Origin of the sequence: Nonomuraea sp. NPDC050547 (assembly GCF_044457345.1) — a bacterium.
Lineage (GTDB): Bacteria > Actinomycetota > Actinomycetes > Streptosporangiales > Streptosporangiaceae > Nonomuraea.
In genome coordinates this window covers 337372-438272 of record NZ_JBITGW010000006.1, presented here as the reverse complement: position 1 = coordinate 438272, position 100901 = coordinate 337372, and the positions used below count along the sequence as shown (strand labels likewise).

98 protein-coding genes and 1 tRNA gene (1 of these 99 running past the window's edge) are annotated in these 100901 nt (G+C 71.6%); 49 read left to right on the top strand and 50 right to left on the bottom strand.

Annotated features, from left to right (window positions below; genetic code table 11):
* Nucleotides 1-91: 91 nt before the first annotated feature.
* A complete protein-coding gene (locus ACIBHY_RS18330) occupies nucleotides 92-985 on the bottom strand; it encodes a carbohydrate kinase family protein (protein WP_397242003.1) in 894 nt (297 codons plus the stop codon).
* A gap of 156 nt (nucleotides 986-1141) precedes the next feature.
* Here ACIBHY_RS18330 and ACIBHY_RS18325 point away from each other — a divergent pair, with 156 nt between their 5' ends.
* The 4 genes from ACIBHY_RS18325 (at nucleotide 1142) to ACIBHY_RS18310 (ending at nucleotide 7295) form a co-directional block, all read left to right on the top strand.
* Nucleotides 1142-3907: a GNAT family N-acetyltransferase gene (locus ACIBHY_RS18325; protein ID WP_397307273.1), complete on the top strand. Its 2766-nt coding sequence runs from the start codon at nucleotides 1142-1144 to the stop codon at nucleotides 3905-3907.
* 516 nt (nucleotides 3908-4423) lie between these two features.
* The gene (locus tag ACIBHY_RS18320) at nucleotides 4424-5014 is read left to right on the top strand and encodes a DUF5998 family protein (RefSeq protein ID WP_184974372.1); all 591 of its coding nucleotides are present in this window, start codon (nucleotides 4424-4426) and stop codon (nucleotides 5012-5014) included.
* Between the two features lie 341 nt (nucleotides 5015-5355).
* Nucleotides 5356-6483 carry an alkaline phosphatase family protein gene (locus ACIBHY_RS18315; protein ID WP_397242007.1) on the top strand — a complete coding sequence of 376 codons (1128 nt, stop codon included), beginning with the start codon at nucleotides 5356-5358 and terminating at the stop codon, nucleotides 6481-6483.
* A complete protein-coding gene (locus tag ACIBHY_RS18310; protein WP_397307272.1) occupies nucleotides 6480-7295 on the top strand; it encodes a sulfurtransferase in 816 nt (271 codons plus the stop codon). Before ACIBHY_RS18315 ends, ACIBHY_RS18310 begins: the two co-directional genes overlap by 4 nt.
* Before the next feature lie 40 nt (nucleotides 7296-7335).
* On the opposite strand, the gene ACIBHY_RS18305 is transcribed toward ACIBHY_RS18310, so the two are convergent.
* From ACIBHY_RS18305 to ACIBHY_RS18290, 4 genes are all read right to left on the bottom strand, one after another.
* Nucleotides 7336-9948, bottom strand: a complete 2613-nt coding sequence (locus ACIBHY_RS18305) for a CHAT domain-containing protein (RefSeq protein ID WP_397242011.1) — start codon at nucleotides 9946-9948, stop codon at nucleotides 7336-7338.
* Between the two features lie 202 nt (nucleotides 9949-10150).
* A complete protein-coding gene (locus tag ACIBHY_RS18300) occupies nucleotides 10151-10597 on the bottom strand; it encodes a hypothetical protein (RefSeq protein WP_397242013.1) in 447 nt (148 codons plus the stop codon).
* Nucleotides 10594-11127: an RNA polymerase sigma factor gene (locus ACIBHY_RS18295; RefSeq protein WP_397242015.1), complete on the bottom strand. Its 534-nt coding sequence runs from the start codon at nucleotides 11125-11127 to the stop codon at nucleotides 10594-10596. Before ACIBHY_RS18295 ends, ACIBHY_RS18300 begins: the two co-directional genes overlap by 4 nt.
* An 82-nt stretch (nucleotides 11128-11209) precedes the next feature.
* Nucleotides 11210-12214 (bottom strand): S8 family peptidase, encoded by a 1005-nt coding sequence (locus tag ACIBHY_RS18290; RefSeq protein ID WP_397307271.1) that lies wholly within the window; start codon nucleotides 12212-12214, stop codon nucleotides 11210-11212.
* Between the two features lie 175 nt (nucleotides 12215-12389).
* Here ACIBHY_RS18290 and ACIBHY_RS18285 point away from each other — a divergent pair, with 175 nt between their 5' ends.
* Nucleotides 12390-12884: a DUF3145 domain-containing protein gene (locus ACIBHY_RS18285; RefSeq protein ID WP_379609531.1), complete on the top strand. Its 495-nt coding sequence runs from the start codon at nucleotides 12390-12392 to the stop codon at nucleotides 12882-12884.
* Here the strand turns inward: ACIBHY_RS18285 and ACIBHY_RS18280 are convergent.
* From ACIBHY_RS18280 to ACIBHY_RS18230, 11 genes are all read right to left on the bottom strand, one after another.
* Entirely contained in the window at nucleotides 12881-13768 is an 888-nt protein-coding gene (locus ACIBHY_RS18280) for a DUF1731 domain-containing protein (RefSeq protein ID WP_397307270.1), read from the bottom strand. The genes ACIBHY_RS18285 and ACIBHY_RS18280 overlap by 4 nt on opposite strands.
* A gap of 32 nt (nucleotides 13769-13800) precedes the next feature.
* Nucleotides 13801-15225 (bottom strand): acyl-CoA carboxylase subunit beta, encoded by a 1425-nt coding sequence (locus ACIBHY_RS18275; protein ID WP_397242022.1) that lies wholly within the window; start codon nucleotides 15223-15225, stop codon nucleotides 13801-13803.
* Between the two features lie 10 nt (nucleotides 15226-15235).
* A complete protein-coding gene (gene fabF, locus ACIBHY_RS18270) occupies nucleotides 15236-16468 on the bottom strand; it encodes a beta-ketoacyl-ACP synthase II (protein WP_397242024.1) in 1233 nt (410 codons plus the stop codon).
* 38 nt (nucleotides 16469-16506) lie between these two features.
* Complete coding sequence (locus ACIBHY_RS18265) at nucleotides 16507-16743, bottom strand: acyl carrier protein (RefSeq protein ID WP_397242026.1); 237 nt, start codon at nucleotides 16741-16743, stop codon at nucleotides 16507-16509.
* Between the two features lie 90 nt (nucleotides 16744-16833).
* A complete protein-coding gene (locus ACIBHY_RS18260) occupies nucleotides 16834-17790 on the bottom strand; it encodes a beta-ketoacyl-ACP synthase III (RefSeq protein WP_397307269.1) in 957 nt (318 codons plus the stop codon).
* A complete protein-coding gene (locus tag ACIBHY_RS18255; RefSeq protein WP_397307268.1) occupies nucleotides 17787-18683 on the bottom strand; it encodes an ACP S-malonyltransferase in 897 nt (298 codons plus the stop codon). Before ACIBHY_RS18255 ends, ACIBHY_RS18260 begins: the two co-directional genes overlap by 4 nt.
* A 103-nt stretch (nucleotides 18684-18786) precedes the next feature.
* Nucleotides 18787-19911, bottom strand: a complete 1125-nt coding sequence (locus ACIBHY_RS18250; protein ID WP_184974587.1) for a CdaR family transcriptional regulator — start codon at nucleotides 19909-19911, stop codon at nucleotides 18787-18789.
* Between the two features lie 64 nt (nucleotides 19912-19975).
* Nucleotides 19976-20407 carry a DUF350 domain-containing protein gene (locus ACIBHY_RS18245; protein WP_379609537.1) on the bottom strand — a complete coding sequence of 144 codons (432 nt, stop codon included), beginning with the start codon at nucleotides 20405-20407 and terminating at the stop codon, nucleotides 19976-19978.
* A 1-nt stretch (nucleotide 20408) separates the two neighbouring features.
* Nucleotides 20409-21554, bottom strand: a complete 1146-nt coding sequence (locus ACIBHY_RS18240; protein ID WP_397307267.1) for a glutathionylspermidine synthase family protein — start codon at nucleotides 21552-21554, stop codon at nucleotides 20409-20411.
* Between the two features lie 3 nt (nucleotides 21555-21557).
* A complete protein-coding gene (locus ACIBHY_RS18235; RefSeq protein ID WP_397242034.1) occupies nucleotides 21558-21965 on the bottom strand; it encodes a hypothetical protein in 408 nt (135 codons plus the stop codon).
* Nucleotide 21966: 1 nt separating this feature from the next.
* On the bottom strand, nucleotides 21967-22341 hold the full coding sequence (locus tag ACIBHY_RS18230; protein WP_397242036.1) for a hypothetical protein: 375 nt from the start codon (nucleotides 22339-22341) through the stop codon (nucleotides 21967-21969).
* Nucleotides 22342-22456: 115 nt separating this feature from the next.
* On the opposite strand from ACIBHY_RS18230, the gene ACIBHY_RS18225 reads away from it, so the two are divergent.
* From ACIBHY_RS18225 to ACIBHY_RS18215, 3 genes are all read left to right on the top strand, one after another.
* Nucleotides 22457-23479 carry a PHP domain-containing protein gene (locus tag ACIBHY_RS18225; protein ID WP_397307266.1) on the top strand — a complete coding sequence of 341 codons (1023 nt, stop codon included), beginning with the start codon at nucleotides 22457-22459 and terminating at the stop codon, nucleotides 23477-23479.
* An 83-nt stretch (nucleotides 23480-23562) separates the two neighbouring features.
* A complete protein-coding gene (locus tag ACIBHY_RS18220; protein WP_397242040.1) occupies nucleotides 23563-24291 on the top strand; it encodes a helix-turn-helix transcriptional regulator in 729 nt (242 codons plus the stop codon).
* A 77-nt stretch (nucleotides 24292-24368) separates the two neighbouring features.
* Complete coding sequence (locus tag ACIBHY_RS18215) at nucleotides 24369-24731, top strand: VOC family protein (RefSeq protein WP_397242042.1); 363 nt, start codon at nucleotides 24369-24371, stop codon at nucleotides 24729-24731.
* A 120-nt stretch (nucleotides 24732-24851) separates the two neighbouring features.
* On the opposite strand, the gene ACIBHY_RS18210 is transcribed toward ACIBHY_RS18215, so the two are convergent.
* A complete protein-coding gene (locus tag ACIBHY_RS18210) occupies nucleotides 24852-26339 on the bottom strand; it encodes an alpha/beta hydrolase (RefSeq protein WP_397242046.1) in 1488 nt (495 codons plus the stop codon).
* A gap of 169 nt (nucleotides 26340-26508) precedes the next feature.
* A complete protein-coding gene (gene aceE / locus ACIBHY_RS18205) occupies nucleotides 26509-29256 on the bottom strand; it encodes a pyruvate dehydrogenase (acetyl-transferring), homodimeric type (protein ID WP_397242048.1) in 2748 nt (915 codons plus the stop codon).
* 891 nt (nucleotides 29257-30147) lie between these two features.
* Between aceE and ACIBHY_RS18200 the strand changes: the two genes are divergently transcribed.
* From ACIBHY_RS18200 to ACIBHY_RS18165, 8 genes are all read left to right on the top strand, one after another.
* Nucleotides 30148-30330, top strand: coding sequence for a DUF1918 domain-containing protein (locus ACIBHY_RS18200; RefSeq protein ID WP_184974625.1), 183 nt, complete (start codon nucleotides 30148-30150; stop codon nucleotides 30328-30330).
* Between the two features lie 9 nt (nucleotides 30331-30339).
* On the top strand, nucleotides 30340-30747 hold the full coding sequence (locus tag ACIBHY_RS18195) for a secondary thiamine-phosphate synthase enzyme YjbQ (RefSeq protein WP_397242050.1): 408 nt from the start codon (nucleotides 30340-30342) through the stop codon (nucleotides 30745-30747).
* Nucleotides 30748-30866: 119 nt separating this feature from the next.
* Nucleotides 30867-31295 (top strand): DUF3052 domain-containing protein, encoded by a 429-nt coding sequence (locus ACIBHY_RS18190; RefSeq protein WP_184974631.1) that lies wholly within the window; start codon nucleotides 30867-30869, stop codon nucleotides 31293-31295.
* 28 nt (nucleotides 31296-31323) lie between these two features.
* Nucleotides 31324-31767 (top strand): peroxiredoxin, encoded by a 444-nt coding sequence (locus ACIBHY_RS18185; protein WP_184974634.1) that lies wholly within the window; start codon nucleotides 31324-31326, stop codon nucleotides 31765-31767.
* Complete coding sequence (locus ACIBHY_RS18180) at nucleotides 31764-32090, top strand: hypothetical protein (protein ID WP_379609548.1); 327 nt, start codon at nucleotides 31764-31766, stop codon at nucleotides 32088-32090. Before ACIBHY_RS18185 ends, ACIBHY_RS18180 begins: the two co-directional genes overlap by 4 nt.
* Nucleotides 32091-32160: 70 nt before the next feature.
* Nucleotides 32161-33102 carry an ROK family protein gene (locus ACIBHY_RS18175; RefSeq protein ID WP_397242053.1) on the top strand — a complete coding sequence of 314 codons (942 nt, stop codon included), beginning with the start codon at nucleotides 32161-32163 and terminating at the stop codon, nucleotides 33100-33102.
* 16 nt (nucleotides 33103-33118) lie between these two features.
* A tRNA-Val gene (locus ACIBHY_RS18170) sits at nucleotides 33119-33190 on the top strand.
* 273 nt (nucleotides 33191-33463) lie between these two features.
* On the top strand, nucleotides 33464-33613 hold the full coding sequence (locus ACIBHY_RS18165) for a hypothetical protein (protein WP_397307265.1): 150 nt from the start codon (nucleotides 33464-33466) through the stop codon (nucleotides 33611-33613).
* A 1-nt stretch (nucleotide 33614) separates the two neighbouring features.
* Here ACIBHY_RS18165 and ACIBHY_RS18160 read toward each other — a convergent pair whose 3' ends face one another.
* A complete protein-coding gene (locus ACIBHY_RS18160) occupies nucleotides 33615-34205 on the bottom strand; it encodes a DUF4240 domain-containing protein (RefSeq protein WP_397307264.1) in 591 nt (196 codons plus the stop codon).
* A gap of 1236 nt (nucleotides 34206-35441) precedes the next feature.
* On the opposite strand from ACIBHY_RS18160, the gene ACIBHY_RS18155 reads away from it, so the two are divergent.
* Both ACIBHY_RS18155 and ACIBHY_RS18150 read left to right on the top strand, forming a co-directional pair.
* Entirely contained in the window at nucleotides 35442-36665 is a 1224-nt protein-coding gene (locus ACIBHY_RS18155; RefSeq protein WP_397307263.1) for a helix-turn-helix domain-containing protein, read from the top strand.
* A 28-nt stretch (nucleotides 36666-36693) separates the two neighbouring features.
* Nucleotides 36694-37170, top strand: coding sequence for an NUDIX domain-containing protein (locus ACIBHY_RS18150; RefSeq protein ID WP_397307262.1), 477 nt, complete (start codon nucleotides 36694-36696; stop codon nucleotides 37168-37170).
* A 198-nt stretch (nucleotides 37171-37368) separates the two neighbouring features.
* Here the strand turns inward: ACIBHY_RS18150 and ACIBHY_RS18145 are convergent, their stop codons facing one another.
* Nucleotides 37369-38076, bottom strand: a complete 708-nt coding sequence (locus ACIBHY_RS18145) for a LysR family substrate-binding domain-containing protein (RefSeq protein ID WP_397307261.1) — start codon at nucleotides 38074-38076, stop codon at nucleotides 37369-37371.
* 55 nt (nucleotides 38077-38131) lie between these two features.
* Here ACIBHY_RS18145 and ACIBHY_RS18140 point away from each other — a divergent pair, with 55 nt between their 5' ends.
* The 4 genes from ACIBHY_RS18140 to ACIBHY_RS18125 all read left to right on the top strand — a co-directional run bounded on the left by ACIBHY_RS18140 (nucleotide 38132) and on the right by ACIBHY_RS18125 (nucleotide 44320).
* Entirely contained in the window at nucleotides 38132-38503 is a 372-nt protein-coding gene (locus ACIBHY_RS18140; protein ID WP_397242067.1) for a DUF5997 family protein, read from the top strand.
* A gap of 5 nt (nucleotides 38504-38508) precedes the next feature.
* Complete coding sequence (locus tag ACIBHY_RS18135) at nucleotides 38509-39075, top strand: NADAR family protein (RefSeq protein ID WP_397242069.1); 567 nt, start codon at nucleotides 38509-38511, stop codon at nucleotides 39073-39075.
* Nucleotides 39076-39350: 275 nt separating this feature from the next.
* A complete protein-coding gene (locus tag ACIBHY_RS18130; RefSeq protein ID WP_397307260.1) occupies nucleotides 39351-43040 on the top strand; it encodes a Pls/PosA family non-ribosomal peptide synthetase in 3690 nt (1229 codons plus the stop codon).
* On the top strand, nucleotides 43037-44320 hold the full coding sequence (locus tag ACIBHY_RS18125) for a M1 family metallopeptidase (RefSeq protein ID WP_397307259.1): 1284 nt from the start codon (nucleotides 43037-43039) through the stop codon (nucleotides 44318-44320). The genes ACIBHY_RS18130 and ACIBHY_RS18125 overlap by 4 nt, the downstream gene beginning before the upstream one ends.
* Nucleotides 44321-44323: 3 nt before the next feature.
* On the opposite strand, the gene ACIBHY_RS18120 is transcribed toward ACIBHY_RS18125, so the two are convergent.
* Nucleotides 44324-44605: a metal-sensitive transcriptional regulator gene (locus ACIBHY_RS18120; protein WP_379609562.1), complete on the bottom strand. Its 282-nt coding sequence runs from the start codon at nucleotides 44603-44605 to the stop codon at nucleotides 44324-44326.
* Nucleotides 44606-44714: 109 nt separating this feature from the next.
* Between ACIBHY_RS18120 and ACIBHY_RS18115 the strand changes: the two genes are divergently transcribed.
* Nucleotides 44715-46127 (top strand): MFS transporter, encoded by a 1413-nt coding sequence (locus ACIBHY_RS18115; RefSeq protein WP_397307258.1) that lies wholly within the window; start codon nucleotides 44715-44717, stop codon nucleotides 46125-46127.
* 120 nt (nucleotides 46128-46247) lie between these two features.
* Nucleotides 46248-48140, top strand: coding sequence for a hypothetical protein (locus ACIBHY_RS18110; protein ID WP_397307257.1), 1893 nt, complete (start codon nucleotides 46248-46250; stop codon nucleotides 48138-48140).
* A gap of 1 nt (nucleotide 48141) precedes the next feature.
* On the opposite strand, the gene ACIBHY_RS18105 is transcribed toward ACIBHY_RS18110, so the two are convergent.
* From ACIBHY_RS18105 to ACIBHY_RS18095, 3 genes are read right to left on the bottom strand one after another with little or no spacing between them, the layout of a single operon-like run.
* Nucleotides 48142-49794: a VanW family protein gene (locus ACIBHY_RS18105; protein WP_397307256.1), complete on the bottom strand. Its 1653-nt coding sequence runs from the start codon at nucleotides 49792-49794 to the stop codon at nucleotides 48142-48144.
* Nucleotides 49795-49820: 26 nt separating this feature from the next.
* Nucleotides 49821-50648: a F510_1955 family glycosylhydrolase gene (locus tag ACIBHY_RS18100; protein ID WP_397242082.1), complete on the bottom strand. Its 828-nt coding sequence runs from the start codon at nucleotides 50646-50648 to the stop codon at nucleotides 49821-49823.
* Between the two features lie 12 nt (nucleotides 50649-50660).
* Nucleotides 50661-51815 carry an NAD(P)/FAD-dependent oxidoreductase gene (locus ACIBHY_RS18095; protein ID WP_397307255.1) on the bottom strand — a complete coding sequence of 385 codons (1155 nt, stop codon included), beginning with the start codon at nucleotides 51813-51815 and terminating at the stop codon, nucleotides 50661-50663.
* Nucleotides 51816-51932: 117 nt separating this feature from the next.
* On the opposite strand from ACIBHY_RS18095, the gene ACIBHY_RS18090 reads away from it, so the two are divergent.
* The 3 genes from ACIBHY_RS18090 to ACIBHY_RS18080 all read left to right on the top strand — a co-directional run bounded on the left by ACIBHY_RS18090 (nucleotide 51933) and on the right by ACIBHY_RS18080 (nucleotide 53196).
* The gene (locus ACIBHY_RS18090; protein WP_184974662.1) at nucleotides 51933-52139 is read left to right on the top strand and encodes a heavy-metal-associated domain-containing protein; all 207 of its coding nucleotides are present in this window, start codon (nucleotides 51933-51935) and stop codon (nucleotides 52137-52139) included.
* A gap of 75 nt (nucleotides 52140-52214) precedes the next feature.
* Nucleotides 52215-52550 carry a hypothetical protein gene (locus ACIBHY_RS18085; protein WP_397307254.1) on the top strand — a complete coding sequence of 112 codons (336 nt, stop codon included), beginning with the start codon at nucleotides 52215-52217 and terminating at the stop codon, nucleotides 52548-52550.
* Between the two features lie 55 nt (nucleotides 52551-52605).
* Entirely contained in the window at nucleotides 52606-53196 is a 591-nt protein-coding gene (locus ACIBHY_RS18080; RefSeq protein WP_397307253.1) for a DUF305 domain-containing protein, read from the top strand.
* Between the two features lie 34 nt (nucleotides 53197-53230).
* Here the strand turns inward: ACIBHY_RS18080 and ACIBHY_RS18075 are convergent, their stop codons facing one another.
* The 3 genes from ACIBHY_RS18075 to ACIBHY_RS18065 form a co-directional block, all read right to left on the bottom strand.
* Complete coding sequence (locus ACIBHY_RS18075; RefSeq protein WP_397307252.1) at nucleotides 53231-53866, bottom strand: class I SAM-dependent methyltransferase; 636 nt, start codon at nucleotides 53864-53866, stop codon at nucleotides 53231-53233.
* A gap of 79 nt (nucleotides 53867-53945) precedes the next feature.
* Nucleotides 53946-54173 (bottom strand): hypothetical protein, encoded by a 228-nt coding sequence (locus tag ACIBHY_RS18070; protein WP_397242093.1) that lies wholly within the window; start codon nucleotides 54171-54173, stop codon nucleotides 53946-53948.
* A 68-nt stretch (nucleotides 54174-54241) separates the two neighbouring features.
* Nucleotides 54242-54385 carry a hypothetical protein gene (locus ACIBHY_RS18065; RefSeq protein ID WP_184974673.1) on the bottom strand — a complete coding sequence of 48 codons (144 nt, stop codon included), beginning with the start codon at nucleotides 54383-54385 and terminating at the stop codon, nucleotides 54242-54244.
* A gap of 66 nt (nucleotides 54386-54451) precedes the next feature.
* On the opposite strand from ACIBHY_RS18065, the gene ACIBHY_RS18060 reads away from it, so the two are divergent.
* The 10 genes from ACIBHY_RS18060 to ACIBHY_RS18015 all read left to right on the top strand — a co-directional run bounded on the left by ACIBHY_RS18060 (nucleotide 54452) and on the right by ACIBHY_RS18015 (nucleotide 63748).
* Nucleotides 54452-55171 carry a hypothetical protein gene (locus tag ACIBHY_RS18060; RefSeq protein ID WP_397307251.1) on the top strand — a complete coding sequence of 240 codons (720 nt, stop codon included), beginning with the start codon at nucleotides 54452-54454 and terminating at the stop codon, nucleotides 55169-55171.
* Between the two features lie 126 nt (nucleotides 55172-55297).
* Nucleotides 55298-55627: an NADH-quinone oxidoreductase subunit A gene (locus ACIBHY_RS18055; RefSeq protein WP_397307250.1), complete on the top strand. Its 330-nt coding sequence runs from the start codon at nucleotides 55298-55300 to the stop codon at nucleotides 55625-55627.
* Nucleotides 55618-57012 carry a hypothetical protein gene (locus tag ACIBHY_RS18050; protein WP_397307249.1) on the top strand — a complete coding sequence of 465 codons (1395 nt, stop codon included), beginning with the start codon at nucleotides 55618-55620 and terminating at the stop codon, nucleotides 57010-57012. Before ACIBHY_RS18055 ends, ACIBHY_RS18050 begins: the two co-directional genes overlap by 10 nt.
* Complete coding sequence (locus tag ACIBHY_RS18045) at nucleotides 56987-57856, top strand: NADH-quinone oxidoreductase subunit H (RefSeq protein ID WP_397307247.1); 870 nt, start codon at nucleotides 56987-56989, stop codon at nucleotides 57854-57856. The genes ACIBHY_RS18050 and ACIBHY_RS18045 overlap by 26 nt, the downstream gene beginning before the upstream one ends.
* The gene (locus ACIBHY_RS18040) at nucleotides 57856-58347 is read left to right on the top strand and encodes an NADH-quinone oxidoreductase subunit J (protein ID WP_397307245.1); all 492 of its coding nucleotides are present in this window, start codon (nucleotides 57856-57858) and stop codon (nucleotides 58345-58347) included. The genes ACIBHY_RS18045 and ACIBHY_RS18040 overlap by 1 nt, the downstream gene beginning before the upstream one ends.
* Nucleotides 58337-58642, top strand: coding sequence for an NADH-quinone oxidoreductase subunit NuoK (gene nuoK, locus ACIBHY_RS18035; protein ID WP_379609576.1), 306 nt, complete (start codon nucleotides 58337-58339; stop codon nucleotides 58640-58642). Before ACIBHY_RS18040 ends, nuoK begins: the two co-directional genes overlap by 11 nt.
* Complete coding sequence (locus ACIBHY_RS18030) at nucleotides 58639-60405, top strand: proton-conducting transporter membrane subunit (protein WP_397307244.1); 1767 nt, start codon at nucleotides 58639-58641, stop codon at nucleotides 60403-60405. Before nuoK ends, ACIBHY_RS18030 begins: the two co-directional genes overlap by 4 nt.
* Nucleotides 60402-61850: a NuoM family protein gene (locus ACIBHY_RS18025; protein ID WP_397307243.1), complete on the top strand. Its 1449-nt coding sequence runs from the start codon at nucleotides 60402-60404 to the stop codon at nucleotides 61848-61850. The genes ACIBHY_RS18030 and ACIBHY_RS18025 overlap by 4 nt, the downstream gene beginning before the upstream one ends.
* Nucleotides 61847-63205 (top strand): NADH-quinone oxidoreductase subunit N, encoded by a 1359-nt coding sequence (locus ACIBHY_RS18020; RefSeq protein WP_397307242.1) that lies wholly within the window; start codon nucleotides 61847-61849, stop codon nucleotides 63203-63205. The genes ACIBHY_RS18025 and ACIBHY_RS18020 overlap by 4 nt, the downstream gene beginning before the upstream one ends.
* Before the next feature lie 9 nt (nucleotides 63206-63214).
* Entirely contained in the window at nucleotides 63215-63748 is a 534-nt protein-coding gene (locus ACIBHY_RS18015) for a carboxymuconolactone decarboxylase family protein (RefSeq protein WP_397307240.1), read from the top strand.
* On the opposite strand, the gene ACIBHY_RS18010 is transcribed toward ACIBHY_RS18015, so the two are convergent.
* Both ACIBHY_RS18010 and ACIBHY_RS18005 read right to left on the bottom strand, forming a co-directional pair.
* Complete coding sequence (locus ACIBHY_RS18010; protein ID WP_397242114.1) at nucleotides 63699-64274, bottom strand: TetR/AcrR family transcriptional regulator; 576 nt, start codon at nucleotides 64272-64274, stop codon at nucleotides 63699-63701. The genes ACIBHY_RS18015 and ACIBHY_RS18010 overlap by 50 nt on opposite strands.
* Before the next feature lie 16 nt (nucleotides 64275-64290).
* A complete protein-coding gene (locus ACIBHY_RS18005; RefSeq protein ID WP_397307238.1) occupies nucleotides 64291-68586 on the bottom strand; it encodes an SCO7613 C-terminal domain-containing membrane protein in 4296 nt (1431 codons plus the stop codon).
* Nucleotides 68587-69282: 696 nt separating this feature from the next.
* Between ACIBHY_RS18005 and ACIBHY_RS18000 the strand changes: the two genes are divergently transcribed.
* Together ACIBHY_RS18000 and ACIBHY_RS17995 are read left to right on the top strand one after the other, a co-directional pair.
* Nucleotides 69283-71607 (top strand): glycosyl hydrolase 2 galactose-binding domain-containing protein, encoded by a 2325-nt coding sequence (locus ACIBHY_RS18000; protein WP_397307237.1) that lies wholly within the window; start codon nucleotides 69283-69285, stop codon nucleotides 71605-71607.
* 227 nt (nucleotides 71608-71834) lie between these two features.
* Nucleotides 71835-72029 (top strand): hypothetical protein, encoded by a 195-nt coding sequence (locus ACIBHY_RS17995; protein WP_397307236.1) that lies wholly within the window; start codon nucleotides 71835-71837, stop codon nucleotides 72027-72029.
* Between the two features lie 24 nt (nucleotides 72030-72053).
* On the opposite strand, the gene ACIBHY_RS17990 is transcribed toward ACIBHY_RS17995, so the two are convergent.
* Nucleotides 72054-72416: a winged helix-turn-helix transcriptional regulator gene (locus ACIBHY_RS17990; protein ID WP_397307235.1), complete on the bottom strand. Its 363-nt coding sequence runs from the start codon at nucleotides 72414-72416 to the stop codon at nucleotides 72054-72056.
* Between the two features lie 88 nt (nucleotides 72417-72504).
* On the opposite strand from ACIBHY_RS17990, the gene ACIBHY_RS17985 reads away from it, so the two are divergent.
* A complete protein-coding gene (locus ACIBHY_RS17985; RefSeq protein WP_397242124.1) occupies nucleotides 72505-73113 on the top strand; it encodes an NAD(P)-dependent oxidoreductase in 609 nt (202 codons plus the stop codon).
* Here ACIBHY_RS17985 and ACIBHY_RS17980 read toward each other — a convergent pair.
* Both ACIBHY_RS17980 and ACIBHY_RS17975 read right to left on the bottom strand, forming a co-directional pair.
* On the bottom strand, nucleotides 73097-74734 hold the full coding sequence (locus ACIBHY_RS17980) for a nitroreductase family deazaflavin-dependent oxidoreductase (protein WP_397307234.1): 1638 nt from the start codon (nucleotides 74732-74734) through the stop codon (nucleotides 73097-73099). The two genes, ACIBHY_RS17985 and ACIBHY_RS17980, sit on opposite strands and share 17 nt — an antisense overlap.
* Entirely contained in the window at nucleotides 74731-75315 is a 585-nt protein-coding gene (locus tag ACIBHY_RS17975) for a TetR/AcrR family transcriptional regulator (RefSeq protein WP_397307232.1), read from the bottom strand. Before ACIBHY_RS17975 ends, ACIBHY_RS17980 begins: the two co-directional genes overlap by 4 nt.
* A 457-nt stretch (nucleotides 75316-75772) precedes the next feature.
* Here ACIBHY_RS17975 and ACIBHY_RS17970 point away from each other — a divergent pair, with 457 nt between their 5' ends.
* Both ACIBHY_RS17970 and ACIBHY_RS17965 read left to right on the top strand, forming a co-directional pair.
* Nucleotides 75773-77689, top strand: a complete 1917-nt coding sequence (locus ACIBHY_RS17970; RefSeq protein WP_397242132.1) for a Xaa-Pro dipeptidyl-peptidase — start codon at nucleotides 75773-75775, stop codon at nucleotides 77687-77689.
* A gap of 376 nt (nucleotides 77690-78065) precedes the next feature.
* Nucleotides 78066-78785 carry a hypothetical protein gene (locus ACIBHY_RS17965; protein ID WP_397307231.1) on the top strand — a complete coding sequence of 240 codons (720 nt, stop codon included), beginning with the start codon at nucleotides 78066-78068 and terminating at the stop codon, nucleotides 78783-78785.
* Nucleotide 78786: 1 nt separating this feature from the next.
* Here the strand turns inward: ACIBHY_RS17965 and ACIBHY_RS17960 are convergent, their stop codons facing one another.
* The 11 genes from ACIBHY_RS17960 to ACIBHY_RS17910 form a co-directional block, all read right to left on the bottom strand.
* Nucleotides 78787-80406 carry a hypothetical protein gene (locus tag ACIBHY_RS17960; protein WP_397307230.1) on the bottom strand — a complete coding sequence of 540 codons (1620 nt, stop codon included), beginning with the start codon at nucleotides 80404-80406 and terminating at the stop codon, nucleotides 78787-78789.
* Between the two features lie 14 nt (nucleotides 80407-80420).
* Nucleotides 80421-83159, bottom strand: a complete 2739-nt coding sequence (locus tag ACIBHY_RS17955) for a PT domain-containing protein (protein WP_397307229.1) — start codon at nucleotides 83157-83159, stop codon at nucleotides 80421-80423.
* Between the two features lie 19 nt (nucleotides 83160-83178).
* Nucleotides 83179-84156 carry a porphobilinogen synthase gene (hemB, locus tag ACIBHY_RS17950; RefSeq protein WP_397307228.1) on the bottom strand — a complete coding sequence of 326 codons (978 nt, stop codon included), beginning with the start codon at nucleotides 84154-84156 and terminating at the stop codon, nucleotides 83179-83181.
* Entirely contained in the window at nucleotides 84153-84944 is a 792-nt protein-coding gene (locus ACIBHY_RS17945) for an aspartate/glutamate racemase family protein (RefSeq protein ID WP_397242142.1), read from the bottom strand. The genes hemB and ACIBHY_RS17945 overlap by 4 nt, the downstream gene beginning before the upstream one ends.
* 1 nt (nucleotide 84945) lies before the next feature.
* Complete coding sequence (locus ACIBHY_RS17940) at nucleotides 84946-86091, bottom strand: FAD-dependent oxidoreductase (RefSeq protein ID WP_397242144.1); 1146 nt, start codon at nucleotides 86089-86091, stop codon at nucleotides 84946-84948.
* The gene (locus ACIBHY_RS17935; protein WP_397307227.1) at nucleotides 86088-86804 is read right to left on the bottom strand and encodes a hypothetical protein; all 717 of its coding nucleotides are present in this window, start codon (nucleotides 86802-86804) and stop codon (nucleotides 86088-86090) included. Before ACIBHY_RS17935 ends, ACIBHY_RS17940 begins: the two co-directional genes overlap by 4 nt.
* Nucleotides 86801-87031, bottom strand: a complete 231-nt coding sequence (locus ACIBHY_RS17930) for a hypothetical protein (RefSeq protein WP_397242148.1) — start codon at nucleotides 87029-87031, stop codon at nucleotides 86801-86803. Before ACIBHY_RS17930 ends, ACIBHY_RS17935 begins: the two co-directional genes overlap by 4 nt.
* A gap of 65 nt (nucleotides 87032-87096) precedes the next feature.
* On the bottom strand, nucleotides 87097-87300 hold the full coding sequence (locus ACIBHY_RS17925) for a hypothetical protein (RefSeq protein WP_379609609.1): 204 nt from the start codon (nucleotides 87298-87300) through the stop codon (nucleotides 87097-87099).
* The gene (locus tag ACIBHY_RS17920; protein WP_184974744.1) at nucleotides 87297-87485 is read right to left on the bottom strand and encodes a hypothetical protein; all 189 of its coding nucleotides are present in this window, start codon (nucleotides 87483-87485) and stop codon (nucleotides 87297-87299) included. Before ACIBHY_RS17920 ends, ACIBHY_RS17925 begins: the two co-directional genes overlap by 4 nt.
* Nucleotides 87486-87505: 20 nt before the next feature.
* The gene (locus tag ACIBHY_RS17915) at nucleotides 87506-89161 is read right to left on the bottom strand and encodes an MFS transporter (RefSeq protein ID WP_397242150.1); all 1656 of its coding nucleotides are present in this window, start codon (nucleotides 89159-89161) and stop codon (nucleotides 87506-87508) included.
* A complete protein-coding gene (locus ACIBHY_RS17910) occupies nucleotides 89158-89871 on the bottom strand; it encodes a hypothetical protein (protein WP_397242152.1) in 714 nt (237 codons plus the stop codon). The genes ACIBHY_RS17915 and ACIBHY_RS17910 overlap by 4 nt, the downstream gene beginning before the upstream one ends.
* A gap of 163 nt (nucleotides 89872-90034) precedes the next feature.
* Here ACIBHY_RS17910 and ACIBHY_RS17905 point away from each other — a divergent pair, with 163 nt between their 5' ends.
* Together ACIBHY_RS17905 and ACIBHY_RS17900 are read left to right on the top strand one after the other, a co-directional pair.
* Nucleotides 90035-91273 carry a Scr1 family TA system antitoxin-like transcriptional regulator gene (locus ACIBHY_RS17905; protein WP_397242154.1) on the top strand — a complete coding sequence of 413 codons (1239 nt, stop codon included), beginning with the start codon at nucleotides 90035-90037 and terminating at the stop codon, nucleotides 91271-91273.
* Between the two features lie 314 nt (nucleotides 91274-91587).
* Entirely contained in the window at nucleotides 91588-92415 is an 828-nt protein-coding gene (locus ACIBHY_RS17900; protein WP_397242156.1) for an SAM-dependent methyltransferase, read from the top strand.
* A gap of 66 nt (nucleotides 92416-92481) precedes the next feature.
* On the opposite strand, the gene ACIBHY_RS17895 is transcribed toward ACIBHY_RS17900, so the two are convergent.
* Nucleotides 92482-93300, bottom strand: coding sequence for a DUF4253 domain-containing protein (locus ACIBHY_RS17895; RefSeq protein ID WP_397307226.1), 819 nt, complete (start codon nucleotides 93298-93300; stop codon nucleotides 92482-92484).
* Between the two features lie 118 nt (nucleotides 93301-93418).
* On the opposite strand from ACIBHY_RS17895, the gene ACIBHY_RS17890 reads away from it, so the two are divergent.
* The 3 genes from ACIBHY_RS17890 to ACIBHY_RS17880 are packed head-to-tail and all read left to right on the top strand — an operon-like array spanning nucleotide 93419 to nucleotide 96111.
* Complete coding sequence (locus ACIBHY_RS17890; RefSeq protein ID WP_397307225.1) at nucleotides 93419-94918, top strand: carboxylesterase/lipase family protein; 1500 nt, start codon at nucleotides 93419-93421, stop codon at nucleotides 94916-94918.
* 9 nt (nucleotides 94919-94927) lie between these two features.
* Nucleotides 94928-95536 carry a response regulator gene (locus ACIBHY_RS17885; protein WP_397242162.1) on the top strand — a complete coding sequence of 203 codons (609 nt, stop codon included), beginning with the start codon at nucleotides 94928-94930 and terminating at the stop codon, nucleotides 95534-95536.
* Nucleotides 95533-96111: an HAD family hydrolase gene (locus ACIBHY_RS17880; protein WP_397307223.1), complete on the top strand. Its 579-nt coding sequence runs from the start codon at nucleotides 95533-95535 to the stop codon at nucleotides 96109-96111. The genes ACIBHY_RS17885 and ACIBHY_RS17880 overlap by 4 nt, the downstream gene beginning before the upstream one ends.
* Here ACIBHY_RS17880 and ACIBHY_RS17875 read toward each other — a convergent pair.
* Nucleotides 96101-96736, bottom strand: coding sequence for a TenA family protein (locus tag ACIBHY_RS17875; protein ID WP_397307222.1), 636 nt, complete (start codon nucleotides 96734-96736; stop codon nucleotides 96101-96103). The two genes, ACIBHY_RS17880 and ACIBHY_RS17875, sit on opposite strands and share 11 nt — an antisense overlap.
* Nucleotides 96737-96903: 167 nt before the next feature.
* On the bottom strand, nucleotides 96904-98016 hold the full coding sequence (locus tag ACIBHY_RS17870) for a TIGR03118 family protein (RefSeq protein WP_397307221.1): 1113 nt from the start codon (nucleotides 98014-98016) through the stop codon (nucleotides 96904-96906).
* Between the two features lie 90 nt (nucleotides 98017-98106).
* Between ACIBHY_RS17870 and ppgK the strand changes: the two genes are divergently transcribed.
* Nucleotides 98107-98841: a polyphosphate--glucose phosphotransferase gene (gene ppgK, locus ACIBHY_RS17865; protein WP_397242170.1), complete on the top strand. Its 735-nt coding sequence runs from the start codon at nucleotides 98107-98109 to the stop codon at nucleotides 98839-98841.
* Here ppgK and ACIBHY_RS17860 read toward each other — a convergent pair.
* The 4 genes from ACIBHY_RS17860 to ACIBHY_RS17845 are packed head-to-tail and all read right to left on the bottom strand — an operon-like array spanning nucleotide 98807 to nucleotide 100637.
* Nucleotides 98807-98965 (bottom strand): tetratricopeptide repeat protein, encoded by a 159-nt coding sequence (locus ACIBHY_RS17860; RefSeq protein ID WP_397307278.1) that lies wholly within the window; start codon nucleotides 98963-98965, stop codon nucleotides 98807-98809. The genes ppgK and ACIBHY_RS17860 overlap by 35 nt on opposite strands.
* A complete protein-coding gene (locus tag ACIBHY_RS17855; RefSeq protein ID WP_397307220.1) occupies nucleotides 98962-99672 on the bottom strand; it encodes a tetratricopeptide repeat protein in 711 nt (236 codons plus the stop codon). The genes ACIBHY_RS17860 and ACIBHY_RS17855 overlap by 4 nt, the downstream gene beginning before the upstream one ends.
* On the bottom strand, nucleotides 99669-99839 hold the full coding sequence (locus tag ACIBHY_RS17850; protein ID WP_397242174.1) for a hypothetical protein: 171 nt from the start codon (nucleotides 99837-99839) through the stop codon (nucleotides 99669-99671). The genes ACIBHY_RS17855 and ACIBHY_RS17850 overlap by 4 nt, the downstream gene beginning before the upstream one ends.
* 51 nt (nucleotides 99840-99890) lie before the next feature.
* Nucleotides 99891-100637: a hypothetical protein gene (locus tag ACIBHY_RS17845; protein WP_397307219.1), complete on the bottom strand. Its 747-nt coding sequence runs from the start codon at nucleotides 100635-100637 to the stop codon at nucleotides 99891-99893.
* Nucleotides 100638-100894: 257 nt separating this feature from the next.
* Here ACIBHY_RS17845 and hrpA point away from each other — a divergent pair, with 257 nt between their 5' ends.
* On the top strand, nucleotides 100895-100901 hold the 5' end (the start) of the coding sequence (hrpA, locus tag ACIBHY_RS17840) for an ATP-dependent RNA helicase HrpA (protein ID WP_397242178.1). The gene runs 3860 nt beyond the window's last position; the window shows 7 of its 3867 coding nt (coding positions 1-7); the start codon lies at nucleotides 100895-100897; its stop codon lies beyond the right edge, outside the window.

Genomic DNA, 100901 nt, shown 5'->3' with positions numbered 1-100901 from the left:
TGCCTGACCAGCCACGCTGATCACGAACCCCGACGCGCCACCACACGCCAGGGTCCGCTGCCGCCTGCCCGCTAACTCTCCGATTTTCGGACTAGAGGCGGGGGCGGGCGCCCAGGTGGACGATGGCCTTGGCGGCCAGGCGGTTGCCCGCGGCCAGGGCCTCGGCCGGAGGCTTGCCGGCCAGCCACGGCGGCAGGAAGCCGGCCGCGAAGGCGTCGCCCGCGCCGGTGCCGTCCACGATGCGGTCGACGGGTTCCGCGGCGGCGCGGACCGGGTCCGGACGGCCGTTGGTGTACCAGAGGGAGCCGTCCGCGTTGAGTTTGATCACCACCTGCGGGAACCACGCGGTGAGCACCTTGACGGCGGCCTCGGGGTCGTCGCGTCCGGTCAGCACCTTGGCCTGGTCGGCGTTGGCGAACAGGAGCTTGGCTCCGTTCGTCCACTCCAGGAACGGCTCGGCCCCGGTGCGCTCCAGCGGCGCCGAGGACGAGCAGTCGATGGAGATCGTCATGCCGCCGCGACGCGCCATGTCCAGCGCGGCCAGACCGGCGTCGCGGGAACCCTCGTTGATCAGCGTGTAGCCGGACAGGTGGAGATGGCTACCTCCGCTGAACAGGTCACGCGGCAGGTCCTCCGGCGACAGGGCGGCGTTGGCCCCGGGGTCGGAGAGCATGGTCCGCTCGCCCTTGTGGGTGACGAGGACCACACAGGTGCCCGTCGGCCGCTCGGGATCCATGACGAGCCGGGCGTCCACGCCGTAGCCCATCAGCTCCATGTCGCGGTTGCGGCCGGTGATGTCGGCGCCCCTGCGGCCGATGAAGGCCACCTCGGCACCTTCCACGGCCAGCCAGGAAGCGATGTTCGCCCCCGATCCGCCGCCGTGCATCGTCACGATCGCGGGTGTGTCGCTGGCTCTGGCGAGCGCATAACGGGCGCGCGCCACCGCGTCGGTCATGAGATCGCCCACCACGACGACCCGCGTCATGAGGCCACCACCTTGCGTCTTCTCGCTATGCCTGCCGCCGCAAAACTAACAGCTCTCGGCCTGCCCGTGGGCAGAGACCGGACACAGGTGCCCAGTCGATGCACAAGCGTTGCCCAACGGTCTTGGCATCTGGGATGCGGGTCTACGCTCGGGACTGTGGATGCACAGTATCCGGCCCACTGGGAGGCCGACGTCGTGCTGGCCGACGGCGGCACAGCGCACGTGCGTCCGATCCGCCCGGCCGACGCCGACCGGCTGCTCGCCTTTTATTCACGGCTGTCCGACGAATCCATCTACTTCCGCTTCTTCGGCCCGCGTCCGAAACTGTCGGACAAGGAAGTGGCCTGGTTCACCAACGTCGACTACGCCAACCGGGTCGCCCTGATCGCCACGATCGGCACGGAGATGGTGGCGGTCATCCGTTACGACCGGGTCAGCGCCACCGAGGGCGAGGTGGCCTTCCTCGTCGAGGACGCCCACCAGGGCCGGGGCGTCGCCTCCGTCCTGCTCGAACACCTGGCGGCCACCGCCCATGAGAACGGCATCGAGACGTTCATCGCCGACGTTCTGCCCGCCAACATGAAGATGATGGGCGTGCTGCGCCAGGCCGGCTACACCGCGCAGAGCCGCTTCGCCGACGGCGTGGTCCGGATGACGCTCGACCTCGCCCCCACCGAGACCTCCGCCGAGGTGACCGCCGCCCGCGAGCACCGCGCCGAGGCGCGTTCCATCGAACGCCTGCTCACGCCCGGTTCCGTCGCGGTCATCGGCGCCTCGCGCGAGCCCGGCGGCGTCGGCCAGACCGTTCTGCGCAACCTGCTGGCCGCCGACTTCACCGGCCCGGTCTACCCGGTGCACCGTGAGGTGCGGGCGGTGGCGGGCGTGCGCGCGTACCCCAGTGTGGGCGCCATCGACGGCGAGGTGGATCTGGCGGTCGTGGCCGTGCCCGCGGAAAGTGTTCTCGACGTGGTGAAGGAGTGCGCGGAGAAGGGTGTTCACGGCCTGGTCGTGGTCTCCTCCGGCTTCGGCGAGACCGGCGCGGGCGGACGGGCCAGACAGGACGAGCTCGCCAGCATCGCCCGCTCCTACGGCCTGCGCGTCGTCGGCCCCAACTGTCTCGGCATCGCCAACACCGACCCCGCCACCCGCCTGAACGCCACCCTCGCCGCCACCCTGCCCGGCCGCGGCCGGGTCGGCTTCTTCAGCCAGTCGGGCGCGCTCGGCACCGCGTTGCTCCAGCGGGTCGCCCAGCGCGGGATGGGCATCTCGTCGTTCGTGTCGGCCGGCAACCGGGCCGACGTCTCCGGCAACGACCTCCTGCAGTACTGGGAGGAGGACGAGGCCAGCGAGGTCATCCTCCTCTACCTCGAATCGCTCGGTAACCCACGCAAGTTCACGCGCCTGGCCAGGCGCATCGCCCGCCGTAAGCCCATCGTGGCGGTGAAGAGCGGCGGCACCCCCGTCGGCCACTCCGCGCGGGCCCTGCGCCTGCCGGACTCCGCGATCAGCTCCCTGTTCGCCCAGGCCGGGCTCATCCGCGTCGACGACCTCATCCAGCTCTTCGACGTGGGACAACTCCTGGCCCACCAGCCGCTGCCCGCGGGCCCCCGCGTCGGCCTGGTCACCAACTCCGACGCGATGGGCCTGCTCGCCGTCCACGCCAGCGCCGACGCCGGCCTTGAGCCCCGCCCGCCCGTCAACCTCGGCGCCTCCGCGGGCCCTTCCGAGTTCGGTACGGCTCTCGCCGACGTTCTGGCCGCCGACGAGGTGGACGCGGCCGTGGTCATCTACATGCCGCCGATCCCCGGCGACACCGCCGGCGTGGCCGCCGAACTGCTGAAGGTCTCCCAGGGCACCGGCAAGCCCGTCCTGGCCACGTTCGAAGGCCACCTGGGCATGCACCCGGATCTCCGCGTGGGCCGCACCCCGGCCAGGGGCTCGATCCCGTCATACGCGGCACCCGAGGAGGCGGTCAGGGCCCTGGCCCACGTGGTCCGGTACTCGGCCTGGCTGGCGCATCCCGCGGGCACGCCCCCCGAACTCCCCGACCTGGACCCGGAGGCCGCCCACACCCTCGTCACCCACCACCTCAACCTGCCCCCCACCGAGGCGGGCGGCCCTGAAGCGGCGGCCGCCTCCGAGACCGGCGGGGCCAGGGAAACGGGGGCCGCCGGTCCTGAGGCCGGGCAGCAGGGTGCCCGGGAGGACGAGGGGTTCGAGCCAGGCGGTCTCCCGGCGCAGGAGGCCGGGGCGGGGCCGGTGGAGATCGATGCCACCGAGTTGCTGGCCTGCTATGGGATCACGGTGTGGCCGGCGCCGATCGTGCGCTCGCCCGACGAGGTGGCGCGGGCGGCCGAACTGCTCGGGTGGCCCGTGGTGGTCAAGGTGACCGGGGCGGAGGCGGCCAGGCGGGCCGGGACCGTGAGGCTCGGGCTCGGCGGGCCCGACGCCGTCCGGGCGGCCTACACCGAGCTGGCCGGGCAGTACGGCGATGCCGTCGAGCTGGCGGTCCAGCGGATGGTCCCGCAGCCCGCCGTACCCACCGTGGTGGGAGTGGCCGAGGACCCGGCGTTCGGTCCGGTCGTCTCGTTCGGCCTGGGAGACGTGACCGCCCGGCTGCTGGAGGATGAGGGGTTCCGGCTGGCACCTTTGACGGCGGAGGACGCGGCGGGACTGATCCGGTCGGTCCGCGCGGCTCCGCTGCTGTTCGGCGAGTACGGCTACCCGCCGGTGGCGGTGGAAGCCCTGGAAGACCTGCTGGTGCGCGTGGGCCGCCTGGCCCACGACCTCCCGGAGGTCGCCCGGCTGGACCTGGACCAGGTGCTGGTCGGGGAGAGCGAGGTCATCGTCCTGGGCGCCAGGGCAGTGCTCAAGACCCCACCCGGCCCCCGCCAGGACGGCGGCCCCCGCCGCCTGACCTAACCCCCGCCCTGCCTAACCCCCGCCCTGCCTAACCCGGCCCGCACGACCTCCCCCGTACGACCTCCCCCGTACGACCTTTTCCACCGAACGGCCTTACCCCTCGAACAGCCTGACCACCGCTCTGCGCCGGCGACCGGGTTCGCCTGGTCGGCGCGCCGACTGTGACCGGGCTACCGGGTTCGGCTGCCCACGGGCCGGGCTGTCGCAAGATCGGGTGGGGTTGGGGCGCTTTCGGGTGGTTATGGGGCGCGCGTTGCGGTGGTGCGCTTGCGCGGCCTGCTTGCCGTGACCCTGGAATGTCCCCGGCCACGGTCGGCGGGTGGGGGTGGGCGGGGCCTGCCGTAACGGAAAGGCCGGCTCGAAAAAGGCCGGCTCGAAACGGAAAGGGAGCGAGCACCCCCGCAAAGGGCTGGTAGCCGTAAGAGGGGAATGGGCGAGGAAAGGAGGCATGGGGTGGGGTATAAGGTGGTCTGTCCGGTGGGTGAGAGCATTGCCGAGCCCTGGCAGGATGGACCCATGAGGGAAACCCGAGTCTCAGCCGCGGGTCTGCGTGAGGCGATCGAGCGCAGCGGCTACTACCCCGACCTCGTCACGGATGCGGTCGAATCCGCGCTGGGCAAGGAGGCCGTGACGGCCTATGTGGTCCATCACGAGGCCACGTTCGACCCCGCCATGGAGGTGCGCAGGCACGTCACCGTGCTGGTGCTGTCCGCCTCGCGCCTGCTCGTCTGCCATACCGACGAGCATCCGGCCGTCGAAGGCGTCTCGGCCTCGCACGCCTCGACCACCACCGAGGCGGTGCGCCTGAGCCGCGTGCAGTCCGTCGCCGTGACCAGGGTGGTCCCCGACCCGGCGTCCTACGTGCCCGGCGTGCCGCCGACTGAGGTGACGCTGACGATCGGCTGGGGCGCCATCTCCCACGTCGACCTCGAACCCGCCACCTGCGGCGACGAGAACTGCGACGCCGACCACGGCTACACGGGCGCGATCACCGCCGACGACCTCTCCCTGCGCGTCAGCGAGGCCGCTGACGGGCCCGAGGCGGTGTCCCACGTCCTGGCGTTCGCCAAGACACTGTCCGAAGCCACTGCGCGCGCCTCGTCGTAGTCGCGCTTTCGGGGGATCTTTCCGTTACGGCGGTGCCGGCCTGCCCCACCCGCCGCGATGGCGCGCGCCCTTCACGGCCGGTAGTGAACGCCCGGGACGTCCCGCCGTGACGACTCCGCCCTTGCCCACCGAAGCCGGGACGGCTCGCCCGGGCGGCACCTGGGTCTCGCCAGAGGCCGGGCGCAACAATCCTCCACCGGGCCAGCAAGGTCCTGGGGCCCGCCGGGTGCGTTCGGGTGCCGTGCCTGGGCCTCTGGCGTGACCGGGTTCGGGATGGTCTATGGGATTTGCCGGAGGCGTCGGGATATGCCCTGGTTTGTGGGTGTTATTAGGATCTGGTCATGAGTCTGGACGCTGTTCCGCTGGTGCCCGGTTATGGTGGGTCCTCGTTGCCGGATCTGCCGCGTTCCCTGATGGCCGCGCTCGGTGTGGGCGACGGCAACGTGCTGGGGCTGGAACCTGCCCGCAGCGTCTGCCTGTTCCTCGTCGACGGCCTGGGCGCCGAGCTTCTGGCCGCCCATCCCGAGACCGCGCCGTTCCTGTCCGGCGCCACGAAAAGGGTGCTGACCGCCGGGTTCCCCGCCACCACGGTCACGAGCCTCTGCTCCCTCGGCACCGGCCTGCCCCCCGGCGAACACGGCATGCTCGGCCTCATGCTCGCCGTGCCCGGCGCCGGACACCTGTTCAACTGCCTGCGCTGGACCCTGCCCGACAAGCAGGTCATGGACCCCCTCACCTGGCAGCCCGCCGAGACCGTCTACCAGAGCGCCGCCGCCGCAGGCGTGACCTGCAGCTATGTGGCGCCCGCCATGTACGAGGGAACCGGCCTGACCGAGGCCGTCTACCGCGGCATCCGCTACCTCGGCGCCGACACCGTCGACCAAAGGGTCGAGGCCGCCGCCGCTGCCCTGGCCGAGCCGCGTGCCCACGTCACCGTCTACTACGGCGACCTCGACGCCATGGGCCACCTCACCGGCTGGGGCACCCCCGAATGGCTCGACCAGCTCGCCATCGTCGACCGCCTGGCCGAACGCCTGGCCGCCGCCCTGCCCCCCGGCGGCGCCCTGTACGTCACCGCCGACCACGGCATGGTCAACGCCCGCGACAAGATCGAGGCCGACCAGACGCCCGGACTGCGCGCGGGCGTCGCGATGCTGGGCGGGGAGGCGAGGGCGCGACACGTGTACGCGGAACCGGGTGCGGCGCACGCCGTCCTCGAGGCCTGGCGTGAGACCCTTGCCGGGCGGGCATGGGTGGTGTCCAGGCAGGAGGCCGTCGATGCCGGTTGGTTCGGGCCGAAAGTGAAGGCGGAGTGGATCGAACGCATCGGTGACGTGGTGGCCGTGCCGTACACCGACCTGGCGATCGTCAACACCGCCCACAAGCTGGAGGCGGCCTTCACGGGCTACCACGGCTCGATGACCACCGCCGAACAACTCATACCACTTCTGGAGGTAAGCAGCAGATGAGCCCGCTCATCACCCCGGCCGAGCTGGCCGAGCCAGGCGATGCCGTGACCTTGCTGGATGTACGCGGCGGGATCAGCGGGCCGCCCGGCATCGACCGCTACCGCGAGGGTCATCTGCCCGGAGCCCTCTTCTGCGACCTCGACGCCGACCTGGCCGCCGCGCCCGGCGCCGGGGGAAGGCATCCGCTGCCCTCCGCCGAGCACTTCCAGAACGCGATGCGCCGCCTGGGCGTCACCCGGGGCAAGACCGTGGTCGTGTACGACGACGCCGGCTCCACGATCGCCGCCCGCGCCTGGTGGAACCTGCGCTACTTCGGCCACGACCAGGTCAAGGTTCTCGACGGCGGCCTGCCCGCCTGGGACGCCCTCGGCCTGCCGATCGTCAAGGACGAACCCACCGTCGCGCCCGGCGACTTCACCGCCGTGCCGGGCGGCATGCCCGTCCTCACCGCCGACGAAGCCGCGTCCCTGGCGAACACCGGTGTCCTGCTGGACGCCCGATCCGCCGAGCGCTACCGCGGCGAAGTGGAGCCCATCGACCCGGTCGCCGGCCACATCCCCGGCGCCGTCAGCGCCCCCACCACCGACAACGTCACCGCCGACGGCCGCTTCCTGGCCGCCTCGGACCTGGACGCCCGCTTCACCGCACTGGGCGTGACCGACGGCACCCCGGTCGGCGCCTACTGCGGCTCCGGCGTCACGGCTGCCCACGAGGTACTCGCCCTGAACCTGGCCGGCTACCCCGCGGCCCTCTACGTCGGCTCCTGGTCCAACTGGGTGGCCAACCCCACTCACCCCATAGCCACCGCCTAACCCACCACCCCGACTACCCGGCCGGCCTGGTGGGTCCGGGTCAGGTGGTCAGGGGGCGGTCGCCGGCGCCGAAGCAGGCGAAGGCGGTTACGCCGGTCTTCGCGGTCGCCTCGGCCAGGGCCCTGGAGGGGGAGTGGCCGGCGGCGAGGAGTTCGTGGAAGCAGGTCATCACGGCCAGCGCCTCCTCGTCCCGCACCGGCACCATGCCGGCGACGACGCACGCCGTACCCTGTGCCAGGAAGGTGCCCGCCAGCCCCAGCGGCGCGCCCTCGCAGGGGGCGCGCGCCATTCCGGCGTCGCACGACGACAGGATCACCAGGCGCGGCGGGTGTTCCAGGCCGAGCAGGTCGTAGGCCATCAGCGGGCCGTCGGTCAGGGTGATGCTCGACAGCAGCGGGCTGCGTGCCTGGAAGACGCCGTGCGCGGCCACGTGGAAGACGTCCACCTCGGCGAGCGCCCGCAGCACGGGCGCGATCCGGGCTTCGATCTCGCGTCCGCCGGGGTGACAGGTCAGCACCTGCCGTACCTCTTCCGGCGCCTCGTTCAGGTCAGGACCGGCGGTCGCGGCCACGAGGGGGGCCGCGCGGCCGGGGCGTGGCGCGGTGCGGGCGCGCAGCCACGGCAGTGCGGCGGCCGTGACGGTCACGGGCCGGCCACGCAGGTACGGCAGCGCCGACCAGGGCAGCGTGTAAAGCGGTCCGGAAGGGACGACGACCAGCGGCCGGTCCCCGATCCAGCCGGCCAGCGGGCGGAACATCATCTGGTCCACCTCCTGCCCGCACATGACCACATCGCCCCCGGCCCCAGGACAGTCGCCCAGCGCCGCCCGCCGCATGGCGTACCGGAGGCGCACCACCGCCTCACCCAGCGAGGACACCTCCGCCAGCCGCCGCATCCGCACGTGTTCAGCGGTGACCACGACGGCGAGCAAGGCCCCTTGGTCGACGATGTACTCCACCAGCGCGGCCCCGCCCAGGTTCTCCTGAACCTCCCGCAGCCATCCCTCCGTCTCGTCCCCACGTTCCGCACCGCTTTCGGCCCCGGCCATCCACGCCCGCGCCTCGGAACCGGACGGGCGGCTCGCGCCCGTGTCGGGGCCGCTCTGCGACGGTCGCCGGGCAACCCCGCCTCCGGCCTCGGTACCCGACAGCCCCAGTTCCTCCGCCCCGCCCGGCACCTGCCCGGTGACGGCCCGCCAGTGCTCGCTCCACTCGAACACCTCCTCGGCCCGCCCACCCCGGACGGCCAGCGCCAGCCCGAACGCCGCCAGCCGCTCCCCGGCCCGAGCCGCATGCGCCCGCAGAGCCGGATCGTCCAGCGACTCCACCTGCCCGCCGACCTCGGCCAGCCCGTCGCGCACCGCGCGGAACGCCCCCGCCGAGTCCTCCTGCAAAGCCGCCTCAAGAGCCAGCGCATGCTGCCGGATGAGCGGCGGAGTGGGCGAAGGCTGCGCCAGATGGGCCGCCTGCGCCTTGGACGCCAGCGGAATCCCCGCCGACGGCCGCACCCGCCGGCATTGCGCCGTGAGGTAGCCGAGCTGCTCGGACGCCGTCGGATGATCGTCGATCGACAACGCGGCCTCCGCCGCCGCCAGCCGCAGCGCCGCCGCGGCCACGGCACACGCGGGACCGAACTCCAGCGCTTCGGCGCACTCGGCCAGCTCGCGCACCAGCGCGGGCGTGACGGGCCCGAGCGCCAGCCTGGCGCGCAGCTCCACCTCCCTGGCCAGCGGCAGCCACGACTCGCGGTCCTGCCCGGCGAGCTCGGCCGCGGCCCGCGCGGCGACCTCGGCGGCGCGCTGCGGGTCGCCGGTGAGGAGTTCGACCTGTGCCAGCTTCAGCCGCGCCTCCGCCAGCGCGGCGTGCGCGCCGGAAGCCTCCAGCTCGGGTACGGCGAGGCTCAGCAACGCCCGGGCCTCCCCGGGCAGGTGCGCGGCCAGCAGTGCGCCGGCGAAGTCGGCCCGCATCGTGGCCAGGCGCTCCGGATACCCGAACAGCGTGTCCTCGCCCGCCCGGTAGTGGGCGAAGGCGGCTGCCAGGTCGCCGCGCCGTACCGCGAGGAAGGGCAGGTTGGCGGCGGCCAGGCGCGTGAGGTGGGCCAGCCCGGCGGCGCGGGAGATCTCCAGGCAGGCGGTGATGTCCTGGGTGGCGCGGTGCCAGTCGCCGCGGTAGGCGCGCACGAGGCCGCGGTTGAGCAGGCCACCGGCCAGGAACCGGCGGTCGTCGACGGTGCCGGGGGCGGTGGCGAGCGTCTCCAGGGAACGGTCGCAGGCGGCGATGGCCTCCTGGTATCGGCCCAGGTGGGCTAAGGCGACGGCCCGCTGCGTGTCGAGCTTGGCGCGGTCGAGCGGGCACAGGTACGCCCAGGCGAGCGCGGCGACGCGCAGCGCCTGCAGGGGATGGCCGCGTTCGGTGCGCACGGTGACGAGGGAGAGCCTGGCCTGGGCCACGCGTCGCGGCGGCGCCGCGGGCGTGGCGATGGCCTTGCGCAGGTGCCGTTCGGCGGCCTGCAGGTCGCCCAGTTCGCGGGCGGCCAGGCCCATGGCGCGCAGAGCGACCACGGCCGCCTCGACGGCGCCGGTGTGCTCGGCCGCGACCAGCACGAGGCGGCCCGCGGCGAGCGCTTGCTCGGGGTCGACCACGGATCTGGACACGGCGGCCTCGGCCGCCGCCAGGATGTCGGGCGCCGCGTCTGGGCGCGCCGGTCGGAGGTCTGGATTGATGGGGGAGTCTGCCTGCTCAGCGGTCATGCCTTGGCCCGGTGAAGTGCTGAGATAGGTCGAGATGGAGGTGAGGCGGCGCGCTGCGGGACGGCGGTGGCTCCGCCGCCCCGTAACTACAGCGCGACCTCTCTGGTCACGGCCGGATACGCAGCCACCTGGTCGCCACGGGCGCCTTGCCCGGACGATGGCAGACTACGTTGAACCAGCCGGGGGGCATTCCCGTGACGGCGAATTGCCCCGTTCCGGCCAGCCGCCGGCTCATGGTCATGTGCGGAGTTCGCACATCGACATGACTGCCTTCGCCTGGATACGGCAGGATCTGCCCTGCCACATCGATGAGCCCGTCGTTCACAGTGAGCTCCAGATCGAAGGTGATGTCGTCGGTGGCGAACCGCACTGTTGTCGGACCTGCCACCCCCCGCACGGTCCGCATGGCGACGCACTCGATGGAGGCGGCGGTCACCACATGTGGGATCCGAAGCGAGTAGGCCTCGCTCGCGGCTGCGGATACGTGATTGGGAACTGGGTCGTTCCCTGCGGCGAGCCTTAGCGCCGCCAGGAGGTAGTCGTCGTTACTCAATGCACCGTCTCCTCGTGTGAGATCAGGGTGCGCAGTTTTTTAAGGCAGCGTTCTCGACTCGGCCCGATGCTGCCTAACGGAAGCCCGAGCCGTACGGCTGACTGCTGATTGCCGACGCGGTGCGCCATCAGAGTCAGGAGCGTCCGGCAGGGCTCGTTGAGTGAGGAGATGGCCTGCCACAGCAGGCGGTGGGCGTCGGCTTCCAGGATGGCCGCCGCCGGATCCGAATCCTCCGCGAGGTCGAGCGGGAGCGGAAGAAGCTCCCTGCGGAGAACGCGCAGCGCTTCGCGCCTGGCCGTGGTTGTCAGCCAGGCACCCAGTCCGGCGGGATTACGGATGGTGTGGAGGTTTTCGACAAGGCGCAGCCAGGCACCCTGGACGGCATCCGCGGCATCGGCGTCGTTGAGCCCGCAGGCGCGGACGACCGACCACATGCGCGGAGTGAACCTGGCCACGAGTTCGTCCCAGGCCATCCGGTCGCCGTCGGCCGCTGCTGCCAGCAATTCCGCTACCGCGCGCGGGTCGCCCATACGGCCTCCTTCCGCCCGGATGCTGCGTCACGAAGAACCCTCACATTGCCCTTCGTGTTGACCTGGGGACTGAGCGTAAACTCTACAGACTCGCGGGAACCACGACCCCCAGATCGGGAATTTGCCGGTCCCCGGCCAAGATCTGACCCGCCGCCTCCTCGGCCGGCGCCTCCCGCGCCAGCGCGGCCACGGCCCCCGCCACCAGCGCCGTGGCGAACGAAGTGCCGCTCCATGTGGCATATCCCTCGAAACCCGGATAACTACTCGCCAGCCACTCGCCCCTGGCGCAGGCGTTCACCCAGGGTCCGTGGGCGGAGAACGGCGAGCGGTGCTCCTCCCCGGCGTCCAGCGCGCCCACGGCGATCACCGACGGCAGCGCCGCCGGCCAGAAGGGACGGTCACCGGCGGTGTTGCCGGCACAGGCGACCGCCACCGTGCCGGGCAGCGCGCCGAGCGCGTCGGCGAGCATCGGCGGCGGCTGGTCGTCGAAGGTGTGGCCGCCGAAGGACAGGTTCAGGACGCACACGGGCCGCGGCGCGGAGCGCAGCCGGTGCAGGGCCCGCACGATGCCCGCCTCGTCGCCGAGCCCCTCGCCGTCCAGCACCCGGCGGACCTTGAGCGCCACGCCGGGGGCGCGGCGCACAAGAAGCCCGGCGATGAACGTCCCGTGGCCCGCCTGGTTGCCCGTGGTCGCGTCGGCGGCCTCCTTGCCCAGCTCGCCGTACCACGCGCTGCGCGACCACCACGGGTGCGGCGACACGCCCGTGTCCAGCAGCCCGACCACGACGGGCGAGCGCTCCCCGCCCGGCCTGAACGGCACCGGCGCGACGGGGAAGGGCCGCGTGGCCGGTCCGCCGAAGAACAACGGCTGCCCGGCGAAGACGTGGTTGGGCGAGGCCCGGTGCCCGCGCCCGCGCAGGTCCAGCGCCAGCTCGCACGGATCCACTCCCGGCGTCAAGCGCAGGGTGCACACGCCGTCGGCCTCCGCCACGGCCTGCGTCCAGCGACCCGCCGCCGATGTCGCGCTGCGGTCGACAAGGAGCTGACCTGGCCGGATGAGGGCCTGCCCGGCAGATTGCATGTCCATGATCGGGTATCTTTCCGCGCCGGGCGCGGTGTCACGTGCCACCGCCGCAACAACTTGGTATGGCCCCCCTCTGGTGTCGGATTGCGACCGACGGTAGTCTCTCCCTAGTCACTTGTGATCATCCTGGGACGAGGCCGTTGGGGAAGGCGCACCTCGTACCGAAACGGGAGGTCCGGTGTCTGCTCGTGGCGTGCTGTACGTCCACTCGGCTCAGCCTGCGCTGTGCCCGCACATTGAATGGGCGGTCGCGGGTATCCTTGGCGTGCCCGTAGACCTGACGTGGACGCCGCAAACCGCCGCGCCCAACGCCGTCCGCGCGCAGGCGGAGTGGGAAGGCCATCCGGGCTTCGCCGCGGCCATCGCCTCCTCGCTCATGGGCTGGCAGCGCATCCGCTTCGAGTGCACCGAGGATGCCTCACCCGGCATCGACGGCTCCCGTCACGCCTACACGCCGACCCTCGGCGCCTTCACGGCGGTGATCGGCGCCTCCGGCGACATCATGATCCCGGAGGACCGGCTGCGGGCGGCGATGATGAAGTCCGCGCAGGGCCGTACCGTCCTGGAGGACGAACTCGACCTCCTGCTCGGGCGGCCGTGGGACGAGGAACTGGAGCCGTTCCGCTACGCGGGCGACGGCGCCCCCGTCCGCTGGCTCCACGCCGCCGTCTAGGACGGCTGGAGGAGGTCGCCGATCGCTTCTTCCAGTTCTGGATGCCGGAACCGGAACCCCATCCCGGTCAGCCGCGCCGGTACGCAGCGCCGCCCGGTCAGCGCGAGCGCCGGGTCTGTGCGGAGCACGCGGGAGCCGAGCCGCACCATCGGCTCGGGAGTGGGCGGCGCGGGAGGGCGTCGTAGGACGCGGCGGAAGGCGGCCATCATCTCGGCGTTGCGCACCGGCCGCGGGCTGGTGGCGTGGACCACTCCGGACAGCGCCGGGTCTTCCGCCGCCCGCCGTACGATCGCGAGAAAGTCCGCGGCGTGCAGCCAGCTCACCCACTGCCGTCCGCCGCCCACGCGCCCGCCGAGTCCCCATCGCACCAGGCCCGTCAGCCGGTCGAGCGCCGGGGTGCCACGGTCGAAGACCACCGCGGTCCGCAGGATCACCTGCCGCCCGCACGGCGCCCCCTCGGCCGCGGCCTCCCAGGCCTTGGCCACTCCCGCCATCTGCGGCGGTCCATCGGCGGGCGGCGACTGCTCGGTCAGCTCGCTCTCCCCGCCCTCGCCGTAGATCGCCAGCGTGCTGAGCTGCAGCCAGACGGCGGGCGGTCCGCCGGCCGCGGCCAGCGCCAAGGCGCGCGTCGGCTCCACGCGGGACCGCGTCAGCAACTCCACGTTGGCCGGGGTGGGCGGGCGGTCCACCAGCTCGCCTGCCAGGTTGATTAGCACCGACCCGCTCAGCTCGGCCGCGAGGTCGCCGTCCCACCCCACCATCCGGAACGGCCAGCCGCGCCGGGGCCGCCTGGTCACGACGACCACGTCATGACCACGCGCGACCAGGTCCACCGACAGGCTCCGCCCCAGGGCGCCGGAACCCCCGGCCAGGACATACTTCACAGACCGAGTATCCAGGACGCCGGAAGGCTCCCCTACAGCGGGATGTTCCCGTGCGCGCCGCGCGCCGGAGTGGCCTGGGCGAGGAGCTTGGCGATGGCGCCGCGCGTCTCCTCCGGCTTGATGACCTCGTCGATCACGCCCAGGTCCTGGGCACGCTCAAGGCCGCCCGCGAGCTTCTTGTGCTCCTCGGCCAGCCGCTGCTCCAGCTCCGGCCGCTCTTCCTCCGGCACGGCGGCCAGTTCGCGGCGCTTGAGCACGCGGATGGCGGCCACCGGGCCCATCACGGCGATCTCGGTGGTCGGCCAGGCGAAGACCTTGGTGGCGCCCAGGGCGCGGGAGTTCATGGCGATGTAGGCCCCGCCGTACGCCTTGCGGGTCACGAGCGTCACGCGCGGGACGGAGGCTTCGGCGAAGGCGTGCAGGAGCTTGGCGCCGCGGCGGACCACGCCGTCGTGTTCCTGGCCGACGCCGGGCAGGTAGCCGGGGACGTCCACGAGGACGACCAGCGGCACCCCAAAAGCATCACACATGCGAACAAATCGGGCGGCCTTTTCGGCGGAGGTGGCGTCGAGGCAGCCGCCCAGCCGCAGCGGGTTGTTCGCGATCACGCCGACCGTGCGGCCGCCCAGGCGGCCCAGCGAGGTGACCACGTTCGGCGCCCACTTGGGGTGCAGCTCCACGCCCTGCTCGTCCAGCAGGCCGTTGACGAGCGGCTTGACGTCGTAGGCGCGGCGGGGGGACTCCGGCAGCAGCGTGCTGAAGTCGACCTCCTCCACGCCCGGCAGGCGTACCCGGCCCTGGTGGCCGAGCAGGCAGGCCAGCTCGCGGGCCTTCACGTACGCCTCGGTCTCGGTCTTGGTGACGACGTGCACGACGCCGCTGCGCTTGCCATGGGGCTCGGGACCGCCCAGCGCGGCGGCGTCGACGTCCTCGCCGGTGACGCTGCGGACGACGTCGGGACCGGTCACGAAGATCCGGCCCTGGTCGGCCAGGATGACGATGTCGGTCAGCGCGGGCCCGTAGGCCGCGCCGCCGGCGGCGGCGCCGACCACGACGGAGATCTGCGGGACGACGCCGGAGGCCTTGGTCATCGCGAAGAAGACCCGGCCGACGGCGTGCAGCGACTCGACGCCTTCGGCGAGTCGCGCACCACCGGAGTGCCAGATCCCGAGGACCGGCACCCGTTCACGGACGGCCACGTCGTAGGCGTGCACGATGTGCTCGCAGCCTTCGCTGCCCATCGCGCCGCCCTGGAAGCGGGCGTCACTGCAGAACGCGACGACGGGGACACCCTCGACGCGGCCCATGGCGGCCAGAACGCCGCTCTTGTCCTGAGGAGTGATCAACCGCAGCGAACCCTCGTCGAGCAGCGCGGAGAGACGGACGAAGGGGTCGCGCGGATCAGCGGGCTCCGAATCGGAGCCATGCGTCACCACCCGGTTGTCCAGCACGGTCATCGAGAACTCCTCAGTGCGATGCGAACACGACGGTCACGTTGTGACCGCCGAAGCCGAACGAGTTGTTCACCGCGGCGATGTCGCCTTCGGGCAGCGCGCGGTTCTGGCCGTAGACGAGATCCACTTCGATGCCGTCGTCGACATCGGAGAGGTTGATGGTGGCCGGCACGATCCGGTCGCGGATGGCCTTGATCGTGAAGACGGACTCGATGCCGCCCGCGCCGCCGAGCAGGTGACCCGTCATCGACTTGGTCGAGGTCACCAGCGGGTGGGTGCCGATCGCCTTGGCGATGGCCACCACTTCGCCCACGTCGCCCGCGGGCGTCGAGGTGGCGTGCGCGTTGACGTGCCTGACGTCGAGGCCGCTCACGCCCGCGTCGCCGAGGGCCTGGGTCATCGCCTGGATGATGCCGCGGCCGTCGGGCTCGGGCTGGGTGATGTGGTGGGCGTCGGCGGAGTAGCCGACGCCGGCGGCGTAGGCGTAGATGCGCGCGCCGCGGGCGCGGGCGTGCTCCTCCGACTCCAGGACCACGATGCCGGCGCCCTCGCCGAGCACGAAGCCGTCACGGCCACGGTCCCAGGGACGCGAGGCGCCCTGAGGGTCGTCGTTGCGCGTGGACATCGCGCGGGCGGCGGCGAACGCGGCGATGTTGAGGCCGTGGATCGCCGCCTCGGTGCCGCCGGCGACGACGACGTCGGCGCGGCCGGAACGGATCATGTCCATCGCGTAGCCGATGGCCTCGGCGCCCGAGGCGCAGGCCGACACCGTCGCGTGCACGCCGGCCTGGGCCTTGAGATCGAGGCCGATCCACGCGGCGGGGCCGTTGGGCATGAGCATCGGCACGGTGAAGGGCGAAAGGCGGTTCCAGCCCTTCTCCTTCCACGTGTCGTAGGCGGACAGGGTGGTGCTGATGCCGCCGATGCCGCTGGAGACTACGACGCCGAGCCGCTCGGGAGCGATCTCGGGCGCGCCCGCGTCCTGCCACGCCTCACGCGCGGCGACGAGCGCGAACTGCTCGCTGCGGTCGAGCCGCCGGGCCTCGGGCCTGGGCAGGACCTCGGCCGGGTCGACCGCCGCCTTGCCCGCGAACTTCACGGGGACGTGGTCGACCCAGTCTTCGGTGAGAGTCTCCACACCAGACTGACCGGCGAGGAGCGCCGACCAGGTCGAGGTGACGTCTCCACCGACGGGCGTGGTCGCGCCGAGCCCGGTGACGACGACACGTACCCGGTTTGCACTCACGTGTTTACGCTCCTTGTCGATCAGAGGAAGAGGGCGGTTCAGCCCTGGATGTAGGTGAGGACGTCCTTGACCGTCTTCAGGTTCTTGAGCTGGTCGTCGGGGATCTCCACACCGAACTCGTCCTGAGCGGCCACGGCGATCTCGACCATGGACAGGGAGTCGATGTCGAGGTCGTCCACGAAGTTCTTCTCGGGAGTCACATCCGAGGCCGGAATGCCGGTGATCTCGTTGATGATCTTGCCGATGCCTTCGAGGATCTCCTGCTCGGTCGCCATCTCGCTAGTTCTCCTTCTGAGTTTTCTTGATGATGTACGGCATCGCCGCACAAGCCTTTGTGTGCCGGTACGGCGCAGCCGTACCGGATCCTACGGAATTTCGATGACCTGTCCCGCATAGGTGAGCCCGGCGCCGAACCCGAGCAGCAGGGCGAGCCCGCCGGAACGGACCTCCCCGCGCTCGATCATGCGCGAGAGCGCCATGGGGACCGAGGCCGCCGAGGTGTTGCCCGCGGTCACGATGTCGCGGGCGACGACCGCGTCCGGGGCGCCGATCTTGCGGGCGATCGCCTCGATGATGCGCAGGTTCGCCTGGTGGGGGACGAAGGCCGACAGGTCGGCCGGGTCGACCCCGGCGCGCTCGCAGGCCTCCTTGGCCACCGGGTGCAGGGTCGTGGTCGCCCAGCGGAAGACCGTCTGGCCCTCCTGGCGCAGGAAGGTGTCGCGCTCGTCGATGATGATCGCGTCGGACTTGTCGCCCGAGCTGCCCCACACGACGGGGCCGATGCGCGGCACGTCGGAGGGGCCCACCACGGCCGCGCCCGCGCCGTCGGCGAAGATCACGGCTGTGGAGCGGTCCGTCCAGTCGACCCACTGGGAGAGCTTCTCCGCGCCGATCACCAGCACGTTGCGCGCGGCGCCGCCGCGGACGGCGGCGCTGGCGGTGGCCAGCGCGTAGCAGAAGCCGGCGCACGCGGCGTTGACGTCGAACGCGCCGGGCGAGTGGATGCCCAGGCGGTGCGCCACGATGGCGGCCGCGTTGGGGATCTGGGTCTCCAGGGTGCAGGTGGCGACGATGACCAGGTCGATCTCGTCGGCCGACAGGCCGCTGGCCGCGAGGGCCTTGCCGCCGGCCTGAGTGGCCATGTCCTCAAGGGACTCCTCGGGACCGGCGACCCGGCGCTCCTTGATGCCGACCCTGGACTGGATCCACTCGTCGTTGGTGTCCATGGTCTTGGCCAGGTCGTCGTTGGTGACGATGCCGGCGGGCTGGTAGTGGCCCAGGGCCAGAATCCTGGCTCCCGGTGCGGCGTCGGGAATCCTCACTTGATCAGCTCCCTGGCAGCGTCGAGGTCGTCCGGAGTCTTCAGCGCCACGGTCTGAACACCGCGCATGCCACGCTTGGCCAGCCCGGTCAGCGTGCCGCCGGGCAGCAGCTCGATCATCGTGGTGACGCCGAGCTCGGTCATCGTGGCCATGCAGGAGTCCCATCTGACGGGGTTGCTCACCTGGTTGATGAGCCGCTCGACGAAGTCGGCGCCACCCGCGACGACCTGTCCGTCGGCGTTCGACAGAAGCTTCACCCGCGGGTCGGCCGGGGTGATCGCGGCGGCGCTCTCGCGCATCGCGGTCACGGCCGCGGCCATGTGGGTGGTGTGGAACGCGCCGGCGACCTTCAGCGGAATGAGCCGGGCGCGCGCCGGCGCCTGCTCCTTCAACGCGGCGAGTTGCCCGAGTGTTCCGCCGGCGACGATCTGGCCGGCGCCGTTGATGTTGGCGGGGGTCAGGCCGTGCTCCCGAAGGGCGGCCAGGACCTCTTCCTCCACGCCGCCCAGGATGGCGGTCATGCCGGTCTCGGTGACGGCGGCGGCCTTGGCCATGGCCTGGGCGCGTACGCGGACCAGGTCGAGCGCCTGCTCGGCGCTGATGACCCCGGCGAGCGCGGCGGCGGCCAGCTCGCCGACGCTGTGGCCGGCCAGCAGGTCGGGGCTCGCGCCGAGCGCCTCGGCCGAGGCCAGCGCGGTGGCCACGAGCAGCGGCTGGGCGACGGCGGTGTCCTTGATCTCGTCCTCGCCGGCGGTGGTGCCGTAGGCGATCAGGTCGATGCCCGCGACGTCGGACCACGCGGCCAGGCGATCGGCGAGTCCGGGCAGCTCAAGCCAGGGTGTGAGGAAGCCGGGTGACTGGGCGCCTTGGCCCGGAGCGACGAGTACAAGCACGAAATCCACGATGCCCTGTAGAAGTTCGACACGCGGCTGGAGATCCGTACGAACTTTGTCCAGGCGGTTTTGTAGGAACTCTACAGTGGGGGTAACAGCCGCGTTACGTTAGGGCTCGCCAGGTTACCGCGCTCTCCGACAGGCGTCCAAGGATGAGCCCGACCTGCAGCGTGAAGGCCGACCTGCCCTCGGTCGGCTGGTACCCGGTGAGCTCGGTGATCTTCTTCAGCCGGTACCTGACCGTGTTGGGGTGGACGAACAGCAGCCTGGCCGTCGCCTCCAGCGAGGTGCCCTGTTCGAGGTAGGTGGCGAGGGTGTCGAGCAGCGGCGTGCCGGCCAGCGGCAGGTAGACGTTCTCCACCAGCTGCCGCCTGGCGTCGTCGTCGCCGTCGAGCGCGCGTTCGGCCAGCAGGTCCTCGGCGTGCACGGGACGGGGCGCGTCCGGCCAGCCCGACGAGGCCTTGAGCCCGGCCAGCGCGGCACTGGCCGAACGGGCGGCGGCGTGCAGGTCGGGCACCTCGGGGCCGATCACGATCGGGCCCTCGCCGAAGCGGGCCACGACCGGCCTGGCCGCCTCCTCGACGCCCTCCGCGCCGCCCACGATCACGATCAGCCGGTCGGCCTGCACGCCGGCGAGCAGGTCCATGCCGATGCGGCGGCCCTTCTCGCGCAGGCCGTCGATCACCGCGCGCGGGTCGCCCTCGGGGGCGCGCCCGGCGATGACGACGACCGGCGAGGAGGTCCAGCCGAGCGCGGCCGCCCAGGAGTGGAGGCCGTCGTCGACCTCGCCGCGCACCAGGGCGTCGACGATCAGCGCCTCCAGGCGGGAGTCCCAGGAGCCGCGGGCCTCGGCCTCGCGGGCATAGACGTGGGCGGCGGCGAAGGCCACGTCGCGCGTGTAGCGGAGCATGGCCTGCTGGAGCTGGTCCTCGCCGCCGGGGGCGGCCAGCTGGTCGGTCTGCGTCTCGACGACCTCGACCACCGCCCTGATGATGTCGACCGTCTGCTGGAGCGAGATGACCCGCTTGAGCTCGCGCGGGGCCGTACCGAAGAACTCGATGCTGGGGGTGGGGCGTTTCTCGTCGGCGTGCTGGAACCACTCGACGAACGCGGCTATGCCCGCCTGCGCCACCAGCCCGACCCAGGATCGGTCCTCCGCGCTGAGCGCGCGGAACCAGGGCAGCCGATCGTCCATGCGCGCCATGGCCGCGGTGCCGAGGGCGCCCATCGCGCGCTCAAGCCGCCGTGTGGTGTCTTCCCGGGTCGTCACCCTTCTAGGGTGCCAGGTCGGTTCAGATGACCGCGACGGCGGTGATCAGGCCGATCGCCAGATGGGTCACCGCCAGCAGGCGCGCGCCGGGCTGCAGTTCGGGCTCCTTGACCAGCTCACGCACCTCGATGCCGACAATCTTGTCGAACACGAGCATCGCCACCGTCTGTACGGCGATGCCGACCAGGCCGAAGACCGCGGTGGTCGCCAGGCCCTCGACGAGGCGGCCGCCGGAGGCCCAGATGGAGGCGGCCACGATGAGGCCCACCGCCGCCAGGCCCGAGGTGGTCAGGAGGGTGGCGTTGGGGTTGCGGTCGGTCTTGATGATCTGGCTCAGCTTGCCGGGGATGGCCAGGTCGATGACGTAGAAGCCGACGATCATCAGGATGACGCCGAGCGCGGCGTAGGAGGCGATGAATCCGGCGCCGCGGGCAAGGGTTTCGAGAAGGGTCACGTCAGCTCGCTATCCGGTGAGGTACGAAGGAGGAGGTGTCGTCGGTGATGTAGCCGGTGGTCTCCCGGATGCCCAGGCCGGCCGACTCGTCGGCGACGACCCAGGCGCCCAGCACGGGACGCTGGCCGTCGAAGACGGGCAGGGCCTCGAAGCCCTGGTAGACGTAGCCTTCCGCGCCGTAGGTCCCGGTGGTCTCCTGGCCGCCCGTGGGGGTCACGATGCGCATCGAGGCGCCTTCCCTGCCGAGCAGCGGCTTGGCGATGTAGGACGACATCTCGCGCGGCCCGTCGAGGTAGGCGGGCAGCAGGTTCGGGTGGCCGGGGTACAGCTCCCACAGGAGCGCCAGCAGCGCCTTGTTCGACAGCAGGGTCTTCCACAGCGGCTCGATCCAGGTGGCGTGCCGTACCGCGTGCCTGCCGAAGTCGTCGGCCAGCATCCACTCCCACGGATAGAGCTTGAACGCCGACCGGATCCAGCGCTGCTCCAGGTCCACGAAGCGGCGGCCGGCGCCGTCCCAGCCGATGTCCTCCATGGCGATGGCGACGGTGGGGCGTCCGGCCTGCTCGGCGGTCTCCTGCAGGTAGGCCAGCGTCATGGCCTCCTCGCCCGTCTCGTCCATGTTGGTCCAGGCGAAGTGAGTGGGGCCGGGTGGCAGCCGCAGGTCCTTCCAGCGGTCGATGAGCCGCTCGTGGACGGAGTTCCACTGGTCGTCATCGGGGTGGGTGTCCTTCAGCCAGAACCACTGCACCACCGACGACTCCACCAGCGAGGTGGGCGTGTCGGCGTTGTACTCCAGCAGCTTGGCCGGGCCCGTCCCGTCGTAGCGCAGGTCGAAGCGGGCGTACAGGTGGTCGTCGCGCCGTTCCCACGAGCGGGCGACGTCCTCGCGCGCCCACTCGGGGATGGCGAAGTCGGCGTAGCGGCCGGTCGAGACCACGTGCTCCACCGCGCGCAGGCACATCTGGTGGAGCTCCTCGACCTGCGACTCCAGTGCCAGGACCTCGTCCATGGTGAAGACGTAGTGGGCGGACTCGTCCCAGTAGGGCCGGGTCAGTCCCGCCGGGTGCGCGGCCCGGTGGTAGGCCAGGCCCTGGCTCTCGATCGTCTTCTCCCACCCGTCGCGGGGCGTGCCCGTCTCGCGTCGCACCGCTCAGCCTCCCACCGTCGTACGCCCGCCGAAGCCGTCGCGCGAGATGCGGCCCGACTTGCCGATCTCGTCGCCGTCGCGGGTGGTGATGTGGACGCCGCGCGGGCGCCGGGGCGAGCCGTCGGTGACGTGGCGATTGGTTCTGGTTCCGCCGTAGTACCACATGTACGTGCCGTGCCTGCCCGCTCCGTCGCACTTCTCGTCGCCGGCCACCGTGTAGCGGCCGTCGTCCTCGCTGTCGCGCACCACGCAGTGCGCGGTGACCTCGTCCTCTTCGTCGTCCTCGTGCACGGTCACCGGTGACCGCTCGTACACCGGAGGCGGTTGCTGCGCGCAGGCGCCGAGCATCAGTGCCGACAGCGTGGCCACCGCGCCGATCGAGACGTTCTGGGAGGCCAGGCGCCGGCTCACATCAACTGCCCCCGCTCCAGCGGCTGCCGAAGCCGCCCCGCTGGATGGACTTGCCGTCGCGGCTGCTGATCGTGACGTTGGAGGGCCGGATCGTGCTGCCGCCGTGGACGAGGGCGCCGCTGCGGGTGCCGCCGTAGTACCAGTGGTAGGCGCGGTAGGCGCCGCCGGAGGAGTAGTGGTCGTCGTCGCAGTAGTCGTCGTCGACGACCTCGTAGGATCCGCTGTTCAGGCTGGTGGCCTCGACGCAGTCGGCGGTCACGTCGTCGTCGCCCTGAGCCGCGCAGTAGCCGACCACCACGACCGACACGATGCCGATCACGGTCAGTGTGATCACCTTGGAGGACTTGCCTGGGCGGGCGGCTGGCGGGGCGGTCATCGAGCTCCAGATCTATGGTGGCCAGTTAGCCTATCGATGCTGTTTGTCCGCTTCAATCTCTATAAGTCATCGCTTTCAAAACGCTTGAGTCCCTGGTTGGGGTATTTGTCTACCTATGGATCCGGTGCAGGCTCTACGGGACATCGCCTTTCTGCTGGAGCGGGCGGGCGAGCCGACCTATCGCGTGCGCGCCTTCCGCCGCGCCGCCGCCGTCGTCGCGGACCTGCCCCCCGACGAGCTGGTACGGCTCGCCGAGTCGGGCGCCCTCGCCGGCCTGCCCGGCATCGGCAAGGTCACCGCGCTGGCCGTCACCGAGGCGCTCGCCGGGCAGACGCCCACCTATCTGCGGCGCCTGCGGGCCACCGAGGGCAGCGACCTGGACGCCGACACCGCCGCCCTGCGCGCCGCGCTCCGAGGCGACCTGCACAGCCACTCCGACTGGTCCGACGGCGGCTCGCCGGTCGAGGAGATGGCGGCCGCCGCCAAGTCGCTCGGCCACGAGTACCTGGCGCTGACCGACCACTCGCCCCGCCTCACCGTCGCCAACGGCCTGTCGCCCGCCCGGCTGAAGCGCCAGCTCGACCTGGTGGAGCGCCTCAACGAGGAGCTCGCGCCGTTTCGCGTCCTGACCGGCATCGAGGTGGACATCAACCCCGACGGCACCCTCGACCAGGAGCCCGAGCTGCTGGACCGGCTGGACGTCGTGGTCGCCAGCGCGCACTCCAAACTGCGCATGAACCGCTACGAGATGACCCGCAGGATGGTCACCGCCATCGCCAACCCGCGCGTGGACGTGCTCGGCCACTGCACCGGCCGGATCGTCAAGGCCGGGACCAAGCGGGGCGGGCTGCGGCCGGAGTCGGAGTTCGACGCCGAGCTGGTGTTCGAGGCGTGCAGGCGGTTCGGGGTGGCGGTGGAGATCAACTCGCGGCCCGACCGGCTGGACCCGCCCAAGCGGCTGATGCGGCAGGCGTACGAGTGGGGCTGCCTGTTCTCGATCGACTCCGACGCGCACGCGCCGGGGCAGCTGGACTGGCAGCGGTTCGGGTGCGAGCGGGCCGCCCTGTGCGGGATCGAGCCCGAGCGCATCGTCAACACGTGGCCACTGGATCGGCTGCTGGAGTGGACCCGCGGGTGACCACCTGGCGGTGAGGACAGAAGAACCTGCCCCGAAGTGCGGGAACCCCGAGTTTGTCGGTGCTGCGGCGTACCGTCGGGATCGTGAACCGGACTGATCGGCTCTACGCCCTGGTGGAGGACCTGCGCGCGATCGCCCCCAGATCCCGTTCGGCGAGGGAGCTGGCCAAGCGGTTCGAGGTGAGCGCGCGCACCATCGAGCGCGACATCCTGGCGCTCCAGGAGTCCGGCGTGCCCATCTTCGCCTCGACCGGCCGCAAGGGCGGCTACGCGATCGACAAGAAGATGTCGCTGCCGCCGCTCAACTTCACCCCGCCCGAGGCCGTCGCGATAGCGGTGGCGTTAAGCCGCGCCGGCGACGACCAGCCCTTCGCCCAGCAGGCCCGCAGCGCCCTGCGCAAGGTCGTGGCGGCCATGCCGGGGCCCGAGGGCGAGCTGGCCAGGGAGCTGGCGCGGCGGGTGCGGCTGATGGCGCCGGCCGACCCGCCCGAGGAGATCCTGCCGCTCGGCGGCGAGGGCGTCTCGCGCGCCATCGAGGACGCGCTGCTGCGCCGGCGCGTCCTCAGCCTCGACTACGTCGACAGGAAGGGCGCCCTGACCACCCGGGAGGTGGAGCCGGGGGTGTTCCTGGGCGGCCGGGGCGGCTTCTGGTATCTGGTGGCCTGGTGCAGGCTCCGCGACGACGTGCGGGTCTTCCGCCTCGACCGCATCGCGGCCGCCTCCGTCACCGCGGAGAAGGCGCCGGAGCGGCCGCTCGAAGGCTTCGCCACGGACGTGCCGGAGATGATCGTGCGCGGCACGGTGATCGACTAATCATTCGAAAACACCGACATAGGGTTGTCGCATCCATGTTTTATCGTTGTCTTGTTCGAAAAGCGAAGGAGGACAACGTGGATAACACCGTCACCTGGTTCGAGGTGGCCACTGACGACCCCGACGGAGCCGAGCGCTTCTACGGCGGGCTGTTCGGATGGACGTTCACGCCCGGCGGGGGCGACGGGCCGGACTACCGCATGATCAGCTCCGCCGGCGCGGAGCGGCCCTCAGGCGGCCTGTTCAACACCAAGGGGGAGTTCCCCGCTCACGCGGTCTTCCACGTGCAGGTCGCCGACGTCGAGGCCGCCTGCGCGCAGGCCGAGTCGCTGGGGGGCAAGGTCGTCACCAAGGTCATCGACGACGGGGCGGGCACCGACTTCGCCTACCTACGGGACACCTCGGGCAACCAGTTCGGCGTGTTCCGCCAGAGGGGCTGACGCGACGGCCGGGCACATCGCGGCGCTTCCCCCGCCGCCCCGCCCGGCCGGTGGCGCCGGTCACCACCCGCCCTGGGCACGCCGCCTCCCGCCGAACGGCGGCGCGCCCAGGGCCATGCTCTAGCGCTCGCAGGTCGCGTTCTTCTGCGGGACCGTGCCCTGCAGCAGATAGCCGTCCACGATGCCCTTGACGCACTGGCTGCCCGACAGGTACGCCCCGTGCCCCTCACCGGTGTAGGTGACGAGCGTGGCGGTCTTGAGCTGTTCGGTGAGCTTGGGCGCCCATTCGTACGGCGTCGCCGGGTCGCCCTTCCCGCCCACCACCAGGATGGGCCCCGACCCGGTGGCGTCCACGTGCCTGGCCTCGTCGCTGCCGGGCACCGGCCAGATCGAGCACAGCTGCCCGGCCCCCGCGCTCCCGAACAGCGGCGAGATCTTCAGGGCGGCCGCCTCGGTCCGGTCCAGCGTCGCCTTGTCCGGGCGCTCCGCGCTGTCGACGCAGGTGATGGCGGGGAAGCTGGTCATCTGGGTGGTGTACTTGCCGTCCGGCGTGCGGCCCGTGTAGGAGTCGGCGAGGTACATGAGCGCCTCGCCCTCGCCCTTCATGGCCTGGCTGACAGCGGTCTCCAGGAAGGGCCAGGTCAACTCCGAGTACAGGGCCGCGGCCACGCCGGTCGAGGCCAGGCCCTGGGTGAGGTCGCGGTCGCCGACCTTGATCGGCTTCTCGGACAGCTCGGTCATGAGCCGGTCCACGTTCTTGTTGCCCGCCTCGACGCTGCCGCCGAGCTCGCAGCCCTCCTTCACGCACGCCTTCAGGAAGCTCTCGTACGCCTTCTGGAATCCGGCGGTCTGGACGAGGGTGCGCTGCTCGAAGGTGACGGTCGGGTCGAGGGGAGCGTCCAGGACCATCCGGCCGACGTTCTTCGGGAACAGGGTGGCGTAGACGCCGCCGAGGAGCGTGCCGTACGACATGCCGAGGTAGTGGAGTTGCGCGTCGCCGAGTGAGGCGCGCATGCGGTCCATGTCGCGGGCGGCGCTGACGGTGCCGACGAACGGCAGGATCTTGCCGGAGTCCTGCTCGCACAGGCTCGCGAACTTCTTGTTCGCCTTCGTGCTGGCCGCGTTCGTCTCCGCGTTGGCGGGCAGCGTGTTCATGGCGGTGAACGTGTCCATCTCCGCGCTGCCGCCGCATCGCACGCCGGAACTGCGCTCGACGCCGCGGGGATCGAAGCTGACCAGGTCGTAGCGGGCGTTCAGCGTGCCGAACGACTTGGCCGCCTGGGCCAGCGTGTCGACGCCGGAACCGCCGGGGCCGCCGAAGTTGAACAGGAGCGAGCCGATCCGGTTGGCCTTGTCGGTGGCCGGGACGCGGATCAGCGCGATGTCCAGCTTGTCGCCGTCCGGCTTGGTGTAGTCGAGCGGGACGGACAGTTTGCCGCACTGCTGGGTGGCGTCTTCCTTGGCGGGCGGCTGGCCATCGGGACGGACGATGTCCGTGCAGGCACCCCAGTTGATCTTCTCCGGGGGAGCGACGGCCTGCGGCTCCGCGGTGCTGGTACAGGACGTGGCCAGCACGGAGAACGTGACGACGGCAAGAACACGGCGCATATAAGGCATTCCCCTCGTGTCGCAAGGGGGAAGTAGAGCCCACAATACGCGAAAAGGGGGAGGCGGCACGCACCCCTCCTGAACGTGCCGCCTCATCTTCTCTCACGAAGGTGACGCCCGAATATGACGGCGCTCCCGGAAAAAACTTCCCGGGAGCGCCAGATCGTCGTCAGACGCCCATGGACTCGGCGTCGTTGCTCTCCGCGCCGCCGGCCTCGGTGACGCCGTTCTTCAGGTGGTAGCGGGCGATCGCCTCGCGCAGCACCTCACCGTCGAGCTCGCCACGCTTGACGAGCCGCGTGAGCACGGCCAGGGTGATCGAGGCCGCGTCCACGTGGAAATGGCGGCGCAGGGCCGAGCGCGTGTCGGACAGCCCGAACCCGTCGGTGCCCAGCGAGCTCCAGTCACCCGGCACCCACTGCGCGATCTGGTCCTGCACGGCCTTCATGTAGTCGCTGACGCCCACGAACGGCCCCTGCGCGCCGGACAGCTTCTGCGTGACGTACGGCACGCGCTGCTCGGCGTCCGGGTTGAGCAGGTTGTGCTCCTCGCAGGCCAGCGCGTCGCGGCGCAGCTCCGTCCACGAGGTCGCCGACCAGACGTCGGCCGACACGCCCCACTCCTCGGCCAGCAGGCGCTGAGCCTCCATGGCCCACGGCCCCGCCACGCCCGAGGACAGGATGTTGGCCTTCGGCCCCTGCGTCTGAGGCCCTTCGGCGAACTTGTACAGGCCCTTGAGCAGCCCCTCGATGTCGAGGTTCGCCGGCTCGGCGGGCTGGATGTAGGGCTCGTTGTAGACGGTGAGGTAGTAGAAGACGTTCTCCTGCTCCTCGCCGTACATCCGGCGCAGACCCTCCTTGACGATGTACGCGGTCTCGTAGGCCCAGCTCGGGTCGTAGGAGACGGCGGCCGGGTTCGTCGAGGCGATGAGCGGCGTGTGGCCGTCCTCGTGCTGCAGGCCCTCGCCGTTCAGGGTGGTGCGGCCGGCGGTGGCGCCCAGCAGGAAGCCGCGCGTCATCTGGTCGGCCATCTGCCACATCTGGTCGCCGGTGCGCTGCCAGCCGAACATGGAGTAGAAGATGTAGATCGGGATCATGTGCTCGCCGTGCGTGGCGTACGACGTGCCGACCGCCGTGGCCGAGGCCATCGAACCGGCCTCGTTGATCCCCTCGTGCAGGATCTGGCCCTGCTCCGACTCCTTGTAGGACAGCAGCAGTTCCCGGTCCACGGCCTCGTAGGTCTGGCCGTGCGGGTTGTAGATCTTGGCGCTCGGGAACATGGCGTCCATGCCGAACGTCCGCGCCTCGTCCGGGATGATCGGCACGAACCGCTTGCCGATCTCCTTGTCGCGCATGAGGTCCTTGAGCAGGCGGACGAAGGCCATCGTCGTGGCCACCTGCTGCTTGCCAGAACCCTTGGAGAACTGCTGGTAGACCTCGTCGCCGGGCAGCTTGACCGGCTTGGCGCGCAGGACCCGCTTGGGCAGCACGCCGCCGAGCGCCGCGCGGCGCTCCTTCATGTACTCGATCTCCGGGTCGTTCTCGCCCGGGTGGAAGTACGGCGGCAGGTCGCCTTCCAGAGCCGAGTCCGGGATCGGCAGGTACAGCCGGTCGCGGAACTCCTTGAGCTCGGCCTTGGTCATCTTCTTCATCTGGTGCGTGGCGTTGCGCGCCTCGAAGTCCTTGCCCAGCGTCCAGCCCTTGATGGTCTGGGCGAGGATGACCGTCGGCTGGCCGACGTGCTCGCGGGCCGCCTTGAACGCCGCGTAGACCTTGCGGTAGTCGTGGCCGCCGCGCGACAGCTTGCGGATGTCGTCGTCGGTCAGGTGCTCGACCATCTTGCGCAGGCGCGGGTCGCCGCCGAAGAAGTGCTCGCGGATGTACTCGCCGGACTCGACCGAGTACGTCTGGAACTGGCCGTCAGGCGTCGTGTTCATCTGGTTGACCAGCACGCCGTCGACGTCGGCGGCCAGCAGCGGGTCCCAGTCGCGGCCCCAGACGACCTTGATGACGTTCCAGCCGGCGCCGCGGAAGTATGACTCCAGCTCCTGGATGATCTTGCCGTTGCCGCGTACCGGGCCGTCGAGGCGCTGCAGGTTGCAGTTGATGACGAACGTGAGGTTGTCGAGCTCCTCACGCGCGGCCAGGCCGATCGCGCCGAGCGACTCGGGCTCGTCCATCTCGCCGTCGCCCAGGAAGGCCCAGACGTGACTGCGGCTGGTGTCCTTGATCTGGCGGTTGAGCAGGTAGCGGTTGAACCGCGCCTGGTAGATCGCGCTGATCGGGCCCAGACCCATGGAGACAGTGGGGAACTCCCAGAAGTCCGGCATGAGCCGCGGGTGCGGGTAGGAGGGCAGGCCGTGGAAGCCGTGGCTCAGCTCCTGGCGGAACGCGTCGAGCTGAGCCTCGTTGAGGCGGCCCTCCAGGAAGGCGCGGGCGTAGATGCCCGGCGCCGCGTGTCCCTGGAAGAAGACCTGGTCACCCGACTCGCCGTGGTCCTTGCCGCGGAAGAAGTGGTTGAAGCCGACCTCGTACAGGGAGGCGGCCGAGGCGTAGGTGGCGATGTGGCCGCCCACGTTGGTGCGCGCGTTGGCCCGGGAGACCATGACCGCCGCGTTCCACCGGATGTAGGCCCGGATGCGGCGCTCGACGTGCTCGTCGCCGGGGAACCAGGGTTCGCGCTCCGGCGGGATCGTGTTGAGGTAGTCGGTGCTGCGCAGGCCCGGCACGCCGACCTGGTGCTCGCGGGCGCGCTCCAGCATGCGGAGCATCAGGTAGCGGGCGCGGGTGCGGCCCTCCGCCTTGACGACGTTGTCGAGCGACTCGAGCCACTCGTTGGTCTCGCTGGGGTCGACATCAGGCAGCTGGCTGGGTAGGCCGTCGCTGATGATCGAGAAACGCTGGCGTCCGGAAGCCACTGGGTCTCGCCTTCCGAGGTCTGATGTCTGGGTCGTGGGTCGCCTTCCATCCTGGTCGCTTGCCGTAGAAAGTGCATCTCTACTCACGAGTAACCAGGACGTCCCTGCTGGCAGGAGCCCAAGGGGTGGCCTAGACCACCGATGGTAGGACGAATCGCCACCACAGGTTACATCGGCATGCCAATTTAACAAGACTAGAAAAGCTACGAGATTTCCCGATTTGCCAGCCCGAATCGTGATGGCCTGCCGCGGGGGTCGGCGCAGAGCTTAGAACACCCCCTTTCCGGGTCGGCGACCGGGCAAAACCGACGGGCTTGTGGTGGATGGGCGCGCCCTTCAGGTCTACCCCGGAGAGATGGCGCGCGAGTGGAGAACCGCTGGTGCACCCCTCAAGCCCCCTCGCCCCCCTTCGGCCCCCTCGGCCTGCTTGTGTCGCATACTGTCCGTCCCACCCCACTCGTCGGCTCTGCCCGGGGGGCGCGCCACCCCCACGCTCTTTCCGCGCCGCGTCGGCGGGATGGGGGTACGGCGGAGCTCGGCGCCCCTCAACGGCGCCCAGCCGAAGCCCTGCGGAGACCGGTGGGTTGCTGTGGGCCGGACATCGAAGGCGGGGGGCGGGGGGCGGGGGGCCGTGGGAAGGGGGATACGAAGGGCCGTGGCGGCGGGGACCACGTCCGACGTGAGAAGCGACCCCCACGATCGGCGCCCGCCCACGGCGGTGGGTGGCGTGGGAGCGGCACCGCCGTAACGGAAACGCGTGGGTTGATCTTGAGGAAACAAGCAAGTTGATCTTGGGGGAAGTAACGTTTGGGTCAGGATTGCGGCGCGCTCCGATGGGAGTGCCGGTTGCACCTCTTTCCCAAGCGCGTCTGTCGTACCAATGTGTGAAGTATGAACGCGACGGTAGGCGACCGGCTCCTCATGCACGGGAACACCGTTGGCGAAGGGGACCGGCGCGGAGAGATCATCGAGGTTCGCGGGACGGAAGGCGGACCGCCGTACATCGTACGGTTCGACGACGGGCACACGGGGCTGGTCTTTCCCGGCCCTGATGCGGTCGTTGTGCCTCAGTAGGATTTCCGTGTGGAATCCCAGATCATCTCGCTGACCACCGGGTCACGCGAGACGGTGCACGACATCACCCCGCAGTGCGCGGAGTTCGCGCGTGAGCAGGGCGGCGACGGGCTTTTGCATGTCTTCGTCCCGCACGCGACCGCCGGGGTGGCGCTGATCGAGCTCGGCGCGGGCAGTGACGACGACCTGTTGTCCGCGCTGGCCGGCCTGCTGCCCGCCGACGATCGCTGGAGGCACGCGCACGGTTCGCGCGGTCACGGACGGTCGCACGTCATGCCCGCGCTGATTCCGCCCTATGCGACGGTGCCGGTCCTCGGGGGACGGCTGGCGCTGGGAACCTGGCAGTCGATCGCGGTCGTTGACCTGAACGTCGACAACCGTGAACGCCACGTTCGTCTGTCGTTTTTGTCGGGTTGATTCGGACGGTCCTGTCGCCGTACCCGTGGCGACCGTTGACGACTGAGGGTCACAGCGTGTGGACTGTCCCGAAGCGATAAACCGCAAAATGCGGGGCCACTCAAGCAGGAGGGATAAACGTGAGCGCGACCGCGGGTCAGGCGCAGGGCGAGCGCGGCCTGGCCGAACGACTCGGCCTCAAGCCGGGTCAGGTGGTGCAGGAGATCGGTTGGGACGAGGACAGCGACGAAGAGCTTCGCTCGTCAATCGAGAACCTGACCGGCAATGAACTGCTCGATGAGGACAGTTACGACGTCGTAGACGTGGTGCTGATGTGGTGGCGCGACGGTGACGGCGATCTCTTCGACGTTCTGAGCGATGCCATGCGATCACTCGCAGAGGGCGGCCAGATCTGGCTGCTGACTCCCAAGGCCGGTCGCGACGGCCATGTGGAGCCGAGCGACATCGGGGAGGATGCCGCTACCGCGGGCCTTTCGCAGACGAGCAGCATCTCCGCCGCACCCGATTGGTCGGGGACCAGGCTCGTCGGCCCCAAGGGCCGACGCTAGGGAGCAGAGCGCCTGCCATGATGGCCGTGTGAACCCACTGGTAGGCGCCCTAGCTCCCGACTTCGAACTCCAGGACCAGCACGGCGCCCCGGTCAAGCTCTCCGCCTTCCGGGGCCGCGAGGTCGTGCTGGTCTTCTACCCGCTGGCCTTCAGCAACGTCTGCAACAGCGAGTTGTCAGCCTTGCGGGACTTTGTCACGGACGCGCAAATTCTGACTGTCTCCGTAGACTCTCTTTTCTCCCATCGTGCATGGGCGGACCAAGAGGGCTACACATTCCCACTGCTGTCGGATTTCTGGCCACACGGACAGGTCGCGCGGGCGTACGGTGTGTTCGATGAGCAGAAGGGGCTCGCGCAGCGGGGGACCTTCATCATCGACGGCGCGGGCGTGGTCCGTTGGTCGGTCGTGAACCCGATCGGCACGGCGCGCGACGTGGCCGACTATGCCAAGGCACTCGCCGAGATTTCGTGACAACGGAGGATGCGATGCCCTGCTACAACTGCGGGGCCCGGCAGACCGACCCGGTACGCGGCGCGAGCCCCTGGAAGCGCGGGGTGCGCGACGAGTCCCAGGTGCTCATCTGCCCGGACTGCCAACGGCTGCACGACCTCGACCTCGACACGTGCGGCACCTGCGGGTCCAGCGCGTTGATCTGCCGGTTGGGTGAGGTCGAATGCCGCTCGTGTGGTTCTGTCCGGCAGGCGCGATCGGGGGATCCGCTGGTGCCAGAATCGCCGCCCGGCCTGTCGGCCGAGGTCGAGGCCGCTCTGAACCGGGTGCTGGGCCGGGCGTGACGGTCTCCGGGCGGCCACACTTTTTCCGGACATATGCTGAGCTGCGCTATCGTCTCCTTTCGTGTCCGCAATGAGTTCGTTCGTCGTCGCGCTCGACGTCGGTGGCACGTCCATGAAGGGCGGCCTGGTCAGCGAGTCCGGCGTGGTGCTCCTCACCGAGCGCCGCCCGACCCCCCGCGAGGAGGGGCCGGCCGCCGCGGTGACGGCGATCCGCGACTTCATCAGCCATCTCGCCGCATCCGGTGACGGCATCCCGTCCGGGGTGGGCCTCGCCGTACCCGGGCTGGTGTCGGAGAACTCCGCGGTCTACTCCGCGAACATCGGCTGGCGCGACGTGCCCGCCGCCGACTTCACCGCCCTCGATGTTCCGGTACGGCTCGGCCACGACGTCCAGACCGGCGGCCTGGCGGAGAACGTTCTGGGCGCCGGGCAGGGGGTGGACGACTTCCTCTTCCTGCCGATCGGTACCGGAATCGCCGGGGCCCTGATCCTGCGCGGCGAGCCGTACGGCGGTTCGTCCGGATGGGGCGGCGAGATCGGCCACATCCCGGTCTTCCCGGACGGCGAGCAGTGCGCCTGCGGGCAGTTCGGCTGCCTGGAGACCTATGCGTCGGCCGCCTCCGTGGGCCGCCGCTACAGCCAGCGTGCGGGCCTGTCCGGTGTGAAGGCGGAAGAGGTCGTGGCCTCCGACGACCCCCTCGCCGTGGAGGTCTGGGACGAGGCGGTGGAGGCCCTCTCCCTGGCCCTGGCCACCTACACCCTCCTCCTGGACCCCAGCATGATCGTCCTGGGCGGCGGACTGGCAGAGGCGGGCCCCGCCTTGTTCGACCCGGTACGCACCCGGCTCGTGAAGCGCCTGGCGTTCCGCGACGCGCCCCCGCTGGTGCCGGCGGCGCTCGGGGTGGACGCCGGCATGCTGGGCGCGTCCCTGCTGGGCTGGCGCGCCGCCGGCCGCCCCGACCTCGGCCCCGGCTGGACGGTCAATGTGCGCTCGGCGCCGTTGGTGTCGTAAGGTGTAGTGCCGTTCGGGACGATTAGCTCAGCGGTAGAGCACTCGCCTTACAAGCGAGGGGTCACTGGTTCGAACCCAGTATCGTCCACCTGCACTTTCAAGCCCCGCAGCGATCATGTTGCGGGGCTTTCATGCCATTCGCGTGCCACTAGATCGGGTTGATCATGGTGTCCGCGATCCTTCTGTCGGCCTCCGCCGTACCGTGCTGGTAGATCAACGCGGCGCGTACCGAGTCGTGTCCCATGTGGTCCATGAGGTCCCTCAGACTTGCGCCCGTACTGGCCGCGATCGACGGTTCTAGAGGCTTCCGCGCCCTTGGCAGCATATTTGACGATGTACCGAGGCCACACCGCCGTCATCCATGGCCCACGCCAACGGCCGCCCGATCGAGGTCACCGAAGCCAAGGCACCGGCCGACCGCTACGAGATCGCCTACCACCGCGAAGTGGCCAACACCCCGGACATCGACCTCACCCCCAGGAACTCAGCGACAACGGCATCGACCTGGTGATCTAGGCGCGGCCGTACAACTCGCGAAAGTAACTGGTGCACCGAGGCAACCGGCGGGCCGCCTCCTCGTCGTCGTCAAAGTCCCATTCCTCGTCGGTGGGATTGGGCAGAGCCTCCAACACATAACCCCGAGCCTGGAGGGCATCCGCAAGGGCGTCCCCGTCCAGGCCTGTCACCTGTGGCCACACTTTGACGGCTACATAGTCGAGTTCCTCGAACCCCGGCAAGTCCTCGTCAGTGCGTGGAAGGCGATGACGTTGAAGGTGGAGAAAGCTCTGGACCTCTGGCACCTCGGCGAGGGTGTCCGGATCGCTGGTCACCCGCTCGAAAGTCTCGCGGCCAAGACCGACGAGCCACATGTGGAAATACCAAACGCTGTCGAGGCCACCCACCAGATCCAAGGCGCGTGCGGCTCCCCAGACCATGTACGTGTCGGCTTTGAGCCGGGCCTCCTGCATCCACGAGGCGAAATCAAGGATCTCTTCGACAGGTTGCCTCGCCAGCTTCCCGTGGAGCCACCTCAAACGCCCGTCCTTCGTGCTGGTCTCACGCGCGGACTGCTCAATCAGCTCCCAGAAGGCGTCGACATTCATGGCGGGTGATCCTGGCACACGAATGGACGACGTGGCCATCGTCAGTCAGGCGGCGAGGTGGTTCAGCGTTTCTTTACGGGTTCAAGGGCTCGCTTCGCTCGCCGCGCCGCCGCCCGCTCCGGGCGGCCAGCGCGCCGGGCATGCGGCCTGGGGGCCGGTCCCGGCGCGCGCCGCCCACCGCTCCAAGGCGGCGCCAAAGCGATCAAGCCCTTCCCTGCAGAAGTCTGGATCAGCAAGGCCGTTTCCGTCACCGGCCTCCACCGCTGCGCGGCCCGTGCGGGGTGCTTCGCATGGACGCCGGCCACGCCACTCTCTGGCAGATCACCCACGGGCCGAGGTCCGTACCCCCGCCCCCGATATCGCAGTGTTCGTGTCCCTCGGTCGGCGTCAACTCCGTCTGTACAGCACCCGCCGGACGCTCGCGTCCGGGAAGACGGAGTTGACACCTCGGTCGGGCCACACAGTCCGGCAGCCATCGGGGGCGGGGGAAAAGAGGCCTCGCAGCGCACCGCCTATTGGACATACCCGGCAAGCAGTGCGACCCAGGTCTGCCGCGTCCGCCTCAGCGACTCCCAGTCGGTCTCATGGATCTTCGCCACCGGCTCGCCTTGCACTATGCGCCGGATGAAGGCCCGGCCACCCGCCAGGCACAACTCGTACACTGTCGCCCGACACGCGCACGTCCAATCCTCCACCCGAACCCGCCTCCCACTTGGACCCGCCACGTACCACCGCAGCCGCCCACATCCCTGGCGCATCGGCCTCACATGCGGACTCAGACACTCGTCGAGATGGGTCATGAGGCTTCACGCCTGGTTGGTGCACATGGCGGGTGAGCTTGCCGCAACACTCTGTGGCGCAGGGCGATACGTGTGGCAGCGGTCTCGGGGACATCCGCCGGACAAGCGGCATAGACACGCCGCCCGGACCTGCCGGACACGCTTCCGCCCCACCAGCGGTAGACCAGGCCGTCAGTCCAGATGACCAGGTCGATCCAGACCGAGACCAGGGCGAGGCCGTAACCAGCGTGGATATCGGCCGCGATGCCGTGCGGTTCCAGCGCCCGGACCAGGCGTTGGGCGGCCCGTATCTCTCCCGGGACGACGTGGGCCATGGACATCTCCTCCCTCTGCGTGGACTGAGCGTCATCCAGGAGGGACAGTAGGTGCGCGTGCTGCGCAGGACCCGGAAGAGTTTTCCGGGGTCGGGGGCCAGGCCGACGTGAGGATGGTGAGCATGCGAGGAACGGCCAGGAACCTCACTATCGGCCAGCGCATCGCCTGGTACCGGCGGCGACGAGGACTCTCTCAGGAGGTCCTGGCCGGACTGGTCGGCCGCACCACGGACTGGTTGAGCAAGGTGGAGAACGACCGTATTTCCCTGGACCGGCTCTCGGTCATCAAGACGATGGCCAACGCCCTGGACGTCTCTCTAGGTGATCTCCTTGCCGAACCCAGCTTGTTCGAGTGGAGCGATGATCGGGGCAGCCATTCGATCCCGGCGCTACGGGCCGCACTCACGGACTACCGGCAGCTCTCGCCGATGGCCATCCGGATCGGGCAGGAGGAGCCGCCCGCATTGGCTGGGCTCGCAAGCGAGATCGCGGAGGTGTGGAAGGCGTACCAGTCGTCTCATTACACCAAGGTCGTGGAACGTCTTCCGGTGCTCCTGGCGCAGGCCCATCATGCCGAGCGCTCCTCTCACGGAGACGCTCGGCATGCTGCCTTGGGAGTGCTCGGCCACGTGTACCACGCCGCCGCCAGCATCCTGACGAAGGTGGGCGAGGCGGACCTGGCCTGGATCGCCGCAGAGCGCGGGCTCGCATACGCCCAGGAATCACGCAGCCAAGTCGTGACCGTCTCGCTTCTGCGCTCGGTCACGCATGCCTTGCTGGCCAATGGCCGCTACGGCGCCGCCATCCAGCTCACCAGCGACGCGGCCGCACTTCTTGATGACGACCTCCCCAAGGCGACACCGGACCTCCTGTCGGTATACGGCACGCTCTTTCTCGCCGGGTCCGTGGCCGCCGCGAGAGCGGAGGACCGCGCGACGACAAGGGCCTTCCTCGCCGAGGCGCAGGAGTCGGCCACACGACTGGGCACCGACGCCAACCACGCATGGACCGCATTCGGCCCCACCAATGTCGCCATCCACCGAGTGGCCACGGCGATCGAGTTGGGGGACATCCAAGTCGCCATCGACATCGGTCCTAAGCTCGACACCCGTGCCCTCCCCATTGAGCGACGCGTTCGGCACGCTCTCGCCGTCGCCCACGCCCTCAGTCTGTGGAACCGCACTGACGAAGCGCTCGCGACCCTGCTGGACGCCGAGAAGATGGCGCCCGAACAGGTCCGCTACCACTACCTTGGCCGTCAACTGGTGCTCTCCTGGATCAGAAGGCAGAAGGGCAAGCCGAGCTTCCAGCTCACCGACCTGGCGCGTCGCCTGCGGATCGTATGACGGGGCGACGTCGCGTAGGGTCGGGTGGGTGAGCGATCACGACGCGCCGCCGTTCGCCCGAGCCTTGGCCGCAGCCGGGGTCCTGTTCTTCGACCGCGACCGCCGGGTCCTCCTGGTCCAACCGGCCTACAAGGAGTACCGCGACATCCCCGGCGGGTACATCGAGCCGGGAGAGACGCCGTACGCAGCCAGTGTGCGCGAGGTACGTGAGGAACTCGGCATCGAGCCGCCGATCGGGCGTCTCCTCGTTGTGGACTGGGCACCCCATCCCGAGGAGGGTGACAAGATCCTCTTCGTGTTCGACGGCGGTGTGATCGACGAGGACACGCTCAAGCGGATCAGCTTCGCCGACAAGGAACTGACCGGCTACAGCTTCCACCCTGCCGACGAGCTGGACGGGTTGTTGATCGAGCGTCTTGCCCGCCGGGTCAGAGCCGCTGTGGCAGCCCGTGAGCAGGGCGAAACCGTCTATCTGGAGTACGGCCAAGCCGTCGCGGCCGAGTGACGAACTGCGTGACAATGGCCCCGGACACGGCTGGACGGCAGCGGACTCCCTCGGACCATAAGCCCAGGTGAGGGCACGAATCGGCGATGATCCAGCCCTCACCTGGTGTGACTTACAAGCGAGTGGTCACTGGTTCGAACCCAGTATCGTCCACCTGCACTTTCAAGCCCCGCTGCGATCATGCTGCGGGGCTTTCCGTCAGCGTGGGCGGCGGGTTTTCTTGGTGCGGCCTGACGGTGTGGCGCGGCTCTGGGCGGGCTTTCTTGGCTTGCGCTGTGTCGGCTTTTCCGGGGCGGTACGGCCGCGCGTGCTGTTGACCGTTCGGCCGCGGACGATGCCGATGAAGTCGTCCACCAGGTCGGTGGTCGCCTCTGTGGGCCAGGCCAGGGCGATCTGGGATTGGGGGGCGTCGGGGACCGGGCGGTAGGTGAGGTCCTTGCGGTGGTGGAGGCGTGCCAGCGACTGCGGGACCAGGAGAACGCCGGTGCCCGCCGCCACGAGCTCGATCGCCTCGGCTGTCGTGGGCGGGCGGGTGAAGGCGGGTTCGCCGGGCAGGGTCGTCCACTCGATGGTGTCGTCCAGCGGCTGGAGTACCTCTTCGCCGGACAGGTCCGCGATGGTCACCTCGTCCAGCGCGGCCGCCGCGTGGTCCTTCGGCACCACCACCACGGTGGTCTCGAGGTAGAGGGGGATCACGCTGAGGCCGTCGCGGTCGATCGGGAGGCGGACGAATCCGGCGTCGGCGCCGCCTTCGCGCAGCAGGGGCACGACCTCGGCGGCGGTGGTCTGGTGCAGGATGAGTGGCACCTCGGGCTTTCTCTCGGCCCAGATGTTGACCCATTTCGCGGGTGTCACCCCCGGCACGTACGCCAGCCGGAACCCCGTACCGTTCTGCCCACCGTTCACCCGCCCAGGGTACCGATGGCCGGAGACCACGTTCCGAGTGACTACCCTTGACGCCATGACCTCGCCCAAGACGAAGACCACCCAGACGATGAAGCCCGCGACCGCGGCCAAGAAGCTGGGTGTCCTGCTTTCGGCGACTCCCGCCGAGTTCCAGGAGGGCGTCGTCTCCAGGGACGAGCTGAACGAGCTGCAGTCCAAGCCTCCTACCTGGCTGGCCGACCTGCGGCGCAACGGCCCGCATCCCAAGCAGGTCGTCGCGGCGAAGCTCGGGGTCTCCATCTCCGGCCTGGCCAGAGGCGGCGTCGACCAGCCGCTCACCACCGCCGAGATCGAGGCTCTGAAGGTGGAGAACCCCGCGTGGCTGGAGCGTGAGCGGTCCGTTCAGGCCGAGTTGCGCAAGGAAGCACTCAAGGTCAAGCAGGGCTGACCGGCGTGTCCGCCGTGGACGACCGGGATCTCCCGCGGACCGTGGACGAAGCGGTCGCGGCGGAACGGGCAGGACGACCTCTGCGGTACCTGTTCTTCTGGGGGCACCGGCCGGATCGCGACGGTCAGGCCGGGCCCGGGTGCCTGTCGCAGTGGTGGCCGGCCTCCTTCACCGAGGACGGGCAGGTCTTCGCCACGGCCGAGCACTACATGATGGCGCACAAGGCCTGGCTGTTCGGCGATCACGCCGCCGCCCGCGCGATCCTCGCCGCGGCGCACCCCGGCGAGGCCAAGACGCTGGGCCGGGCCATCCGGGGGTTCGACGACGCGGTCTGGGCCGAGCATCGGTTCGGCATCGTGGTTCGAGGGAACGTCGCCAAGTTCGGGCAGCACGCGGGCCTGCGGGAGTTCCTGCTGGGCACGCGCGGGCGGGTGCTGGTGGAGGCCAGTCCCCGCGACCGTGTCTGGGGCATCGGACTGGCCGCCGCAGATGAGCGCAGTGCGAAGCCTTCGACCTGGGACGGGCTCAACCTGCTCGGGTTCGCGCTGATGGCTGTGCGGAACGGCTGGTGAATGCGCCTGGTCAACGTAAGTGAATGACTGGCGAATGACCGGTAAAACTCCGACAACCCCCGTGGATTGGGAAATATCTGCGTCATCTGGGATCGTTGAAGGCTCGGCGGCGTGGGGAGCGTCGCTACGGGCTGCGACCCGCCAACCGAGCGCGTGAGGTCACGTACCGGGGCCCGCATCGTCTACGCATGAGGTGAGCCTTGGTGGTCAATGCCGTGATTTCGCAGGATGCCGTCTTTCTGTCCGCCGGTGGGAACACTACCGCGCGGACTCTCGTGGACATTCTTCATGAGAGTGCCGCCGCCCACCCCCACGCGCCCGCGCTTGACGACGGCGTGAGCGTCCTCGACTACTCCCGGCTGACCAAAGAGGTGGCGCACCTGGCCGGCTCGCTGGGCGAGATGGGCATCGGGCCGGGGGAGCGGGTCGGGATCCGGGTGCCGTCGGGGTCCAACGATCTCTATGTGGCCATTCTGGCGGTGCTGACGGCGGGTGCCGCGTATGTGCCGGTGGACGCCGACGATCCTGAGGAGCGGGCCGAGCTCGTCTTTCAGGAGGCCGACGTCGCGGCGGTGATCGGCGCGGCGGGGATCGTGAGCAGGCGCCCCGCGGGGGCCGGCGCGCGGGCGCCGGAGCCTGAGGACGACGCCTGGATCATCTTCACCTCCGGTTCCACGGGCAAGCCCAAGGGTGTGGCGGTCAGTCATCGCAGTGCCGCCGCCTTCGTTGACGCGGAGGCCGGGCTCTTTCTCCCGCTCGGGCCTGGAGACCGGGTGCTGGCGGGGTTGTCGGTGGCCTTCGACGCCTCGTGTGAGGAGATGTGGCTGGCGTGGCGCAACGGCGCCTGCCTGGTTCCGGCGCCGCGCTCGCTGGTGCGCACCGGGATGGACCTCGGGCCGTGGCTGGTGGAGCGCGGGATCACGGTGGTGTCGACCGTACCCACGCTGGCGGCGCTGTGGCCGGTCGAGACGCTGGACGGCGTGCGCCTGCTGATCTTCGGCGGCGAGGCCTGCCCGCCCGAGCTGGCCGACCGGCTGAGTACCCCCGACCGGGAGGTCTGGAACACCTACGGCCCCACCGAGGCCACCGTCGTCGCGTGCGCGGCGCCGCTGGTCAAGGGGGAGCCGGTGCGGATCGGGCTGCCTCTGCGGGGCTGGGACCTGGCCGTGGTCGACCCGGCGGGCAGGCCGGTCGCCATGGGGGAGACGGGCGAACTGGTCATCGGGGGCGTGGGGCTGGCCCGCTACCTCGATGAGGACAAGGACCGGGAGAAGTACGCGCCGCTGGAGTCGCTCGGCTGGGACCGCGCCTATCGCAGCGGCGACCTGGTGGTGGCCGATCCCGAGGGGCTGCTGTTCGTCGGGCGGGCCGACGAGCAGATCAAGCTGGGCGGGCGGCGGATCGAGCTGGGCGAGGTCGACGCCGCCCTCCAGGCGCTGCCGGGGGTGACCGGCGCGGCGGCCGCGGTCAAGACCACGGCCTCAGGACACCAGCTTCTCGTCGGCTACATCGTGATAAATGGGGAAATATCCCACGCGCGGGAACAGCTGGAAGCCGTGCTGCCCGCCGCCCTCGTGCCGCGGCTGGCGGTCGTGGACCACCTGCCCACGCGTACCTCGGGGAAGATCGATCGCGACGCGCTGCCCTGGCCACTCGACGACGAGGACGAGGAGGCCGCCGACCTCGACGGACTCCAGGCATGGCTGGCCGAGCAGTGGCAGGACATCCTGGGCCAGCGGGTCAGCGGGCCCGACACCGACTTCTTCACCGCGGGCGGCACCAGCCTGGCGGCGGCGCGGCTGGTCTCGACGCTGCGCGGCAGGTATCCGGACGTGGCGGTGGCCGACCTCTACGACCATCCGACCCTCAGCGGGCTGGCCGACCGGCTCGAAGAGCTGGAGCAGCCCGTCGAGGAGAACACGCGCGTCGTGCTGCCGATGCCGCGCCGGGCGGCGCTGGTCCAGACGGCGCTGATGCTGCCGCTGCTGACCGTGCGCGCGATGCCCTGGGTGGTCGGCGCCCTCGTCGTGGGCAATCTGACGAACGTTCTCGCGGTCGGCTGGTGGTGGGTGATCGCGGGCGCGCTGCTGTTCCTGACGCCGTTCGGCCGCCTGTCGCTGGCGGCGGGCGCGGCGCGGCTCGTCCTGCGCGGCGTCGAACCGGGCGTGTACGCCCGAGGCGGCGCCACCCACCTGAGGGTCTGGTTCGCCGAGCAGTTGGCGGCGGGTCTCGGCGCGGGCGGTCTCGCCTCCGCACCCTTGATCACCTACTACGCGCGGGCGCTGGGCGCGCAGGTGGGCGAGGACGCCGACCTGCACACGATGCCGCCCATCACCGGCATGCTCAAGCTCGGCAGGGCCGCCGCGATCGAGCCCGAGGTGGACCTCACCGGCTACTGGCTCGACGGCGACCTGTTCAGGATCGGCGAGATCAGGATCGGGGCCGGCGCGACCGTCGGCGCCAGGTCGATCGTCCTGGGGGGCGTGCGGATCGGGAAGAACGCCCAGATCGCCCCCGGCTCGTCGGTCGGCGGCGACGTTCCGGCCGGGCAGCGGTGGGCGGGGGCGCCGGCCGTACGGAAGGGGAAGCTGACGCCCAAGGCGCCGGCGCCCCGCAGGTACCGCCGGTGGAGTGTGGCCTACGGCGTGTCCGCGATGGCGTTCAGCCTGATCCCGCTGCTGGCCGTGCTGCCCGGGATCGCCGTCCTCGGCCCGGCCGGCATCGCGGCCGCGACCGTCGTCTCGATGGTCAGCATGGCGCTGCTGCTGCTCGGGGCCGTCAGGCTGCTGTCGATCGGGCTGCGCGCGGGCAGTCACCCGGTGCACAGCCGTACGGCGTGGCAGGCCTGGGCGACCGAGCGCCTCATGTCCATGGCCAGGGTGTGGCTGTTCCCGCTGTACGCCAGCGGGCTCACCCCGATGTGGCTGCGCGCGCTCGGCATGAAGGTGGGCCGCGACGTCGAGCTGTCCACGGTGCTCGCGCTGCCCTCGATGACCGAGGTCGGCGACGGCGCGTTCCTGGCCGACGACACCAAGGTCGCCCCGTACGAGCTGTCCGGCGGCTGGATGCGCCTGGACCACGTGCGCATCGGCAAGCGGGCGTTCGTCGGCAACTCCGGCATGACCGCGCCAGGCCGCAAGGTGCCCAAGGACGGGCTGGTCGGCGTGCTGTCGGCGGCGCCGAAGAAGGCCAAGGCGGGTTCGTCCTATCTCGGGATGCCGCCCGTCAAGCTGCGCAGGACCGCCCAGAGCGGCGACACGGGACGTACCTACGACCCGCCGCTGCGCTTCAAGGTGGCGCGGGCGCTGGTGGAGGTGTGCCGGGTGGTTCCGGCGATCGCCACGGCCGCGCTGGCCGTGCTCGTCGTCACCGCGCTGGTCACGATCGCGCGCGACCTCCATCCGGCCGCCGCGGTGCTGCTGGGCGGCGTGGTGCTGGCCGCGGCCGGGTTCGTGGCGGCGGCGGTGTCCGTGGTGGCCAAGTGGGCGCTCATGGGCCGGATCCGGCCCGGCGACCGGCCGCTGTGGAGCGCGTTCGTCTGGCGCAACGAGCTGGCGGACAACTTCGTCGAGGTGCTCGCCGCGCCCTGGTTCGCCACCTCATGGCTCGGTACGGCCGGCCTGAACGTCTGGCTGCGCGCCCTGGGCGCCAAGATAGGCAGGGGCGTGTGGTGCGAGACCTATTGGCTGCCGGAGATCGACCTGGTCAGCCTGGGTGACGGCGCCTCGGTCAACCGCGGCTGCGTGCTTCAGACCCACCTGTTCCACGATCGGGTGATGAGCATCGATACAGTCGAGCTGGCTGAGGGTTCCACACTCGGCCCGCACGGGGTGGTGCTGCCCGCGGCCACGGTCGGGAGCAACACCACGATCGGCCCTGCCTCGCTGGTGATGCGCGGCGAGTCGCTGCCCGCGCGGACCCGGTGGTACGGCAACCCTGTCGCCGCGTGGCATCAGGCAGCGTGATCGACGGGAGGATGGTGCGGTACTTCCCCGACCGTGGCGACGACGGGTACTCCGTCCGGCACTACGACCTGGCACTCGACTATCGGCCGGGGCCCAACCGGCTGGCCGGCGTCGCCAAGCTGGACGCGGTCGCCGCCGAGCCGCTGGAGCAGGTGCGGCTCGACCTCGGCCCGCTGCACGTCTCCCAGGCGCTGGTCAACGGCATGCGCTGCCGGTTCACGCACGGCGGGGGCAAGCTCCGGCTGACTCCCGGCGGGCGGCTGCCCGAGGGGCGTGAGTTCACCGTCGAGGTCCGCTACTCGGGCAACCCCAGGCCGGTGCCCAGCCCGTGGGGCGGGCTCGGCTGGGAACAACTGGAGGACGGCGCGCTCGTGGCCAGCCAGCCGACCGGCGCGTCCTCCTGGTTTCCGTGCAACGACCGGCCTTCGGATAAGGCGACCTACCAGATCGCGGTGACGACGGCCACGCCGTACACGGTGGTGTGCAACGGGCAGCTCACCTCGACACGGCGGGCGGGCTCGCGCACGACGTGGGTCTACCACGAGACGGTGCCGATGGCCTCCTATCTCGCGAGCGTGCAGATCGGCCGCTACCAGCTCGGCGACCTGCCGGGTGAGGTGCCGCAGCGGCTGGCCGTGCCGGCGTCGGCGGCGGTGCGGGCGCGGCGGATGCTGGCCCGGCAGGACCGGATGATGCGGGTCTTCACGGAATGGTTTGGTCCCTACCCGTTCGCGGAGTACGCGGTGGTGGTGACCGAGGACGACCTGGAGATCCCCGTCGAGGCCCAGGGCATGTCGATCTTCGGGCCGAGCCAGCTCGCCGAGGAGCGGCTGGTGGCGCACGAACTGGCCCACCAGTGGTTCGGCAACAGCCTGACGCTGGCCCACTGGCGCGACATCTGGCTGCACGAGGGCTTCGCCGCCTACGCCGAGTGGCTGTGGTCGGAGGAGTCGGGCGGTGAGAGCGCCGCCTCGCACGCGCGCCGCTGGCACGCCGCGCTCAGCGCGCAACCCGCCGACCTCGTGCTCGCCGACCCGGGGCCGAAGCGCCTGTTCGACGACCGGGTCTACAAGCGGGGCGCGCTCACGCTGCACGCGCTGCGCGGGGTGCTGGGCGAGCCGGCGTTCCGCTCGGTGCTGCGCGAGTGGGCCGACGGGTACCGCCACGGCACCGTCAGCACCGGCCGCTTCACCGAACTCGCCGGCCGCTACGCCCCCGAGCCGCTGGACACGTTCTTCCTGTCCTGGCTCTATTCGGAACGGCTCCCGCCGCTGTCGTAGACCTCAGGACCGGACGAGGCGGGCGATCGCGTCGGCCGCCTCCTTGACCTTCAGCTGCGCCTCCTCGCCGCCCTTCTTGGTGGCCTCGGCGACGCAATGCGCCATGTGCTCCTCCAGGAGCGCCAGGGCGAACGACTGCAGGGCGCTGGTCGTCGCCGACACCTGGGTGAGGATGTCGATGCAGTACTTGTCGTCCTCGACCATCCGCTGAAGGCCCCTGGCCTGGCCTTCGATCCTGCGCAGCCGCCGTAGGTGCTCCTGCTTGTTCTCGGTGTATCCGTTCATGTGACCCCGTCCTCTCGTCACCCATCGCAACGTCATACCCCCCTACCGTATTTCCTCCCATGCCTTACGGGGGTAGGGTCTCCATAACCTGAACATCTATGTTCGACTTATGGAGGTGGTGGTCATGGGCCGCTGGGCCGTGCTGGGACTGCTGGGGCTGGCGCAGTTCATGCTGATCGTCGACATCACGGTGGTGCAGGTGGCGCTGCCCACGATCGGGAAGGAGCTCAGGCTCGACCGGGAGGCGCTGACCTGGGTGGTGACGACCTACACGCTGGTGTTCGGCGGGCTGATGGTGCTCGGCGGGCGGCTGGCCGACGCCTTCGGCGCGCGGCGCACGCTGCTGGCCGGGCTCGGGGTGTTCGCCGCGGCCTCGCTGGTGTGCGGGGTGGCGGGCGACGGGGCGACGCTGATCGCCGGGCGGGCGTTCCAGGGGGTCGGGGCGGCGCTGATGTCGCCGTCCGCGCTGGCCGTCATCACCCGGACCTACCACGGCGAGCTGCGCAACCGGGCGCTGGGAGTCTGGGGCGCCATCGGCGGGTCCGGCGCGGCCGTCGGCGTCCTGGCCGGCGGGCTGCTGACCGCGGGGCCGGGGTGGAGCTGGGTGTTCTACGTCAACGTCCCGATCGGGCTGGCGGTCCTGGCGGCGCTGCCCCGGCTCGTCGGACGGGACGAGGCCCATGCCGGCGGCCGCCGGGTCGACGTGCCGGGGGCGGCGACGGTGACGCTGGCCACCGCGCTGCTCATCTACGGGCTGGTCGGCGCGGGCGACGCCGGGTGGGGCGCGTTCTCCACGCTGGCCGCGCTGGGCGGGGCCGTACTCGGTTACGGGCTGTTCGTGCTGGTCGAGCGGAACGTGCGGACGCCGCTGATGCGGGCCGAGACGATGGCCAGGCGGGCCGTGGTCTCGGGGACGTTCGTGATGCTGGCGGCCACGGGCCTGATGCTCGGGCTGTTCTTCGTCAGCTCGCTCTACCTGCAGCACGTTCTCGGCTACGACGCGCTGACGACCGGGCTGATCTTCCTGCCGGTGGCCGTCGCGATCACGCTCGGGGCGAACCTCGGCGGACGGCTGGTCGGGAAGGTCGGCGGGCGGCCGGTGGCGCTGGTGTCGTTCGCGCTGACCGCGGCCGGCGCGGCCCTGATGACGCGGATCTCGCCGGACGCGAGCGTCTGGACCACGCTGGTGCCCGGGTTCGTGCTGGCGGCGTTCGGGATCGGGCCGGCGTTCGTCACGGCGACGACCACGACCATGGCCAACGTGCCCGCCGGTGAGGCGGGCGTCGCCTCCGGCGTGATCAACACCTTCCACGAGCTCGGCGGGTCGATCGGGGTGGCGGTGGTCTCCACGATGGCCGCGGCGAGCCTCGCGCCCGGGGCGTCCGGCGTCGAGGGCTTCACCGGGGCGCTGCTGCTGTGCGTGATCGTGGCCGCGGTGGCGGCCGTGGTCTCGTCGGTCCTGGTGCCGGCGGGCGTGCCGTCCGGGGTCACCGTGGGGCACGGCCACGGGCACGGCCACTGACGTTTCCGGATGTGGCGGGAAACATGCCGACGCCGGAAAAGTACTAGACGGAAGTTCTATTATAGTGACATCTTCAACTAAGGGGGCCCCGTAATCACATGAACCGGAGAGGGTTGACTTGTGAGCACGGTGCGAGAATGGGGGGCATGCGGGACGGCGACGATCTCCCTGATCGAGGGCGAGCGTGCTCTGCACGCCGAGGGGGACCTGAACACCGCACGTCACCACTTTGACGCCGCCTATCACGAGGCGGAGTGCGACGGCGACGCCGTGGCGCTCGCCAGGGCGGCACTCGGCCTCGGTGGCATCTGGGTGCACGAGCACCGCACCGCCGCCGAGGCGCAGACGATCCGCGTACGGCAGCGCCATGCCCTGACCCTGATCGACCCGCGCTCGCCGCTGGCGCTACGGCTGCGCGCCCGCCTGTGCGGCGAGGAGGACTACCGCGCGGGCCGCCACGCCGCGATCCTGGCCATGCTCACCCAGGCCAGGCACTCGGGCGACCCGGTGGCGCTGGCCGAGACGCTCAGCCTCGCCCACCACTGCGTCCTCGGCCCCGAGCACGGCGTGCTACGCCACGAGCTCGCCGAGGACATGATCGGCCAGGCCAGCAGGACCGGCCGCCGCGGCGACCTGATGATGGGGCTGATGTGGCGGACCGTCGACCTGTTCCTGGCCGGCCACCCGCACGCCGGACGCTCGCTCGACGAGCTGCGCGCGCTCCTGGACGAGACCGACCACCTGGCCGTCGGCTTCATCGTCAGCGCGATCGACGTGATGCTCGCCATCAGGGCCGGCCGCTTCGCCCAGGCCGAGAAGCTCGCCGCGGAGAGCGGGGAACGCGGCGCGCGGGCCGGCGACATCGACGCCGCGGGCTGGCCCAGCGGCCAGGTGGCGATCGTGCGCTGGTACCAGGGGCGCCTGCCCGAGCTGCTGCCGATCCTCACCGAGCTGGTGAACTCCTCGGTGCTCGGCGTCCTCGACTACTCCTACCTCGCCGCCACCGCCACGGCGGCCGCGGGGGCGGGGGAGCACCGCCTGGCCGTCAACATGCTGGCGCGCCTGCGCGGTCAGGACCTCGCCCGCCTGCCCAGCTCCAGCGTGTGGCTGACCACCCTGTACGGCGTGGCCGAGGCGGCCCACCTGCTGGGCGACGCCGACCTGTCCACCCAGACGTACGAGCTGCTGCGGCCCTACGCCCACCTGCCGGCGATCACCAGCCTGGGCGTGGCCTGCCTCGGCTCGGTGCACCACCCGCTGGGCGTCGCCAGCCTGACCACCGGTGACCTCGCCCGCGCCGTGATCCACTTCGGCGAGGCCGTCCGGGCCAACCTGGCGCTCGGGCACTGGCCCGCCGTGGCGTTGTCGCGCTGGCGGCTCGGCCAGGCCCTCGCCCTGCGCGGCGAACCGGCCGAGCGGGAGCTGGAACTGGCCGCGCAGGAGGCGGCCGAGATGGGGATGGCGCTGCCCGCCTCGCCCTCCGGTACGGCCCGCCGTACCGGAAAGGTGGTGTGCAGGAGGCGCGGGCCGCAGTGGCAGTTCGAGTTCGGCACCCGCTGCGCGCACGTGGACCACAGCGTGGGCATGGGCCATCTGGCGACCTTGCTGGCCAACCCCGGGCGCGAGGTCCGGGCCGGTGACCTGGTCACCGGGCCGGCCGCGACCGAGGCGATCTCCACCCAGCCGTTGCTGGACGAGGAGGCCAAGCGCGCCTACCAGCAACGGCTCGGCCAGTTGCAGGAGGACATCGACGAACTGGAGTCCATGAACGATCTGGAACGCGCCACGGCGCTGCGTGCCGAGCACGACTGGCTGGTCACGGAGCTGGCGGCGGCGGCGGGGCTGGGCGGGCGGACCCGGTCGTTCGCCGGCACCGACGAGCGGGCCAGGATCTCGGTGGGCAAGGCGATCCGGCGGGCGATCGGCCGGATCGCGGAGGCGGACCCGGTCATCGGGGCCGAACTGCGCGCGACCGTGCAGACCGGGCAGCGCTGTGTCTACCAGCCTCGCTGACTCAGGGGGTGCAGGTGAGCTTGGGCTCGGGCTGGTAGACGGTGGTGAACTTCTGCCTGCGCAGCTCCTTGCCGTCCCGTTTGAAGATCCGCCACACGTCGATCGTGAAGCCCTGGACGCCGCTCATCGGCTGACACTTGGGCCCGGACTCCTTCAGCGTGGGGAAGCTCTTGATGTTGTAGCGGGCGGAGCTCTGCGACTCGACCTCGTACCGCTTGGTGCTCCAGAACTGCACGGTGATCGAGGTCGAGGTGTAGGAGGTCTTGATCAGCACGCCGTACTTGGAGTCGTTCTTCCACCGGAAGTCCGGCTGCGGGTAGGACACCGTCGACTCGCGGCCCGCCGGGTAGCGCGAGATGTAGTACATGTGCGGCATGTGCTGGACGTCCTCGAAGCCGCCGAAGAAGACCGCGTTGAACATCGTGGTGGCGAACTGGGAGACGCCGCCGCCCACGTCGTCCACGAAGCGGCCGTTGAGGATCATGGGCGCCTCGACGAACCCGCGGGCCTTGTCACGCTTGCCGACCAGGCCGTTGAGTGAGAACGTCTCGCCGGGCTTCACCACGTGGCCGTCGACGATGTCGGCGATCGTGTGGATGTTGGTCACGCGCGGCGCGCAGCACGGGTGGTTGGAGGTGTAGGAGGCGACCCGCTCCCTGACGCCCAGCTTGCCCGCCGCCTCGGTGGTCAGCCTGGCCGGCGTGACCTTGACCGGCGCCTTGGCGGTGCGCTCGCCGGCCGCCACCGCCTCGGCCACGGCCGTCCCGAGCTCCTTGTCGTCGATGCCCTTGCCGTCGCGCGCGGGCACGACCTTCGGCCGCCCGGACACGATCTTGAAGGTGGCGTCGCGGGGGAGCTGGCCCGCCTCGACGAGCCGCTTCTCCAGGCCGGGGGCCACCGCCTTGGCGTCGAAGGCCGGCTTCAGCGTGCCGCCGTCGCCGGTGAAGCTCAGGCCCGCGGCCATCTCGGCGCGGGTGATCGCCGCCTCGCGGGTGCCGCTGGTCACGGTGAAGTCGGCCGCGACGGCCGTACGCGCCGTGGTCGATGCCACCTGGCGCACCTCCTTCGCCGGTACGGCCGGCGGCAGCGTCCTGGTGACCAGCTCCACCGGCCCGCCGTCGCCCAGGAAGGCCCGGCGCACGACGCCGGCCGCCGCCGCCCGGTCCAGGGCCAGCCCCTTCTTCGGCATGGCCGTACGCGGCTCCAGTCCCCGGTAGGAGATGACGCCTTCCTTCGGCTTGCGGTCCACGGTCTTGGCCAGGGCGGTGATCCGCTCGGTCAGCGCCTGCTCGTCCACCTTGACGACCGGCTGGAGCTCGCGGCTGCCGAAGATCGAGCGCACGACGCCGACCGGGGTCGAGGCGCCGTCCATCGCCGCCGCCACGGTGGCCGCGACGTCCACGGACAGGCCGAGCTCGGACGGCTCCAGCCGGGTCTTCCTGCCCGCCGCCGTCACCTCGATCGCCCGGGTGGCACGGGGGCGAAGCTCGCGTTCCAGCCGCGAGCGCGCCTCCTCGGGTGAGAGCCCTCCGATGTCCACGCCCGCGACCTTGGTGCCCGGTGGCACCTCTCCGGCCAGCATGATCGCCGGTACGGCGTAGGCCAGCACGACCACGCCGAGCACGGCGGCCAGGATCACGAGGGTCTTCGGCATTTTGGGCATTCAGGTCTCTCCGGGCATCAGGTATTCGCCGGTCTGAAGAGTACGTTGAACACACCACCGCCGTCGCCCGAGTCGTGCACGACCCCGTCCTCGGTGACCGCCAGCAGGCGGTTCCCTCCGACCGCCGCGAAGGCTACCGCGGGGCCCGGCAGGGTGCCCGCCGACCGCCACGAACGCCCGCCGTCGCCGCTGGAATGGATCCTGCCGCCGGTGTCGACACCGGTCAGCTTCCCGGCCGCCGCCACGTGGGTGAGCGGGGGCGCCTTGCGTACCGGCTCGAAGTCCATGCCGCGGTTGGCGCTGACCTTGAGGCCGTCCCGGGTGGCCGCGTAGAGGCGGTCGCCCGAGAAGGCCAGGTCGTTCACCTGCTCCGCGGCGCCCTGCGTCCAGGTCCTGCCGCCGTCGCCGCTGGCGCGCACCCGGCCGGTGACGCTGTCGAACGCGTAGAGGTCGGCGCCGGCGGGCTCCAGCGCGTGGAAGTCGGCGCTGCCCTCCTCCGAGACGGTGGTCCAGGTGACGCCCGCGTCGGTCGTGCGGATCAGGCCCAGGTTCGGCGGGGCGTCAGGGGTGGCCTCGCCGGGATGGCCGCTGGCCAGGAACGTCTTCTGGCCCACCACGGTGAAGCCCATGTGGTCCTGGACGCGCCCGGCCACGCGCTGGGCGCTCCGCTCGCCGGTGACCTTGAACAGCCCGTAGTGGGCGGCCAGGTAGACCGCGCCGTCGGCCGGGTCCACGCCGACGCCGTGGACGTGGCCGATGCCGGGATCCTGTTCGGTGGCGGGCCGTTCCCGCGCGCAGGCGGTGGCGGCCAGGATCAGGAGAAGACAGGCGAGGGTTCTGGGCATGAGCAGATACTACTATTGGTCGTCGTAGATAGGCTGTCCGGCCGCGATGCGGCGCTTGAGCTTGATCAGATCCTTGGGGGAGTTGGCGGCCACCGCGCCGACCAGGACGTCCTCGCGGGTGAAGGCCACCGCGAACCGGTCCTCCTCCGGCGAGCCGGTCACGACCGTCGCGGTGTCGGCCAGATGCGGCAGGCCGGCGGTCTGGACGCGGCTGCCGTGCACGCTGGTCGCGAAGTTCGGCACGTCGGTGAACGCCCGGGACTCCCCGGGGCCGGCCAGCAGGTTGCGGGCCGCGGCGGCGCCCTGCTCGTTGGCGTTGGACCAGTGCTCGACTCTGACCATGGCGCCGCCGTACAGGCTGTGGGGCCAGCGCGCCACGTCGCCCGCGGCCACGATCCGCGCGGACCCGCGCGCGAACAGCGTCTCCTCCACCAGCACCCCGTCGTCGACGGGCAGCCCGCTGCCGTCGAGCCACTCGGTGTTCGGCACCACGCCCAGGCCCGCCACCACCAGGCCGGCCGGGATCGCGCGCCCGTCGGCCAGCCGCACCCGGCCCTCCTCGACCGCGCGCACCCGGACGCCCGAGATCAGCTCGACGCCGCTGCGCTCGTGCACCCCGGCCAGCCACGCGGCCGTCACGTCTCCCAGGCCCGCGTGCATCGGGTAGCGGCCCGAGTCGATCAGCGTGACCTTGAGCCCCAGCTCGCGGGCGGTGGAGGCGACCTCCCCGCCGATGAACCCGGCGCCGACCACCACCACGTGCTCGTGCCCGCGCTCCAACTCGGCGCGCAGGGCGAGCGCGTCCTCCAGGGTCCGCAGCGTGTGCGCCGCCTCCATCGGGCGCGGGCGGGCGCCGGTGGCGATGACCAGGCCGTCGTAGCCGAGCTCGGCGCCGTCGTCGAGGGTGAGCGTCCTGGTCGCGGGATTCAGGTGTACGGCGGTGCGTCCGCGCGACCACGAGTCGTCAAGCTCGCCGGCGCCGGGCAGGAGGATGTCGTCGTCGCCGCGCAGGAGGCCCTTGGACAGCGGCGGCCGGTTGTAGGGCGGGTGTGTCTCGGCGCCGACGAGGGTGATCTCGCCGTCGAAGCCTTCTTGGCGCAGCGACTGCACGGCACGCAGGCCGGCGAGCGAGGCGCCCACCACGATGATCTTGTTGAGGGTTCGCATAGGGGAGGACTATACCCCCTAAGGGTATATTGGCAGGACTTGCGCTCCCGGCTGTCGGGTGCGTATGTTGCTGACCATACCCATTGGGGGTATCTATGGTGAAGGGGTTGGGACGAGATGAGCACGACGACGTTCGCGGTGACCGGGATGACCTGCAACGGCTGCGCCAACAAGGTGAAGGGCGAGATCGGCAAGGTTGACGGCGTGTCCCAGGTGGACGTGGAGCTGGCGACCGGGCGGGTGACCGTGACCGCCGACGGTGTGGCCGACGCGCGGATCATCGACGTCGTGGAAGAGGTGGGCTACGAGGCCGTCGTGGTCTGAACGGTGTGCGAGGTGGTGGGGCCGGGTGCTGCAGCGCCCGGCCCTTGCTACTATTTTTGGTAGTTGTCTTGGGGGGTGAGCATGGTGCTTCGGCTCGGGCGGACGCTGCTGCTCGTCCTGCTCGTGGTCGGGGTGTGCGGGATGCACACGCTCGGCCACCTCTCCCATGACAAGGGGCATGCCGCCGTGGCACAGGCGCCGGTGGCGCTGGACCAGGGGAATGGACTGCCGGGGCTGGATCCCGGGGTGGTGTGCCTGGCCGTACTGACGTCGATGGTGTTCTTGCTGCTCGCCGTCGTGTGGGCCGGGATGCTGCCGTGGCCCCTGCGGGCCGTCCGCCGGACGTGGCGGGTGCGTGGGGTGGCGCGGGCGCCGCCTCGGCTCACCGAACTCTCCGTGATGCGCATATAGGCCGACCTGGTGTTCGTCAGGCCTTATCTCATCTTTGACGGGAGTTCAGTTCACCATGTTCATCAGTACGTCTCGCCGGATCTCGCTGGCCGTCGCCTCGGGAGCGGGGGCGCTCGTCCTGCTCACCGCCTGCGGGGGGAACGAGCCGCCCGCACCGGCCGCCGCGACCTCGACCTCATCGGCGACCTCCGCCGCCTTCAACGACGCGGACGTCATGTTCGCGCAGATGATGATCCCGCACCACCGGCAGGCGGTCGAGATGGCCGACCTCGCCGTGGGCCGCGCCGCCGACAAGGAGATCAAGGACCTGGCCGCGAAGATCAAGGCGGCGCAGGACCCGGAGATCCAGACCATGCAGGGCTGGCTCCAGGAGTGGGGCAAGCCCCTGCCCACCGGCGGCATGGACCACGCCATGCCCGGAATCATGTCGGAGGACGACATGAAGAAGCTCGCCGCGGCCAAGGGGGCGGCGTTCGACCGGATGTTCGCCGAGCTCATGATCGCCCACCACAACGGCGCGATCGACATGGCGAGGACCGAGCAGCAGCAGGGCGCGGACCCCGAGGCCAAGGAACTGGCCAAGGCCATCGAGACGGCCCAGCAGGCCGAGGTGGCCCAGATGCGCGCGCTCCTCGAACGCCTCTGAGCGTGGAGGGCTTCCCGGAGGCTCCGGGAAGCCCTCAGGTCCGCTCGTAGACCGCGACGTTGTAGAAGCGGCCGTCGTGCTCGCCGTCTTCGTTCGACAGGCTCCTCAGCTGAGGATGGCCGTCGAAGTGGGTGTGCAGGAGGCGGGCCTGCGGGCGGGAGTGGGTGAGGACGAGGTGGCCGCCGGGCTCCAGCAGCCCGGCGAGCCGGTCGGCCACCGCGGGGGTGTTGCCCAGGTAGTAGAGCAGCTCGCCGACGAAGATCAGGTCGTACGGCCCGCCCGCGTCCTCGGTCAGGATGTCCAGGAGCACGAACGTGGCCGACGACCCGGTGCGGGCCGCCTGCTCGCGGGCCCGGCGCAGGGCGCGGTGGGAGATGTCCGCCCCGACCGTCTCGGCCTCCGGGTGCGCCGCGGAGGCGAGCATCGTGAAGCAGCCCTCGCTGCACCCCACGTCGAGGACCCGGCTGTAGTCACGCCTGGGCACCTGCTCCAGCGTGGCCTTGTACTTCTCCCGCTCGTACGCGTCCACCGTGACGCTCCACGGGTCGGCGCGGATGTGCCAGAGATCGAAGTACCCGCGCAGCAGCCGTCGCTGCACCCGCGGCCCCGCCAGCGACATGGCTCCGAACAAGAGCTGATGAATCCGGTTCGGGCGCTCGTCCTCGGCCATGACCCTCCACATCTCCCAACGGCGTTCCGCCCAACCTACGTCGTGACCGGCGCGGATGATCGGGAACACCACGGGAAACTCATGGCATGCGCGGGCTGATCCGCCCCTGGTCCACCAGCGCGAGATAGACGGCGAACGCGCCGACGGCCCACATCTCCGCGTGGGCGCTGGACAGGATGATCTCCTCGCCGTCCCTGGACACGATCTCGTATCGCCCGAACGACAGGCGCCGCCAGGCGATGAGCACGTTCTCGTACACGAGCACGTCCAGCATCGCTGCCAGGTTCTCGCGGTTGGGGGCGGGCACGGGGCAGGACTCCTCGCTCCCTCGCCGTCCCCTCCATTCTGCGGCCTCGCAGCGGGTTTACCTAGAAACTACTGGGCGGCCGGGCGGGTGGCGGACTCGGAGCGCTCGTGTTCGCGGTCGGCGCGTTCCCGCTTGAGTACGGCACGCACCCCGAGCAGGAAGGCCGTGGCCACGACCGCGGGCGGGACGAGGGCGGCGACGACTTCATACATGCACGCCAGTTTACGGCCCGGAACCTCCGGTCCCGCTCGCGGTGTACAAGCAGCGGAGGTGTAGTCATGAGAAGACTCCTGTTCGTGCTCTCCGCCACGCTGGTCCTGGCGGCGGGCTGGCTCGCGGCACCGGCGAACGCGGGCGGCTGGGCGATGACGTATCTGGACCCGCTGCCGGACCGGTTCCAGTCCGGCACGACCTACACGGTCGGCTTCTGGGTGCTGCAGCACGGCACGCACCCGTTCGAGGGCGACCTGGGCAAGACGGGACTGCGGCTGACCGCCGCCGACGGCAAGGTCATGACCTTCGACGGTACGGCGCGGCCGGAAGCGGGCCACTACGTGACCTCGATCGCCGTCCCCGAGGGCACGTGGAAGGTGGAGGGCATCCAAGGGCTGTTCAAGGAGCACGACGTCGGCACGCTCACCGTGCCCGGCGCCCTGAAGGTCAACCCGCCGCCCAAGGACCTGCGCGGGGACGGCAAGGACTACTGGGGCGCGATCCGCCCGCCCGGTTTCCCGGCCGGCGGCTCCGCTGACCGGGTGGTGGCGGCCCCGGCATCGGCCCCGGCATCGGCGCCGGCGCCGGCTCTCGCCCCGGCTCCGGTCTCGGCGCCTGCTGGGAAGGCGGCGGACGAGGCCGCGGGCTTCCCGCCGTACGCGCTGCTGCTGGCGGGGCTGGGCGGTGCGGCGGTCACCCTGGCAGGGGTACGGCTGGCCCGCAGACGCCCCCTGGACGAGACCCCGGCGGACGACAAGGCGGACACGATCACCGTGTCCGGCTGATCGCCGCAGGTCACGCGGGCCGGGCGGTGGCCCTCGCCGGACGCGGCGGGGGCCACGCGCGTGATGGTTGGCGTCCACTCATCAGGGAACTACGGATCTTAGTAGCTTGGTGAGGGGGTGGCCGGCGTGCTCGTCGTGCTGATCCTGCTCGCGGTCGGCATCGCGGGCGTCTACTGCGTCTCGCTGGTCGTCGCGCCGCGGGGAGTGCTGCGCGCGGGGCCGTACCTGTCGGGTGCGCGGCCGGCCGAGCACGCCCTGTCCCGCTACCACGTGCGCTGGTACGCCGTGACGCTCATCTTCCTGGCCTTCGACATGGAGATGGTGTTCATGTACCCGTGGGCGCTGGTCGTGGCCGAGGTGGGGACGGTCGCGGTGGTGGAGATGTTCCTCTTCCTCGGGTTGCTGATGGCCGGGGTGGTCTACGCCTGGCGGGAAGGCGCGCTGCGGTGGGTCTGAGGGGGTGGCTGCTGCGGCGCGCCGCCTCCCGGCCGGCGGTCCTGGTGGTCGCCGGGCCGTACGGCACGCGCCTTCGTCTGCTGGTCGAGGCGTGCGGCTGGCCACAGGCCCGCTCACCCGCGGCGGCCGCGGTCCTGGTGACCTGCGGGCCGCTGGGAGAGAGGCTGGCCGCGGCGGCCGACACCGTGTGGAACGACGTGCCGGGGCCGAGGGCCCGCGTGTCCTTGCCCGCGGACGCGACGGCGGAGGAGGTGCGGGCCGCGCTGGAACGGGCCCGCGAGTCACTGGCCGACGAGACCGCCCAGCTACGGGACGCGGCGGAACATCTCACCACGGCCTGGCGGCCCGAGGAGGCCGAGCACACGATGTCGTGCGGCGCGGGCGCCATGCTCACCCCCACGGAAGCACCCAAGGACGAGCACGGCCCCTCGGGCGGGCACTCCGGCGGCCCCTCGGGCGGGTCCTCGGGCGGGCACTCCGGCGGGTCCTCGGGCGGGCATGAGGGTCATATGGGGGTTGTGGGCGGGGTGGCGATGGCCGGGCGTGGGCCGGATCGGGACGGGCTCATGCTTGACCGGCTGCACGTGCCTCTCGGGCCGGTGCTGGCGGACTGGCCGGACGGGCTCGTCGTCGAGACGGTCATGCAGGGTGACGTCATCCAGCGGGCCGTCGTGGTGACGGGGCGTCCCGGGGCCGGGCGGAGCTTCTGGGACGAGCCCTGGCTGGCCGCCGCCGAGGGCGAGCCGGTCACCCGGGGCGCCGCCGAACGCCGCCGGGCCGCGGCGCACCTCGACAGCCTCGGCCGCCTCCTCGCCGTGGCCGGCTGGCCCGACGCCGCCCGTACCGCCCGCCACCTGCGCGACCGCCTGCTACACGACCATCTCCCACACGCCCGCCTGCTACGCGACCGTCTCCTACACGACCATCTCCCACACGCCCGCCTGCTACGCGACCGTCTCCTACACGACCGCCTCCCGCGCGACGACGGGGACGTGGTCGCCGGCTACGCGCGCTTCGCCCGGCGGGTGCGGAGGTCGCGGGTGCTCGCCTGGATGCTGCGTGGGCTCGGCCAGGTCGACAGGGATCACGCCTTCCTGGCCGGAGACGTGCTGGACCGGGTCCACCGTCGGCTGGACGCGGCCGGTGACGCGATCGGGCGGCTACAGGACCGCACACCGCTGACCGTAGACGGGGGACCGCCGGGAGATGACCGGGGAGACGGCCCTGGGTCGGCCGGGTGGAGCCGGGGCGCTCTGGAACTCCTGCCCGGACTTCTGGAGGGCGCCGAGCTGGCCGAGGCGAGGCTGATCGTGGCCAGTCTCGATCCCGATCTGGCCCAGCTCTCCCCCGAGGCGGCCCATGAACGAGGTGAGGAGCGTGGGTGAGGTGGCCGGGCTGGTGGGTGGGCTCGGGGTGCTGGTGGCCGCCATCGCCCTCGGCGAGAGGAACTGGGCGGGTGTCGCGCGCGGGCTGGTCGTGCAGCGCCGGCGCACGCTTCTGCCCGATCTGCCGCTCACCCGGCTCGGCGTGGTGACGCTGCCGGTCGTCGCGGTGCTGGCCGCGCTCGTGCTGCCCGTGGGCGAGCGGGCGGTGCTGGACCTGGGCGTGGGGATCGTGTGGTTCAACGCGATGGAGGTCGGCGCGTGGGCGGCGGTGTGGCTGGCCGGCTGGGGGGCGAACTCGGTCTTCCCGCTGGTCGGGGGGTACCGGTTCGTGGCCCAGGGGCTGGCCTACGAGCTGCCGCACATGTTCGCGCTGATCACGGTGGCGCTGGGGGCGGGGTCGCTGCGGTTCGCCGACGTGGTGGCGGCTCAGCGGGGGCTCTGGTTCGTGGTGTGGATGCCGGTGGCGTTCCTCGTGTACCTGATCTCGGCCCTGGCCATGGCGTTCTGGGGGCCGATGGGGGAGCCGGCGGGGGCCGGCATCGCCGGTGGGGTGACGGCCGAACTGGCCGGGCCGGATCGGCTGGTGTTCCTCGCCGGGCGCTACGCGCTGCTGGTGGTGGCGGCCGCGGCGGCGGTGCCGCTCTTCCTGGGCGGCGGGGCCGGACCCTGGCTGCCCGCGTGGGCGTGGACGGCGGTGAAGACCGTGGCCGTGCTGGCCTTGTTCGCGGGGATCGGGCGGCGGGTGCCGGCCGTACGGATGGACAGGTTCATGACGTTCGCCTGGATGGTGCTCATCCCGCTGTCCCTGCTGCAACTGCTCGTCGTCGGGATCGTGGTGATGTGATGGCGTTCTGGATCCTGGCGGTGCTCGCGGTGGCGAGCGGGATCGCGGTGTTCGTGGTGGATTCGATGGCGCGGGCCACGTTCGCCCTGCTGGCCTCGCTGATCGCGGTCGGGGCGACGTTCTTCCTGATCGACCTGCGCTATCTCGGTGCGCTGATCATCCTGATGATGATCATGGAGATGCTGGTGATGGCCGTCTTCATGATCATGTTCATGATGAACCCGGCGGGGCTGATGCCCATGTCGATGCTGCACAACAAGAAGGGCGCGGCGGCCATCTCCGCGGCGGTGTTCGCACTGCTGGTGGCCGGGATCTTCCTGGCCGACTGGCCGGACCGCAGGGGTGCGCCGCCGCCCGACCCCACCGAGGCTCTCGGCATGTCGATCATGGGGCAGAAGATGCTGGTCATGATGGTCATCGGGGTCGCGATCCTGGCCACGATGATCTCCACGGTGGTGCTGGCGACGCGGCGGGGCCGTTATGACGCTTGAGGGCTTCCTGCTGCTGGCCGCCGCGCTGTTCGCGATCGGCCTGTACGGCGCGCTGTCCCAGCAGTCGATCGTCATGCTCATGATGGGCCTGGAGCTCATGATCAACGGCCTCATCGTGGCCGGCGGCGCCTTCTGGTACTTCGTGGCACCCCGGACGGCCGACGGCCAGGTCCTCGTGCTCGTCGCGGTCACCGTGATGGCGCTGGAGATGGCGATGGGCTTCGCCGTGACCACCGCCATCTTCCGCGCCCGGGACGTGGACACCACCGACGGCGCGGGGGACCTCAAGGGATGATCTGGATCCTGCCCGCGGCCGCCGGCGCCCTGCTCCTCCTGGTACGGCGGGCCCCGCGCGCCACAGCCGTCACCACCGCGGCGGCCACCCTCGCGCTGGCCGTCTGGGCCGCCGTGGCCCGGCCCACGACGAGCTTCCCCCTGGTCTTCACCTCCGGCTTCGCGGTCGACGGGCTGTCGGCCGTGATGGTGGTGACCGTGGCGGCGGTGGCGCTGGCGGTGCTGGTGTTCGCCACGGGCGAGCTGCGGGAGGCCAGGTTCTACGGCCTCATGCTGATCTTCGTCGGCGCGATGCTCGCGACCGTCACCGCGACCGAGCTGACCGTGCTGCTGATGGGGTGGGAGGTGATGGGCGCGATGTCGTACGCGCTCATCGGCTACTGGTGGCGCGACGGCGACCGGGTGACCTCGGCGGGGGTGGCGTTCGTGACCACGCGCGCGGGCGACCTCGGCCTGTACGTGGCCGCGGGCGCCGCCTTCGCCGCGTACGCGGCGGGCGGAACGTCCGGGCAGGTGCTCGGGCTGGCCGGGCTGCCCGAGCTGGCGCAGCCGTGGCGGGACCTGGTGGCGGGCGGGATCGTGCTGGCCGCGCTCGGCAAGTCGGCCCAGCTGCCGTTCTCCTTCTGGCTGTCGCGGGCCATGGCCGGTCCGAGCCCGGTCTCGGCGTTGCTGCACTCGGCGACGATGGTGGCCGCGGGGGCGTACCTGCTGCTGAGGGTGCAGCCCCTGCTCGTCGCGACGGGGTGGGCGGGGCCGCTGGTGGCCTGGGCGGGCGGGCTGACCGCGCTGCTGCTCGGCGGCGTGGCGCTGGCCCAGCGCGACCTCAAGCAGCTTCTGGCCGCCTCCACGTGCGCGCAGCTCGGGTTCATGGTGATGGGGTCGGTGGCCGGGGGCGCGGCTCATCTGGTGGCGCACGCGGCGGTGAAGAGCCTGCTGTTCCTGGGCGCGGGCGCGTGGCTGACCGTCCTCGGCACCAAGGACCTGTCCGGGCTGCGCGGGGCGGGCCGCCGCTATCCGGTGGTGGGGGCGAGCTTCGCCGTGGGCGCCCTGGCGCTGGCCGGGCTGCCGCCGCTGTCGCTGTGGGTGACGAAGGACAGCGTGCTGGCGGCCGTCCACGACCCCTGGCTGCACGCGGTCGGGCTGGCCGCCGGTGCACTGTCGGCCGCCTACGCGGGCAGGGCGCTGGTCGCGGTCTGGCGGGGTTCCCGCTCGGACGGGCGGCCATCGGAGACGCTCTCCTGGGCGCCGCTGCCGGTTCTGGCGGTGGGCGCCGCCGTGCTGGGCGTCGTCGGGCTGCCCGCGGTCTGGGCCTGGTGGTCCGGGCTGCTGGGCGACCCCGGCGCCGCGCGGGTGGACGCGGGATCGCTGGCGTTGTCGGGGGCGCTGGCCGCCGCCGCCGTGCTCACCGCGCTGGTACGCCCGCCCGAGCCCCGCCCGCTGACGGGCTGGCTGGGACTGGAGGCGGCGGCGCGGGCCGTGGTGTGGCGGCCGCTGCTCTCCTTGGCCAGAGGGGCGGCGTGGTTCGACGACCGGGTGGTCGACGGCGCCGTCGAGGCGGTGCCGAGGCTGGGAATGGCGGCGGCCAGGCTGGCGCGCACGCCGTTCGAGATGGGCGTGGACGGCGTGGTGCGGGCGGTCGGCGCCGCCGCCCTGGGGCTGGGGCGGCTGGCCAGGCGCCCGCAGACCGGCCAGGTGCACACCTACCTCGCCCAGGCCGCCGTCGGCCTGATCATCCTGGCCGTCGCGATCGCGTTGGTGAGGTGAGCGTGCTCGATCTGGTGATCTTCCTGCCCCTGGTGGCCGCGGCCCTGCTGGCGGTGCCCCGGGTCAGCGCCCGCTGGGTGTGGCTGGGCGCCACGGCCGTGGACCTGGCGCTGGTCGTGGCCATGTGGCTGGGTTACGACGGCGGCATCGGCTACGAGACCCGGCTGCGCTGGATCCCGTCGGTCGGCGCCGGCTACCACGTCGGCGTGGACGGGCTGTCGCTGCCGCTGATCGCGATGACGGCGGTGCTGTTCCTGCTGTGCGCCGTCTACTCGTGGCGCGAGACCCGCCGGCCGAGATCGTACGCGGCGTTGTTCCTGTTCCTGCAGACCGTCTCCATCGGCCTGTTCGCCGCGCTCGACCTGTTGGTCTTCTTCGTCTTCTTCGACCTGTCGATCGTCGGCATGTACTTCGTGATCGCCGGCTGGGGCCACGGCGACCGGGCCAGGTCGGCGCTGAAGTTCTTCCTGTACACCTTCCTCGGCTCGCTCGCGCTGCTGCTCGGCTTCATCGGCCTCTACCTGGGCGGCGGGACGTTCGACATGGTCGAGCTGGCCGCTGAGCCGCCCATGGTCCCGGCGGTGGTGCTGCTGGCGATCGGGGTGGGGCTGGCGGTCAAGACGCCGACGGTGCCGTTCCACACGTGGCTGCCGCCCGCGCACACCGACGCCCCGGCCGCGGGCTCGGCGATCCTCGCCGGCGTGCTGCTCAAGATGGGCACGTACGGCTTCGCCAGGATCGCGATGCCGATGCTGCCGGAGGCGTGGCGCGCGTACGCCTGGGTGATCATGGCGGTGGGCGTGGTCAGCGTGCTCTACGGCGCGCTGGTCGCCCTCGCCCAGGACGACCTCAAGCGCCTGATCGCCTACACCTCGGTCAACCACATGGGCTACATCGTGCTGGCGCTCGGCGCGGCCGGGCTGGCCCCGGGCGCCGAGCGGGCCAGGGAACTCGCGGTCAGCGGCGCGGTCACGCAGATGGTCAGCCACGGGCTGATCACGGGGGCGTTGTTCCTGCTGACCGGCGTGCTCTGGGATCGGGCCAGAAGCTATGACATCGGCAAATACGGGGGGATCGCCGGGACCGCTCCGGTGTTCACCACGATGGTGGCGGTCGCCGCGTTCGCCTCACTCGGCCTGCCGGGCCTGTCGGGCTTCATCGCGGAGTTCCAGATCTTCACCGGCGTGATCGGGGCGGGCGCGGTCGTGGCGGGAGTGCTGGCCATCCTCGGCATCCTCATCACCGCCGCGCTGCTGCTGCGCGTCTTCCACCGCGCCTTCCTCGGCGCGCCGGGCGAGCTGGAGATCTCCGACGTACGGCCGCGCGAGCTGGCGGCCGTCGCGCCGCTCCTGGTGTTGTCCCTGGTCATCGGCCTGGCTCCGCGCTGGCTGCTGGACCTGGTCGAACCCTTCTCCGCCGTGCTGGTGGGCCTGGTGAGCCGATGACCGGCATGGCGGAGAACCCGCTCGACCTGCTCCCCGAACTGCTCATCCTGGCCGGGGCGGTGCTCGGCCTGCTGACCGGCCTGTTCGTGCCGCGCGAACGGCAGGGCGTCGTGGCCTGGATCTGCGCCGCGGCCCTGGCCGGTTCGCTCGCCGCGACGCTGGCCGTCGTCGGCGGCCCTGACGTGATGGCCTTCGAGTCGTTCGCCGTCGACCTGCCCACGAACGTCGCCCGCCTCACCGTCGCCGCCACCACCCTGCTCGTGCTCCCCCTGGCCAGATCCTGGGCCCGCGGCGACCGGCGGGAGAGCGAGGTGTACACGCTGGTCATGCTGGCCGCGCTCGGCGCGCTGGTGCTGGCGGGGGCCGACGACCTGCTGGTGCTGGTGGCCGCGTACCTGCTGGCGAGCATTCCCGCCTACGCGCTCACCGGCTTCGCCAAGGACGCCGCGGGCACCGAGGCGGCGCTGAAGTACTACCTGCTCGGCGCCTTCCTCGGCGTGCTCATGCTGGCCGGCGTCACCCTCGTCTACGGTACGGCCGGCGCCACCGCCTACCCCGAGCTGGACCGCGCCGCCCCCGGCGTGGCCGTCGTGCTGCTGCTGGCCGGGATGCTGGTCAAGGCGGGCGGCGTACCGGGCCACTTCTGGGTGCCCGACGCCGCCGAGGGCGCCTCCAGGCCGGTGGCGGCGTTCCTGACGACGGCGCCCAAGGCGGGCGCGTTCGTGGCGCTGTACCGGCTGGCCCAGGACGTCTTCGACCAGCCCATGCTGCTGGCGGTCGTGGCGGCGGTGACGATGACGCTGGGCAACCTGGCCGCCTTCGCGCAGGACAACGTGCGCCGCCTGCTGGCGTACTCGACCGTGAGCCAGGCCGGGTACCTGCTGGTGCCGGTGGCGATGGCGGGCCGCGGCGACCTGGCGGAGCCGGCGCTGCTGTTCTACGTGGCCGCCTACGCGGTCACGAACCTGGGCGCGTTCGCGGTCGTCGCGGCGGCCGGGACCGACCGGCTCTCCGAATACTCCGGGCTGGGCAGGCGTTCGCCCTGGCTGGCGTTCTCGCTGGTGGTCTGCCTGCTGGGGCTCGTGGGCACGCCGCCCACGGCGGTGTTCGTCGGCAAGGTGCTGGTGTTCGCGGCGGCGTGGCAGGGCGGCTACGCCTGGCTGGCGGTGGTGGCCGCGCTCAACACGGTGGCGAGCCTGTTCTACTACCTGCGCTGGATCCGGCCGCTGTACGCCGGCGGGGAGGGCGAGCCGGCGGGCAACGGGTGGGTGGCCTACGTCTGCGCCGCGGTCTCCCTGGGACTGGGAATAGCCAGCGGAGCGGTCTTGCTTATACCCTCAGGGGGTATCAACTGAGGAGGAAGCATGCGACGCCTGAACGCCCTGGAGCCCGAGCAGGCCCCGGCCAGGTCCCGTGAACTGCTGAACGAGATCATCGAACGGCGCGGCTCGGCGGGCGAGATGGTCGCCACCATGGCCCACTCCCCGGCGCTGCTGGAGGGCTATCTCACCTTCTCGCGGGCCATGAAACGGGTGAAGATTCCCCGGCCGCTGTCGGAGAAGATCTCGCTGGCCGTACAGGAGTGGATCGGTTGCGCGATGTGCAAGCAGGCGCACGAGCGCGCGGCGCTCGCGGCCGGGCTGAGTGAGAGCGATGTGGAGCTCGCCCGCCAGGGGACCTCGACCGACGCGCGCGAGGCGGCCCTCATCGGCGTGGCCGTGCGGGTGCTGGCCGACCCGAGTTCGCTCACCGACGAGGACGTCGCGGAACTGCGCGCGCACGGCTGGAGCGACCGGGTCATCGCCGAGGTCGTCGGCCTGGTCTCGCTGAACCTGCTGACCGGCGCGTTCAACCTGCTGACGGGGATCGAGCCGAAAGCAGAGACCGCAGCGACGTGACGAGCACGCCGCCCGCCTCCCCGCCGTCGAGGCGGGCGGCCTCCACCTCCTGCGCCGCGGTGTGCAGGAGCGCGAAGAACGAGCTGACCTGCCACGACACCGGCACGTCGGTACGGAAGTCGCCGCTGTCGCGGCCGCGTTCGATGAGCTCCTCGACCCGCTTGAGCGGCTCGGCGTGCCGTTCGCGGATGCGCTCGGTCGGCAGCGTGCGGTCGGCGGCGACGAACAGGCGGCTGTGCCGGTTGAGTATCTCCCAGGACGAGCCCACCAGCCGGGCGAGCGCGTCGGGGGCGGGCAGCGTGGCCAGTTCCGGGTCGTCGAGCGCCAGGTCCGCCTCGGCGATCGCGCGGGCCAGCACCGCGTCCACCAGGTCCTCGCGGGAGGGGAAATGCCCGTAAAGGGTGACCCGGCCCACGCCCGCGGCCTTCGCCACCTCCGCGACGCTCGCACCGGGGTCGCCGCTCAGCAGGCGTTGTCCGGCGGCGAGGATGGCTTCGATGTTGCGTTCGGCATCGGCGCGGACCATGGCACGACCCTAACGCCTAGCGCATCCGCACCAGCAGCCCGCGCACGCGGCGCAGATCGCGCAGCCGGTGCTCGTACGTGGCGCCGGTGAACAGCAGGAACGCGCCCGCCAGCGCGATCGGCAGCCAGCGCGGCCCCTGGCCGACCAGCTCGCCGATCGCCGGGGCGAACTCGTGCGCCGCCGTCACCACCAGCACCACCCCGCCGAGCAGCAGCGGCGCCTGCAGACGGGCGCGGGCTCCGGCCAGGGTGGCGGCGAACGCGGCGGCGCCCAGCAGGAGCGGACGCAGGAGCGCCGGGTCGTTCCAGGCGGCCACGAGGCTGGGCAGGAAGGTCAGCGCCAAGGCGGAGCCGTAGCCGATCCAGGAGGAGACGGCGGGGTCGCGCCGCCGTACCAGCCAGGCCGCGATCAGCCCCGCCACCGACAGCGGCACCGTGTACGCCTCCGGCGCCGTCACCCCTTCGAGTGCCAGCTTGAGCCAGAGCGCCAGCTGCAGGAGCACCAGGCCGGCCCAGCGGGCGTCGCGGCGCTCCGGCCGCAGCGACACCACCAGCGTCAGGACCCCGGTCGTGGCCAGTGCCAGGCAGGCCAGAGCGGGTTCGCTCGCCGTCAGCAGCGTCCCGGCCACCGCCAGCGCCCACCCCGGCAGCTCGACGGCCAGCGCGACCGGCCGGGGGTGCAGCCGCGCGGCGGTCAGCGCGGCCGGCGCCGTGACGGCGATCAGCGCGAACGCCGCCTGCTCCCCGGGCAGCCCGGCCGCGAGCGCCGCGGTCAGGGCCAGGCCGCCGCCCGCGACGGTGGCCGTCGCGGCGGCGCCCAGCCGCACGCGAAGCTCGCGTGCCCGCACCGCCAGCGCGCCCGCGAGCGACGTCAGCGCCGCGAGCACCCCCAGCGTGTACGGCGCCGCCGCCAGCGACCACACCACCAGGTGCGCCGCGAGCACGAGCACGATCCAGCCCGCCGCCCGATCCCGCCCGGCCTGCACGGCGAGCGCCACCACCAGGCACCCCAGGAACGCCGGCACCCCCGCATACGGCAGCTCCGCCACCACCGGGACCAGCTGGAGACACAGCGGCACCGCCACCGTGGCCATCGCCAGGGCCGCCCGCCCGCCGCCCAGCCGCCGCGCCGTGATCACGTAGGCGACCGTCACCAGGACTCCCACGGCCAGGGATGTTCCGGTGCCGCCGAGGTCGTCGGGCGTCAGCACCTCCTCCGGCGCGAACCGCTCACCGGGCACCCCCGTCCAGGGGTGGGCGAGCCAGCCGTAGGGGAACGCGAGGACCGCCGCCCAGACGGGCAGATGCGGCAGCAGGGCGGCGGCGCCGGCCACGATCGCGCCCAGAGCCAGCGCCTCCCGCTGCTTCCTCGTGCGCCGCCCGGAGGCCGCGGCCATGGAGAGCGCGCCCACGGCCAGCACGATCGTCAGCCTCGGGAGGTCGCCCGCCATGCCCAGGGCCACCGTCCAGAGGACGCCGGCGGTCGCGCCGAGCGGCACGGCCACCGCGCCGGGCGTGAGCATGGCCGCCCTGACCAGGAGGACGGCGATCATCAGGAGCAGCAGCGCCGCGTTCTCGCTGGTGACCCCTGCGCTGAGCGCCGCCGCCACGCCTTCGGCGCCGATCGCCAGCCCGGTCACTGCCGAGGCCGCCGAGGTGACCGGGGAACCGCGCCCGCGCAGCGCGCAGAGCAGGCCGATGGCGGCGATCGCGCCCAGCACGGCCAGCGTCGCGGTCCGGTCGGCCAGAGACCAGGAGACGGCCAGCGTCCCGGTCCACAACCCCGCCGCGCCCGCCGTGCCCGCCACCCTGCCGAGACCGGGCAGGCCGGTGGCGGCGACGGCCGACCACAGGGCCAGCGTGCCGGTGACGCCCACGAGGAAGGCCAGCGACACCCAGTACGGCAGGCCGGCCGCCAGCGGAACCGCCGTGAGCGCCACCGGGTAGGCAAGCGAGGCGACCCCGGCGGCGGCGGCGCGGCCCCAGCGCGCTCCGGCCGCGAGCGTCCCGGCGGTCGCCGACAGGATCAGCACCGCGAGCAGCGCGCCGTCCGGATGGTCAGGGAGCGCCCATCGCAGCGACTCCTCCGGCGAGCCCGCCACCTCCGGCCAGGCGTGCCGGATCCAGGTCAGGGGGCCGAACAGGGCGGGGCCCGCCGTACTGGAGAGGGCGAAGGGCGCGAGCACCGCCAGCGCGCCCGCTTCGGCCACCGCCGCGTCCCGCCACCGGCCGCGCGGACGCCGCCACGCCGAACAGGCGGCCAGCACCGCCGCCACGGCGATCACCAGGGCGCGCTCCCGCCCGCTCACCAAGATCGCGAACGCGCTCAGCGCCACGGCCGCCGCCTCCACCGCGCTCCGCCCGCCGGGCCGGACCGCGCGGGTGAGCCGGTCGAGCACGCCGAACAGCAGCGTGCGGGCGGTGGTCGGGGCGTCGGCCACGGCACGGGCCAGCTTGCGCGAGGGCCGCGTCACCACGAGCGTGAGCGCTCTGACGGCCAGCAGCGCCCCAGCCGCCCAGGTACCTCCGGCGGCCGCCCCCGGTCCGGAGAACAGGGCCAGTGCGAGCACCCCTGCCATCAGCGTCGCCCCGGCGCCGGTCAGGGCCTGGGCCGGTGCCGTACACGCTCTGACCGCCCCTACCGCCAGCACCGCGCCCAGGCCCGCCGCCACGAGCACGGTGGCCTCGCGATCGGCCAGCGACCAGCACACGGCCAGCGCCGCGAGATAGCCGCCCACCCAGACGGCGGGCCCGGACCGCCGCGCGCCCGTCCACAGCGCGAGCGCCGCGGTCCCCGCGACGATCAGCAGCGCCATCGGGTACGGCAGGCCCGCCCCGACCGGCAGCACCACCACCGCCCCCGAGCCCAGCACCCACACCCCGATCCGGCGCCACCGCGGAACGCCCACCGCGGCCAGCGACAGAGCCAGGGCGAGCAGGCCCAGCGTGACGGCGTCGCCCGCGCCTATCTGCCAGACCCGGCCCACGGGTACGTCCAGCGGGGTCGTGGGCCATGGCGTGGAGAGCCAGGCGAAGGGCACCGTGGCCACGGTCAGCAGGGAGGGGCCGGCGAAGACGGCGGCCAGGGGGAGCACGACGAGCACGCCGCCGCGCACGCCTGGACGCAGCCCGGCCGGAAGGTGGCGGACGACCGCCAGAACCCCACAGGCCGCCGCCACCCAGACCGCCACCCACCAGGGCTCAGCCATCCCCCAGGACCCGGTAGGGCCCCAGGTCCCGCTCACACCCCAGGGCCCGGTCATGCTCCAGGGCCCCTCTGGGCTGGTTGGCGGGTTGGGCGGAGTTTCCGGGGTGAGCAGGGTTGCCAGGGCCGTCAGGTTCTCCGGGGTCAGCAGGGACAGGGGGACGGCGGCCACGGCGGCCATGGCGGCCAGGCCCGAGGCGGCGGCCACCGGGAAGCGCCAGGCGGCCCCGCGGACCGACAGCGCCCACGCGGCGAACAGGGCCGACATCGCGGCCGGCGTCGCGGCGGCGGCCGGGGCCACGGCGGGGCCCGCGGTGGCGGCCACCAGGATGCCCAGGACCAGGGCCGCCGTCCCGGCGAGTGCGCCGACGGTGGCGGAGAGCGCGTACTCGAGGGCGGCCAGGCGGTCGCGGGCCACCCGCCACAGGACGTAGTCGGCCGCGCAGGCCAGGACGGCCACGGCGGCCGCCCAGGGCAAGCCCTCCGCCGACGTGTCGAAGACGGCGACGGCCATCGCTCCCAGGGCGAGGTTGGCCAGGACGATCGCCGTGGGGGCGGGCAGCCGCAGCGGCGACATCCAGGCGTACGCCGACCAGAGCACCGCCAGGGCGGCGGCGGCCAGGGCCACGATCCAGAACGGGTGCGGGGCTGCCGTGCCCGCCTCGGAGGCCGGTCCTGACAGGGCTTGGGCGATGGCCACGCCGTCCAGGGGGAGGAGGACCAGGCCCAGGTAGGCGACGGTTTCCGCGGTGGCGGCCAGGCGGCGGCGTACCAGCAGCCAGGGGACGGCCAGCACGCCCAGCGTGAACGCGCACAGGATCAGCGCACGCAGCGCGGGGACGTCCCAGCTGACCAGCGTGAACACGACGGCGGCGATCGACAGCAGCACGCCGCCCAGGCCGAGCAGCACGTTCTGCACGGCCCGATGCGACAGATCCCACCGCCCGCCACCACCGCTCTCGCCACCCCCGGCCACGTCGCGGGTCGCACCGCCGGCCCTGCCGCGGCCCACAGCCAGGCCCTTCCCGGCATCCCACTCGCGTCCCGCCGACTCACCGGTCGCCCGCCCGCCGGTCGCTGGTCCGGCCGCCTCCTGCCCGATGGTCACGGGCTCAGGGGCCGCGGATTCGACGGTTGCGGACCTGACGGGCGCGGGCTCAGGGGCCGCGGATTCGACGGTTGCGGACCTGACGGCCGCCGGCCCGCCCGTCGGGGACGCGACGGGTTCGGTGGTCGCGGGCTCAGGGATCGCGGACGCTGCGGTCGCGGACCTGACGGTCGCGGGCTCGGGCGTCGGGGACGCGACGGGTTCGGTGGTCGCGGGCTCAGGGGACGCGAGGGTCGCGGGTTCAGGGGCAGTGGGTTCGGGGGCCGCCGGTCCAGGGGTTGGCTTTTCGGGGGTTGGGGCTTCGGGGGTTGGGGGGTCAAGGGGGGTGGGGTGCTTGGTGGTTGCTCGTGCGGTGGCGCGGAGGCGGGTCAGGGCGGTCTCGCGGCGGGCCAGGAGGGTGGCGCGTTCGTGGTCCAGGGCCGCCAGCGACTTCGCGACCGCCGCGTACTCCTCGGCCGCCGCCCCGGTCAGCGCCGTGCCGCATCGCGGGCAGGAAGGGGCGCGCGGGGACTGGACGGTGTCGCAGACTGGGCAGGACGACAGATCCATGAGCGGGAACCTCGCGCTATATCGGGATTCTCACCGACCTTGCCGTAAATTTCGCTAATTGTCTGGAGATCAGGTCAACCTGGCTGATCTTGACAACGTTGTCACGTCCGCCCTAGCGTCAACCCGGCCCCCACCAGTGGAGATGACTTGCGCACCCTGCACCAAGGCTGGACCCTGACCGGCTCGGACTTCTCCGGCATCCCCGCCACGGTCCCCGGCTGCGTACACACCGATCTGCTGGCGGCGGGCCTGATCGACGACCCCTACCTCGACCGCAACGAGGAACGGCTCGCCTGGATCGGCCGCACCCCCTGGACCTACGAGACGACGTTCCACTGGACCGACACCGGTGAGGAACGCGTGGACCTGGTCTGCGCCGGGCTCGACACCGTGGCGACCGTGCTGGTCAACGGCATGCAGGCGGGCAGCACCGCCAACATGCACCGGACCTGCCGCTTCGCGGTCGAGCACCTGCTGCGCGAGGGCGCCAACACGCTGACCGTCCGCTTCGACTCGCCCTACGCCTACGCCGAGGCCCGCCGCGCCGAGCTGGGGGAGCGGCCCGGCGCGTACGCGGAGCCGTACCCCTTCATCAGGAAGATGGCCTGCAACTTCGGCTGGGATTGGGGACCGACGCTGGTCACGGCGGGCATCTGGCGGGCGATCGGGCTGGAATCCTGGTCGGGCGCGCGGCTGGCGGAGGTGCTGCCGACCGCGCGGGCCGACGGCGAGGTCGAGGTGCGCGTCCGGGTGGAGCAGGCGCGTCCCGCCGCGTGCGAGGTGGTCGCGGAGGTGGCGGGCGTCGAGGCGCGGGTACGGCTGGCCGCCGGACAGACCGGTGCCGTTCTGCGCATGCGGGTGGAGGACCCGGAGCTGTGGTGGCCCCGAGGGTATGGGGAGGCCCGGCTGTACGACCTGACGGTGCGGCTCGGCGACCAGGTGCGGACCGAGCGCATCGGCTTCCGTGACGTCCACGTCGACCGGGAGGCCTTCCGCCTGACGGTCAACGGCGCCCCCGTCTACGTCAAGGGCTTCAACTGGATCCCGGACGACTGCTTCCCCGCCCGCGTCACCGCCGCGAACCTGGCCGAGCGCTTCACCCAGGCCGCCGACGCCGGAGCCAACCTCCTGCGCGTCTGGGGCGGCGGCACGTACGAGTCGGACGCCTTCTACGACCTCGCCGACGAGCGCGGCCTGCTCATCTGGCAGGACTTCCCGTTCGCCTGCGCCGCCTACCCGGAGGAGGAGCCGCTCTGGAGCGAGGTCGAGGCCGAGGCCCGCGACAACGTGGCCCGCCTGATGCGTCACCCGTCGCTGGTCCTGTGGTGCGGCAACAACGAGAACATCGAGGGCTTCTGGCATTGGGGCTGGAAGAAGGAGCTCGCCGGGCGTACCTGGGGAGAGGGTTTCTACCAGGACCTGCTGCCGCGCGTCGTGAACGAGGTCGACCCGGCGCGGGCGTACTGGCCGGGCAGCCCCTACTCCGGCACGCCCGACCGCGACCCGAACGACCCCTCGCGTGGCACGATCCACATCTGGACCGTCTGGAACGCCCAGGACTACACCCACTATGCGAACTACACCCCGCGCTTCGTGGCCGAGTTCGGCTTCCAGGGCCCGCCCGCCTACGCCACCCTGCGCAGGGCCTCCTCCGACCGGCCACTCACGCCGGACTCCTCCCCGCAGAAGGCGATCGGCGGCCAGGACAAGCTCCTGCGCGGCCTGGGCGCGCACCTGCCGCGGCCGGAGACGTTCGACGACTGGCACTACTACACCCAGCTCAACCAGGCCCGCGCGATGGCCTTCGGCGTCGAGCGCTTCCGCGCGCTGATGCCGTACTGTATGGGCACGATCATCTGGCAGTTCAACGACTGCTGGCCCGTCACGTCGTGGTCGGCCGTCGACGGCGACGGCCGCAAGAAGCCTCTCTGGTACGGCATGCGCCGCGCCTACGCCCCCCGGATCCTCACCTTCCAGGGCGCCGAACTGGTGGCGGTCAACGACTCCGCCGAGCCGTGGGAGGGCGAACTGGCGATCACCAGGATGTCCGTCGCCGGCGAGACGCTGGCCAAGGAGTCGGTGACGATCAGGGTCGAACCGAGGGCCGTCCTGGGCGTGGAACCGGCGATCGCCGACCTGGCGACGGGCGAACTGCTGGTGGCCGAACTGGACGGTTCGCGGGCACTGCGCCTGGCCGAGGAGGACCCCGAGATGGGCTACCCGCCCGCCGACTACACGACCGACGTGGAGCCCGTGAACGACGGTGTGCGGCTGCGGGTGACCGCGAGGACGATCCTGCGCGACCTGGCCGTCTTCCCCGACCGCTTGGCCCCGGACGCGAAGATCGACGACCAGCTGGTCACCCTGCTGCCCGGGGAGAGCACCACCTTCCACATCACCACGGCGCAGGACCTGGACCACGCGGCGCTGACCCGCTACCCGGTCCTGCGCTGTGTGAACGAACGCCGCTGAGCGCTCGACCGGCCAACAGCGGAGTTGTCACGGCGAGCACCCCGTGAGCCCTCACGACCATCGCCCGACAGACCCCGGCGGGGTACGGCGGACCGGGCAACCCGGCTTGCCGTAACCCCGACGGGGGATTGACGCGCGGAAGGCCGGCGGGACGAGCGCGCGAGAACCCGAAGCAACACGAAAGGGGGTTATGGGCGGGATTGGGGGCTTAGAGGGCTGGTGGGGTGGTGTTCGATGAGGTCGCCCAGGGTCTCGTCGATCGCCTTGAGGGCGTCGGGGCCGAGCCGGCCTCGGGTGCCGAGTACCACTACTGGGTCAAGGTGCCCGGCGACTCCGACGGCAGGTGCGGCATCGCGCCGACCACGCCGGCCGGACAGTTCAGCCCCGGCCTGGCCATGGCGCTGATCAACGGCAACCCGTGACGGAGGACTCCCGGCGGGGGCGGGTCAGCTTTCCTGCCCCTGCCGGCTCTCCCGCGCGGCCATGACCTCGGTGACGTACTGCTCCGCCCAGTCGGTGATCGCCTGGATGGGTTCCTGCAGCGAACGGCCGAGCGGCGTCAGCGTGTACTCCACCCGGGGCGGCACCTCCGCGAACACCTCCCGCGTGAGCAGCCCGTCTGCGGCCATCGCGCGCAGGGTCTGGGTCAGCACCTTGGGCGTCACCCCGCCGATCATGTCGCGCAGTTCGGTGAAGCGCTTCGGCCCGTGGCGCAGGCTCAGCACGACCAGCACCGACCATTTGTCGCCGATCCGGTCGAGCACCAGCCTGGTGGGGCAGTTCGGGTCGAAGGCGTCGCCGTTCGTCATGGTTTCCCAAAGGTAGCAATGGCACGTTGAAGTAACCAGTATCCAATGGATACCTTCGCAGTCGCAACCGCAACCGAGGAGGTCCACGATGAACATCCTGCTGATCGGCGCCAGTGGAATGATCGGCAGCCGGGTGGCCGCCGAGGCCGCGAACCGAGGCCACGAGGTCACCGGCGTCACCCGCTCGGGCAGGGACGGCACCCAGACCGCCGACGCCGCCGACGTCGCGGCCATCACCGCCCTGGCCAAGGGCAAGGACGCGGTGGTCCTGTCCATCGCCCCGCCCAGGGACGGCAGCGAGCCCGAGGCCCCGCTGCTGGCCGCCGGACGCGCGGTCCTGGCCGCCCTGCGCGCCGCGGGCGTCGGCCGCCTCGTGGTCGTCGGCGGCGCGGGCAGCCTGGAGATCGCGCCCGGCACCCGCCTCGTCGACACCCCCGACTTCCCCGAGATCTACAAGAAGGAGGCGCTGGCGCAGTCCGCGCTGCTCGACGTCATCCGGGCCGAGGCGGACGACCTGCGCTGGACCTACATCTCCCCGGCCGCCCAGATCGCCCCCGGCGAGCGCACCGGCGCCTACCGCAAGGGCGGCGACACCCTGGTCGGCCCGTTCATCACCGCCGAGGACTACGCCGTGGCGCTGGTGGACGAGCTGGAGAACCCGACCACCCCGTCACAGCGCGTCAACGTGGCGCACTGAAGCGCACGAACGGGATCCGCCCGCCGATCTGCCGGAAGTCCAGCACGTCGTCGAACCCCATCACCGCGCAGAGCCGCCGGGCCGCCGCCGGGTGGCGGGCGGCGTACGTGGCCATGATGTCCGCGCCCTCGGCGGCGGACAGGGGTGCGGCGACGGCCGGGCGGGGATGCCCGCCGATCTGGATCGTGACCTCCGGCGTCTTCAGCACGTTGCGGTACCAGTCCGCGCCCGTGCCGAACCCCGAAGCCGCGACCACGCTCCTGCCGTCCCGCGCCACGATCTCGATCACCGCCTGGCGAGGCTGCCCCGAACTGCGGCCGGTGTGCGTCAGCAACATCATCCGGTGCGGCACCAGCCAGCCCAGGCCCGCGCGGAACAGGCCGATCGGCAACCGCCAGGCCCGGCGGCGCCACCCGGTCGGCGGCGCCGCCCGCTTCGCCAGGATCGTCTCCGCGCCGAACTGCCGCCGCAGCACCGGAGCGAACGCCTCACGCGTGATCGTCCTGGTCACCGCCTTCTGCACCACGAGCTGCGGCCGCGTGGCCGGGACCAGCGTTCTGGTGAACAACCGCGCGATGCGCTGCCGCTTGGCCACCTCCCCGCGCATGCGCCGCTCGTAGCGGTCGAAGGCGCGCTCGGGCTCGCGTTCGTCACGCAGCGCCTCGGCCAGCAGGTACGCCCCGCCCATGGCCATCGAGACGCCCTGCGCCGAGAGCATGGCCATCGAGACACCCTGCGCCGAGAGCATGGTCATCGAACCGCAGGCGTCGCCCACCAGCGCCACCCGGCCGCGGTGCCAGGAGGGCAGCACGATCTGCGTCATCGTGTCCATGAAGACGTCCCCGTCGGCCGGCGCGTCCTCCAGTAGCGCGGGGGTGATCCAGCCCATGCCGTCGAAGGTGGAGCGCAGCAGGTCCAGCCGCTCCTGCCGGGGTACGGCGCCGCCGTTCGCCGCCCGGAAGATGAACAACGCGGCCAGCTCGTCCGCGCGCCCGGTCGGATACACGACGGTCTCGCGCCCGGGTTCGGTGTAGTGGGCGCGGACCCGCCCCAGGTGGTAGCGGTCGGGCACCGGGTAGGAGGCCAGGCGGCAGCCCGGGTACCGGGCGAAGCGTTCCTCGGCGCCGAAGACGAGCTCCCTGGTCAGGGAGTGGATGCCGTCGGCGCCGACGAGCAGGTCGAACGCCTCGGTGCCGCCCGAGGCCAGATCGGCCTCCACCCCGCCGGGCACGAGGCGCACGCCCGCGACGCTCTCCCCGAAGCGGATCTCCACGTCGTCCTGGACCGCCTCCAGCAGCGCCTCTTCGAGCGTGGTGTGCATGAGCCCCAGACGCGGCCCCTTGATCACCCGGTCGAGCAGGGGAACGGTCAGGCGCGCCCAGACCCGCCCCGAGGCGTCCACGAAGTCGACCGAGTCGACCGGCAGCTGGCGCGGCACCAGCCGGTCGACGATCCCCATGCGCTCGGCCACGTCGTGGGCGGTGCCGAAGAAGTCGATCCCGTACCCGCCGAGCCGCCCGTGCGGCGAGCGTTCCAGGACGACCGGCTCGATCCCGTTGCGCCGCAGCCAGTACGCGAGGGTGAGGCCGGCGACCCCGCCCCCGTTGATGAGCACCCTCATGACAGCAACCCTTCCGCCGCGCTCACGGCCTGGCCCACGGGAAGTCCCGGATCGAGCAGGTAGTGCAGCATCAGCCCGTCGACGGCCGCCGTCACCAGCACCGCCGCCCCGGCCCTGCGCTCGGCCGGCCACTCGGGATACATCCGCCCGAGCGCCTCGCCGATCTGCCCGCGGGCCTGCCGCAGCTGCTCGCGCAACACCTCACCGAGCGCCGGATCCCGTGCCGCCCCGGCGATCACTTCGACCGCCAGCCGCGTGGCCCGCTCGTCCCCGGTGGTCTCCCCCAGCATGTCCCGGATCCTGCCCAGCGCCGCCCGCGCGTCAACGGCCCCGAGCAACTCCGCCACCAGGGGCCCGATCACCAGCTCCCCGGCCGCACGCGCGATGGCGGCGTGCAGGCCGGGCAGCCCGCCGAAGTGGTAGTGGATGAGGCCGGGATTGGTCCCGGCCCGCTCGGCGACGCCGCGGGTGGTGACGGCCGGCCAGCCCTCCTCACAGAGCAGGCCGATCCCCGCCGCCACCAGTTCCTCCCGCCGCCGGCCTCCACGAGGCGAAGTTGGCCGTTCGACCAAGTTAGTCATACGGCCAAACTAGCATCCTTTCATGTGAAAATCTGGCCGAGCTGGCTCAGGACGCCTTGATACTTCTCCACCTTTTCCACAATGCCTTCGAGCTTCGAGGCGAACTTCACCGGATCCTGTCCCATCTGCTTCGTCGCGTAGTTGCAGGCGATGGAGTAGACGTCGCCGGCTTTGTTGCTGTCGAGACAGTGGTTGCTGCCGAAGTTGATGAACTTTACGGCCCGGCGGCCGACGCGGCCGAGACCGGAGCGGTGCCGACGGCGGACAGTCCGGCGGTGAGGAGGGCGGCGACGGCGGCGGCCTCCGTGATTCTCAGCATGGGCCAGACGGTAGAACGCACCGTTATCGATTGGCTTTTGATCGTTTGTCCGGTAATGGAGGCAGGTGGGGGGTTGATCAGCTTGGGGGTTCGTGACACATTGCGGATGTTTTTCGTCAAATGTCACGGAGGACACGCGTGCCACAATTATCCCCAGCCATAGCCGCGATCGCCGTCACCCTGGCGCTCGCCACCCCCGCCCAGGCCACGGCCGATCCCGCCGTCACCGTGGCGAACGGCCGGACCCAGCCGGTCTTCTCCTACGCCGACGCCGTACGCGAGCACGTCTACGTCGAGTCGCCGCTCGACAGCGACGGGGACCGCAGGCTCGACCGGGTGCGGGTGGACATCATCCGGCCCAAGGAGTCCGGCCCGGGGCTGAAGGTTCCGGTCATCATCGATGAGAGCCCCTACTACGACAATTCCGGGCGAGGCAACGAGGGCGAGCGGAAGGTTTACGACGCCGCCGGGAACGTGGTCAAGTTCCCCCTCTTCTACGACAACTACTTCGTGCCGCGCGGCTACGCCGTACTGAACGTCGACATGCTCGGCACCACCCGCTCCGACGGCTGCCCCGACATCGGCGGGCAGGCCGACGTGCTCGGCGGCAAGGCCGTCATCGACTGGCTGAACGGCCGCGCCAAGGCGTACCGGGCCGACGGCAGCCCCGCCCTCGCCGACTGGACCAACGGCAAGTCCGCGATGATCGGCAAGTCGTACGACGGCACGCTGGCCAACGCCGTCGCGGCCACCGGCGTCGAGGGGCTCAAGACCATCGTCCCGATCTCGGCGATCAGCTCGTGGTACAAGTACCAGCGCTCCAACGGCGTCGTCTACAACTACGACTACGCCTCCTGGCTGGCCAACTACGTGGACACCGATCCTGAGCCGAAGTGCAAGGCCGTACGCGACAAGATGGACGCCGACGACGGCGACGCCACGGGCAACTACAACGCGTTCTGGGCCCTGCGCGACTACATCGCCGGGCTGCAGGGCGACGTGTCCAAGGTCAAGGCGAGCGTCTTCGTCGCCCACACCAGCAACGACCTCAACGTGAAGCCGGACAACTTCTCCATCTGGTGGAAGAAGCTGGCCGAGCGGAACATCCCGCGCAAGATCTGGGTCGGCCACTACCAGCACGTCGACCCGTTCGACTTCGAGGGCCGCCGCGACCTGTGGGTGGACACGTTGCACCGCTGGTTCGACTACTGGCTGCACGACGTGCGCAACGGGATCATGAACGAGCCCAGGGCCGACGTCCAGCTCTCGCCCACCCAGTGGATCACCCAGCGCGACTGGCCGGCACCGAACGCCGCTCAGGTGAGCCTGCGGCCCGGCGCCGACGGCTCGCTCGGCCTGAAGCCGGCCAGGCGCGGCACGACGGCGACGTTCACCGACACCAGGCTGAGCGAGGAGCAGATGGTCGCCGACGTCGGCACCCCGCACCCGGGCCGCGTGGCCTTCACCACCGGCGAGCTCCCGCTCAACATGCGTCTGTCCGGTACGCCGAACGTGGACCTGCGGGTGTCGCTGGACAAGTCGACATCGAACCTGACCGCCCTGCTCGTCGACTTCGGCGAGGACACCCGCGTCGACTGGCGGCGCGGCCTCGGCATCACCACGCTGACCGAGGAGAGCTGCCACGGCGAGAGCACGGCCCAGGACGACGCCTGCTACAAGAAGACGATCACCAATGTGGCCACGCGCCCGCTGGAGATCGTCGCCCGCGGCTGGATCGACGTGCAGAACCGCGACTCGTCGCTGGTCTCGCAGCCGGTGCCGCCCGGAACGTCGGTGAAGGTGGCGTGGGACACGCTGCCCCACGACTACACCTTCAAGAAGGGTCACCGGATCGGCCTGGTGATCGCCGGCACCGACGCCAGCTACAGCGGTGAGGTGGGCACCGGCGCGAAGGTCACCGTCGACCTGGCCAAGAGCCAGGTGCGGGTGCCGTTCGTGGTCGGCAGCCCGCTGGCGGACGTGCCGCAGGACAGCACGGCCTTCCGCGGCCCGGCGCTGCTCGACCTGCCGGAGCCGGAGAACACGTTCTTCTGACCGGACCCTGGCCCGGGGCTCTTCTGGCCCCGGGCCCCTTTTTGTCGATTTTTCGCGTTATGGGGAGTCAAAGGCGATGACACACCCGTACGACGCCGGACGGCACCGCGACGCCGATCCCGGCCACCAGGATCCACCCTGGCCAGAACCCGGCCACCAGCCCCCACCCGCCCAGCAGGCCACACCGGAGCCCGGCACCTCACGCTCCAACGCCCTCGGCCACCGGACCACACCCCGATCAGACGCCGGGCTCGGCACTCCACAGCCCGGCACTCCACAGCCCGACGCTCCACAGTCCGGCACTCTGCGGTCCGATGCTTCGGGGCCCGAGGCCGGGTCCGGTGAGCGGGGCGCATCGGGGTCTGGCCGGCGGGACTTGTCCTGGCTTGACGGCGGGAGTGGCCAGGGGGATCTGACGGAGTCCGGCCGGGCGGGCGCGTTCGGTGGTGGTGACGGACGGCGGGACGAGCCGGGGCCCGATGTCTGGGAGAGCCGGCCGCGTACCCGGTGGCCGGGGGAGCAGGAGCCCGATGTGCTGGACGACTGGCCGGGGCGCGGGCACCTCAGGATGCGGGCGGTGGTGCCCGTCGCCGCCGGGATGGTGGTGCTGGCGGGGCTCGGCGCCTGGCTCGGACTGAGCGGGGGCGACCCGGACGAGCGGCCCGCCGTGGCCACGCCCAAGGTCAGTCTCATGGAAGTGCCGGGGGAGGTGGTCTTCACGCCGTTGCCGAGCCGTACCCCCGAGGAGCCCGAGACGAGCGGCCCCGCACGGGAGCCGAGCGCCGAGCCCACGGCCGGCGCGCGCGAGCCGACCACCAAACCCCCGGCCCAGCCGAGCGCTAAGCCCTCCACGAAGCCGAGCGCCCGGCCGAGTGCGAAACCGTCGGCCAAGCCGAGTGCGAAACCGAGCACGAAGCCGAGTGCGAAGACGAGCGCCAAGCCGAGTGCGAAGGCGTCCGCGAAACCGTCGGGCAAGCCGCCGGCCCAGCCGTCCGCGCAGCCCACCCAGAAGCCCAGCTCGACCCCGACGGGCGGGGAGCCCGAGCCCACCTGCGACAACTGGGTGGATTGTCATGATCTGCCGCCCGACATGTGACTCACACCAGCACGAAGATCTCGCTGACGCCCTTGGCCAGCGCCTGGATGTCCGCGCTCACGCTCACCTCCGGGTTGCCCGGATCGAACAGCACCGACAGCCGCTCCCGCATGCCCTTGCCGATCAGGGCCTGCCACACCGCGTTCGGCGCCAGGCCGGCGTCGAGGATGCGGCGGTGGTCGGCGTCGTAGCTGATCCGGTGGCCCCACAGGGTGACGGTCTGCGCGCCGAGTCCGATCGCGTTGCCGACCCGGGCGTCGACTTCGGCCTGCGCGCGTTCCTTGTCCCACGGGGAGCTCTGGCCGGAGTGGGTCAGGCCGTACTCGCGGGAGCCGATCTGTACCACGGCGTCCCATCCGAGCGCCTTGACCGCCATCCACTGGGCCTGCGCGGCGATGGCCGGGGTGATCGCGCTCTCCTGGCCGTCCAGGGTGACCTTGAAGCCGCCGTACGACTTGCCGAACAGGCCGGAGGCCACGTATACGCGGTCCACCCCGGAGGTGCGGATGTAGTCGTCCACTCGCGAGCGCGTCACCAGCGGATAGCGCGAGCGCATGTCGGCGACACACTGCTCGGCCTGGCCGCAGCCGAGTTCGGGAACCACGACGCCCATGGCCAGCCGCTTGCCGGGCAGCTTCGCCCGCAGCGCCTTCGTCGCCTCGGAGACGAACTGCTTGACCTGCGCCGCCGAGGTGAAGTCACGGAAGCCCAGGTAGTCGGCGAACTTCACGCCCACCACGCCCGGCCGCTGCGCCGCCGCCACGAGCTTGGCCACCGCCGCCCTGAACTGCGCGTCACCGGCGCGGAAGTCGTCGGCCAGGTCGTTCTCCACCCAGATCCGCAGCCCGGCCTTGCTCGCGGCCGTGATCGCGGTGGCGACGGGCGCGGCGGAGCGCACGGTGGGCCCGGGTCCGAGCTCGTCGGAGGGAGCCGGCGAGGGTACGGCGGGCCGCCCCGTCTCACCGGTGTCACCCCTGCCGGGATCCGTCGTGCCGGGGTCTGTCGTGCCGGGGTCCGTCGTCCTGGAGTCCGTCGTACCCGGGTCGGTCGTACCGGAGTCTGACGGGGCCCGGTCGGTGCCGTCGCGGTCGGCGGGGGTCATGGCGTCGGGCGGCGGGCTGGTCAGGACCTGCTTCTTGCCGTCCACGTACTTCTCGTAGGTGACCTCGTTGTTCACCATGTTGACGCACTTGTACCAGCCGCTCGGCAGTTCCTCGCAGAACGTCTGCCCGCCCCGGCAGTTCGGCTCCTTCGACAGGTCCGTCTTCTGGTTGCAGCGCACGTAGTCCTGCGGGAGCGGCCGCGCCTTCTCGAAGTTGGCCCCGCCGTCCGCCGCCCAGAACGCCGCCACCTTCGCCGCGTCCTGCGGCGGCGTCAGCCATTCGCACACCACGTACGACGGGGTGTCGGCGGGCAGCACGTCCTTGCACGAGTCGCCCTGCTTCACGTCCAGCGCCTTCTCCTGGGCCGAGGTCGGCCGCGTACCGGATGGCCCGGAGCCCGGGATGCTGCCCGGATCCGCCATCGCCAGGAACGGCATGAAGAACACCAGAGCGATCACGATCCCGGCGACGGCGAACTGCTTCTCCCTCCGGGAGATGCCGGTGAAGAACCCTTTCATCAGATCTCCCTGCCTCAGTAGTCGGCGCTGTTCGGGCTGCAGTTGCTCCAGTAGCCGCCGCCCTTCATGTCGGGCACGAACGTGCCCTTGTCCTTGGCGACCGTCCACGACACGCTCATCGTCAGCGTGCCGTCGCCGCTGGTGGTTCCGGCGGTGGTGGTGCCGTCACCGCTTCTGGTGCCCGACCACGAGACGGTGATCGTGCCCGACTCCGTGGTGGGGGCTCCCGGGCAGCCGGGGCGGCTGGTGGGCGCGCTGACGGTGTAGGAGGAGCCGGAGACGCTGATGCCGTTCGAGCCGGAGGCCGAGGTGATCTGGCACGAGCCCTCGCAGTCGAGTGAGAACGAACCCATCCGGCCCGAGCCCAGCGACGCCGACGCGTTCGACAGCCGCGCGCTGGGCGGCGGCGGCTTCGGCAGCTCGACCTTCTTGGCCATCGGCTCCGCCGACTCCTTCGCCGGACCCCTGTCGGGTGCCTTCGTGGGCTGCTTCGTCGGCTGTTTGGCCGGCTGCTTCGTCGGTTGCCTGGTCGGCTGGCGGGTGGGGGCCGTGGTGGGCTCGCGCGGCGGATCGGGCGAGTCGTCGGAGCTTCTCGTGTCCGACGGCTTCTTCGTGGTGCCGTCCCTCGGCTCCGCGGGGTTCGTGGTGGGGGAGGTGGTCGGAGGCGGCGTCCGACCCGGTATGAGCTGTTCCGGGTTGGTCGTCCCCGGGTTCTCCTGCGGCGGGACCTCCACCTCGGGGTCGGAGCCCGGCTCGTTCAGGGTGACCACGGGCCGGGGCTGCGGGGCCGCGGCCTCGCTGATCGTGGTGGGACGGGGGCGGGCGTGGATGCCCGACCAGGCCAGACCGGCCACCAGCACCCCGGCGCCGACCAGCAGCCCGACCCTCGCCACCGAACGCACCGAGATGCGCGCCTCGGGATCGGCCTCGTCGGGGCGGTCCTTCCAGAACTCGTCCCACTTGCCGCCCCGCCGTTCCCACGCCCGGAACTCGTCTTCGGCCAGCGGCTCCTCGGGGGTGGCTGAGAGGGTGTAGGGATCACGCTCGGCGAAGTCGCCCCCGTCCCCGTGCGAGGGCCGGGTGTCGCCGCGCGCGGGGCTCATGTCCCCATGGGGTACAGCGTCGCCGCGCGAGGACGTGGCGCCGGCCCGAGAGGGGCCCGTGTCGGCGCGGGGGAGAGCGGCGTCCTCATGAAAGGGGGTGGCCTCGCCACGGGAGGTGACGGACCTGCCGGAGGTGACGGCTCCGCGAGGATCTGTCTCCTGGAAGTCGATGCTGCGGAGGGCGGGCTCGTGGGTGGTGGGGGGCTCGTCGGGTTCCGCGCCGTAGACGGGGGCCGCGTAGATGGGCGTCGCGTAGGGGTGACCGCGACCGGGCTGTCCCGCATGGGACGACCCGCCGGGCCGGGCCGGGCCGCCGAACCCCAGGGGCGGCCCGGCCATCGGTCCGAGGGAGGCGTCGGTGGCCTCGGCATCCGGTGCGGCGGTCCTGCGGTCGGCGCCGAAGGCGATCAGCGCGTCCAGATACCCGGACCCCGCCGCTTCTCCGGGCGTGTCACCGGAAGCACGCCCGGAGAAGGTGTGATCGGCCGGAACCCCCTCGGGCGAGGCGCCGGAACCCCCGCCGGACGACGCGCCCCCGGCAGGGGAAGGGCCGGATAACGCGCTGGTGCCCCCAAGGCCCGATGACACGCTGGAAGGCGCCTGGGTGGACACCGGGCCCGACGATGCGCCAATGGCCCCAGGGCCCGATGACGCGCTGGTGGGTTCCAGCGTGGGTGGCGGGTCGGGGGAAAGGCGGGGGAAGGCGTCCGTCGAGGTGAAGTCCGGGCCGGAAGGGAGGGGAATCCGGCCGGGGGCAGCCGCGCCCGCCCCCGGTCGGACCCCGGCCCCGGTCGCCGTCGTGGGGTCGGCGACCGGGGTGTTCAGGGGATCGGCCGCCCGCGCGTCGGCGTACGCCGCGTGCGTGGCGGTGAGGGCGCTCGGCGGCGTCGTGGCCAGGGCGGCGCCGTCGGCCAGGCGCGCGTGCGGGACGCCGCCGAGCCCGTGTGACTGCACGGGAAACCCGTCGGCCCGCCACCCCACCGCGTCCGGAGCCAGCGGCGAGGCGAGCGGCAGCAGGTCCGACAGCGGCCCGCGCGGAGCCGCGATCGGCAGGTGGGTGAGCAGGGTGGCGGCGGGCAGCCCCTTGGGCGCGGCCAGGCACGACACGCATCCGTACAGGTGGCGCCCCAGCCGGGCGCGGGTGCTGCGGCTGGGCGCGGCGGCCCACTCCGCCACCCGCCCGGCCAGCTGGGCGCACCCGTGGGCGGCCCGTGCCGCGGTGACCGCGGCCAGCCAGGTCTCCAGCCGCCACGCCGCCTCCCTGACGGTGGCGTCGATCAGGGATTCCGGAACGTCGAACAGCAGGGCGATCTCGGCGTGCGGCAGGCCGTGCCGTACGGAAAGATCGAGCAGTTCCCGGTAGGGGCCGTCGAGCGCGATCAGCGCCTCGGGCAGCAGGTCGGACATGCGGCTGGAACGCGCCCACGACCCGGTGCTCGCCGGGTGCGAGGCGGCCCGCGCGGCGCGGTGCGCGCGGGCCAGCGCGTACAGCCAGGGGCGCAACGCGGCCGGGTCGGTGACCTGGCCCGCGCGCGCCGACGCGGTCAGCAACGTGCCCGCGGCGGCCAGCTCGGCGTCGGGCTCGCCAAGCTCCGTCCTGCAGTAGTCGTACAGGTGAGGCCCGTAGTGCTCACACAGTTCGCGGGACACGTCTTCTCCTCCGGAGGGGCTAGCGGTGCAGTCGCTGGGCGACCTCGGTGGCCCAGTACGTGATGACGATCCGGGCGCCGGCCCGGCGGATCGCGGTGAGGCTCTCCTCGATGGCCCGTTCGCGCTGCAGCCAGCCGTGCCCGGCGGCGGCCTCCAGCGCGGCGTACTCCCCGGACACCTGGTAGGCGGCGACGGGGACGTCGACCGCGTCGGCGACCCTGCGCACCACGTCGAGGTAGAGCCCGGCCGGTTTGACCATCACCAGGTCGGCGCCCTCCTCGACGTCGAGCTCGACCTCGCGCATCGACTCGCGGAGGTTGGCCGGGTCCTGCTGGTGGGTGGAGCGGGTGCCGACCAGCGACGACTCCACGGCGGTGCGGAAGGGCCCGTAGAAGGCGGAGTCGTACTTGGCGGCGTAGGCCAGGATGGGCACCCGCTGGTACCCGGCGGCGTCGAGCCCGGCGCGGATGGCGGCGACCTGGCCGTCCATCATGCCGCTGGGCGCCACGATGGTCGCGCCGGCGGCGGCCTGCGCGACGGCGACCCTGGAGTAGGCGCGCAGCGTCGCGTCGTTGTCGACGTCGCCGTCCGGGCCGAGCAGCCCGACGTGCCCGTGGTCGGTGTACTCGTCCAGGTTGATGTCGCCGATCACGACGGTGGCCTCGCCGACCTCGGCGGCGACGTCGGCCAGGGCGAGCTGGGCGATGCCCTCGGCGTCCCAGGCGCCGCGCCCGTCGGCGTGCTTGGCCGCGGGGACACCGAAGAGCATGATCCCGCCCACGCCGGCCTGCGCCGCGGCGGCGGCGGCCTTGCGCAGGCTCTCGCGCGTGTGCTGGACCTGACCCGGCATGGAGGGGATGGGCCGGGGCTCTTCGATGCCCTCGCGGACGAACAGGGGCTGCACGAGGTCCGACGGGTGCAGCCGGGTCTCGGCGACGAGCGCGCGCAACGCCGCGGTACGGCGCAGCCGCCGCGGCCGGTCGGACGGGTAGCTCATGGCCGTGCCCCCAGGATCCGCTCGGCGTGCTCCAGGACGACCGCGGGCGGGCGCCGGTTCCAGTACCCGGCGTCGGCGCGGGCGGTGATGCCGAGGTCGCGCAGCCGTACGAGATGCTCGGCGGTCTTGACGGCCAGGCCGCCGGGGTCGATCACCGGCAGCCCGTGCAGGTCGCGGATGCCGAGGTGGACCAGGATCTCGTTGGGTATGCCTTCGGCGGGCACGAGCCATTGCGCGCCGGCTCTGGCGGCCCGCCGCGCGGCCGCCGTGTACGCGCGGACGAACGGGTCGAAGTCCTGGGCCAGCGCCCTGGTGACCACGGCCGCCCCGTCGTCGATCATCTCGTAGGCGGCCAGGGTGGCGCCGGCGGCCCGGATGTTGTCGGTGATCGGCTCGGCCAGGTGCGGGATGAAGCCGATCAGGCCCAGCCGGTGGCGCTCGTGGCGGGCGGCGTGCCAGGTGGCGTCGCCGTACCCGATGACGGGGATGGTCGCGCGCACGCGCGCGGCGGCGAGCCCGGGGTCCTGGCCGGCGCCGCTGATCCAGGCGGCGCAGCCGTCGCGCTCGGCGGCGGTGGCCGTGCGCGCGAAGTAGTCGCCGAACAGCAGGCCGAGCGGCCCGAAGCCGACCAGTTCCTCGGGCAGTTCCGCGGCGTAGGTCTGCGGCGGCAGGGTGTGGATCTCGATGGTGGTGCCGGGTCCGGCCACCTTGGTCAGGTGCTCCGCGTAAAGCTTGTCGAGCAGCGGCGAGCGGCCCTCGACGGCGTGCTTCTGGAACCAGATTCGCATGTCAGGTGTGCCTCACGGGAAGGGGGACGGTGTCGAGCATGGAGGCCTTGGCCAGGTAGGCCCGGGTGGCCTCGCCGTCGGCGGCGATCGCGCGCAGCGCGGCCATGGCGGCGGGCAGCCGGGCGGCGTCGCCGTCCTGCACCCCTGCGACCCTGGCCTCGCTGGCCGGGATGACGTGGTCGACGAGGACGGCGCGGCGGCGGCGCGCCCAGCTCTCCAGCGCGGCAGGCGGCTGGTGTCCCCCGAGTACGCCGGCGAGTGTTCTGCCGAGGTCGACCGCGTCGTGGATGCCGGCGTTCATGTTGAGGCCGCCGGCGGTGGAGGTGACGTGCGCGGCGTCACCGGCGAACAGCACCCGGCCGTGCCGGAAGGAGGCGAGCACACCGCTGGCCAGGTCGTAGCGGTGTGTGCCGAGGATGTTCAGGTCGGTGAGGGCCAGACCCGCCACCCGGCCGGGAATGGCCTCCCGGGGCGCGAGCCTGAGGATGATCCGCCAGTGGTCGGGCAGGCGGAGCAGGCTGCACGACTGGGCCGGATCGCGGACGTAGGTGAGCGAGGCCAGGCCCGGCAGCATCTCTTCCAGGCGCGAGCCCGTGAAGACGCGCAGCGCCTGGGTGGGGTAGCCGGACTGGGGGAACGGCAGGCCGAGCAGCGACCTGACGGTGCTGTGCGCCCCGTCGGCGCCGATCAGGTAGCGGGCGCGCTCCCAGCCGCCCCCGGTCCTGACCCGTACGGCGGTGCCCGTGAGAGCCACCGCCTCGACCGGGGCCCCGAACCGGACCTCGGCGTGCGCGTACGCGCCGAGCTCGCCCAGCAGCAACGGCGTGAGCGCCGCCTGCTCGGCGTGCAGGCGGAACGGGTGCGCGGTGAGCCCGGCCAGGCCCGCCATCCGCATCTCCGCCAGCACCGCGCCGGAAAGGTCGCGCCACTGCACCCGGTCCACGACCACGCCGCGCGCGACGAGGCCGGCCGCGACACCGAGCTCGTCGAGCAGGTCGAGCGTGGCCGGATGGATGGTGGAGGCGCGCGAACGGGTGCCGAGCGCCGGCTCGCGCTCCAGCACGAGCACCGGCACATCCGCCCTCGCCAGCGTGAGCGCCGCGGCCAGCCCGACCGGGCCGGCTCCGGCCACGATCACGGCGCTCACGTCGGCACCCGCTCGCCGTCACGGTGTTTCCTGCGGCCGAGCATGACCTGCTGGCCCGCGCTGGTCAGCGCCCACCACGCGCCGCACAGGTTGGAGGTCAGCACGACCCGTTCGTTGTCCTCTGCCAGCTTGCCGATCGCGCGGAGCGTGGGCATGCCGGTGCCGGTCAGCAACAGGACCGCGTCGGGGGCCGCCCTGGCCCGCTCGATCTGGCCGACGAGTTCTTCCGTGGTCACCTCGTACGGCGCGAAGCGCTCGCCCGCCTTGACCGGGATCACCCTGGACACCCGCACCCCGGCCGCCGACCAGTACCGGTCGGCGTGGTCGGTCAGCCACGGCTGGTACGGCGAGACCAGCGTGATCTCCCGCGTGCCCAGGTGTTCCAGCGCCCGCCGGGTGGCCTCGGTGGCCGAGGCGACCGGCAGGCCGAACTCGGCGCTGAGCTCTTCGCAGCGGCGCCGGTCGAGCTCGGGGCCGAGCAGGTAGCGCGAGCCGCTGCAGGCCATGACCAGGGCGTCGAGCGGCAGGCCGCCGAACGAGCGGATCATGGCGGGCAGCGCCTCGTTGTAGGCGTCCAGGCGTTCGGCCAGTTGCAGGCCGGGCCGTACGGGGAAGCGGGTGACGTGCAGGTCCGCCCGCGCGCCCAGCAGGCGCGCGAACTCCGGCTCCACCGCCGGGTTGGCGGGCGGAACCACGACACCCACTCTGGTCACGATCTGCCTCCCGAGGGGTCGAGTGAGAAGAGCACGCGCAGCGCCTCCGCCAGGCCCGCGTCATGGGCCACGCGCTGGCCGAGGTCGCCGCCGAAGAAGGCGTCCACCACCCGCTGGACGGTCCGGCCCACCTCGTCGCGGGCACGGGCGTCCAGTTCCGGGACGCGGGCGGACAGGCGGCGCAGCTCCGCGTCGCAGACCACGGCCGCCCGGTTGCGCAGTGCCATGACGAGCACCGTGCTGCCCCAGGAGGGCACCGGAGCGGTCCGGGGTAACAGCGTCGGGGCGGTCATCAGCAGCCCGACCACGACGCGGCGCGGATCGCCGCCTCGCGACGGGCACGGGCGTCCATCGGGGGCTCGGCGTCCACCTCGACCCGGGCGCCGCGGCCGAGCACCTCGCGGGCCGCCCCGCCGATCCGCGCGGCCAGCTCGTCCTGCTGCTCGCCGGTGAAGCCCGGCTCCACCGTGACGGTGAGCTTGCGGCGGGCGCTCACGACGCGCGCTCCAGAGCCTGGTCGATCACGTTGATGGCCAGGTCGGACACCTGTCGGATGTGGCGCAGCCGGTGGACGGTGCGTGCGGTCGCCGCCGACAGCGCGGGCATGCCGTCGGTGGGCGTCTCGTCGGGGTTCTGGTAGGGGTGCTGGTACGGCCGGCGGGGTTCGTCGTCGTCGTGCATGGAGTGCTCCTACGGGGGGTTCAGCGCTGGTCAGAGGGTTGCCGCTGCCCGGGGACGCCAGGTGGCCAGCCAACCCGGACTCCGGACGGATCGTGGATGCCGAACCTGGCCAGCTCCTCCTCGGCCTCGGCACGGACCTGGATGAAGCTGGCGCGCAGTTCGGCGAGCAGGTGGCGCAGCATCGCCACCTCCTCTTCGAGGGCGAGCACTCCGGGCATGGGAGTCCGGCCGGCCCCGCGGGCGACCCGCACCAGCGCGGCCGTCCCGATGATCGCCGTGATCCCGAGGCAGGTGGTGAAGACGGAGGCGAACCCCGGGGCGGGCCCGCTCAGGAACGGGTGCTCGATCAGCACGGAGGCGGCGGCCACGCCGATGGCGCCGCCGAGCATCCTGGCCGTGTTGATCGCGCCGACCGCCGCCGCGTACTGGGTCGGTTCGGCGGCGATCGTGCCCGCGGTGAACGTTCCAGTCGACAGCAGGCCGAAGCCGCTGCCGAGCAGGACCGCGCCCAGCAGGCTCCACATCGTGGGCGACGGCTGGGCCAGCAGCAGGGCGCAGCCGCCGCCGAGGATCAGCGCGCCCAGGTAGATGACGCCGTTGAGGCTGAGCCGGCGGCTGGCCAGCGTGGCCATCGGGCTGGCCACGATCATCGCGATCGAGATCGGCGTCAGCCACCAGCCGATCTGTATGGTGTCGAACCCGCTTTCGCGCAGGTAGAGCGGACCTGTCGCGAGCACGATGAACGACAGCGCGCCGTAGAGGAACGACGCGCTGCCGCCCCACAGGAACCCGGGCCGCCGCCACAACCCCATGTCGATCGCCCCGGCCGGGTGCCGCCACGAGGTGGCCAGTGCCGCGCCCAGCAGCACCACCGCCGCTCCGGCGCAGATCAGGGTCCGGTCGGAGGTCCAGCCCCACACGTCGCCGCGGGAGACGGCGATCACGGCGCTGGCGATGGCGCCGACGAGGGCGAAGGCGCCGAGTATGTCGGGGATGCGGCGATTGCTGCCGCGGGAACGTGGCAGGCGGATGGTGAGGCACAGCAGCAGGCCCGCCAGGATCGCCCCGGGCAGGTACAGGCCGCGCCAGCCGTACGCCTCCATGAGCCAGCCACCCCCGCCCTGCAGGGCGAGCGCGCCGATCCCGGAGGACGCGCCCCACAGCGCGACCGCCCCGGCACGGCGCGCGGGAGGGAGCTCGCCGAGCAGCAGCCCCAGCGACGCGGGGAACATCATCGCGGCGCCCAGGCCCTCTGCGAGCCGCCCGGCGAGCAGAATGTGCCAGGCGGGCGCCAGGATCACCGCGGTGGCGCCGAGGCCGTAGATCAGGAGGCCGAGCGCGAGCACGCTGCGCCGGCCGAGCAGGTCGGCGAAGCGGCCCGCCGTCGCCAGCAGCGCGGCGACCGCCGCGAAGTTCCCCGTGCTCACCCACGTGATCTCGGCGAGGGGCAGCCCCGCCGTCATGGGATCGGCGCTCAGCAGCGGTACGGCCAGCGTCGTCGCCGTGCTGTCCGCCATGATCGCCACGACGGCGCCGGCGGCGACCAGGCGCAGCAGGACGTAGCCACGGCGGGCGCGGTGGCGGTGCGGGCGCCGCCGCTTCCTGGGTTTCTTCTCGGCGGCCTTCTTGGCCGCCGGCGGGAGCGTGACGTGCTCACGGATGGGCGTGAGCGTCATTGGGGACTCCGATTGGGAACGGTCGCAGCGACCAGGCGCTCCGCGGTGCCCACCAGGCGGGTCTCGGGTTGCGGTTCCGGGGGCGGGGCGGAGAGTCCCGCCAGGGTGCGGATGGCCCGCAGGGCGATGTCCAGGTGTTCGGCGCAGCGCCGGCGCACACGTTCCTCGAGGCCGGTCACCTGGGCGAGCCTGATCCTGAGCGGTTCGACGGTGGAGGTGCGTTCCAGTTCCCCGAGTACGGCGAGCCTGGCCGGCCAGCGCAGGTCCCGCGCCACGCGGTCCAGGGTCTGCGCGGCGATGTCGGCCGGGTCGGCGCCGGGGTGGCACAGCAGCCGGGCGGCGGTCCTGAGCGCCAGCGAGGCGGTCCTTTCATGGTCGTCGAGCCGGTGTTCCAGCGCGTTGCGCAGCACACGGGCGCGGTGGTCGAGCGCGGGCGCGCTCCAGCCGAGCACGAGCAGCCGGTCGGAGCCGACCTCGGTGTGCCATCCGGCCAGGCCGATCTCGCGGGCCATCCGGTGGTGGACGGCCCAGAGCCGGTCATGAGCGCACGAATCGGGCTCCGCCCACACCTGGACGCCGCCCAAGGGCAGGTCGGCGGTGCGTATCCGGGCTTCAGGACCGGCTATCCGAACGCAGATCTGCTGGATGGCGAGGGCCTGCGCGCCCTGTCCGGTCTGGTCTCTGACGAACCACGAGCTGCCCTGGATCACGACCCGGCCACCTCTCGTTGTTAAGTGGCAGTTATCAGATACGGTTTTGATAGTGCTCAGATGTGTTCTAGCGTGTCAACTGTCACTTTCGTCATGGGAAGATTACGCAGGTCAGGGGGCCTTCCTTTACGCTGTGGTCAGTCCGCTCCCGACGGGAGGTTTGGTGGCAAATTTCGCTGAGCGACTCGATCACGCGCTGAGCAAGCGCGGATACACGGGTGCTCAGGTGGCCGCCGCCCTGACGACCGCCGGCATCCCGATCACCCGGGCCTACGTCAGCCAGCTGCGCACGGGCAAGCAGACCAACCCGACGCTGCAGGTGCTCCAGGCCCTGGCCAGTTACCTTCAGGTGAGTGTCGGGTGGCTCCTCGGTGAGGACTATCTGGAGTCCGGAGCCATGCAGGACCTGCAGCTGCGCGCCGCCGCGATCGGCGCCTCCGCCTCGGGCCTGTCCGAGGGCTCGCTCGACCTGCTGCGCGACGTCGTCGACATCGCCCGCCGCGCCGAGGGCCTGCCCGCCAGAACCGCGACCAACGACCTGCCCGACGCCGCCAGGCTGAGCGACATCGCCGTGACCGCGCTCGCCGACCGCCTGCGCGGCCTGCGGGTGGCAGCCCGCATGTCGCCCGCCGACGTGGAGTTCGCGCTCGGCCGCGGCGTGGCCGCCGTCGCCGCGATCGAGGAGGGCAAGCTCGCCCCCGCGCCCGCGACCGTCGCCCGCATGCTCTCCCTGTACGGCGTGGCCGCCCCGCACCTGCGCGAGCACCTGATGACGCTGGCCAGAGGCGAACGCGAGCCGTCCTGGTACGACGCCAGCACCGTCTCGCCGCTGGCGGCCACCGCCTACGCGCTGGAGGAGCGGGCCTCGGTCATCAGGACCTACCAGACCCAGATCGTCCCGCCCCTGCTGCAGACCGAGCTCTACGCCAGGGCCGCCATCCAGGTGGCCGGCCTGGCCACGCCCGGCCTGACCTCCGTCGACGACGCCGTCCAGGTGCTGCTGACCCGGCAGGCGCTGCTGACCAGGCCCGACGGGCCCGTCTTCTGGGCCGTGGTCGACGAGAGCGCCCTCATGCGCTCGATCGCCGGGGAGGACATTCAGGCGGCGCAGCTCGACGCGCTGATCCAGCACGCCAAGCGGCCCAACGTGTCGATCCACATCGCGCCGATCACCGACCCGGCGTACCTGCCGCGGACCGGGCCGTTCACGTTGTGGCGGTTCGCCGAGCCGTACGAGCCGGACCTGGCCTGCGCCCACTGGATCGAGTCCGACGAGCTGGTCACCGACACGACCTCGATCGAGGTCTACCATCAGGCGTTCGCCAAGCTCTCGGTGATCACCACGACCCGCGACGAGACGCTCGACCTGCTCTACGCCCACCGCCAGCGCCTCGGCCCCTGATCACGCTGTGTGCGTCGTCGGGCCGGGTTTCGGGCAGGGGGTCCGCCGGGGCGCCGGAGGGGGCCGCCGCGCTTGTCCGGTGCGGGGCCCGCGTAAACAGGCCTGTCCGGTATGGGCCGGGCCCGCGCTGAGAGGGCTTCTACCAGGGGTTTTCCGAGGCCTCTCCGGACGCCCAAACAAAAAAGAAGTATTTCCCGAAATAGCTATTGCCAGACCACGGCGATTATGGATCATTATTGACTTCGGTCACCGCGTGGGGTCAGGTGCCAACTTTCCCGTGATTGTTTGTGGCGAGGGGAAAGGGCCCACACTCAATGCGTCAACGCGCCATCCGAAACCTGGCCAATCTCGTAACAGAGAAAGCCACGCCGACCCGAGTCCTAGACGCGGCAGCCGGAGGAAAGAACAACTTCTTCGCTGACCGAGACGCCGTCCGACGCTACGACAGCGCCGCCGCCGTGAGCGCAACCGCCGCCAGGGAAGTCCACGCCTTCCTGGCCCGAGTCATCCGCTATCTGTCGTCGGTGGGAACCGACCAGCACCTGGTGATCGGCAGCGGCGTCCCCGGCGGCCTGCCGGCCGGACGCCTCCTCCACGACGTCGCCCGAGCTCATCCGCTCACCCCCAGCGCTCGCGTGGTCTACGCCGAATCCGACCCGATGATCCTGGCCAACGCGCACGCGACTATCGAACCGATCACCGACCTGGTGCGCGTCGTCGAAGGAGAGGCCCGGGAGATCGACGCGTTGCTCGGCGACCGGATCGTGAGCACGTTCATCGACTGGGATCGGCCGGTGGGCATCCTGGTCGTCTCAGGACACAGCATCCTGGACGACGAGGAGTTCAGATATGTGCTCAAACGCCTCGGACAGGCCGGGCCACCCGGCAGCCATCTGGGGCTCCTCCAGGCCACCCTTGACGGCATACCCGCCGAGTTGCTGCCCGCCGTCTACGACCTGATCGCCATGACCCTGCCCGGCTACGCGACCCGCGACCGCGAACGCCTGGCAGCCGTCCTGGACGGCCTCGACCTGGTCGACCCCGGCCTGGCGTGGGTCTCGCAATGGCGTCCTGACGACCATTGCGGCCCCATTCCACCGGAGTCCTCGGGCAACTACGGGGCGCTCGCCGTCTTGCACTGAACACCGGCCGGGGGTGCGGCGCCCGCCGTACCCCCGGCCGGCAGGAAGGAGGAGAGGCCCCTGGGGTCAGTCCCACCAGAACGACCAGGCATGGCCGCCGACCAGCTGCTCCGCGTAGCCGATCAGGTCGCCGGCCCCCTGCACCACGTTGTCCGGGCAGAAGGTCCAGTGCTCGGCCGCCACGTGCAGGGCATGCTCGACGTCCCCGGGCGGCGCGGCCACGCTGAGTTCGAGGGTGTTGAAGCCTAAGCTCACCACACGGGCGCCGAAGCGGTCCTCCCAGCTGCGGATCACGGCGGCCAGCGGGACCATCCACTCGTTGTGGTGCAGCGCGCCCTGCCAGCCCATGACGGCCAGCGCGTCGGCGCCCCGGTCGACCGCGGCCAGGCCCATCGGCATGCCGCGCACCGCCAGTTCGCCCGCGTACCAGTCGGCGACCGCGCCGGGCTCGGCCACCAGCACGCCGGGCGGCGCCAGCCCCGGGCAGAGCGCCCCGAAGGGCTCCAGCTCGCTCAGCGCCTCGGACGGCATCTGCGCCACCCACTCCTGCCAGACCTCGGCCATGAAGCCCTCGGCGGTGAAGTGCTCGATCTGACCGGCGTCGTCGGGCACCACGTGGCCCGCCGCCCACGCCTGGGCCGACTCGTCGAGCAGCACCGGCCATAAGCCGCTGCGGGCGTGCTCGGCGCGGAAGGCCGACCACAGCGCGCCGCCGACGGGCTCCTCGCTCATCCAGAACGCCGGCCTGGCGGCCTTCCGGGCGAACCCCGGATCGGGCCAGACCAGCTCGCCCGCGGGCATGCCGACGGCCAGGGTGCGCCCCATGCCGCCGTCGGTGAACAGCTGGCGCAGCTCCTGTGGCAGCCGCAGATCATTCACGCCCATCGACGGAGATGGTAGTGCCGAACGCCGACATCGCTTCGAGCGGCAGGACATTTGTCCTGGGCGATCCTGGATCGACGTTCCTTCCGGGGCAGGGGCGGAGATCGGCACCGTTGGACGCATGAAGATTCTGCTCGCGGCAGCCGTACTGCTGACCGGATGCGCCGACGCGCGCACGGCGGCCGCCACCGACACGGTCGTCACCACCGACAAGGGCGCGGTGCGCGGGAAGGAGGACGGGCAGCACCGCCTGTTCGAGGGGATCCGCTACGCCACCGCGCCGCGCTGGGACTCCCCGAGACCCACCGCGGCCTGGAAGGGCGTCCAGGACGCCACCAAACCGGGCAGCCCGTGCCCGCAGGTCGGGTCCGACTACGCCAAGATCACCAGTGAGAACGAGGACTGCCTGTTCCTGAACGTCACCACCCCGGCCAGGAAGGGGGCCAAGCGGCCGGTCATGGTGTGGATCCACGGCGACGGCGCGCTCGGCGCCGGCCACTACTCCAACGCCAGGGCGATCGCCGCCGCGGGGGACGCGGTCGTCGTCACGATCAACTACCGGCTCGGGGTGTTCAGCGGGTTCGGCTACCCGGGCCTGCGCGACGGCGGCACCTACGGCCTGCAGGACCAGCAGGAGGCGCTGCGCTGGGTACGCCGCAACGCGGCGGCCTTCGGCGGTGACCCCGGCAACGTCACGGTGTTCGGCATCTCGTTCGGCGCGCTGGCCATCGGCGGCCACCTCACCTCGCCGGGCGCCAAGGGCCTGTTCCAGCGGGCCGCCATGCAGAGCGGCGAGACCATGATGGACATGCCGGCGGGCAGCATGATCCCCGGCCTGGAGGCCCAGCCGTCCTACGCCTGGCGCCCGGCGGCCCAGATCGAGGCGGTCGGCCAGATCTACGCCAAGCAGCTCGGCTGCGCCGACCTGGCCTGCCTCAAGGGGCTGCCGGTGAAGAAGATCCTCTCCGTCCCGCAGATCATGAACGTCTTCCAGTCCTACGCCTACGGCAACGCCGTCCTGCCCGAGATCCCCTCCAAGGCCATCGAGAAGGGCCGCTTCCACCGCGTGCCCGTGCTGGCCGGCGCCACCAAGGACGAGCACCGCATCTTCGCCGCCATGCGCGGCAAGATCGCCTACCCGCGGGCACTGAAGGAGACGTTCGGCGAGCGCACGGCCGAGGTCGCCAAGGAATACCCGCTCAAGAGGTACGGCAAGCCCGCCGTGGCCTGGGCCGCCGTCATGACCGACCGCGTGTGGGCCCGCGGCACCCACGCCCAGAACACCCTGCTGGCCAGGCGGACCCCTGTCTACGGCTTCGAGTTCGCCGACCGGGACGCGCCGATGTTCCTGCCCATCAAGGCCGACTTCGACCTGGGCGCCTACCACGCGGGCGACCTGCCGTACCTGTTTCCCGAGAAGGGCGCGAAGCTGAGCCCGGCCCAGAAGAAGCTCTCCGGCCAGATGCTCTCCTACTGGACGAACTTCGCCCGCACCGGTGACCCGAACGGCGCCGGCCTGCCCGCCTGGCCCAAGCTCAAGGGCGGCACCCTGTCGCTGGAGCCGGGCAGGATCCGCCCCATCGACTACGCCGCCGAACACCGGCTGGCGTTCTGGAACTAGCGTGGACCCATGACCGTGCGCGTGCTGATCGCCGAGGACCAGGGCATGATGCGCGACGCCCTGGCGCTCCTGCTCGGCCTGGAGGACGACCTGGAGATCGTGGCCCAGGTGCCGACGGGCCCGGAGATCGTCGCGGCGGCCCTGGAGCACGCGCCGGACGTGGCGCTGCTGGACGTCGAGCTGCCCGGCCGCAGCGGGCTGGAGGTCCTGCCCGAGCTGCGGGCGGCGCTGCCCGGCTGCGCGGTGCTGGTCCTGACCACCTTCGCCCGGCCCGGGTACCTGCGCAGGGCGATGGAGGCGGGCGCCGCCGGCTTCCTGGTCAAGGACGGGCCGGTGGAAGAACTGGCCGCGGCGATCAGGCGGGCGGTGGCGGGGGAGCGGATCGTCGACCCGGCGCTGGCCGCCGCCGCCCTGCACGCCGGGCCGAGCCCGCTCACCGACCGCGAGCGCGACGTGCTGGCCGCCGCGCTCGACGGCGCCACCATCGCCGACGTGGCCGCCCGGCTGCACCTGTCGGAGAGCACGGTACGCAACCACCTGTCCTCGGCCATCGGCAAGACCCACACCAGGAACCGGATCGAAGCGGCCCAGCTGGCACGGCACAATGGTTGGTTGTGACGACCTTTGACGCGGTACTGAGCGACCTCGATGGAGTCCTCCGGATCTTCGACGAGGCCGCCCAGGCCGACATCGAGGCCCGCTACGGCCTGCCCCTGATCAAGACCGCGTTCCGGTCCGACCTCATCCTGCCCGCCACGCTGGGCCGGATCACCGAGCGGCAGTGGGTCGAGGCCGTCGCCGCCGAGCTGGGCGGCCACGAGAGAGCCAGGCAGGCCGTGGAGGAGTTCGCCGAGGTGCCGTTCTGGGTCGACGAGGAGGTGAGGGCGGTGCTGGCCAAGGTCCAGGAGCGGATGCCGCTGATCATCGTCACCAACGCCATGGACAGCCTCGACGCCCACCTCGACCGGCTCGGCCTCACCTACTTCGCCGACGCCGTGGTCAGCAGCGCCAAGGTCGGCCACGCCAAGCCCGACCGGCGCATCTACGAGATCGCCGCCGAACAGGCCGGGGTGGCGCCCGGGCGCTGCCTGTTCATCGACGACCGGCTGGAGAACGTCGAGGGCGCCCGGGCGATCGGCATGACCGGCATCCACTACCGGGGCATCGCGGACCTGGCGCCGCTCACGCGCTAGCCATGTCGAAGAAGCGCCGTTCCAGGGAGACCGCCCGCCGGAAGACCGCGAGCACCTCGTACCGGCGCCGCTCACCGAGCTCGGGCCCGAGCCGGTCGAGCTCCCCCCTTAGGAACCCCACCCAGGCGCGGAAGTCCGCCCCTTCGTGCAGCTCGATCCACTCCCGGTGCACGAACCCCTCCGGCAGCGGCTCCTGCGCCCGCGCCGCCCAGTCGAGATAGCTCCACTCCGCCACGCACAGCACAGCCACGATCAGCGGATAGTCCTGCGCGGTCCTGACCTCGTCCATCAGCGCGCGGAACTCGGCCGTGACCGGCTCCGGCGCCGCGTCGGTGCTGCCGTTCAGCTCCGCCAGCGCCCGGTGGAAATAGGTCTTCTCCTCCGTGGTGGCGACCTGTCCCAGGAATTTCCCGTACGGCACGCGGGCCGCGAACGTGTCCGCGCTCGCGACGGCCGCCCCGAGCAGGGCGGTGAAGGAGTCGACGAACAGGAAGTCCTGCTCCAGGTAGTGCCGCATGTCGGCGGTGCCGGTCGTGATGGCGGCGGCGAACGGGTGCCCGGCCACCGCCTCCCATTCCTCGGCGCACTGGGCGCGCAGCCACGTACTGAAGGCTTCATCACTCATGCCGCGACTCTAGACACCCCGTGCGCGCGGACGCCGTGGGGGACGCGCGAACCCCGCCGCGGCCGGGGCCCGGCCGGGCGGGGTGTGCGGCGCGTGCAGAACTCCGTACCAGAGGAGATCACCGCCGCGGCGCGGGCCGCGCCGCCCGCGCCGGGCTGGAGAAGGGCCTAGTAACCACCTCCCGTCGTCTTCGTCGGCTTCGGGGTGGAGGTGCCGACGGGCGCGGGTGTGGCGGGGCGGGCGCCCGCCGGCCGGAGAAGTCCGATCAGGCCGTGCTTGGCGCCGTCGATGCCGGCCGCGAACCACACGGCGTTCTCGCCGCCCGTGGCCGCGGTGCCGGGCTCCAGGTCCCACAGGCCGGGCAGGACGACCGGGCGGCCGTTCGCGCCGCGCAGGGCGCCGAGGTGGCGGCCGCTCCTGAAGGCGTGGACGGTGCCGTCGCCGAAGTTGCCGACCAGCAGCGATCCGGCCAGGGCGCCGAAGCCGCGCGGCGCCGTGGTGATCGCCCACGGGACGTTGAGCGGGCCGCGCCCGATGCGGCCGGTGAGCCTGCCGTCGGGGCTGAACCGGCTCAGGAAGCCCTTGCCGCGCCCGGGGACCGCCTTGCCGGTCTGGGGGTCGCGCAGCACCGAGGCGACCCACACCGAGCCGTTGGCGACCGCCACGTTGAACGGGTGGTAGTTCCGGGGCAGGGCCCGGTCGCGGAACTGCGAGCGGCCGAGCCGTACCCGCTCGAAGTCCTCGTTGAAGGCGTGGATACGGCCACCGGCGAAGTCGGCGGCCAGCAGGAACGAGCCGTCGTCGCTGTCCAGCATGGCCAGGCCCTTGTAGTCGGCGCCCCGGGTGAACGCCGCGATGATCGCGTTGGCGGGGTCGGCCTCGGCGTTCCAGCCGGTGATGGCGCCGCTCGGGCTGGCGAAGATGAACGTGGCGGGCTCGCCCTTGACGGTGAAGCCCTCGCCGGTGTTGACGACCTGGCCGGTGGGCGCGCCGCCGGGGACGGCGACCTCGGTCTTCTCTTTCGTGCCGTTGCCCGAGTAGACGGTGGCGGTGCCGGTCCCGGTGTTGGAGACCCACAGGGTCTTGCCCATGGCGAGGCCCCAGGGGTTGACGACCTTGGGATCGGTGACGGCGGCCTTGCCACGGACGTCGGAGACGAGGTTGACGACGTCGAAGCGGTTGCGGGGGGTGGTGGATTGCGCCGGGGTGGTGAGGGTAGCTCCCAGCACGACCGCGACAGCACCGAGCGTGATGATGCCGCGTCTATGGGGGTGCCGCATCCGTGCCTCCTTGATATGCGCTTGTGACGCGAGATACGCGGGAGGCGGGAGACTGGTTCATCGTTCGCTATGACCGGGAATGGGACAGACATGGAAGTTTTGGGCATTGATATCGGTGGCTCAGGGATCAAAGGCGCGCCGGTGGACGTCGCCGCCGGGCGCCTCACCAAGGAGCGACTGCGCATCCCCACGCCGCAGCCCGCCAAGCCCGCCGCCGTGGCCGAGACCGTGGCCGAGATCGTCGAGCACTTCGGCTGGACCGGTCCGGTCGGCGTGACCTTCCCCGGCGTGGTGATGGACGGCGTGGTCAAGACCGCCGCGAACGTCCACCACTCGTGGGTCGGCGTCAACGCCTCGGAGTTGTTCGACGGCGCCCGGGTGATCAACGACGCCGACGCCGCCGGCTTGGCGGAACTCGCCTTCGGAGAGGGCCGGGGGCGGAAGGGCACCGTCCTCATGCTGACGTTCGGCACGGGGATCGGCAGCGCCCTGTTCATCGACGGCACACTCGTGCCCAACACCGAACTCGGCCACCTCGAACTGCACGGCAAGGACGCCGAGCACCGCGCCTCCGACCGCGCCCGCGAGGAGCACGACCTCGGCTGGAAGGACTGGGCCGAACGCGTCGAGACCTACCTGAAGCACGTGGAGATGTTGTTCTCGCCCTCGTTGTTCATCATCGGCGGCGGCGTCAGCAGGAAGGCCGACCGGTTCCTGCCGCACGTGAAGATCGACACCCCGATCGTGCCCGCCGCGCTGCAGAACGAGGCGGGCATCATCGGCGCCGCCCTCACCTGCGCAGGCGGTCCGCACGCTCCCGCGTGAGCGGACTGCCCGGCGCCAGCAGCAGGGCCGCCTCCATGGCGGCCGCCGCCTCCTCATGCCGCCCGAGACCCGCGAGGGCCAGCGCCCGCGCCGAGCAGGCGTCCGCCTCGCCCTCCGGGTTCAGGCCGAGCGCGAGCGCACGGTCGAGGTCGTCGAGCGCGCGCGGGTAAAGGCGCAGTTCGACGCGACCTGACCGCGCCCGGTCCTGGCCTCGACGTCGGTGCGGTTGATCTCCACGGCCTGCCGGTAGAGGTCGGCGGCCGCCCGGTGGTCGCCGCTGGTGGCCACCACGTTGGCCAGCGCCGACAGCGACCGCGCCGTGGAGAGCCGGTCGGCCAGCGACTCGAAGCCGTTGAGCGCGCTCCTGAAGCTCTCCCTGGCCGCGGTCAGGTCGCCCTCCACCAGCGCGATCTCGCCGTGCAGCGCCATGGCCTGGGCCTGTCTGCGAGTGTCGCCCTCCAGTTGATAGCGGCTGGCGGCGACGGAGGCCAGACGGCGGGTGCCGGTGAAGTCGCCCTCGCCGAAGGCCGCCTCGGCGGCCGAGGTGAAGACCCCGGCGTCTTCGGGCACCCGGGCCGCCGGTCCCGGTTCGGCGAACCCGTCACCGGCCCGCCGTACGACCTCGATCATCTGGTCCTGCCCGAGCTGGTACCACGTGCCGCGCAGGGCGGCCAGCAGGACGTCGGCGTCGCCGGATCCGCAGCGCAGGGCGATGTTCCTGCTGGCGATCGCCCGCTTGAGCGTGTCGGCGAGCGCGGGCGAGACCTCGCCCGCGCCCAGCCCGGCCAGGTCGGCGGGCGACAGCGAATGCCGGGCGTAGCCGCCGGTCACCGATCTCGCGGGCCAGGTTGATCGGGTTGCGGGCAGGCCTTGTCGCTCTTGTTCCATCGCCGGCTGGCGGGGTCGGTCGCCAGGTGGCGGGCCAGAGACTCGTGCAGGACCTCATCCGGCACCGTTGCCAGGCGGTCGAACGGGATATGGGTCAGATCGACGAGCATGGACTCGCCCATAGAACCCCCTGCGGCCATGTGGTGTCCCTTTCTCGGTCGCTATTCAAGCACTCTTGAAGAGTCCCAAATCCCCTCAAACTGCTCAATCCAGTAGTGGTACCAGTACCCATGCGCGCGCCGGGTCAATTCCAGGTGCATACGGTGGTCGGTCGCCCGGTTGCCGACGCCGTGGAGTTCCACGATCACCGTTCCGTCGCCGCCCGCCGGATTGACGGCGAGAATGCTGAATCCCGGATTGTAGGAGAAAGTGGCGTACTCCACCCGGCCCGCCACATGCCAGTCCGTCATCGCGGCCAGCCGGTCGAGCGCGGTCGCGATGCTCGCCGGCAGGTTCTGCAAGGGGAACTCCAGCCCGGCGTCGAGCTGGCGGGTGGCGAGGTCGACGGCGTGCGGTTCCTCCGGGTCCAGGAGCACGACGCGGAAGACGCCGTCGGGACGGCTCAGCACGGTCCGGCGGATGACCTCGCAGTTGGCCTCGGACAGCAGGTTGATGCCGGAAGGGGCGAACAGCCACGCCTCCTTCGCGTCCGTGAGCCGCTCGCGCAGAGGATGCGTCTCGAAGTCGGCCCGGTCGCCCAGCGGCGGGTGCGAGCGGTCGGGCACGGTGATCCGGTGGAGCAGCACGCCCATCCCGGCCAGGATCGCCGCCCACCGGTACTGCTCGGCCACGGCCTCCCCCACCAGCGTCAGCACCGCGAAGACGATCGCCACGACCGCGATCACGTAGGCGTCGAGGTTCCTGCGTTCACGGACGTCGCGCAGGACGCGGCGGACCGAACGTCGCATGGCACCTCCGTCCCGATCGTGTCACCGGTCAGGAGGCGCGTCCATATGGCCAGAAATCCTTCGGGATCATGCAACCCTTCAGGCGTCTCAGGAGTCTCACTAGTGTCCGTGATCGACCGTGGTGAACTCTGGGGAGAGTGCTGACACACCGCGGCCGGTCACGGACGCCGCCGATATTGGGATGCGATCCACGGCGCGGTCAGGCACGATGGACCGTTGGCACCCGGCACGCGGGGCTCAAATATCCTGAAAGCAGTATGGGAA

Coding starts and splice junctions, on each gene's coding strand:
- ACIBHY_RS18330 (WP_397242003.1), bottom strand. CDS start 985: ATGACGCGGGTCGTCGTGGTGGGCGATCTCATGACCGACGCGGTGGCG.
- ACIBHY_RS18320 (WP_184974372.1), top strand. CDS start 4,424: ATGAGGGAAACCCGAGTCTCAGCCGCGGGTCTGCGTGAGGCGATCGAG.
- ACIBHY_RS18315 (WP_397242007.1), top strand. CDS start 5,356: ATGAGTCTGGACGCTGTTCCGCTGGTGCCCGGTTATGGTGGGTCCTCG.
- ACIBHY_RS18310 (WP_397307272.1), top strand. CDS start 6,480: ATGAGCCCGCTCATCACCCCGGCCGAGCTGGCCGAGCCAGGCGATGCC.
- ACIBHY_RS18295 (WP_397242015.1), bottom strand. CDS start 11,127: ATGGGCGACCCGCGCGCGGTAGCGGAATTGCTGGCAGCAGCGGCCGAC.
- ACIBHY_RS18290 (WP_397307271.1), bottom strand. CDS start 12,214: ATGGACATGCAATCTGCCGGGCAGGCCCTCATCCGGCCAGGTCAGCTC.
- ACIBHY_RS18275 (WP_397242022.1), bottom strand. CDS start 15,225: ATGACCGTGCTGGACAACCGGGTGGTGACGCATGGCTCCGATTCGGAG.
- ACIBHY_RS18265 (WP_397242026.1), bottom strand. CDS start 16,743: ATGGCGACCGAGCAGGAGATCCTCGAAGGCATCGGCAAGATCATCAAC.
- ACIBHY_RS18250 (WP_184974587.1), bottom strand. CDS start 19,911: ATGGGCGCCCTCGGCACCGCGGCCATGGCGCGCATGGACGATCGGCTG.
- ACIBHY_RS18230 (WP_397242036.1), bottom strand. CDS start 22,341: ATGACCGCCCCGCCAGCCGCCCGCCCAGGCAAGTCCTCCAAGGTGATC.
- ACIBHY_RS18225 (WP_397307266.1), top strand. CDS start 22,457: ATGGATCCGGTGCAGGCTCTACGGGACATCGCCTTTCTGCTGGAGCGG.
- ACIBHY_RS18210 (WP_397242046.1), bottom strand. CDS start 26,339: ATGCGCCGTGTTCTTGCCGTCGTCACGTTCTCCGTGCTGGCCACGTCC.
- ACIBHY_RS18200 (WP_184974625.1), top strand. CDS start 30,148: ATGAACGCGACGGTAGGCGACCGGCTCCTCATGCACGGGAACACCGTT.
- ACIBHY_RS18175 (WP_397242053.1), top strand. CDS start 32,161: ATGAGTTCGTTCGTCGTCGCGCTCGACGTCGGTGGCACGTCCATGAAG.
- ACIBHY_RS18165 (WP_397307265.1), top strand. CDS start 33,464: ATGGCCCACGCCAACGGCCGCCCGATCGAGGTCACCGAAGCCAAGGCA.
- ACIBHY_RS18160 (WP_397307264.1), bottom strand. CDS start 34,205: ATGAATGTCGACGCCTTCTGGGAGCTGATTGAGCAGTCCGCGCGTGAG.
- ACIBHY_RS18155 (WP_397307263.1), top strand. CDS start 35,442: ATGCGAGGAACGGCCAGGAACCTCACTATCGGCCAGCGCATCGCCTGG.
- ACIBHY_RS18140 (WP_397242067.1), top strand. CDS start 38,132: ATGACCTCGCCCAAGACGAAGACCACCCAGACGATGAAGCCCGCGACC.
- ACIBHY_RS18120 (WP_379609562.1), bottom strand. CDS start 44,605: ATGAACGGATACACCGAGAACAAGCAGGAGCACCTACGGCGGCTGCGC.
- ACIBHY_RS18115 (WP_397307258.1), top strand. CDS start 44,715: ATGGAGGTGGTGGTCATGGGCCGCTGGGCCGTGCTGGGACTGCTGGGG.
- ACIBHY_RS18105 (WP_397307256.1), bottom strand. CDS start 49,794: ATGCCGAAGACCCTCGTGATCCTGGCCGCCGTGCTCGGCGTGGTCGTG.
- ACIBHY_RS18100 (WP_397242082.1), bottom strand. CDS start 50,648: ATGCCCAGAACCCTCGCCTGTCTTCTCCTGATCCTGGCCGCCACCGCC.
- ACIBHY_RS18095 (WP_397307255.1), bottom strand. CDS start 51,815: ATGCGAACCCTCAACAAGATCATCGTGGTGGGCGCCTCGCTCGCCGGC.
- ACIBHY_RS18090 (WP_184974662.1), top strand. CDS start 51,933: ATGAGCACGACGACGTTCGCGGTGACCGGGATGACCTGCAACGGCTGC.
- ACIBHY_RS18080 (WP_397307253.1), top strand. CDS start 52,606: ATGTTCATCAGTACGTCTCGCCGGATCTCGCTGGCCGTCGCCTCGGGA.
- ACIBHY_RS18075 (WP_397307252.1), bottom strand. CDS start 53,866: ATGGCCGAGGACGAGCGCCCGAACCGGATTCATCAGCTCTTGTTCGGA.
- ACIBHY_RS18065 (WP_184974673.1), bottom strand. CDS start 54,385: ATGTATGAAGTCGTCGCCGCCCTCGTCCCGCCCGCGGTCGTGGCCACG.
- ACIBHY_RS18060 (WP_397307251.1), top strand. CDS start 54,452: ATGAGAAGACTCCTGTTCGTGCTCTCCGCCACGCTGGTCCTGGCGGCG.
- ACIBHY_RS18045 (WP_397307247.1), top strand. CDS start 56,987: ATGAACGAGGTGAGGAGCGTGGGTGAGGTGGCCGGGCTGGTGGGTGGG.
- ACIBHY_RS18040 (WP_397307245.1), top strand. CDS start 57,856: ATGGCGTTCTGGATCCTGGCGGTGCTCGCGGTGGCGAGCGGGATCGCG.
- nuoK (WP_379609576.1), top strand. CDS start 58,337: ATGACGCTTGAGGGCTTCCTGCTGCTGGCCGCCGCGCTGTTCGCGATC.
- ACIBHY_RS18030 (WP_397307244.1), top strand. CDS start 58,639: ATGATCTGGATCCTGCCCGCGGCCGCCGGCGCCCTGCTCCTCCTGGTA.
- ACIBHY_RS18020 (WP_397307242.1), top strand. CDS start 61,847: ATGACCGGCATGGCGGAGAACCCGCTCGACCTGCTCCCCGAACTGCTC.
- ACIBHY_RS18015 (WP_397307240.1), top strand. CDS start 63,215: ATGCGACGCCTGAACGCCCTGGAGCCCGAGCAGGCCCCGGCCAGGTCC.
- ACIBHY_RS18010 (WP_397242114.1), bottom strand. CDS start 64,274: ATGGTCCGCGCCGATGCCGAACGCAACATCGAAGCCATCCTCGCCGCC.
- ACIBHY_RS17990 (WP_397307235.1), bottom strand. CDS start 72,416: ATGACGAACGGCGACGCCTTCGACCCGAACTGCCCCACCAGGCTGGTG.
- ACIBHY_RS17985 (WP_397242124.1), top strand. CDS start 72,505: ATGAACATCCTGCTGATCGGCGCCAGTGGAATGATCGGCAGCCGGGTG.
- ACIBHY_RS17980 (WP_397307234.1), bottom strand. CDS start 74,734: ATGAGGGTGCTCATCAACGGGGGCGGGGTCGCCGGCCTCACCCTCGCG.
- ACIBHY_RS17975 (WP_397307232.1), bottom strand. CDS start 75,315: ATGACTAACTTGGTCGAACGGCCAACTTCGCCTCGTGGAGGCCGGCGG.
- ACIBHY_RS17960 (WP_397307230.1), bottom strand. CDS start 80,406: ATGAAAGGGTTCTTCACCGGCATCTCCCGGAGGGAGAAGCAGTTCGCC.
- hemB (WP_397307228.1), bottom strand. CDS start 84,156: ATGAGCTACCCGTCCGACCGGCCGCGGCGGCTGCGCCGTACCGCGGCG.
- ACIBHY_RS17945 (WP_397242142.1), bottom strand. CDS start 84,944: ATGCGAATCTGGTTCCAGAAGCACGCCGTCGAGGGCCGCTCGCCGCTG.
- ACIBHY_RS17930 (WP_397242148.1), bottom strand. CDS start 87,031: ATGGCACTGCGCAACCGGGCGGCCGTGGTCTGCGACGCGGAGCTGCGC.
- ACIBHY_RS17920 (WP_184974744.1), bottom strand. CDS start 87,485: ATGCACGACGACGACGAACCCCGCCGGCCGTACCAGCACCCCTACCAG.
- ACIBHY_RS17915 (WP_397242150.1), bottom strand. CDS start 89,161: ATGACGCTCACGCCCATCCGTGAGCACGTCACGCTCCCGCCGGCGGCC.
- ACIBHY_RS17900 (WP_397242156.1), top strand. CDS start 91,588: ATGCGTCAACGCGCCATCCGAAACCTGGCCAATCTCGTAACAGAGAAA.
- ACIBHY_RS17895 (WP_397307226.1), bottom strand. CDS start 93,300: ATGGGCGTGAATGATCTGCGGCTGCCACAGGAGCTGCGCCAGCTGTTC.
- ACIBHY_RS17890 (WP_397307225.1), top strand. CDS start 93,419: ATGAAGATTCTGCTCGCGGCAGCCGTACTGCTGACCGGATGCGCCGAC.
- ACIBHY_RS17885 (WP_397242162.1), top strand. CDS start 94,928: ATGACCGTGCGCGTGCTGATCGCCGAGGACCAGGGCATGATGCGCGAC.
- ACIBHY_RS17875 (WP_397307222.1), bottom strand. CDS start 96,736: ATGAGTGATGAAGCCTTCAGTACGTGGCTGCGCGCCCAGTGCGCCGAG.
- ACIBHY_RS17870 (WP_397307221.1), bottom strand. CDS start 98,016: ATGCGGCACCCCCATAGACGCGGCATCATCACGCTCGGTGCTGTCGCG.
- ppgK (WP_397242170.1), top strand. CDS start 98,107: ATGGAAGTTTTGGGCATTGATATCGGTGGCTCAGGGATCAAAGGCGCG.
- ACIBHY_RS17850 (WP_397242174.1), bottom strand. CDS start 99,839: ATGCTCGTCGATCTGACCCATATCCCGTTCGACCGCCTGGCAACGGTG.
- ACIBHY_RS17845 (WP_397307219.1), bottom strand. CDS start 100,637: ATGCGACGTTCGGTCCGCCGCGTCCTGCGCGACGTCCGTGAACGCAGG.